Source organism: Halobacillus litoralis (genome assembly GCF_009856355.1).
GTDB lineage: Bacteria > Bacillota > Bacilli > Bacillales > Halobacillaceae > Halobacillus > Halobacillus litoralis_B.
On record NZ_WMEW01000005.1, the window covers coordinates 1 to 113,515 of the forward strand.

Sequence of the window (113,515 nt, forward strand, 5' to 3'; positions counted from 1 at the left end):
TGATCTTCTTGACCAAGTTAGCTGAGGCCGTGCCCGCGGCAAGCATCCATCGACAAGCGATTCGTGAGAATCAACAACAACCTTTAACCACTTCTCTTGATAGGAAAAGGAGTTTTTCAGTGGCCACGTAAACAAACAGGGATTTCTATACAAGCTGGCGTCATCCATAGAGGGTGACGTTTTTTTTTTGATCCTTTTGTTAGTGAGGGAGAAGAGTGATCTGGATTTCATCGGAGTCCGACGTTTTCCGGTTATTTCCCAACACCAGTTTCGTTTGAAGAACGTAGGAGATATCCGGGGAAGTCTGATCCATGTCTTCAGGCAGTACGAAATGGAAAGGGTATTGGGTTTCCTCGTTGGAATCGAGTTCTCTATTCATCAAGATTGTCGTAATGGGTTGAATGAAAGCCGGTTTTCTTCCTGTCTCCCTTTTAAATAAGTCGCACTCCAGACGTTGAATCGTCTGGTGGGTAAGTCCCCCTTTGACGTGAAACGAGCCTTTAACTGAATCTCCAGGTTTAAATTGGTGTCCTGATAAGACCAGGTCCACTTTAGGAAAGCCGGTTTTAACCCAGCTGAAGAGTTTGGCAAGCATAGGATGTGTGCTCCTTTATAATCAGAATGAATGACTCAGCTTTGATATAGGAAGAAAGACATTTTGACGAGAACCTCTCTGAAGGAAGAGGTGCCTGCTGAATTTAGCTGTCTACACTTGTATAATATTCCAACCTTATAGAGTCGTCAATCTTTTATTCTATTCTTCTTTGATTCCCTTTGGCAGGGTTATAGTTGTTGGAAAATTATGATAAAGTATAGGACAGGAGGGGTTTTAAATGCACGTGAATCATTTATTTTCCTATCTATTTTCAAGTAAAAAAACATTGTTGTACACCACATTCCTGAGGAAAGATTATTTCAGGGCGGCTGCCGTGCTTACTCAATCAGGGGTGGATTATAGAACCGCTGTAATTCATCATAAGCCTGTCATCCGGGAAGTACCTGGTTCAGACGGCTTGACGAGTGAATACCGTTTTTATGTACGTAAAAACGATTATCACCAGGCAGACAGCATGGTTTCCTCTCAAATATAAGAAAAGACAGGGAATATCAAACGGATGGCGGACGGGGGACCGATATGGAGTTTGAGGAACTGAATACAAAGCGGTTGTGTCTTGTCGAAATACACGACGGATATATTGATGAGTATTTCGATATCATGTCCAGAGATGAAGTAACCAGGTATAGTGGGATGCCTTCTCTTACCCACCGGGATCAGGCTGATGGTATGATTCAGACGTTTAAGGAACAATTTCAGTCTGAAAAGGCTGTACGTTGGGGGATCGTGCTTAGAGAAAACGAAGCGTTTATCGGTACGGTGGGGCTTCATCATTTAACTCTTTGGGGGAGAAAAGCTGAAATAGGGTATGAACTTCATCCCGATTTTTGGAAAAGAGGACTGATCATGGAATCTGTTTCCCGCGTTCTCGCTTATGCTTTTGAAACTTTGGGATTGTTCCGGGTGGGAGCCGTTACCTTCCCGGCAAATATCCCTTCCTACCATGTGCTGGAAAACACAGGGTTTAAAAGGGAAGGCCTGTTAAGAGGCTACTTGTTCCAAAATGGGGAGAACCACGATGCTTATATGTATTCCATACTGCGCACTGAATTCAATAAACATCACAACAGGGATGTGTAACCAATGAGAAAAGGGAAATTTTTATTATGGATCGCTGGTATCGGACTCGTCTTTGGGGGAGGGTATGCAACAGCGTTGGTTTTAGGAGATCATCCTTCGTATACGCTGACGACTTTAAAAGCTGGCGGCGAACCGGAAATGGCTGCCACCCTTCATGATGAGGAGCATCAGGCTGAACTTGATACAATGCTTAATATTCTGCTTCATCAAAAACCTTTGGAAGGAGCATCTGTCGACGTGGACAATCCTGATATTTCTTTGGAACTGATCAGTCCGGAGCGTTCCGTCGGTATTCTGGATGCAAGGATTTGGTTTGAAAAGGATACCGCTGTGCTTGGAATCCGGAGCGGTCAGACGTGGAACAGTATCCGGTATTCTGAGCTTTCAAAGAATGATGCGGAGTATATCCAGTCCATTGTGTATGCAGAGTAAACGACCGTCTGTATAGTAAGCGCTTTACTAAACTGGATGTCATTTTTGCGGAGAGGGCACAGATGCCCTCTCCTTTTTTTGATGACAGAGGAATGCCTCTGTTAGAATTGGCCGTTATACCAGCGGAAATAGTCCAATTGAAAGGAAAGGACAATCAACACACCGAGCACAGCAAACATAACCAAAGGAAAGACCCAGTCACGTCCTGTGATTTTCATAGGTCTGTAGTACGTCCGGGTGCGTTCACCTGTAAACCCTTTGGACTCCATGGCTGCAGCCGTGCGTTCTGCCTTCCTTACAGCTCCAGCCAGCAGGGGGATGGCATAGCGTTTCAGCTGTTTGAATCTTCCTTTGATAGAGTTGGCTTCTGTGACCCCTCGGATGCGGTGGGCTGCTCGGATTTGATCGAATTCTTCTTTCATCATAGGCAGAAAGCGGTAGCCGGCCATGAGTCCATAAGCAAGCTTAGGTGGAAGCTTCAGCTGCTGGATGAGACTTAATATGAAATGCACCATATTTGTGGTGAACACAAATAGTAGAGATAAAGCAGCAAAAGCCATCACACGGAAGGAAAGCGCCAGAGCCGTCAATACATCCTCTTTCGGGAAAAGGAAACCTGCCAGCGGGATAGTCTCCTCAGGCTGGGAGGGCGTGTCAGCAAAGGCAATAGTCGTCCACAGCATCCCAAAGGCAAACAGTGTAAAAGCTGACAAGTAAAGGGCATACACCCGTTTCCGGAACCGGCCGAAAACGAGTGTTACGGTAATCGTAAATAGTGTGAAGACGAGAGGCGTTACAGGATCAAACAAACAGGCAAGCACAAAGACAAGTCCGACAACCGTGCAGGCTTTCATAGCAGGATTAAGAGTATGAAGAAACATGATAACGGCTCCTCTCTGTTAATAATCGATACAATTGAACGGGGAGGGGAGGTTCGATATGCCAGTCAGAAAGGTGCTCATGCATCCACAACTGCTCAGGAAGGCCGTCAAAAGCGATTCTTCCTTTATCCATAACGATGACTCTTGTAGCATATCGGTGAACAAGTTCCATATCATGTGTGATCATAAACAGAGAAGTGTCTTGTTGGAAACGTTCTTCAAGAAGCTCCATAAGTTGCTGGGTAGAAGCGGCATCCTGACCAAATGTAGGTTCATCCAAGAAGAGAACGGACTGATTTTCCACCATCATAGTGGCTGCGCTTAATCGGCGTTTCTGCCCCTGACTCAATTGATAGGGGGGATGCCTGTCTAATCCATCCAGTCCGCAGAGAGAGAGCATATTCTTAACCCGGCGGTTTATTTCCAATCCAGCAGTTCCCTGCTGCCGTAGACTGAAAGCAATTTCCTCAAAGGTTTCATACGTTACAAATTGATGCTCGGGGTTTTGAAATACGTACCCTGATTCTTTCCTTAAACGATCGGGTGTCCATTTTTTCATCGGTTTCTCTTTCAGATGAACCATACCGCTGTCCGGCTTCGTTATGCCGGCCATTATTTTGGATAAGCTGGTTTTCCCACTTCCATTTGCGCCTACTACGGCGATCCATTCCCCTTCATAGAGAGAAAAGCTGATATCCTTTAAAATATCTTTCCATTGGACATCGGCCGCCTCCATTATCTTCTTCCCATATGGCCGTCGGGGACGATCGACTGATGGAAGCCGGACGTTCTGATCAGCAAGCTTTTCAAGGGTGAACGGATAGGGAGGAGGGACGTCTTCCTCCAGACTATATTGAATGGGATAGGGGAGCCGGATGCCCTGGTCATGGATGATATGGGCCTGCTTATTCATCACGTCATGTAATGGGCCCGTAGTAAGTACACCTCCATCCGCACGAAGAACAATAACGTGAGAAAGAAGTTCCATCCACCCTTCCAGTCTGTGTTCGATGACAACAATGGTGAGGCTTCTCTTTCTTTTGATTGAAGTCAGCACTTCGATGAATTCTCCGGCTGCCCGTGGATCTAAATTGGCTGTCGGCTCGTCCAAAAGAAGGATGTCGGGCTCCATTACCAGCACACAGGCAAGGGCGAGCTTCTGTTTCTGCCCTCCGGATAACTGATGGATCATGGACGTTTTTTTATCAAGTAAATTCACTTGTTCAAGGACCTCATTTATTCTCGGTTCCATTTCTTCGGCAGGTATACGAAGGTTTTCCAACCCGAAAGCTATTTCATCTTCCACCGTAAGCATACAGAATTGAGTTTCGGGATCCTGGAAGACACTTCCGACGGTCTCAGCCAGTTCCCCGGGCTTAAAATCATCCGTTGACCGGCCGTGAATATAAACATGGCCGGTCATTTCTCCATCCAGGTTCTCAGGGTAAAGCCCGTTCAAGCATTGGACAAGAGAGCTTTTCCCTGATCCGCTGGGCCCCAGGATGAGCGTGTCCTGTTCCCTGGCAATGGATAGTGTGATATCCCTCAAAACGGTTCTTCCACTTTCTTCATACGTCAGTGACAAGTTTTCCAATTGGACAGCTGTCTTCATCAGGAGGCACGCTTCTTTCTTAACTCCCGGCCGAGAGCAAAGCTGGAAAGGACGCCCGTTCTTGCAAGTCCGTCGGCGACGGCTTTACCGAATACACCGGAAATCAAAGCACCGCTGATCATCCGGATAATAAGCATGGCGGCAACGTATCCACCGCTTAATGCGGCATATCCAGACTGAAAATACCCCCATATGAAGCTGAAAACGGCAGCCATGATACCGGCAAGCATGAGCACGGAGAGGTGATAAGACCGATAGCGTGTCAAAGCAAAGGCACTTTCAGCTCCAAGACCCTGGACCATTCCCGTCACAATTAATAGAGGGCCGGAAGCATTTCCGAGCAGGACTTCAATAGTAGCTGCTATTGTTTCAGACAGAAAAGCTGCACCGGGCCGGCGTAAAATATAAGCAGCAATGATGGAAACGATAAACCAGATTCCAAAGATGAAGTCATAACCGATGGGGCCGAATAACCCTGAGAGAAGTTTGCCAACAGGGAGAAAGGCCAGGTATACGACGGCAAATACGACAGACAACGCAGAAAGGACCACAATTTCTTTGAGTTTCCAGTTTTTCATGACTCAACCTCCTTGGTGGAAGGACTGTTTACTGACACCGTTACGGTCATGACGGTGTGAGAGGAACCTGAGGCTTCCGTTGCGCGGAAAACGTCTTCCAAACCTTTGAAAACCGTGTGGGTATCTCCATCCAGCCGTGTAGAATAATGGGCAGGAGTGACTTGAACGCCTTTTGATTTCATCGCTTCAATCTGCGTGTATATCGTATCCATGTAGCTCCCACCCCCCATTGGGTAAAGGGAGAATTTGGCTGATAAATGCTGGTGGATGAACCGGGAGGAGTCTTCGTTCATCCGGTCTAAAGACTCGTCTGGACAGGTATCACCGTTGGAGTCTCCAGGGCAGCCGATGGAATAAGTAGCTTGAAGGGCCGCATGAACCCCGGATTTCGAAACTTGAAGGAGAATGGCCTTCGTGACATCGAAAATATGTTCCAGCCGTCCGCGTATGGTCGTTGTAACATCATCGGTATCAAGCCACACTTTAGACGTATCGACCATATTCAAGCTGTCCAGGATAATCTCCGCAAAATCTTCACTCATCGGATGGATAGAAAACGAACATCCAGCAATTTTTGACGTACCACAAACGTGATTCATATACGATTCCTCCTTTATTTAACACAAAAAAAACTGCATCCCGGGGGAATGCAGTCCGTTGATCCATAAAAAAACCTGTCAAGGTCTGTTTGATAGAACGGCTGCACTTCCCCACGCTAGTATTACCTAGTTCGGGTGCCAAGGGTCGGATTTTCCTCTCAGCCGCGTACAGCAGCTCCCCCAGTGCCTCATATGTATACAGTTTCTTGTATTGATACCATCGTAGCGGAAGTGCGTAAGTTTGTAAACGTTAATTCTCCTTTTCATAAGATTGAGCAGGGAACTTCATTTTCAAAATCTTCCAATCGTGATAAGCTGAGGGTATTAAAAGGGCGGCCGGACTTTTGGAATAGCCGTTACTATAAGTGGAAAAGGAAAAATCGCAGCAAAGAGCACGTCGAGGGAAAGGGGAGAGAGGTATGAACAAGCACATGGAACGGACAAGCAGGTGGCTCAAGCGGCATGCACGTCCTTTGGAAGCAGCAAGGTGGGAGGCACTGTTTGAAAAGGGTTCAAAACCAAAAGTCCTCGAATATTTGAAAGCGTTTCAAAATGAGGATGGAGGGTTTGGACACGGAATCGAACCGGATTTTCAACTTCCTGATTCATCACCGATGGCTGCGTGGGCAGCATCACAGGTGCTGACTGAATTGAATGTATCTTCTAAAGAGCCGCTGCTTCAGCAGATGGTTTCCTACCTGCTGCGAACCTATGATCATCACACAGGGATGTGGCCGTCGGTAATTCCTGAGGTTAACCAGTATCCTCATGCTCCCTGGTGGACGTGGAGGGAAGGGGTTCAGTCCAACTGGATGTTCAATCCGGGAGCGGAAATAGCCGGCTTTCTCATCGAATGTTCCCAAGCGAATACGGAAGCCTGGAGCACGGGTGTGGAAAGTGCAGGGAAAGCTCTCCAGCATTTGATGAATGCTCATGAAATGGACTTCCACGAATGGCAGTGTTATCAGAATCTATGGATCTCCTTAAATAGGAATGCAGAGCAGGTCCAAGGTCATCTCCCTTATTCGATCCAACAGGTACAAGCCCATCTTCTGTCGTTAGGAGAAGAATGTTTGATCATGGACCCATCCGAGTGGGGGAACGGGTACGGTGCACTTCCGACAGATATTATCTCATCCCCGCAGCACCCGTTATATTCTCAATATAAGCCTCTGGTTCTGGAAAACCTCCGTTACTTTCTAAGAACATTAAAAGAGGAAGGGGTCTGGGATATCTCCTGGGACTGGGGAGGCGGTTCGAAGGCTTTTGCGATTGCAGAACAGCAGTGGAAAGGAATCACAGCCGTGCATCGCTGGAAGAAAATCAATGCTTTTCAAGAAGAATGGTGAATAAAGAAAAAAGAGTGATGGGCACATTTTTCGAATGAACCTCGATTTAAAGGAGATCACCCCGGGGTTGAAGCAGATGCTTCTGACTACGCTTGCCGCTGAGGCTCCTTTTCCAGAAAAATAAATGGAATAAAGAAAACCGGGATACATGCGGCATGTATCCCGGTTATATTTATGGTTTAAACAATCTCAATTTTACATTGTCTTCATTCTGAGAGCAGTCCAGGTAAGGAAGTTTTTCATAAGGATAGTACCGAACGGATGTCGGAGTCATTTCAAGCAGGCCGAACAATTCCTTCATATCGGTAAGCCGGTTCAATTGAATGAGCGTATCTTTTCCTGCGAACGATTGAAATCTTGCAGACGTAAATCCTTCTTCCTTGATAAAGTCAAGAATGTCCATTTATTAGTCTCCTTATAGCCGTAAGCGGGTTGGACATGTGCTCATTATATTTTTATAGAGATGACCGACGGTGTAACCTGTCGGCTGTTATTCTACAATAACAAATATATAGGGAAATAGCCAACTTTTCCGGTCTGAGTATTGTTTTTTTACTATAAAAATGAAAAAGTCACGTATCCAAAGATACGTGACTTTTATTTAATAATAAGGCGAAATCATTAAATACACGATTACACCAGTCAAACTGACATAAAGCCAGATCGGCATCGTCCACCGGGCGATTTTCCTATGTTTATCCACCTTCATCGCAAGACCTCTGAAAAGTGTTAACAGGGCCAGGGGTACGATTAGAGCAGCCAGGACAATGTGGGTGATTAAAATAAAGTAATAAATTCCCGCCATCAGACCTTCACCGCCGAAGGATGTGGATTCAGACATGGAATGGTACGTAAGATACGTAACTAAAAATAAGGCGGTTGTCGTAAAAGCAGCAAAAATGAACCGTTTATGCCACGTAACGTTTTTTCGGATAATCATAAATAAAGCGGCGCTCAGAAAGACAAACGTAAATGAATTGAAGACGGCATTGAGTAATGGAAGCAGCGTAATATCGAAGCTGGTTTCGCTTCCGATTTCCGGAAGAAACAACAGAGCGACTACAATCGCATTGATAGCGATGGAAAGTCCCACCACCCATGGTACATAGTTAAAATCTTTTTTTATTTCCAAAGTAAAAACCCCATCTCAAAATAGACTGCAAAATTAGTATATAAAAATTCCGCTTGAAAATCATCTCATAATGTCGAACGTTAACGAAACTGTCACTTGATTGTGTGATGGAGGGCATAACAATGGGCTGACCTTATCACGGAAGACTCCATAGGATAGGTACAAGGAGGGAAGAATATGCACCCAAAGTACCTGTTTTTGAAATTCCTGGGGTTTGGTGGAGAACTGATTTTCTCCGGGATATTGGCAGCCCTGTACACCCACCTGCAGGACACGGGGAGGGGATTTGACCCCAACCCTGTATTCTGGCAGTCCTTCATCATCATCCATCTGACATTGTTAGTCGTCCTGCCATTGTTCCTGCAGGGCAGAACGGTAGGTATGCTGCTCACAAATATGTCCGTCTCATCGACCGATGGAGGGAAACCGAATGGACTGCAGCTCCTAATAAGGGCGGTTCTCGGGTTCGGTCCTGTCCTCTTGACCAATGGCTGGTGGCTGCTGGTATCTGTGGGAACATCCATCCTGGACAAAAAAGGACGGAGCTGGGGAGAGGTGATCTCTTTCACAACGATGCAACCAAAAGAAACGAAAGAGGAGTGACTGCCCTCTGCTCCCAAGTAAAAACCGGTTCCTGCTAAGAAACCGGTTCTATTTATTCTTTTGAATCTTCCAGGATCCGCTGGAGACTCTGCTGCTGTGTTTTTATAGATTCCAGTGTGTCAACGACTATTCTTTCATAGATCGATAAGATGAGCTGTCCGTATTGACCGCCGGGTACAGCCCACTTTCCGTTCAACCCGCTCCATGTAACTGCGCTTCCCCGGGTAACGAGACCAAAGCGTGGATCGACCTCTGTCAACCCTTGAGGGATCGCATCGGTGGATGCATAGGCAAATAAATGCTGAATTTGCGCATGCACCCCTTCTTCAGGTGTTGAAAAGGACGCCCCGGCAGCTCCTCCACCTACAGCGCCGATCCCTGCAAAGTTATTCTGTTCCCTTTGTACATCTCCAGTGAAACGGAAGTAGTTGGTCTCGTGAACAGCCTGGGCAAAGGCAATATCCCCACGAATACCGTAGAGATTTCCGTATTTCACATAATACTTTCCAAGCTCTGGTGCAACCGGATAAACCGACCGGGCAAATTGATCAAGCTGACAACCGCTCATCAGACTCTCCCCAAGAATCGTCCATCGGTCCTCCGTCTCTTCAGGTGGAGGTGGTACAGGGGAACCCGCCCAAAGGAAGGCATCCATGATCCCGTACGGTTTTAATTGATTTACGAGGGCACGGGCATGTTTCACTTCTTTAAAAGCTCCAGTCTGCACACGATAATACGTCAGTCCTCCCAATTCTATAGTTGTTATAAACGAAGGAAATCCGGCGGCAGTAAGGCTGCTAACCCTTTTTTCCGCATGGTTCCTGTCTCTGAATGATCCGGCAATCACCCGGTACAAGTCATTACCAGGATCGGGGGATTCCGAACTATCTGATCCAGTGAGAATATAAGCGTCTGCAATACCTGCTTTTTGTAATTGTTCTACCTGTGCTTTTGCATGGGACTCTTTGGAGAAGGCTCCTGTTTGCACACGGTAATAGGCCTCTCCTCCAATGACAGCAGGAACGATGAACGCGGCGGTTCCACTTTGGGATAGAAATTCGATTCTTTGTTCAGCGTTTTCCCGGCTTCGAAAAGCTCCAGCCATAACTTTGTATAAGGTCGAGGTGTGAGAAGGAGCGGCACCGGCCAGTCTCGGCAGCTGCAGGGCTTTTGCTGTTCCTTCTCCGATGGCTGTGGATATGTCATTAATGAAAGAGGAATTTCTAAGCAGAGCCAGGTCGTCCGGGTGATCGACAAACAGAATTTCAAGTAAAAGAGAACTCATATCGGTTGTGCGGGTGACGAACAAATCGGCACGTTTCATTCCGCGGTTGCTCACTCCGTATTTTGAAGCCGTTTGATAGACTGTCGTATGGATGATGGATTGATAAGCCTGCGTATCCGGGGCAAGGCTCCCATTATAAATATAACTTTCAAAGCCTCTTCCACCCGCGGCATTATTATGAATGGATAGAAAAAAATCAGCGTCTCCGGCATTGGCAAGAGTCGTCCGCCGGTTCAAGGAAACCGTTTGATCCGAGCTCCTTGTCATGACGACCTCAGCTTCATAATTCTGGGTGAGGTACCGCTGGACATTAAGGGCGATGGAAAGGTTGAAGGTCTTTTCCTGGTACCCCATATAGACGGCGCCGGGGTCTGTACCTCCATGACCCGGGTCAATGACTATTGTCTTCATATGAATCTTTCTCCTCTCACGATACTCTTTTAGTATATGAGTCTTTCTGGATACTTGTATAGATGAATGAAGGAAAGAGAATATACAGCCGGATGAAACACATGCTTTAGCTGACTTGTGCTTGTATTGTATAATATTAAAATGACGTGCAAAGGAGGAGACTCATGGATCCACTGGATATTGTAGGTAACTTACATAAAATTAAACCCGTTTTTCAACCCATTGTCAGTGCCATTAATCATGATGTGATTGGATATGAGGTGCTGGCCCGGTATAAAGAAAATCAGACGTGGGAGAGTCTTGGTCCATTTTTCCACGATACGGATGTCCCGGAGGAATTCAAGGTGGAGGTGGATCAAGTTGTCCTGAGTCAGGCTGTTCATATGATGATGGCTGATGGGAAAGAAGGACTGCTGTTTATTAACCGTAATGCTAAGCAGCTCATGGTGAACAACGGGGATGATCTGCTGCAGTCGCTGCTTCACTTCAAGGAGCAGGGATTTGACTTGAGTCGTATTGTTATTGAAGTAACCGAACATGATTTTGACGAAGACTTTGAAACGTTGAACCATCTCCTGCTTTATTTCAAGACGTACGGTATCCAGATAGCAGTGGATCATGTCGGAGCTAAAAGCTCAAACATCGACCGGATCCGGCTGCTGGAACCTCATATTTTAAAAATTGATACAGGGATTATCCGCAGACAGGATGGCGACGCGTTCCAGGATATCATGTACTCATTATCCATGCTCGCGCACCGGATTGGAGCCGCACTGTTATTTGAAAATATTGAAGATGATTTCCAGCTGTACTTTGCCTGGAAACACGGCAGCCGCTTTTACCAGGGGTATTACCTCGCTCACCCTTCCTTTGATCCTGTCGGCAAGAGTTCACTGGCTGTCGATATTAAAGAACGAATGAGCGGATATGTCCAGCGGGAGAAACGGCTGCTGCAAGATCGTCAGCAGTATGTAAAGCACTGGGAGGCAAAAGTAAGACAGCTGCTGCCGAGATGGGAAGGTCCTAAGAAATCGGATGCGTTTATAGATGGTGTGACCGAACAGTTCCACAACGAAAGCTTCCGGATGTTTATCTGCCATATGGACGGCCAGCAGGTATCCTCCAACTTCCGTAAAAAAGACGAGGACTGGTTTGTGGAATCAGATAAGAGAGGATCCAACTGGGCTTTTCGTCCATACTTTCTGGAGAATGTGATGAAGATGAAAGAATCCCATGCGGGACTTCTTTCTGACCTTTATTCTGATATTGAAACCAAAGAAATGGTCCGCACATTCAGCTTCCCGTTAACTGAGCAGCATTTTCTTTTCATTGATCTGCGCTACGCGTATTTGTATGATCACGAATGTCTGCTCGCCTGAAGGGGAGTATATCAGTCAAACGATTTTTAAGGCGGCCTGCAGATCACGGAAACGTGGCTCTGCAGGCCATTTTTTGCCTGCGTCTGTCCTCTTGTTCCAAAGAAGGGTTTACATGAATGTCTATTGAATAAAGTAAGACAGGAGGGATGCAGATGAAAGTGAGAGCATTGGAAGATATCCTTGGGTCCAGCAGAGAAGTGAAGGGGGAAAACTGGACAAGCCGGCGTTTGATTGTTGCTGAGGACCATATGGGCTGTTCCGTCCATGACACGCTGATCCGGGGCGGGACTGAAACGAAAATGTGGTATAAGCACCATCTTGAATCTGTTTATTGTATAGAGGGGGAAGGGGAGGTCATCACACTTTCTGACCAAAGCGTATGGCCCATCCGGGAAAATACCTTATACGCATTGGATCAGCATGATGAACATGTGCTGCGTGCTTTCACTGATATGCGGATGATCTGTGTCTTTAACCCCCCTTTACATGGAGATGAAAAACACGATGCAGACGGGACGTATCCTATGAGACCGTAACTGAAATCGGCCGCTGTTATATAGTCTGCGCTCATCCATTTCCCAGTCCGCCCAAGTAGGGCTCCCGGCCATCATGACAACAGATTTTTGCTTGTCTATGGCCATCGGTCTCTCAGTGATCAGCCTCGGTGTCGGTTTGTATTCCGGGCTTCGGAGGTGGAAGGCCGAAAATTATGATTACCGTATGACTGCAGCGGGTCAAGGGCCTGCGGCTTCATAAAAAAGAAAGAGAGCACGAAGAAGAGTGGAAGACAGCTGGAGGCTTTCTTCCACTTTTGTCAGAGTCACTTCCGCATCAATGTAAATAACTTTTCAATTTGGTTAACAATTTGGTATTCTATGATTAGGAAGAGGAGGGGAACCGTGGATCCTATACATATTGATGTTCCGTATGTCCTGCATACCAAACGCCTCATCCTTAGGAGACCGGAGGCTGGAGACGGTGGGATGATCAATGAGGCGGTCCACCGATCAGAACAGCAGCTGAAGCCGTGGCTTCCTTTTGTACAGGAAATGCCTTCGATTGAAGATACAGAAAGCAGCACCAGACAGGCCCACACAGATTTTACGGCAAGAAAAAAACTCCGTTACCTCGTTTTTCATAAGAAGAAAGGGGATTTTATCGGATCAACGGGACTGCACAATATCGACTGGGAGGTCGGGAAATTCGAAGTCGGTTACTGGATTGACACGAAATGGAGCGGTCATGGATACATGCGGGAATCGGTTCGTGAACTAACTCGCCTTGCTCTTGAGGATCTCGGTGGAGCACGGGTGGAAATCCGGTGTGAAAGGGCACATGAAAAAAGCAGAAGGATTCCTGAACAATTAGGCTATCAGCTTGAAGGAATCTTACGTATGGAGGACCTTTCTGTTGATGGAAGACATCTGACCGATACATGCATATACGCTAAAGTTCAAGAACGGAGGAAGAAGCATGGTTGACGTGACGATCGTCGGAGCTGGTGTAGCTGGAACATTTCTGGCCCACACCCTCATCGAGAATCATCCCGGTCTTCAAGTGAAAATGGTAGACTTGGGAAAGCCTTTGAAAGAGAGGCATTGTGCGCGTGAGTATGGGCAGCCCTGCACGTGTTCCGGTGAATGTGATCAGTACATAGGTTTTGGTGGTCTGGGAAAATCAGAGGGTAAATTCAACTTCACCCATGATTTCGGTGGAGAGCTGTCACGCAAAATTGGCGAGAAGGAAACCGATCGTCTTATGGAAAAGGTGGATCATATCCTGGTGGAGCATGGGGGCGGCCGGGTGCAGACCTATTCGACCGATAACGACCAGGTGAAAGAAAGGGCAGCGGCCGGGGACTTGAAGGTATTAACGACAGAAGTCCGGCACCTCGGCTCATCTCTGGCCCGGGAGGTATTTCAAAGTCTCTATGAACACATGGAGAATCAGCTGTCCTTTTCTTTCAATACCCGGGTCCAGTCCATCACACCATCGGGTTACGGCTTCCGTGTTCTCACGGATGGTGAAGAATTCTATAGTCGGAAGATTGTGCTCGCGACAGGCAACAGCGGCCGGGAGTGGTTTTCAAGCATAGCAGAGTCGATGAATATCAAGCCGAAGGATACCCGTCTGGATCTGGGTGTCCGGGTGGAGATGCGTGGCGGACAGCTGGATGCTCTGCTGAAGGAAACGTTTGAAACAAAACTGTTAAAGAAAACAAACCGTTACACAGCCTACACGTACTGTATGAACCCAAAAGGGCGGATCATTCGGAAGCATCAGCATGGGCTCGTCATGCCGGATGGACAAAACTCCCGTGAACAGGGTGTGCCGGGGGAAAATGTGAATTTCACTTTGTTTGTACCTCGATACTTTCCGGATCAATGGAAGGCCATGGAGGAAGCGGAGCGGATCATAGGGGGCATCAATCGGTCGGGCGATCGGATTGTCGTCCAGCGTCTGGAAGATTTTAAATCGGGAAGGGACACGACGTCCCTTCATACAAACAGAATTTCCCCTTCTCTTGATGCTGAGAAAGGTTCACTGCGTGAGGAAGTCCCAAGTGTTTATATGGATGCTCTTACAGAGTTTTTGACCTCTCTTGAAAAAGCGCTCGGGGAACCGGTGGATCCGGATACTTTATTATATGGACTGGATGCTAAATTTTACGAACCGGTCATTCCAACAAATGAGACTTTTGAAACGAACGTTCCAGGGTTGTTTCTGGCGGGAGACTGTTCATCTGTCACTCATTCCTTATCCCAGGCGGCGGCCAGCGGGATTTATGTAGGAGAGATTATAGAAGGAAAAGGATAACCGCAGGCGCGGTTATCCTTTTTCAATCTGAAACATTGCTTTTTCCACTTGTTCAGCTTCCATCACATTCATTAAGCGGATGGATTCCCCCGGCTTTACAGCATGTTCGGCTGTAATGGAGATGGCTTCTTCCTTGTTGTTCAAATTGAAATCATTGAGAGTGACTGGAAGTTCCATTTCCTGATAATAGGGAGTGAGGGCTTCTATCTCATCGAAACGGCCTTCCAGAGCAAGCTGGACGAGAATTCCATAGGCTACTTTTTCACCATGAAGAAAGGCGTGGGTGGCAGGTACTTGGGTCAACCCGTTATGTATCGAGTGCGCGCCTGCGATTCTTCCATAGCTGTCACCGTAACCCCCGACCATACCGCCAGCCATAATAATGGTTTCCACAACTCTCATAAAGGCAGGGACGACCGCCTGCTGCCGGACGGCTTCCACGGCCGCTTTTCCATCCTGTATAAGAACGTCCCTGCATAATTTTGCTGCATGCAGAGCAATGTCAACAGCGATAGGTTTAGAAGCAAGAGACCTTGTGAGCACATCTGCTTCGTACCATTTGGCGAGTGTATCTCCGATGCCGGCCCTAAAATACGGTTCCGGCGCGCGGACGAGCAGTTCCGGTTCTACAAGCAGCATCCACGTACTTCGTGGATAAATGATATATTCTTCAAAGTTCCCTTCATTATCGTAAAAGACACTGAGAGGCGTCCATGGCGCACAGTTGGAGGCCAATGTAGGTATGAGCACCACAGGAATATGCAGACGATCGGCACAGGCTTTTCCGAGGTCAAGCACTTTTCCACCACCGATGCTGATGAGAACATCACGATCCTGAAGGGATTCACTCAAGCGCGCCACTTCTTCGTGGGAACATTCCCCATGATATTGTTCAAATCGGACCGGAATGGTCAGATCTGGAAAATAGGGTTCCGCAGCTTTCCATGATTGTTCTCCGTGTATGACTCCTGCCTTTGTGAACGATTGATCTGCCAGCCATTCGGGCAGCTCTTTAAGAACTCCTGATTCGGCTTTATAAATGGCTGGTGCTCCTTGAACGGTTACGTTTTTCATATGTGATCACCCCTGAAAATGATATAGCCATCATTATCCAGATGACAGAATAATATGTCAATAAGAAAACCGGGAGAAGCTCTCCCGGTTTTGTATCTCAGCGGTTTCGGAATTCCTGAAGGATGTTAAGTCCTGTTGTGACGGCCTGACTCATGGCAGAGCCCCCTCCATAAGCAGCGGAAACACCCATCGATTCATAAATTTCCTTGTCAGTACATTCCGCTTCTACGCATTGATCCATATGATAGGCAATACTTGCTTCATCGCCCTCTTTCACACTGATGGCAAGGGCCATCAAATGCTTCGTACCTTTCTTTAGTTCCCCATCCTCAAAAAAAGAGCCGGTGAAGTGGTTGTATTCCTTTGTCGCCTCCGGCAGGTGCTCCGTTAAGGTCTCAATACCATTTCTATATTCCTTCAGTAGTTCTTCTCCTCGCTGTGTCATTCAATCACTCTCCCTTTTCTTTGATATTCCTTCTATTCCTTCCCCTTCCAGTGGATTAAACGGTGGGATGGGTTACTTGGCACATTCCGGTTATTAATGAAATGTTGAGAAAATTGTTTACAAACAGATAATAATGCGTTAAAGTTGTAAATCATAAACGAATAGCAACAACTAATTCTTATCAAGAGTGACTGAGGGAAAGGCCCGGAGACGTCACAGCAACCTTCCATGTGGAGTGGTGCTAAATCCGCCGGAATAATAAATTCTGGAAGATAAGAGTTTGGCTGATAGTTATGCGAAACTCTCTTCTTGATAAGGAAGAGAGTTTTTTTTATTAAGTAAAGGAGGATTGTTATGATATCCATCCAGGAGCTCAGCAAAATTTACACATCCAAGAACAGACAAGTGATCGGGGTGGACGAGGTTTCACTGGATATTCAGGAAGGTGAAATTTATGGAATTGTAGGATACAGCGGAGCCGGGAAAAGTACACTTCTCCGGTGTATGAATATATTGGAACGCCCCACATCCGGGAAGGTTTACATTGATGGAATCGATCTCCTTTCCTTGTCCAAAAAGGACCTCAGAAAAGCGCGCCAGTCCATAGGTATGATCTTTCAGGGATTCCACCTTGCCATGGGGAAAACCGTTTTGGAAAACGTGGCGTTTGCCCTGAAGGCAGCTGGTAAACCAAAGCAGGAGCGGCACGACCGTGCGCATCGGCTTCTTGAACTCGTCGGTCTAAGCGATAAAGCTGATCAGTACCCGGCCCAATTGAGCGGCGGACAGAAACAGAGGGTCAGTATTGCCCGTGCGCTTGCCAACGATCCTAAAGTGCTGCTGTGTGATGAAGCGACTTCAGCGCTCGACCCGAATACGACGCAGTCTATCCTGAAGCTCTTAAAAAAGATCAATCGTGAACTGGGGCTTACCATCGTACTCATCACACACGAAATGGAGGTTGTAAAAGAGATCTGCGACCGCTGTGCCGTCATGGAAGATGGAAGGATAGTGGAGCAGGGGGCAGCCTACGAAATCTTCGCTTCTCCCCAAAATGCTTTGACGAAGCGGTTTATCCGAACCGTGATTGATTTTCATGTGCCGGAAGAGCTGTTGAAAAACAGCCGGGGTACGATTGTTCAAATGAAATTTACCGGAGGAAAGGCCGGTGATACCGTAGTGTCGGATCTGCTTCAAAATTATAAAATCAAAGGAAATATCCTGCATGGAAATGTTGATTACATACAGGAAAAGGCACTTGGTACGTTTGTGATGGAATTAACAGGTGAATCGAATGAAGTCGACAGAGCTGTAGAAAGTCTGCGGACGATACTGGATGAAGTGGAGGTGCTGAATCATGATCGAACAGCTGATCAACCTGTGGCCCGAGCTGAATAAATCATTTATCGAAACATTGATCATGGTGGGGATCGGGCTCGGGGTAGCTGTGATTGCCGGTCTTCCCCTGGGACTGCTGCTTTTCGTCACCGACCGTGACTTATTTTTGGAAAACAAGTGGATTAAAGGGGCTGTAGGTATTTTTGTAAACCTTGTCCGTTCTATTCCATTCATTATCCTGCTTGTGTTCTTATTCCCATTTACTAATTTTCTTTTAGGCACGACAACAGGACCGATTGCTGCCTCCGTTGCTTTGTCGGCAGCTGCGATCCCATTTTATGCAAGAATTGTAGAATCATCCGCCAGGGATATTGATAAAGGTGTCATAGAAGCGGCAATTGCTTGTGGAGCTTCTCCATGGCTGATTATTAAAGATATCATCTTCCCGGAAATCAAGCCGGGTTTGATCAGCGGCTTAACTATAACGGCGATCAGCCTGATCGGCTATTCTGCAATGGCCGGTGCTATTGGCGGCGGAGGTATCGGAGACCTGGCTATCCGGTACGGCTATTACCGTTATGATAATTTTGTCATGTTTACAACGGTTATTGTGCTGATCGTCCTTGTTCAGGTTGTCCAGTACGCAGGAGATTTCCTGGCCAAGACAGTGAAAAAGAGTTAATTCAAGAGAAATCAATGTTCAGGAGGACGATAAAATGAAAAAAATCATTACCCTTTTTGCTGCATTAACCATCATGACTTTCCTTTCGGCTTGTGGAGGCAGCGAAGAGAATGCAGATGCAGAAGAGAAGAAAACCATCCGTTTTGGAGCAACTTCCGGCCCATACAGTGATATGGTGAACGAAGCGATCGCCCCGCTGTTGGAGGAAAAAGGATATGAAGTAACCAATAAAGAATTTACAGACTATGTACAGCCCAACAAGGCGTTGGCTAATGGAGATCTGGATGCCAACCTGTTCCAGCATAAAATTTATCTGGAGTCCTTTGCCGAAGAACATAACCTGGATTTGTCCGAGGTGATTATTGTTCCAACAGCTCCTATGGGGATTTATTCCAATGATTATGAGGACATTGAAAGTGTTGAAACAGGCAGTACGATGGGGATTCCCAATGACCCGACCAACCTGGCCCGTGCACTGACCATTCTTGAGGATGAAGGTCTTGTCACGTTGAAGGAGGATGTGGATCCTCTTCGTGCGTCCCTGAATGATATTACAGAAAATCCAAAAGACATCGAATTCGTTGAGGTGGAAGCAGGCCAGCTGCCACGTCTGGTGGACAGTGAAGACCTTTCCATGGTGCCTGGTAACTATGCTCTTGCTGCTGAGATGGACTTGTTAAGTGCTCTTGCCCTTGAGGATATGCCTGATGATTACAGAAACCGAGTAGCTGTGAAGACCGAAGATCTGGATGCACAGTTTACAAAGGATATTAAGGAAGTTGTGGAGTCGGAAGAGTTTGAGGAAATCATGGATGAAAAGTTTGAAGGCTTTGGTAAGCCTCAATGGATGAAAGAAAAAGAATAAGGACGGCGCCGTCTTCCCTGGGAAGGCGGCTTTTTTCAGGTGCACAGCAGGTTGAATAGGTACAAAGGCATGTGACCAGTGCTGGACCGCATGTCGGCTGGAATCAGAGGAGTTTTTTCTGCATAGAGCTTATGATGAAGATAAGACAGGGAAGAGGGAACAGATTGGGAAATGGTTCTATTTTTCCTGCTGGAGTGAAACGTATAGTTTTATCATCCGTATGAAGAAGTAGAAAGGGTGGGGAGCGCATGACGTTTGTCATTAAAGTAGAAAGTCTGTCCAAAAATTTCGGCCGTGTGCAGGCTGTCAAAGGAGTCTCCTTTTCTGTTGAGAAGGGGGAAATATTCGGAATCATCGGACCGAACGGGGCAGGAAAAACGACCACACTGGAAATGATTGAAGGGATATTAAAGCCTGACAGCGGAAGCATTGATGTTTTAGGTTTGACGCCGAACCGGCAGCTCCAACAGCTGAATCAGCAGATCGGGGTGCAATTTCAGTCGGCATCCATTCAAAAAAAGATGAAGGTGAAAGAAGCACTGGATCTATTTGCTGCTTTTTACCCCGGGGAGGCCCGGAAAGCCCAACTTGTAGAGATGCTGGGTCTGGAGGAGAAAATGAATGTACGATTTGAAAATTTGTCAGGCGGGTGGAAACAACGGGTAACTCTTGCTCTGGCTACTCTTCATCAGCCGGAAATCGTTTTTCTCGATGAACCGAGTATGGGACTGGACCCCCACGCCCGCAGGGAGTTGTGGACGTTGATACGCAAATTGAGAGACCAGGGGAGCACCATTGTATTAACGACGCATTATATGGAAGAAGCCGAACAGCTCTGTGACCGGGTAGCAATGATCTACAGCGGTGAATTGAGGGCTCTGGACCGTCCGTCTGCCCTCCTGGAGAAGAGCGGAGGCCAGTTGATCACGTTTCAAAGCAGGGATATTCCCTATGTTAAGCTTCGATCCATACCTGGAGTCGTCAAGGTTGATAAAGAGGATGATACGTTCAAGGTTTATAGTGATGATCTGCAGCTGACCAGTTATCATATTTTCACCTATTGTCATCAGGAGAACTTGTCCTTAATGCATTTCCAATTTGCTAAAGGGACATTGGAAGATCTATTCGTCCATTACTTGGAAAAGGAGGAAGCCGAATGATTGTCGTCTGGAAGCTTGCTCAGTTGGAAACGAAAATGTTTTTCCGTGATCGTCTCAGCGTGTTCTGGACCTTTTTATTTCCAGTAGTGATGATTTGGCTGTTCGGATCCATGTTTGGAAATAATATAGAAGGAAATTTCTCTTTTGCAGCCTTATTCATCCCCTCCTGGATCGGGGTGAATATCGTAACCACATCCTTTTTCACCCTGGGAACAGTACTTGCCAGCTACAGAGAAACCGGAGTTCTGCGCAGGTATCAGTCCACACCATTGCAGCCGTGGAAGATTCTGGCGGCTCATACCGTGCAGGGGACAGTGATTTTCCTATGTTCTGCTTTACTTCTTCTGGTATTCGGAATGCTGATGTACGACCTTGAAATTCCCGTTTACGCTGGAAGTACTTTAGCCGCTCTTTTTCTCAGCATTGCAGCTTTTTTTCCTTTTGCTCTTCTCATTACATCATTGGCTAAGAATACACAGTCTGCGGCGGCCATCAGTTCTTTATTTTTGAATTTGATGATCTTCTTGTCAGGAGCGACCTTTCCACTGGAAATGATGCCGGAAGTTCTTCAATACACGGCGAAAATACTTCCGCTTTATTACGTCATTGAACTTTTGAGGGGGACGTGGAACGAAGCACCCATTTTTGAATATGGATTCGAAGTGTTTGTATTGATCGGCATTTCCGTATTTTCTACAATATTAGCCGCCAGGTTTTTCCGTTGGAGTGATAGATAGGGAAGGGGCAGGGAAATGCAGGTTCCCAATGGCGATTCTTGGAACAGACACTGATATTTTCAACCAGCGCAGTGTTTAAAAGAGCTGTCCCAGTTGAGGAGCAGAGGCAGCGAAAGGGCATAATAAACCCGTCCGGAGTGGGAGTGTCTCCCATAGAGGACGGGTTTTATGCTTTTATGAATTAGAACGGATTGGTCGCCCATTGAAGAGACTGCTTAATGAAGATTCTCGGATGAAGCTTCAATTGGGCAGTCATATACTCGGCGATGTCCTCCGGCTGCATGTATTTTTCCTTATCCTGCTCTTCCAAACTTTCTCCAAAGGCCAGTTCTGTGGCCACAAGGCTCGGATTGAGTGTGAAGACACGTATGTTGCTGCGTCGTACTTCCTGCATCAGTGCTTCTGTCATTCCTTGAACGGCGAATTTTGATGCACTGTAGGAAGTGGATCCAGCTGTTCCTTTAAGTCCATTGCTTGAAGATACGTTGATGATATCTCCATGGTTTTTATCAAGCATATGAGGGAGGACGGCTCTTGTTACATGGTAGGTGCCGAACACGTTGACTTCAAATGTCCGTTTCCAATCTTCAGGCTCGATGTCAAGAAAATCACCGTAAAGCCCAATACCAGCATTATTAATGAGAATATCGGCAGGACCGATTTCTTCTTTTAAATGTTCAACCGCCTGTTCAACATCCTCCAAGCGGGCAATATCCACAGAGACTGCAGCGGCTTGTACGCCATATGCCCTTGCTTCGTCTGCTGTTTTGTTTAACTCCTCTTCTGTGCGGGCCATTAACCCGACATGAACGCCCTCAGCGGCGAGTTTAAGTGCAGCAGCTTTACCGATGCCGCGTCCGGCCCCTGTGATGTAGGCAGTTTTTTCCGTAATTTCCTGTCCCATTCTGTTCACCCTTTCTTCCATTCTTTATTAAAGTGTAAACGGAAGCTGGAAAGGATTCAAAAGATGTCACTTCATATTGAAGTTTTGTGTACCAAAGTCTTTAATACTTACATCAGCCTGAACGTCAATGTCTATCTGTGGGAAGATGTCATCCCACTCCTCTTTATGTTTATTCCAATAGTCCGGCTGATGGATACGTACCCACTGGGAAAGGTGGACAAAATCCGTTTCTAATTCTTTCTGCGCGATCTGAAGAATGGCATTGATCTTATCCTCGATATTTTTATCCGCGGCTTCCTTGATTCCTTCTTCCCAGCCCGTTTTAAAAACGTTGCGGTCGACGCCCCAGTCTTCACCAAGGGATGTGGTCACCTTTACATCAACACTCATGGAAAGCTCCCCGTCAGAGAAGGAAACATCAAATTTGGAATCCGCCCCCTTAATTTCCAGAACGACAGGTCCGTCTGCGATATTTTTTTCGCTTAAATAAATGTATCCACCTTCTACATTGTTATGGAGGTAACGGACGCCTTCCATCTTTTCAAGTGGAATCCAGCCGATATATTGGGACGTTTTTCCTGAAATGACGCCGGCGCCGTAGGATTTGATATTTCCATTAATGATAGCCATTCCTGGTATGATAAAGCTTTTTTTCTCTGATATATACTGGGACATATCTCCGATCGTTAAGTTTTTAGGGTTGGTATTATTTTTATGGTAGTTTTCACTTAATTCTTTAATTTGGATGGCTGGAAACAGCTCTTTTTCCGGCTGGGCGTTGAATATTTTCTGAACGGGATCCGCTGTAATGAATACCGGAACAGTCCGGCGGAATTCGTGGTCACGGATGTAAAGGTCAATCAGTTGACTGAGCTTTTCTTTTTCAAGCAGCCTGGTTGAAAATAAAATCGATTTTAAATGGGTATAGTTGGGCGGGCGGTTACTCTCCAGTGAGTTCTCACGGATCATTTCAAACAGCGTCGTTCCGGTTGATTCAAGGTTTTGGTACGGGCTGTCCGTCTGGGAACTGTCCTGTTGGGTGGGAATCTGTCCCGGCTTTACATACTGATTGATCATTAACATGTGATCCTCTTCGGCAACGTCTAATGCCAGCCCTGTAACAATTCCGACATCTTCTATTTCCTTAATATCCCAGCAACCTGTCAAAAGGACAGCGGAACAAATCAGGCAGAAAAGAGATTTAAGTGTCATGCGTCTGCCTCCTCACCAACGATACGAGCAGTAACAGCCCGGGAAATCCAATGATCGCAGCAGCACTGACCCACTGAATATGAGAGGAGTAATCCAGCACTTCTGTAAGACCTTCCGGATAAAGGGTTATAGAGAAAATCAAAAGGCCTGCGGCAGCCATACACCACCAGCCCGGCTTCGTTACTTTTCCAATTCCGAGAATCATTCCATAGGTATAAGTCGTAAATGAAGTGAAAACAGTGATCAGCCAGCCGAAAATGAAAATCAATTCAAAACGTTCAAAGAAGAAACCTTGAAATTCTATGCTTTTCGCCATCTCGATCGTTGGAAACGTGATTTCCTTTAGTTCTGCTATGCCTAAAACTCCGATGGTTAAAATGTGGAAGATCACATAAATCACAGCGGTCACAATAATACTGGTCCATACAGATAAAGCCAGTTTCTTTATTTTTTTCGTTTTGATAAGGGGAGAGAAAATCATCAGGAATTCAATGCCGATAAATGAAAAGAAAGAAATCTTCGATTGGGTGACCGTTGTCATAAGATTGCTCTTCAGGACAGGCCGTAAGTTTTGGACGTCCACATCTTTGATACTCAGAAGAGCGAGAATGAGAAACATGAACATCATGACAGGAAAGTACAGCTGGAAAAAACGGACGACATCTCCAGGTCCGTTGCTGATTAAATAAAGGCTGACCAGCAGAAATGATCCAATGATTACATATAATGGAGTGGTATCCAGCAGGTAATTTTTTATAATAGCTGTGGTTACTCTTAAAATATAGGAGGCTACAATGAGACAGTGAAAAATGAAAAAGAGGTTGATCAGCGTTCCGATCCATCTGCCGGTGATCTTTTTTGACATATCAAAGAAAGTGAGACCTGGATAACGGGTGACTAATAAAACATACAAAGTGGTGATCAGGCACATAAGAAGAGCGCCGATGATGATACTGACCCATAAGTCCGGGGAGTTCACTGCGTTGGCCAGATCACGCGGCATCAAAATGATCCCTACGCCAATCATCGCTGATATAAAGATGACGATCAGCTGAATGGAAGTCAATTGTCTTAAATCACTCATCCAAACCACCTTCTTTATCAAATCGTAACCGGATCAATGTGTCTTTCCATCTGTTTGGGTAATAAGGAGCAAAGGGTTCCAGGTAAGGGACTGTAAAGCTGTTTAACCGGATCAAATGGATACTCAAAATAAAGACGGCGAGGATTAAGCCGTAAATGCCCAGCAGAGCAGCCGCGAACAACATGACGAAACTCACCGTCCTTAACGCAAGACTGAGGCTGTAGTCGACAATGGTAAAGGAGCAGATGGCTGCAAAAGCGACGACGATGATCATCAATGGACTGACGATTCCGGCTGTCACAGCGGCCTCACCTAATACAATGGCTCCTACAATGCTGACAGCCGGTCCTATAGGCTTAGGCAGACGGATGCCGGCTTCCCGTAGAATTTCAATCGTCAGCTGCATGACGAACGCTTCCATGAATGATGGGAAAGGTACGCCTTCCCTTGTTTTGGATATGGAAATGGCCAGATCTGTAGGGATTAATCCATGATGAAAGGAAATCAGCGATATATAGATAGATGGCAGCATGACAGCAAGAAATGCGGCGGCAAACCGCATCAGGCGAATGAGAGAAGCAGGAATCCATTTGAAGTTATAATCATCTGATGTCTGAAAAAGGGAATTTAAGGTTACAGGTGCTAACAGGACGGAAGGGGAGCCTTCCACGAAGATGGCCACCTTTCCCTCAGCCAGGGCGTTGGCGACTTTAGCCGGACGTTCGGTTTCCTGGAGTTCAGGAAATAAAGTGAATGTATTTTTCTCCAGGCTTTGTTCAACCACCCCTCCATCCGGGAGGTAGTCTTCTTTAACCGCCTTTACGCGCTTTCTTACTTCTTCCAATAATTTTTCGTTGGCTTCCTCCTCCACGTAGGCAATGGTTACATGGGTGAAGGCTTTTAAACCGAGTGACAGGTGTTCGAACTTTAGATGCGTAGATCTCAAGTGAACACGGAGGAGCTTGATGTTTGCTTCCAGTGATTCAATAAACCCGTCCCTGGCGCCCCTGAGTGTCATTTCAGATACAGGTTCTGATACAGCACGGTAATGGAATCCGCATGTTTCAACAGCATATACGGTCTCATTCTCAAGCATTAGTGTATATCCATTGAGAAGATGACTATCCATATCCTTTGCTTGAGAAAGGATCGTCAAAGGTTCGGCAGAAAATGCATGCTCTACGGTTTTGTCCTCCGGATTATTCCACTCAAGCAGCGGAGCGAGAATGGAATCCTGGATCTTGGTCATATCTGTAATAGAGGGCATATATAAGACATAAATGTTGTGGGAAGCAAATGGGATGGTTTTGATCGTAACACAGTCATCGTTTTTCTTCTGGGACAGGTACTCCTTGACATTCAACGGATAGCCCTCCATAAGATTCTTGGAATTTTTATTAGTATGAGCCATTCATGGTGGATTACCCTGAAAAGCAGAAGGGACTTCTATATGGAAAAAACTGCTTCATTAGCTGCAGGAAAATAACAAAGGATAAGAAGGAAAGGAGGGTGGAACATGGGAAAAAAAGCGAAAAATAAAAGCAAGAAGGATTTAAATGCCCTTCGACGAGAAAAAGGGGAAACAAATGGTACAGGAAAACAAGACCCCTACCGATAAAAAAAGGCCTGCTCCTTCTGGGGAGCAGGCTTCAGCTTGTAGAGAAACCCCTGTTTCTTTACAAGCTTTTTCTTTCTTACCGCCAGGAGCGTAAACCCCTTCCCTTTCCGCGGACGAGCGCCCGAGCTTCCTCGCAAAACCCACGCTCGGGGATCTCGGACCACTCGTTCTTCCGGGGGCACCGCTCCTTCAGAATTCTTAAAAATCGAAAAAGACCCTCATTCATCCAGCTCAGCTGGATGGAGGAGGGTCTTTTTCATATTCCGGCAGGCAGCCGTCGTCAGCGCCTGTTCTTTCCCTTTTTCTTTTCCATGCAGGCGGCAGCAGCGCCGCCCATGCCGTTCTTTTGAATCTGCGAACCTGCGTAGGGCACATGTTCTCTTCTATATATGCTAACGTCGGCACGAGGAGTGTTCGGTGGTGATGCCTGCGGGAACAACACGGGCCGAAGATCCACTTGGGCAGGTGGCCTTCCTGGACAAGTCAGCGGAGGGCGTGCCCGCGGCATTCATCCACCGATAAGCGGAAAGTGACCCTTTACAAGACAAATGGACAACTTTAACTGGTTAACTCAGGCTTTTTCATTATTGATTGTTTTGTTCCATTTGATCGTTCAGCTTTGTGAATCGGTTTTTGATGACAGAAGTATCCGCAAATAAATCATGGATGCCTTGATGGCGTTTTGTGAAAGCCACGACAAGGTAGGGGATTCCCCCAAGAGCCATGCTGATATAACGGCCGATGCATTCCCGGAAGATAATCTGCCCGTTACCCATCTTACTGCGGGTCAGCGACACAACGGATAGACCGAACACCATTTTCCCAAGCGACGCCTGGAAGAACTTTGTCATTAGAATAAAGTACAAGAAGAAAATCAGGGATGTTGTGATATTCTCTGCACTGAACAAAGGAAGCCACAACTGCGCATTCTCGAGGTTAACGAGACGCAGCAGCGGCTTTGTTACGATGGAATTGATACTCCAGATGACGAGAAGGTCAATGAGATAGGCAAAGAAACGGGGAATGAACCCCGCAAAAATGACTCTCTGAATATCATCCTTCTGCTGAAGGACTAAAGTGGATAATGGGTGATTGGATTGTTCAAATTCTGTAGTCTCCATCTTTATTCCTCCTTATTCCGTATACATGTACATCAATGTCGGGCCTTGACGCTCACTGATCAGCTGCTCGATATAACGGATTTCGCTATCAGGCATCAAGCTTTGGGCCATTGGGAAATCAAAGAGAGAAGTGATGGTATTTTTATATTCAAACACCTGTGGGTCTCCTCCAATTTCCTCTTTTAAGGCTGTAAGAGTGTCTTCGCGGAAGCCGATCTGGTCGACAAGACCGTTTTCAGCCGCCTGTTTACCAGAATAGATTCTCCCGTCAGCCAGTTCCTTGACACGACTTTCCGACATGTCTCTTCCTTCAGAAATAACGTCCACGAACTGCTGATAGGATTCATCAACCAGGGTCTGTAGAATTTCCCTGTCCGCATCCGTCATTTCTTTTGTAGGACTCATAATATCCTTGAACTCACCACTCTTGATCGTGTTGAATTTCACTCCATACTCATTAGCGAGCTCCTGGTAGTTTACACTCTGCATAATGACACCAAGTGAGCCGGTAAAGGTTTCATTGGAAGCATAAATCTGATCAGCAGGAGCAGAAACGTAATAGCCTCCGGAAGCGGCCATGTTCCCCATGGACACATAGATCATTTTGTCAGCTTCTTTAATTTCAATCAGCTTATCATGGATCTCCGCACTTTCATAAACACCGCCGCCCGGCGAGTTCACATATAAGTGCACCCCTTTGATGGTTGGATCATTTTTGATCTGCTCGAGTTTCTTCATGAAACGATCATGCTGGTAACCCCCGCCGCTGAATGGGTTGGTGTTGGAACCCGGACTGTCCATGATCGTCCCTTCAAGGTTGATTTCTACGATACGGTTGGATGCAGCCCCTTGCTCCACCACTTTTTCCTCCAGCTTTTCACTAGAGGAGAAAAGGGACATCGCCCCGTTTTTTTCTTCATCTTCCTGTGATAAAAAGGCCCCGGCTGCCTGAACGGCAATCGCTACGATCAGCAGGGCTCCGGCAATAACCGCCGCTGTAATTCTTTTTGTCATATGTACTCTCCTTTCAATCTCTTCCATAGTATACATGTTCATCGAATTTCTATCGACAATTACTGTACGGATCAGAAGAAGGCTGGGTTTCAAATTTTCCTCGAAAACCATAATTTAGGGACAGACATTAAGATTCAATAACATCCTGATGATATTGGAGCACCGAATGCTGTATTGTTTTAAAATATTCCTTGTAAACGAATGTTGCTATAAAGGAGTAGTCCACGTGAAAATCAAAGAAGTGTTCGAACTGTTTAATATAAAAGCCCCCTCATCTTTAGAGCATGTGTGGGAGGATGAAATAACAGGAATCACAGATGATTCCAGAAATGTAACCCCGGGCCAAATCTTTACAGCTGTTGAAGGCTATGAAACAGATGGCCATGATTATATAGAGGAAGCCTGCCGCAAAGGAGCAGCACTTATTGTAGGGCATAAAAATCCGGGGGATATCTCTGTACCTTTTCTATTTGTTCATCATCCGAGAAAAGCACTGGGTATGCTGGCTGCCGCTTACTACCAATATCCTGCAGGAAATAAAACGATGATCGGTGTTACGGGGACCAATGGGAAAACGACCGTCACCCATCTGCTTCATCATCTTGTGGAAGCCGGAGGGCTTTCCTGTGGACGCTTAGGAACGGTGGAGAACTATCTGAACGGGAAAACCATTCAAGGCTTCCAGACAACTCCCGGAGTGGTGGACCTTCATAAGTGGTTATATGAAAGCAGGGATGAGGTGATTGTGATGGAGGTTTCCTCCCACGGACTGGAGCAGTACCGTCTCGAAGGAGTAACCTTTGATATCACCATATTCACAAATCTTCAGCAGGACCACCTGGATTACCACCGCTCGATGGAAGAGTATTTTCAGGCGAAGTCCAAGCTCTTTTTCATGATGAAAGAAGGCGGACAGGCCATCGTAAATACTGATGATTCATGGGGAGAGCGGCTTTCCTGTCTTCTTTCCGATCAGGGAGAACCGGTTACTTCGACAGGCTCGGAAAAATCCTCTGATATTCAGATTCAAGAGGTCGATGATCATGGCATCCGATTTAATGAAAACGGACAGCTGTTTTATTATTCAACTCCGATTGCAGGTGTGTACAACAGCTATAATACCCTGCAGGCCTGCACAGCAGCTGAGCATTTAGGGGTATCCAAGCAGAGGATGGTTCATGCCTTGAAATCGTTCCCGGGTATTCCAGGCCGGTTTGAACAATACAGCCTGGCAAACGGTGCTCATGTCATCATCGACTATGCTCATACAGCGGATAGTATCAGGCACCTTCTTCAAGCTGCCGGGCGTAAGTATGAGGGGGAAATTACACATGTGTTTGGTTTTAGAGGGAATCGAGATGAATCGAAACGACCGGCTATGCTGCATGCTTCATCGGAGTGGAGTGACAGGTACATTCTAACCTTGGATGATTTGAACACGGTTCCTTATGAAGAAATGACTGCCAGCCTTCAAAAGCTGCATGAACAAGAAGGCTGGATTGGCGGAACGGTCATTCCCGACAGAGTTTCAGCTTTGAAAACAGCTCTTGAAACCAGTGAGGAAGGGGATGTGGTCGTCATTACCGGCAAAGGCCATGAGAGGTATCAGCAGGCTTATCATCTTCCTTATTCTTCCGACAGGGAAACAGTACAGAGTTTGTGTAACGCTGTAAAAGCAGGTGTCCATCCATCATCATGAAGAAGCCTTCATAGAACAGGATGCGCCGGGTGTTTTATTTATGGTTTCTCTTCTGGCTGGATGTCTGAGAGGAACGGCTGATTCTTTTCCATTTCAGACCATTGGCGGTGATTCCGATCACACCGGTAATGAGAAAAACCCATGCCGTCCACAAGGCCATATCTTCGAGCTGGCTGGTTAGAATACGGCTGGCTCCAGCAAAAGTCAGGAAGAAGCTTGCAATCAAGGCAATCCCTGTTTTCAACTGTTCATTCATGAGCGGATGCACTCCTTTCTGGTATTTCTTTTTCATCCTATCATATTTGGCTGTTCATCAAACAGGACCGGCACGTTCATCTGATAGACCGTGAAGCGGATTGTCCCTGTATGTCTCCGCTATCTTTTCATCTCTTTTTCCTTTAAAATGTCATAAGGAAATGTATGAAAATGTAGGTGAATACGATGAAATATTTAATTGTTGGAGCAGGGATTTTAGGAGCTTCCACAGCATATCATTTAGCGGAAAAAGGAGAAAAGGTTGCTATTGTCGACCGCGGGGAACAAGGCCAGGCGACGCGGAACGCGGCCGGTATCATTTGTCCATGGCTGACGAACCGGACGAGCAGGGACTGGTACCAGCTCGCTGTCAACGGGGCCGGGTATTACCCTGAACTTGTAGAAAAGCTCAAGGAAGCAGGTATTTCTGATCCCGGGTATAAAAGAGTGGGTGCCCTCAATATATTCGATACAGAAGAAAAGCTTGACCAGAAGGCCGCCTATGCAGAAATGCGGAAACTGGAAACACCGGAAATGGGGGAAATTTCGAAGTTGTCTCCAAAAGAGACAAGAGATATGTTTCCCCCTCTTGCGGAGCATTACCGCTCGCTTCATCTGTCAGGGGCGGGCCGAGTAAATGGCAGCCGGGTCACCGATTCTCTTTTGAAGGCCGCCGAGAGGAAAGGAGCAGAAATTATCCGGGGGAATGCCTCTTTACGTACGTATAAAGGGGAGATTGAAGGCGTGGACATCGATGGAGTTCCGCGTCATGCCGATCAAATCATCCTTACGAATGGATCCTGGATGCGGGCTTTATTTGGAACGGCTGCCCTGAGCCCGCGGGTGACCTTCGAGAAAGCTCAGATTATCCACCTTCATCTTACCGGGCATGAAACGGAGCACTGGCCGGTACTCCTGCCGCCTTTCAGCCACTATATGCTGGGCTTTGAAGGAGGAAAACTTGTTGTTGGAGCAACAAAGGAAAAGATCCAGACGCATGATTCGCGGGTAACTGCCGGGGGAATTCATCAATTGCTGGAAAAAGCTCTTCGGACAGCCCCGGGTTTAAACGAAGCCACCTACGTGGAAACGAAGGTAGGCTTTCGACCTTTCACGCCGGGATCACTACCAGTCTTCGGGCGTCTGCCCGATCAGCCGCATATCATTGCTGCCAACGGTCTTGGGGCATCCGGCCTGACGAGCGGTCCTTACGTCGGGTCTCTGTTGTCTGCTCTTGCAGCGGGAGAGGATACATCCATCGATATCAGTCCTTATACTATCGACCGGTTATTTAAGTGAAAAATGGCTTTTGTAAGATGAGGGCGCATGAATGGATTGTATTTAAAATACGCTTTTATTAAGAGCATAAATCATTAATAAAGCACACCCATGACTTGTGGTATGCTTTCCTTCCTAACGCGAGAAGTGGTTAAAGGTGGTTGTTGATTCTCACGTATCGCTTGTCGATGGATGCCTGCCGCGGGCACGGCCCCAGCTGACTTGGTCAAGAAGATCATTAGACCAAGCGGATCTTCAGCTCGCGCTGTTCCCGCAGGCGATACCAACGCTCATCGTGCAATCAACGGTGTCCCATCTAAAAAGAGTGATTTCTTTGATTCATAAAAGAAAATCACTCTTTTTTTGTACAATGAAAAGATTACATGAACACACGGATAACAGGCTTCCTCATCTTCAGGTGTCGAAGGCGTGCGCCTTCAAGGCACCATTGCGATTTTCAAAGCAAATGGGAAACGAATGAAGGAATGGAAAGGGTAAGCCTTATGAAAATAGAAAAAAAGCGGATGGCATGGATGAAATATCCCATGTCATCCGCTTTTTAGAACTTTACCTTTCATAAAACCTCAGTTTTTCCGTGCCTCGGAAATTGGAGTGCCGGATCGTCAGCTTTCTGTTTCATGACTCTTATTCATGCGAATTCGTATGATATAAATACTAAGGATGAGTATCATTATACAAATAGTCAGGTTGTGAGCCATTCCAATGCCATTATTCCAGCTATCCGTGCCATTTCTCAACAACTGAAGGAGGAAGCCGGGAATCAATATTAGTAATACGTCTTTGTTCCGTTTAGCGAAGTAACCAGCAGCACCTCCGATCATACCGCCAAGAGCTGATGGGACGTACCAATTATAATTATACGTACGGAACATATCCCCGAAATATTCACCAATTACAAGGTAGAATGTTATAGCAGTCACAGCGGCTATACATCCAAATATGATCGACTCCTTCAAGTTTACAGCATAAACAAAACCTGGAATCATGGAAAGTACGAACCAAAAAGCCAGTGAGTTAATGGTAACGACAAGATAGACATAGACAGAATAAACGAAAGGGATGTTTTTGCCAACGTAAGGTAAATGGTCGGAGCCGAAAGAAAAGCCACCCGCTAGAATACCTGCGATCAAAGTATATAGAATGAAACCTCTGAATTTATTACTCACCAAGCACCTCCTTCCTCTAATGACAAAGACGCATATAGGGCTGGAAAAGTTTCTTTATATCTTTCCTGTTCTTAGAATAATAAAAAAAGCTTGTAGAAAAACCAAGAGGTTTCTCTACAAGCGGAAGCTGCCTGAGAGGCGGCTTTTTTATTTGGAATGCTCGAATGAAGTTTTGAGAGAAGTCTCTTTTCCACCTGTTTGAGGGGCGGGAGCTTCTTCTGTTTCATCCGGCGGATGGGTGCGTTTTACGAAAAAGGCAAGGATGATTCCTGCAATAGATAGAGCTGTAATGACCATAAAGGCTGTATTCACTCCAAAGATTGCGGGATGATCAATGGCTGGATCAGCTCCGGCTGATTGAGCTGTGGATGTCATAATCGTTACAAGAACGGCTGTACCAACAGATGCAGCCACCATCCGCATGGTATTGCTCATAGCTGTTCCGTGTGGAATCAACCGGTTAGGCAGTTGGTTCAACCCTGCTGTTGTCACAGGCATCATGACCATAGAAAGGCCGAACATCCGAATGGCATACAAGACGGTGATGGTTGTGAACGTCGTACGGATATCCAGGAATGAAAAGGCTGCTGTTGCGCCGGTAAGGATGATCAACCCACAGACAGCTAACAGGCGCGCGCCGATCTTATCGAAAATCCTTCCTGTCACCGGAGACATGAAGGCTGTAATGACCGCCCCCGGGAGCAGGGCGAGCCCGGATTCAAAGGCCGTGAATTCACGCATGTCCTGCATGTAGAGCGGGATCAATGTTTCCGATCCGATTAAGCCTAAAAAGGCAATCATGGCAATTCCGGTGGTTATTGAAAAAACAGGGTAACGGAAAACCCGGAATTCGAGCATCGGGTGCTCCATTTTCAACTGCCTGGTTATGAATAAGGCAAGTGCAATTGAACTGCCCGCCAGAACCGTAAGCGTGACTGGTGAAGACCAGCCGGCGTTTCCGGCAAGTGTAAATCCATACAAAAGCCCTCCGAAGCCTGCAGACGACAGAAGGATCGATAGGGGATCCACAGTCGGATAGGTCAGTTTTGTTACGTTTTTTAATATAAAATAAGCAACAATGATGATGAGTAATGGCAGCGGGAGAATGAGCCAGAACAAAAATCTCCAGCTGAATTCAGATGTGATCCATCCGGACAGGGCGGGCCCGATGGCGGGCGCAAAGGAAATGACCAGTCCAATGTATCCCATGGCCGTGCCGCGGCGCTCCACGGGGAAAATCATCAAGAAGACGGTCTGCATCAATGGAAGCATGACCCCTGCCCCCATGGACTGGACCACGCGTCCCATTAAGAGCATAGGAAAGTTTGGGGCAATCCCTCCGAGGATGGTCCCCACTGTGAAAATTCCCATAGCGCTTAAAAATAGCTGCCGGGTGGAGAAACGTTCAATTAAAAAAGCTGTCACAGGTATCATGACTCCGTTGACCAGCATAAACACGGTGGTCAGCCACTGGGCTGAGTTTGCCGATACGTTCATTTCGTCCATGATCGGCGGGATAGCGGTAATCATCAGCGTTTGGTTTAATATGGTTATAAACGATCCTGCAAGCAGCAAGGCGGCCATCAGGACTCGATTGGGTGTTTGTTCGGACACATTCCTTCCTCCTTTTTAACCTACTGAAAAACCATTATACGCCGAGTCTTCAGCAGAACAAACCATTCTGCTTCGCTAAGTCACTGGTATAAAATTATGTAAACTGGAGTTTGGATATATAAACACCCGAAGGAACGAATCCTGCGGGTGAATGTAGGTTTATATCCCTTTGTAAACAGGCCGGCCGACGGAGGAGTAAAAAAGAGGTAGACCACGGGCCTGGCTGACCGGGTAACAATTCCTTCCATCGAAAATATTAGCTTCTTTCATATATAAAGGATAGCAGTGCAGTGGGAAATCGATGATTTCTTTCCATTCTGTACAGATGACGGCCAGGTCAGCGCCGGTCAATGCCTCTTCCATGGTTTGGGCGAGGGGAATCTGCCATACCCGTTTTCCGCTTACACTGACGACAGGATCATATCCCGTCACCATCGCTCCTTCTTCAACGAGAAGGTTAATGATTTCCCTGGAGGGTGATCGGCGCAGGTCATCTGTATTGGGTTTAAAGGTTAAACCGAGAACAGCGGCTTTTTTACCTTCAATAGATCCAAAACGATCGAGCACTTTTTTGATAAACACCCGGGGTTGTCTGCGGTTGACTTCATGGATAGAGGAAAGCAGAGGAACGGTTATGTTTTGCTGCGCTGCTGAATAAAGAAGTGCAGTCGTATCTTTAGGAAAACAAGAGCCGCCGTACCCGATGCCCGCTTTTAAAAAGTGCTCACCAATTCTTTTGTCCATTCCCATCCCGGCAGCCACCATGGAGATATCGGCGCCTTCAGCTTCACATAAAGCAGCCATCTCATTGATAAAGCTGATTTTAGCCGCTAGAAAGGCATTCGATGAATATTTGATCATTTCTGCTGTCTGCGGATCTGTATGAATCACAGGGGAAGGAATGGAATGATAGAGCTGCTCAACAAAGGAAGCCGGCGAAGGATCATTCGAACCGATGACGATGCGGTCGCTGTAAAAGAAATCATTGACCGCCGAGCCTTCTCTCAAAAACTCAGGGTTGGAGACCAGACGGACAGGGTGGCCGGCTGTTCGGTCCAGAAGCTTCTTTACATCTGCGTGGGTGCCCACGGGAACAGTACTTTTCATGATGATGACCGAATCTTTCTGAAGAAATGGAGCTATGGACTGTATCGCGTTGTGAATATACGATAAATCAGCTCCACCGTCTTTGCGCGGAGGTGTACCGACAGCGATGAACACCCCTTCTGCATGCTGGACGGCTTGTTCCGGATTTGTCGTAAAGGAGAGTCTTCCTTTGGCTGTATTGGTATCATGAAGTTCCTGTAATCCTGGTTCGAAAAGGGGCAGCCGGCCAGCCTTTAACTGGTCGATTTTACATTCATCAATATCCATACATGTGACATCGTGTCCACAGGAAGCGAGACAGATGCCTGTAACAAGCCCGACATACCCTGCTCCGATGACAGCCAGCTTATTCAATTCATCATCTCCTTTTTTTATGCATGCGACAACATCGGAACATCTTCCACAACCGCTTGATATTCACGGAGCAGTTCATTGAAAACAGCCTCCCATGAACGGGTTAAGGCATAGTCTCTGGCATTGCCACTCATGGTCTGCAGCAAAAGCGGATCCCGCAGCAGGTGTTCCACCGCTGCTACGAAACTGGCTGGATCGCCCGGCCTGCAGATCCAGCCGGTTTGTCCGTGCTGGACAATTTCCTTGACACCCCCGGAGTCGGCTACAATGGCCGGGGTTCCGGATGCCAGAGCTTCCAGGACGACATTGCCGAATGTTTCCGTAGCAGATGGAAAGACCAGGAGAGAGGATTCGGCATATATCCGGCTTAGTTCCTGTCCATTTTTATAGCCGGTAAATGTCATGTTGGACGGTGCGGAATGTTGAAGGGGCTGATATAAGGGACCTTCACCAACAACCACCCAATGGATGTAGGGGTGCCATTCACGGGGCATCGTGGCGGCTGCTTTCATAAGAACATCCAGGCCCTTCTCAGGAGCCAGTCTGCCGACATAGGTTAAGATGAAGGGTTTTGTGATGCCGAATGTGTCCCGCAGGTAGGTCGATTGGGCTTCAGGGCGGAATTGATAGCTGTCCACTCCGCGTGACCAAATGGATATATTGGATAATCCCTTGTTTAACAGCTCCTTCTTCGTTTCTATGGATGGAACGAAAGTTCGTTTGAAAGGCTGGTGAAACCGACGCATATAATTCCAGATAAGAGGGGTTAAAAAGGACATCTTATAAAAGTCCAAATACTTATGAAAGTGGGTGTGATACGATCCAACCAGTGGGATTTTCAGCTTCCGTGCATAGTAATGGCCTGCCCAGCCCATATTGAACGGTGTTGCAATATGAATAATGTCCGGTTTAAACGTGTCCAGTTCTTTTCGTATGTGAGATAAACAAGGGAAGGCCAGCCGGCATTCCGGGTACAGCCAGAAAGGGAGACTTTTAAAACGTTGGATGTTCTCATTATAATCGCAGGATCCAAGGGGATTCGGAGCGAACAAGCGGTAGGGCATCTGCTTTTTTTCCAGGAAATCGGTCCATTTCTTCAGCGTTTTGGCAACCCCATTGATTTGAGGTACATAGGTATCTGTGAAAATGGCGGCTTTCATGATTTACCCCCTCTGCATTTTTCAGGCATGTCTACTGGTATTTATCTATTCGTCTGAAAAAATGATTATGCGGGGGAGGAGGAGATCCGAATAAACTTTACACAGCGTTCATAATGATAGGTTTCCAAACAGCAAAAAAACCTGCCGGGGCAGGTTAAGGAATCGGAAAATTGAAAATGGACAGGTGTCGTTTTCCGCTGCAGTGCAGGGGCTTGGGGAACTTGGAAGGATTTATGCGGATTTTTTAGAGATGGACTGCTGGCTGACGGCTTTTAAGAGAATCATTTTGTCCTTGTTTGTCAAACGCTTCCAAATACCAACTTTGATTTTCATTGGTTTTCCTCCTCAGGGGTTTGAATGGATTTGGTGACAAGTGCCGAACGGAGAGAACCGATTTGTTAGTACTTAGCATATACCGTCATTTAAACGGTTTTAAACCACAAAAATATCTACATAATTCGATAGATGTGTCTGTTTGAGAAAGGTAAACACGTATTTTTGTCGAATAAACAGGCAGAGGAAATGAAAAAATCAGTTTTTTCAGCAGATTTATTAACATTTTGTAACAAAAGAAATGAGGGATGGCTTTGATTTTTTATGAAGTGGAATCTGAAAAAGCGTTCACCTCAAAAATCGGTGAGCTGGTCTGGATGATGAATCACGTACGATCGGTCACGGTGGAAGAGGTCCGTTATCTGACCGTGGAAGCGCTGGATCAACGAGAGGATGGAGGGAACTCCATTGGAGCTCTCCTCCTTCATACAGCCGCTATAGAATATGTTCACCAGGTGATCAGTTTTGAACATAGAGACCTGAATGAAAAGGAAGCAGAGCAGTGGGGGGCTGCGCTCACCCTTGGGGAAGATGCAGCAGAGGCCATTCATTCGAGGCCCGCTTCCTTTTATATCAAACAGCTGGAGGACGTCCGCAGCGGCACACTGGAAAGGTTGAAAGAGAAAGGGGATGAGTGGCTTTTTGAACAGAGGACATGGCCGAACGGCCTCGTTCATAATCCCTACTATCTCTGGTTTCATGTGATGGAAGATGAAATCAACCATAGAGGCCAAATCCGTGCGTTGGTTAGAAAGTCTAAATCGATGAATTAGGAAAGGAACATGTATATGCTTCGTTTTATAGATGGACATCACGATACTCTGCTGGAACTCCAGCATGGAGCGGATGCGTTTTTCACAGGACTTCCGTCTGCTCATCTGGACTTTCCCCGTGGAACAAAGGCGGGTTATGCGGCGGGCTTCTTTGCGGTTTTTTCTCCCAACCCAGAATCGGATCCTGCTCCGAGCCTCCTGCCTGCACCGGCAGGTTATATGAAAACCCTGCCTCCAAAGCTTTCACGGGAGTATGCGCTTGCTTCTACGATGAGATCCATGGCCCGTTTTCTTCAGCTGGAAGGTTTATCAGGAGGGGCCTTCAAAGTGATACGGACGATTACCGATTTGAAAAAAGCTGTAGAGGGCCGATGGATGGGGGGGATTCTCCATATGGAAGGCGCAGAAGCTTTAGATAAAGATCTGGATCTGCTTTACGTGTTATACCACGCGGGGGTACGGTCCATCGGTCCCGTCTGGAGCAGACCCAATTCGTTCGGGGAAGGTGTCCCTTACGGTTACCCGTCTTCTCCTGATACCGGCCCTGGTCTGACGCCTGAAGGGAGAGATCTCATTCGAAAGTGCTGTGAACTGGGAATTATGATTGATCTTTCCCATTTAAATGAAAAGGGATTCTGGGATGTGGCTGCCCTTTCAGATAAACCTTTAGTGGCTACACATGCCAACGTCCACCGTATCTGCCCGGTATCGCGGAATCTTACAGATCCTCAAATAGATCAAATCGGCCGTTCTGGTGGTTTGATTGGTATCACTTACAGTATCGATCCCAATATGGTGACCCCCAAAGCTGAGGGGGACCCGGAGGCTTCTCTCGAGGATATTGCGGAGCACATCGATTATGTCAAAGACCGGATTGGTGTAGAGCATGTCGCTTTAGGTTCGGATTTTGATGGTACGGTGGTTCCGGATGCTGTAAAGGATGTGACAGGAGTCCCTGCTCTTTTGAATGTTCTTGAAAAGAGAGGGTGGACGAAGGGCGAATTAGAGCAATTGACTTATAAAAACTGGATCAGGGTGCTGGACCAGACGTGGAGATGATAATAAAAGCCTCCGGATACATTCCGGAGGCTTTTAGTTAAGAACGATGCTTTTGATAAGTTAATGGTTTGGTTAACGATTGTATCTTCCTGTACGTTTCATCTGTTAAGCCGGGAGCGGTCCTGTATGTTAAGCTGTCGGCCAATTGGTCGGTCGTGCGGGCGCCGAAAACGGCTGAGGCCACGGCAGGGTGATGGAGCACGTACTGAAGGGCAAGCGTTTCGGCGTTTTTATCCGAACCTGTGAAGGATGGCCATTGTTCAGCGATGGACAGGACTTCTTCTTGGCTGTATTCCAAGTATCCGTTGTCAGCTTTTGAAGCGGCTTTTTCCGGGCCTCTGCTTGACAGCATACCTTTGGCCAATGGGCCGCGGGCCAGCACACTGATATCATGATCAGCCAGGTAATCAAGCAGTTCCTCGGGGCGTCTGTCCATAGCATTATACTGCATCATAATGCTTACGATGTTCGACTTCTCTACGTATTGTTTGATGACGTTGGGCCGGATGGATGATATGCCGTAAGCGCGGATCAATCCTTCGTCGACAAGTTCATCAAAAGCCTGAATACTTTCTTCTATAGAGTCTTCAATCGTCCCCCCGTGAAGCTGATATAAATCGATATAATCCACACCAAGCCGTTTCAGACTGCTCTTCACCCCTTCTTTAATGTGTTTTTTAGAAGGATCCCATGTCCAGCCTTCTTCGCCGGGGGTGAATTTGTTGCCCACCTTTGATCCGATGATGACCTCATCACGTCGACCTTTGACAGCCTGCCCGACGATTTCTTCATTTTGTCCATAATCATACAAGTCAGCGGTGTCCAGATAATTAATACCGGAGTCCAGAGCCTCGTGTACGATATCTTCTGCTTTTGAATAATCTGTTCCAAGGGACATGCATCCCAGTCCGATTTCTGATACGTATAGATCTGAATTTCCAAGGCGTCTTTTCTTCATATAATCATCCTTTCCTGTTTAGTTTATCGTAACATTCATTGTATACGCTACTCCTGTGATAGAATGGCGGTAGATCATAAGAGAGGATGAGATCCATGAAAAAATTCGAAGAGAAAACCTACCAGTCCGAAACGATTTACACAGGTAAAATTGTCCAGCTTGACGTGGACAGTGTTACTTTACCCGATGGCAATACATCTAAACGGGAGCTCATCAGACACCCGGGAGCCGTAGCGGTTATTGCGACAACCAAAGAAGGTAAGCTCGTCCTTGTGGAACAATATAGGAAAGCGATGGAGAAAAGCATCATTGAAATTCCCGCCGGCAAGCTGGAGCCGGGAGAGGACCCGAAATCATGTGCCATGAGGGAATTGGAGGAGGAAACCGGGTATGCAACCGAAGATTTAGAACTGGTGACTTCCTTTTACACATCCCCGGGTTTTGCAGATGAACTGGTCTATGTGTACTTTACAGATAACATCGAACCGATGGACATACAGCCCGACGGTGATGAGGATGAATTCGTGGAACTGATGGAACTTTCTTTGGACGAAGCCGTCCAGCTTGAAAGGGATCAGCGGATTCACGATGCCAAAACGGCCTATGCTCTTCTATATCTGCAGTTGAAGCAGAAATGAACAACTACTTCGTAGATTTACATATCCATATCGGACGGGACTGGTATGGAGGACCTGTAAAAATTACCGGTTCAAAGAACCTGACCCTTACGAAAGTGGTTGAAGAAGCTTCCGGTTCCAAAGGTTTGGACATGGTGGGCGTTATAGACGCTCAGTCACCTGCTGTCCAGGAGGAAATCCAGTCCCACTTGTCAAAGGGTGAAGCAAGAGAGCTTCCGGAAGGCGGTATTCAATACAACCAGACGGTTTTGATTCCTGGTGCGGAAATTGAAGTGTATGATGCTTCCTGTTCAGGGCCGGTCCATCTGCTCTGCTATTTTCCGTATATGAAGGATATGGCACGTTTTTCAAAGTGGCTGTCCAAGAAGATGAAAAATATTTCGTTGAGCTCCCAGCGTTTCTACGGAACGGCGCGTGAACTTCAGTCGTATGTCAGGGATAACGGAGGTCTATTTATTCCCGCCCATATTTTTACGCCATTTAAAAGTTTGTATGGTAAAGGGGTTCGTACGTCACTAGAGGAAGTGCTGGACAACAGATTCATTGATGCTGTTGAGCTCGGACTGAGTGCAGATACGGGGATGGCTTCCCATCTCTATGAACTTCAGCCATTTACGTATGTGACGAATTCCGACGCTCATTCTACAGCTAATATGGCAAGGGAATATCAATCGATCCGGATGAAGGATCCTTCGTTTGAAGAACTGCGCCTGGCGCTTCATAACCGGAGCGGAAGGAAAGTAAACGTTAATTATGGGATGGATCCGCGGATGGGCAAATACTATCAGACGGTATGTGCTGCGTGTCTGCATCAACGGTCTGATAATGAGGAAATCCGCTGTCCTTCCTGCGGAAAAGAAAAATGGATCAAAGGGGTTTCGGATCGCATCCGTGAGTTGTCGGTAAGAAGGCAGGACCGGGAAAGGCCTCCTTATATTCCGCAGGTCCCTCTTCATACACTTCCCGGTATAGGCCCGAAAACCTATCAAAAGCTGATAGATGCGTTTCAAAATGAGATGAACATCATTCATCATGCATCAGAATCGGATCTCATTCGCCTGCTCCCCGGTTCAACCGTTCAAAGAATTCTGGATATGAGGAAAGGGATTTTTTCTATTACTAAAGGAGGTGGAGGGAAGTACGGCGTGATCCGCTAGCTTTTTAAGGTCTATTTTTTCATCTTTTCTCATAGAGTGGTCATAGACCAGGTAGAAGAAAGGGTGGGGGAATATGCACCAGGGAATGCGGATGGTGAAAAATGATGTACAATCTCATATGAATATTTTCGTATTCATTTTTGTGCTGTTTCTAATGGGAATCATATTCGGAGCTGTGATTGTGAACAGTATGAACTTTGTACAGAAGCAGGATCTCTTTTTCTATTTGAAACAGTTTTTTGAGCAGCAGGCGTCGTCTCCGGGGACGGGGAGAGCGTTGTTGTGGAAGGACAGTGTCCTTTACCATGTAAAGTATATGCTGCTTCTCTTCCTGCTGGGGATTTCAGTGATCGGTATGCCCGTCATTACCGTTCTGCTTTTTATTAAAGGGCTGGTGCTTGGTTTTTCTGTTGGATTTCTTGTCAATCAGATGGGATGGTACGGACTGCTGATATCCACGGTCTCCATCGCTCCCCAGAATTTGATTATCATTCCCGTTTACCTGATCGCAGGCTCTCTTGCGTTGATATTCTCACTTACCCTCTGCAAGCAGCTGTTTATAAGAAGGGTTCACCAGCCGGTCATGAAGGGATTCATCCGGTACAGCGGATTGTTTGGGGCCTTGATGGCCGTGCTGATGGTATCTTCCGTCATTGAGGTCTTCATCTCAAACTCTATTTTGGAGCTTGTTTTAAAGTGGCTGTATCAGTAAGGGAGTCGATTGTTAAATAATAACGATTATCATTAACAGATTAAAATGATTATAATTTGACACTCGTTCTGTCTCTGATTATAATGAGAATGGTAAGACGAGGGAGGGACGAACGATATGGAACATCGTATTGAAAAAATAAAGAAGCAGCTGCATTCCCAAAGTTATAAGCTTACACCGCAGCGGGAAGCAACTGTACGGGTTTTACTGGAAAACGAAGAAGATCATTTAAGTGCGGAAGATGTTTACCTCCTCGTAAAAGAGAAAGCACCTGAAATTGGTCTTGCTACCGTATATCGTACACTTGAACTCTTAACTGAATTGAAAGTTGTCGACAAAATCAATTTTGGAGACGGCGTTTCCCGTTATGATTTAAGAAAAGAAGGGGCCGAACATTTCCACCACCACCTGGTCTGCATCGAATGCGGGTCCGTGGAGGAAATTGAGGAAGACCTTCTGCTTGACGTTGAAAAAATAGTTGAAAGTCAATGGGGATTTGAAGTGAAGGATCACCGGCTGACCTTCCACGGCATCTGCCGTGTCTGTCAAAAGCAGGCAGTCACTGCTTCATCTGCAGAAGAAAACAAAAAATGAACGCCAGGGGCCGCTATGCAGTTTCATAGTGGCTTTTTTTATAGATGAAATGAGCAGAAGGTAAGCGGCTGCTCATTTTTATTTACAAATGTAGAAAAATCGTGTACGTTATTGCTAGATGGACTTGTGTTCTAAATACGGATTCTTTCACTTCCACCGTGTATATTTTCAATCGTTTCCGGCATACCCTTGAATAAAGGACAGGGGTGGGGGTGATGGAGTGAGCCGGCTCCGGCATAGTTTAAGAGATTTAGTTAAAGTCCTCTTAGTTTTTACTATCTGCACGTTCGTCTTTTACATGGCATTGAGAATGGTTCATGGTGAGTACGAAAGGCAGCACCGGTATGATCCCCCGGGCGGATCAGCGGTGAAGGTATCCAGTCCTCAAGATCCGGATTGGGCAGATCGTCTATCGATATTTTTTCGATTAGGAGAGTAGGTGGAAGATGAAGTATGCTCTTGAAGATTTTTATCACTATTTAACGGTGGAGCGCGGACTTTCACCCAATACAATACAATCCTATAAACGGGACCTTACACAGTACGCTGCGTTTATGCAGGAAAAAGAGGAGATCAAATCATGGGATGTGGTAACGAGGGGGCACATTATGAAGTACCTCTACCACTTGAATGACCAGGGGAGATCCCCGGCTACGACAGCGCGTTTTCTGTCCTCCATCCGCCTTTTTCACCAGTTTCTGATCAGAGAAAAAAAGACGGAGCATGATCCGAGTCTACATATAGAAACACCGAAAAAGGAGCGGCGCCTTCCCAAAGTGCTATCCTCTGATGACGTGGATAAGCTCTTGAATATCCATGCCAGGGATCCTCTTTCCTCCAGGAATAAAGCCATGTTCGAAATGCTCTATGCGACCGGTCTCCGCGTAACGGAACTGGTGTCCCTGAAGGTCAGTGATCTTCATTTGACGATGGGGTTTGTCCGCTGCCTCGGTAAAGGTTCCAAAGAACGGATCATTCCCCTTGGTGATATGGCTAAAGAAGCTGTGGAAAAATATTTGGACACGGGCCGCGGGGCGTTGGTCAAACAGAAAAATACGGAAGAATTATTTGTGAACCACCATGGAAACAAGCTGTCCAGACAAGGTTTTTGGAAGATTCTGAAAGCGGTTGCTCGGGAGATGGGCGTGGAAAAAGAACTCACTCCACATACGCTGCGCCACTCTTTTGCCACTCATCTGCTTGAAAATGGTGCAGACTTAAGGGCAGTACAGGAAATGCTTGGACATGCAGATATTTCGACGACACAGATTTACACCCACGTCTCAAAAACACGCCTGAAAGACGTTTACCGCTCGTATCATCCACGGGCGTAATCTTTTTTTCTTTGGAGTTGTCTGACATCCTACATCTATAGAAAAAAGGGTAGTTTCAAACGAATTTGGGAAATTAAAAAACAGGAGGGATCGTTAATGAATTCATTTAAACGCGTATTTTTAGTTGTTATGGACTCCGTAGGAATCGGGGAGGCTCCCGATGCTGGTAAATTTGGTGACGAAGGAGCGGATACGCTGGGCCACATTGCCGCTCATATGAACGGATTGAACATGCCGCATATGGGAGAACTCGGTTTGAGCAACATCAGAAGCATCCAGGGAATTGAAAAAGCTTCTGCACCTAAAGCCCATTATACAACGATGGTGGAAGCATCCAACGGGAAGGATACGATGACCGGCCACTGGGAAATCATGGGTCTGTATATCGATCAGCCATTCCGTACATTCCCCGATGGTTTTCCAGACGAACTGCTGGACCAAATCAAGGAGAAGACTGGAAGAGGCATTGTAGGGAACAAGCCGGCATCAGGAACGGAAATCATTAAAGAGCTGGGCGGACATCACATGGAAACCGGAGACTTGATCATTTATACTTCAGCCGATTCAGTGCTTCAAATCGCTGCCCACGAAGACGTCGTTCCGCCTGAGGAACTGTTTGAAATCTGTGAATTCTGCAGGGAAATCACAAAGGACGAAAAATATATGGTCGGCCGTATCATCGCCCGTCCATTCATAGGAGAGCCGGGAGCTTTTGAACGGACATCCAACCGTCACGATTATGCACTTAAACCATTCGGACGGACAGTAATGAATGACATGGCGGACGCCGGCCTTGATGTAGTAGCTCTTGGTAAGATTTCCGATATTTATGATGGTGAAGGTGTGACAGAAGCGGTTCGTACGAAAGACAATATGGACGGCATGGATCAATTAGTGAAGTCCATGGATAAAGATTTCCATGGAATGAGCTTCCTGAATCTGGTTGACTTTGATGCCAAGTACGGTCACCGCCGCGATCCTCAAGGGTATGGGGAAGCTTTGGAAGCTTATGATGAGCGCCTTCCGGAAGTATTGGAAAAAATGGAAGACGACGATCTGTTAATCATTACTGCTGACCACGGGAATGACCCGGTGCACCATGGAACAGACCACACCCGTGAACTGGTGCCGCTCATCGTTTATCATAAAGGAATCGATCAAGGAAAAGAGCTGGAGCAGCGCCGCACATTTGCGGATATCGGGGCCACGGTTTCTGATAACTTCAATATTCAAATGCCTGAACATGGGCAGAGTTTCTTAAAGGATATCCAATAGGGAGGGGTATGAACATGAATCAAGCGCAAGTTAAAGAAGCATCTCAATTTATTAAACAGCAGCTGCCCGAACAACCTGGAGTAGGGTTGATTTTAGGTTCCGGTCTTGGGGTTTTAGCAGAAGAAATTAAAAACCCTACGGCTATTCCTTATTCCGAAATCCCCCACTTCCCGGAATCTACGGTCTCTGGACACAAGGGACAGCTGGTTATCGGAGAGCTTGAAGGACAGCAGGTTATTGCTATGCAGGGCCGCTTCCACTATTACGAAGGCTATACGATGAAACAAGTGACCTTCCCGGTACGTGTGATGAAGGAGCTGGGGGTTGAGACTCTATTTGTCACAAACGCCGCCGGCGGCATCAATACTTCCTTTGAGCCCGGAAACCTGATGGTGATCACCGACCATATTAATAATATGGGGGACAGCCCGCTGATCGGACCAAATGATGATGAGCTGGGGCCGCGTTTCCCGGATATGTCTGAAGCCTACGACCGGAAGCTGATTGGTCACGCGGAAAAGGCGGCAGAAAAATTGAACCTGGGCATCCAAAAAGGTGTGTACGTCGGTAATACGGGTCCTGCCTATGAAACAGGCGCAGAGATCCGCATGCTTCGTACACTTGGCGGAGATGCTGTAGGAATGTCTACAGTTCCGGAAGTCATGGTGGCCAACCATGCAGGCATGAAAGTTCTCGGTATTTCCTGTATTTCTAACATGGCTGCAGGTATTCTTGATCAGCCGCTTACTCATGACGAAGTGATTGAAACGACCGCGCAGGTGCGTGAAGATTTTCTCGGTTTTGTTAAGGAACTGCTCCGTACACTTTCTGTTTCTGTTTAACGAATGCGTTTGAAATGAAGCAGCAATGGCGGTGTGCTCTATTGCCACCGCCGACAATTCTTAGTAAAAGCAAAGGGTGATAGGATATGAGAATGTATGATGTAATTGTTAAAAAGCGCGACGGCGGGGAGCTCACAGAGGAAGAAATAAAGTTTTTTGTGGAAGGGTATACAAAAGGAGAAATTCCTGATTATCAGGCTTCAGCACTGACGATGGCCATCTATTTTCAGGGGATGACGCAGGAGGAAACGGCGACCTTGACGAAAGCGATGGTGGATTCGGGCGAAACCATCGACCTCTCAGAGATCGATGGGAAAAAAGTAGATAAGCACTCCACGGGCGGTGTAGGTGACAAAGTAACCTTTATCGTGGGCCCTCTCGTTGCGTCCGTTGGTATTCCTGTTGCGAAAATGTCCGGCCGTGGTCTTGGCCATACAGGCGGAACGCTGGATAAACTGGAATCCGTCAAGGGTCTTGAAATTGAAATGAGCAAAGAGAAGTTTATTGAGAACGTGAACAAGTACAAGCTTGCTGTTGCCGGCCAGACAGGGAACCTGGCGCCGGCTGATAAGAAACTTTATGCGCTGCGGGACGTAACAGGAACGGTGAATTCCCTCCCACTTATCGCTGGTTCAATCATGAGCAAGAAGATCGCATCCGGAGCGGACAGCATTGTATTGGATGTAAAAACAGGGACAGGCGCTTTTATGAAGACGCTGGAGGATTCCGAAGCCCTTGCCCGTGAAATGGTGAACATCGGAAACAACCTGGGTAGAAAAACCGTAGCGGTTATCAGTGATATGAACCAGCCACTTGGCTATGAAGTCGGTAATGCGAACGAAATTAAGGAAGCAGCGGAAATCCTTCAGGGAAGCCGTGTAGAAGACCTTCGCACACTCTCTCTGGAAATCGCCTCTCATATGGCTGTACTGGCAGACAAGTTCCCAACTTATGAGGAAGCTTATGAAGCGCTGGAAGCTAATATCGAGAACGGAAAAGCGTTCCAATCCCTGCGTAACCTTATAGAAGCACAGGGTGGAGATGTATCCATGATCGATGATCTTTCCAAGCTTCCACAGGCGGAATACCAAGTGGAAGTACCGGCTGAAAAAGATGGTTTTGTATCGGCTATTGACGCCGAGTCCATTGGTGTCGCCGCTATGTACCTTGGTGCCGGCCGTGCCACAAAGGATGACGAGATCAATCATGGTGTTGGAATCACGATGAAGAAGAAAATTGGCGATTCAGTGAAAGCGGGAGAGCCTCTTGTTGTTCTTCTAAGTGACGATGAACAGCCGGAAGATTCCATCCAGAAGGTAAAGCAGGCCTACACGATTTCAAATGATGTCGTTAAGAAGCCTACATTGATCCATAATATTATTAAGTGAAGATAAAGACGGAGTCGCTGGACTCCGTCTTTTTTGGCAGTAGAAAAAGCCTGAGGTAACCAGTCCGAGTTGTCTATTTGTCGTGTAAAGGGTTACATTATGCTTGTCATAAGGAGCGGTGCCCCTTCCACTCCTGCGGAAGAACGAGTGGGCCGAGATCACCGAGCGTGGTTTTTTGCGAGGAAGCTCGGGCGCTCGTCCGCGGAAAGGGAAGGGGCTTTCGCTCCCGGCGGTAAGAAAGAAAAAAGCTTGTAAAGACGGAGTCACTGGACTCCGTCTTTTTTATCGTTAAGTCTCTGAAACGTGCAGCAGACAGATTTGTATAGAAGATCATGGAAAGGGAAAGCTAGGGACACTTACAGCTATATGGGAGGTTAGGGAATGAGAAAATTGTTAGGTGTCATTCTAGCTCTTTGTTTATTCGTAACTCTTCTTCCGGCAGGCTTATCAGCGGAGGAAAAGGAATCGTTGGATATTGTGAATTCAGCAAAATCGGCTGTTTTAATGGAGAAAAACAGCGGCCGTACACTTTTTGATAAGGATGCAGATAAGCAGCTGCCTCCAGCAAGCATGACGAAGGTCATGACTCTTTTATTGATTATGGAGGAACTGGAAAAAGGCGGGATCACTCTGGACGAAATGGTCCGTGTCAGTGAACATGCGGCTTCCATGGGAGGATCCCAGATTTTTCTTGAAGCGGGTGAGGAGATGACTGTGGAGGATCTCCTTAAAGGGATCGCTGTAGCTTCGGGCAACGATGCCAGCGTAGCGATGGCTGAACGGATTGCCGGAAGTGAAAAAGAATTCGTAGCGATGATGAATGAAAAAGCAGAGGCCCTTGGTTTGAAAAACACCCATTTTGAAAATCCGACGGGACTTCCGGCCGAAAATCACCTGAGCACCGCACGTGATATGGCCGTTATGGCCCGTGAGCTGCTTCTGCATGATGAAGTAACCCAATACACAAAAATATATGATGATTACCTGCGTAAAGGGCAGGATAACGAATTTTGGCTGGTGAACACAAATAAATTGATCAAAACCTATCCTGGAATGGACGGGTTAAAAACCGGCTATACTTCAGAAGCCAAATACTGCCTGACTGCCTCCGCCCAGCGTAACGATATGCACATGATTGCTGTTGTCATGGGTGCATCGACTCCAAAAGACCGGAATGCTGATGTTTCCAGCCTGCTGGACTATGGATTTTCACAATTTGAAGGTGTCAAACTTTATTCAAAGGACGATGCCATGACAACATTGAATCTGACAAGAGGAGAGCCTCGTCAGGCGGTGTTGAAACCGGAGAAGGATGTCGTTGTTCTGAAGAAGAAAAATGATAAAAAGACGGAGTATGAAACAGAGTTGAATGTAGACGACAGCCGAAGTCTGCCATATGAAAAAGGAGCTCACATGGGGTGGGTCGTTGTCAAAAATGGAGATGAAGAAGTCGCCAAAGTCCGGCTGGAGACTTCAGAAACTGTGGAAGAAGCAGGATTTTTCCGGTTGTGGGAACGGTCCTGGAGGAATTTGACGAGCTTTCAGAGGTTTTAGCACTTTCCCACTAGTATTGTTTCAGGGCAGGAAATGACTCAGGAAAGTACGAAAAGACTTAGTGACTCTTAAATGTCAGAGGAGGGAATACACGTGAGTCTTCAAAGTCATTTCGCTGTCAGGGAAAATGTGTTAATTGTACGTTTGAATGGAGAGCTTGATCATCACGAAACCGGGTACCTCAGGGAAGCCTGGCAGAAACAGCTGGAAAACAAAGCCGTCGACCATGTGATTGTCAATTTAGAAAAACTGTCCTTCATGGATAGTTCCGGCCTTGGTGTTATGCTTGGTCGTTATAAAGAAGTACAGGCAAAGGGAAATGTGATGGTGGTTTGTTCCGTATCTCCTGAAGTCAAACGGTTGTTTGATATGTCCGGTCTGTTTAAGATTATGCAGCTGATGGAAAATGAATCTGCTGCATTGGAAAGTCTGGGGGTGGCATCATGCGGAATGAAATGACCCTTGAATTTTTAAGTATCAGCGCCAACGAATCTCTGGCAAGGGTTTCGGTCGCTTCTTTCATCAGTCAGCTCAACCCGACGATGGAGGAACTGACGGATATTAAAACCGTTGTATCCGAAGCGGTGACAAATGCGATCATCCACGGGTATGAGGAAAAGAATGACGAAAAAATTGTACTTACCTGTGCCATTGATGGAGAAGAAATCGAATTGATTATTAAAGACCATGGAAACGGTATTGAGAATATCGATCTTGCCAAAGAGCCATTGTATACATCCAAGCCGGAATGGGAGCGCTCCGGTATGGGATTTACAATTATGGAGAACTTCATGGATCAAGTGGACATCACATCTGAGCCCGGGGTCGGGACGACCATACGTATGACGAAGCAGCTGACGTCCACCCGTGCGCTTTGTAATTGAGGCCGCGCCTATGGGAGATGCCACCAAAGAACGTCTGTCGGATAAAGATGTGAAGGCATTGATTAAAAAAAGCCAGGCCGGAGATCAGGAAGCCAGGGATTTTCTTGTCGAAAAGAATACCAGACTCGTCTGGTCGGTGGTGCAGCGGTACCTGCGCAGAGGATATGACCAGGATGATCTTTATCAAATCGGCTGTATCGGTCTTTTAAAATCCATCGACAAGTTTGATCTAAGTTATGACGTCCGTTTTTCGACGTATGCGGTCCCTATGATCATTGGTGAAATCCAGCGGTTTATCAGGGATGACGGCAGTGTGAAGGTCAGCCGGAGTCTGAAAGAATTAAACCATAAAGTCAGGGCCAAAAAAGAAGAGCTTTTAAAGGAATACGGCCGGTCGCCGACCGTGAACGAACTGGCTGAAGCACTCGGTATGTCCAAGGAAGAAATTGTCCAGGCGGAGGACGTTGGCCGTGCGCCTCAGTCCATTTATGAAACGGTGTATGAGAATGAGGGGGATCCCATTACCCTGGTCGATCAAATCGCTGAGGATGATGACAGTTGGTTTGACCAGCTTACGCTGCAGGATGTTATGAGCAGGCTGGATAAACGGGAGCGCCTCATCATTTACCTCAGGTATTACAAGGATCAGACACAGACTGAGGTAGCCGAAAGGCTTGGGATATCCCAGGTACAGGTTTCCAGGTTGGAGAAAAAGATTCTGGCGGATATGAAAGCTACAATGAATGATACGAGTTGAAAGGCTGCGCCTGCTGAGGGTGCAGTTTTTTTATTGGTCAGAAACCGGGGGAAGAGGGCGGCGTATGTTTTTCGCTGCACCACACATAATAAGCATATCTAAATCTTACAGGGGGCGGAAAAGATGGCAGCACCTGTCTATATTCGTCTGAAGCAGTCCATTTATGTAAATCCGGAGGCAGAAATCCGCCTGAAGGATGCTGCTGGAATTACAGGGGCTGAACAGCAGATCTCCCCTTTGAAGGAACTTATACTGCATAAAGTAACACCGGAGGATCAGAACATTGTCGTCATTGATGCCTTTATGGTTGTGGAACAGATTCTGCATCATCAGCCGGATACAGAAGTACAGCTGATTGGTCCATCCTCCTGCGTCGTCCATGTAGAGAAGCACAAGAAAGAACCGAATCCCCTGTTAATCAGTGCTATATGGATTTTATTATTTATCGGAGCGGCCATGGCCATTATGAATTTTCACTTTGATGTCAGTATGCAGTCTGTGCAGCAGAAGCTTCATCTGATGCTGACAGGCCGCGAAGCTGAATATCCACTTTTGATACAAATTCCGTACTCGATCGGACTTGGTATCGGGATGATCTTATTCTTCAATCATTGGTTTCAAAAAAGATTCAATGAAGAACCGAGTCCGATGGAAGTAGAGATTTTTAACTACCAGGAAGATTTGGATCATTATGTAGCCATTAAAGAAAATAAGGTGGAAAAAAAGGATGTGGATCGTTGAAATTTTGATCGGACTTGCGTCAGGGATTGCCGTCGGAACAGGTTTTGTAGCTTTTTTGACTGTTCTTGGGATTGTACCGCGCCTGATGCAGTTAAGTCATTCTGAATCGAAACTAAGGCACTATGAATGGGCGGTCATCTCCGGCGTGTTTTTCGGCATCTATTTGTCTTTTGGAAGCTTCCCCATTGAGATAACGTGGTGGGGAATCGGCTTGTGGGGACTGTTTCACGGAATTTTCATCGGCATGCTTGCCGCAGCCCTCACGGAAGTGTTGAACGTTTTCCCCCTTCTTTTTAAACGGATCGGGGTTGATGGATATCTCTTTACTTTATTAATGGCGCTCGTACTTGGGAAGATCGCAGGTTCCCTGTTTCAATGGATCATTTTTGTCAAATAGCGTGAATATGGGAGGGAAATGAATGGATAAGCAGCCTTTGAATGAACAGAATTTCGAAAAAGCCGTGAAATCCTACCAGCCGAAGCCGCCTTACGTCCTGAATTGTATAAAAGCGTTCATTGTAGGAGGGCTCATCTGTGTATTCGGTGAGTTGTTGTCGCAGATGTATGTTCATTGGTTTGATTATAGTGAAGAAAATGCGATGAACCCAACTGTAGCCACTCTCATTTTACTAGCGGCATTAGCTACGGGCTTCGGGGTTTATGATAAGCTGGGGCAGTTTGCAGGAGCTGGATCAGCCGTTCCTGTTACAGGTTTTGCCAACTCGATTACGAGCGCGGCTCTCGAACATAAATCGGAGGGACTGGTGCTGGGGGTGGCGACGAATCTGTTCAAACTAGCCGGTTCTGTCATTGTATTCGGTGTAGTGGCCGCCTATGTTCTGGGGATTATCAGGTATGTCTGGTCACTTATCTTCTAGGAGGAAATAGATATGGGTAAAGCTGGAAAGCAAACGTGGACATTCTCCAATCAAGTTTATATACAATCTTCCGGTACAGCTGTGGGTCCGATGGAAGGGGAAGGCCCCCTTGGAAGGACGTACGATGTTGTTCATGAGGAACTTCACTGTGGAGAATCAAACTGGGAGCTTGCGGAAAGGAAGTTGATGTTTGACGCGGTTTACGCCTGTCTTCAGAAAGCGGGGGTTGACCAGTCTGCCATTGATCTATTTCTTGCAGGAGACCTTCTCAATCAGAACGTGACAGGTAATTATGTCGCCCGTCAGCTGGAAATCCCTGTCCTCGGTATGTTTGGTGCCTGCTCGACGAGTATGGAGACGCTGGCATCCGGAGCCGCTTTGGTCGACAGCGGGTATGTGGATCAGGCTTTAGTGGCGGTCAGCTCACATAACTGCACTGCAGAGCGTCAATTCCGTTATCCAACGGAATATGGGGGCCAGAAACCGAAAACCGCCACATACACCGTGACTGGAAGCGGAGCCGCCCTTCTCTCCAGAACTCCCTCCCCTGTACAGGTGGAAGCCGCAACACTCGGAAGAGTGATGGATTACAACATTAAAGACCCTTTTGATATGGGGTCGGCTATGGCTCCGGCGGCATGGGATACGATAAAAACCCACCTGGAGGATATGGGACGTATGCCTTCGGATTATGATGTGATTGCTACAGGGGATTTATCTTCTGTAGGATCCCCGATTTTCAGAGATATGATGAAGCAGGACGGATATGACGTGAGTGACGTTCATAAAGACTGTGGCATGCTCGTCTATCACAGTGATCAGCCCGTTTTTGCCGGGGGAAGCGGATGTGCGTGTTCTGCTGTTGTGACCTATGGGAAACTCATTCAGGACATCATCGAAGGAAAGTATAATAAGGTTCTCATAGCTGCCACCGGGGCCTTGATGAGTCCGATGATGATTCAGCAGAAGGAATCGATTCCCGGAATCGCCCACGCGGTCGTACTACAAAGGGGGGAGGTGGACTCATGACCTTTTTATGGGCTTTTATCGTAGGAGGAGGGATCTGTGTGATCGGCCAGCTTCTGCTGGATGTCTTTAAGCTGACACCTGCCCACGTCATGTCCTCCTTTGTTGTCGCCGGTGCGGTTCTTGATGCTTTCGATATTTATGACAATCTCATTGAATTTGCAGGAGCTGGAGCGACCGTCCCGATTACAAGCTTTGGACACTCCCTTCTTCACGGGGCAATGGAACAATCCGAAGAGCATGGGTTTATCGGTATTGCAGTTGGAATATTTGAATTGACTTCTGCAGGTATTGCATCTGCTATTTTGTTTGGATTTATCGTTGCGCTGTTTTTTAAACCGAAAGGGTAATGTTGCCTCAAGGAGTGAAAGGAATGCAGGATCAAAAAGAAGCACCCATCGTTATGAAACTGGCCCAGAATAGAAAGGCGTTAAATGAAAGGATCGGTGTGGAACAATCCTTCGATCTTGGATTCCGCACGGTATATATTCTTGGATCAGAAGTCAACGTCTATTATGTGACAGGCCTTGTCGAAACGCCTATCATCGTAGATATTATGAGGCAGTTGTTTGAATTGAATGAGGGGACGGAAGAAGAGGATACCGTAAGCTCGCGGATCAAGAATGATATCCCTCACCAGCAGGTGGAAACATCATCGGACATGAACCAGTGTATCACCCAGCTTTTATCCGGCCTCATTGTCCTGTTTGTTGAAGGAGAGACCGACGCATTCATCGTCGACGTCCGTACTTATCCAGGCCGGACACCGGAAGAGCCGGATACAGAAAAGGTCATACGAGGATCGAGGGATGGCTTCACGGAAAATATCATTGAAAATACAGCATTAACAAGACGGAGGATCCGGGATGAACGGCTTCGCCATGAAATTCTCCAAGTAGGGGAAAGATCGAAAACAGACGTCTGTATTTCGTATATTAAAGATGTCGCAGATCCGGGGCTTGTGGATTTGATCAAGAGCGAAATAAAAAACATCGATATAGACGGCTTATCCATGGCCGACAAAACCGTCGAGGAATTTCTCGTTCAGCAGGGGAGTAACCCGTTCCCTCTTGTTCGTTATACCGAGAGGCCTGATGTAGCTTCAGCTCACTTATTTGAAGGTCATGTAATCATTATGGTGGATACCTCCCCGAGTGTCATTATTACGCCGACAACCTACTTCCATCATGTTCAGCATGCAGAAGAATTCAGGCAGGCACCTGCAGTAGGAACATTTGTCCGCTGGGTCCGGTTTTTCGGGATATTCTCTTCGATATTTGTGCTCCCTCTCTGGATGCTGTTCGTGATGCAGCCGGATCTGCTCCCGGAGTCTCTGGCTTTTATCGGCCCGAATGAAGAGACATCCATACCCATCATTATTCAAATTCTTCTGGCAGACCTCGGGCTTGAAATGCTGAGAATTGCCGCTATTCACACGCCGACACCGTTATCGACCGCGATGGGGCTGATCGCGGCTGTTCTGATTGGGCAGATCGCGATCGATGTGGGGATGTTTGTCCCGGAAGTTATTCTGTATGTTGCTGTTGCAGCGATTGGATCCTACTCGACTCCAAGTTATGAATTGTCCGTAGCCAATAAGATGGCCAGGGTTTTATTTGTGATCTTAGTTGCTGTTTTTGGTATCAAAGGGTTGATGATAGGGTTCCTTGGTTTTATACTCCTTCTCGCCCATACAAAATCGTTGAACACGCCTTACCTCTGGCCTTTTCTTCCTTTTAATGCCAAGGCTGCTCTGCAGATCATCTTCAGGCTCAGCATGCCGTCTTTGAAGGTCCGGCCGAGCGTAGTTCATCCTCAAAATAATCAGAGGCAGAAATAATCATATTGCCCGGCTTTCAGCAATGTGATAAATTATAGACAATTAAAAAAATGTCCTTTCAAATAAAGGGCATTTTCTTTTTTATTCGAGGTACATACGTTTGAAGACAAAGGCGGGATTGTATGAATCATGAAGTAAATCAACAAGGACAGCTGATGATAGCGGGAGTGCAGGCGAAGGAACTGGCCGATCACTACGGCACGCCCTTATTCGTGTATGATGTCAATAAAATCAGGGCGAACGCGCAGGCATTTGTGCGTACGTTTGAAGAATATAATGTTCCTGCCCAGGTTGCCTATGCCAGTAAAGCTTTTTCATCGACAGCCGTTCTTCAAGTCATCCACCAGGAAGGGCTGAGCCTGGACGTTGTGTCACAGGGCGAACTGCATACAGCACTTGAAGCAGGTTTTCCGGTAGAGAAAATCCATATGCACGGCAACAACAAAAACATCCAGGAGCTCGAAATGGCTGTACAATATAATATCGGCTGTATCGTTGTCGATAATTTCTTCGAGATTGAATTGTTGAGCGCCGTATTAAAAGAACAGCGGAAGACGATGGATGTTCTTCTCCGTGTAACTCCTGGAATTGAAGCACATACCCACGATTATATCCTCACTGGTCAGGAAGATTCCAAGTTCGGGTTTGACTTGAGCAGCGGACAGGCTGAGGAAGCCTTTCAAAAAGTCCAGGAAGATCCAAATATACAGATGAAGGGGCTGCACTGTCATATTGGATCACAGATATTCGAAACCGACGGGTTCCAAATGGCTGCCCAGCGATTATTCCGCACCCTTCATGAGTGGAAGGACAAATACGAATATGAAGCCTCTGTTGTCAACCTTGGCGGAGGATTCGGAATCCAGTACACCGAAGAAGACCAGCCGCTGGAACTGGATCAATATGCTCATGCTCTTATTCAAGAAGTGAAATCATTATCCAGCCGGTTCGACTATCCGATGCCTGAAATCTGGATCGAACCCGGCCGGGCTATCGTCGGTGAAGCAGGTACAACACTGTACACGGTAGGTTCTGTGAAAAACATCCCGGAGGTCCGTACTTATATCTCTGTCGATGGAGGGATGACGGATAATATCCGCCCGGCGCTTTATAACGCAAAATATGAAGCAGCACTTACTGAAAAAATGAACGAACCTTCAGAAAATAATTATTCAATAGCTGGTAAGTGCTGTGAATCCGGGGATATGCTAATATGGGATGTGGCGCTTCCTGCTGTAGAGCATGGAGATACACTTGCAGTTTTCAGTACAGGAGCGTATGGTTATGCTATGGCAAGTAATTATAACCGCTTTCAAAAACCGGCTGTCGTGTTTGTGGAAAACGGGGAACACCAGCTGGTCGTCCAAAGAGAAACGTACCAGGATATGACCAGACTGGATTTGTCATACGAGAAAGGAAAGGGGAAAGAGAAATGAAACAAGCAACGATTCAATTTGAAAATGGCGAAAAAATGGTGGTCGAACTTTATGAAGAGGCTGCACCGAATACAGTAGCAAACTTTGAGAAGCTGGCCAATGACGAGTTCTATGACGGCCTGACTTTCCACCGTGTCATTCCTGATTTTGTCATTCAGGGCGGCTGCCCGAATGGTACAGGTACAGGGGGACCGGGCTATACTATTAAATGTGAGACAGAAGGGAACCCGCATAAGCATGAACGGGGAACCTTGTCCATGGCTCATGCCGGTAAAGACACAGGAGGAAGTCAGTTCTTTGTCTGTCATTCCCCTCAGCCGCACCTTGACGGCCGTCATACGGTATTTGGAAAAGTCATCGAAGGTGTCGATATCGTCGACCGTGTCCGCGTCGGTGATGTTATGCAGCAGGTAAGAGTAGAAGATAAATAAGTTATTGGATGAGCCCGCTGAGTAAAGACAATGGACGGTTGTTGGATCAGCGGCTCCTCTTTTTTTGTCCCTGAAGACAGAAAAGGTGCGGATAAACCTGCTTATGAAATGAACGGTCAGTCATTCATTTGAAAGACGAAGAATTTCAGTGAACGGTAGATCCGTCTCCTTTCTTATCAGAGCCGGTATTTTTAGTCATCTCTATCGATTGAAATGGAGGCTTGGTGAGAGAGGGTTGAATATTTTCTCCTGTTGCTATATTCTAATCTAACGGGGATAAGAAATTCGTTTTACCGGGGGAAACAAGATGAAATGGAAAAACTGGACACTGTTTACCATTCTCGCTTTATTCAGCATTGGCTGGGGCCTGTTTTACTGGTTTGGTATTGTCATGTGAAAACGTTGAAACGGCCGGACAGGCAAGTGAATAATCACTTGAATAGAATGATATGACATGTATGTGGATAACCAATATTATTAGTTATTTCATAATTGAGGGGTTAATATGCTGATTCGATATAAAAAATCTTTTGAAAAGATAGCTATGGGTCTGCTTTCCTTTATGCCGGAGGTTACGGATGTCCGGAATCTGCAGGACGTGATCCGGCAGTACGATGCAGATCCTGACTGGCATCTGTTTTTATGGAAAGAAGAAGATATACTGGGGGCAGTCGGCGTCCGTCTGGAGGGCGGCAGAGCTGTCGTTCAGCACGTTTCTGTCAATCCGTCCCACCGCAATCAGGGGATCGGACGCAGAATGATTCAGAGCATCCGTCTTCACTTTAAAGATCAATGCGAGATCTGTGCTGATACAGCAACAGAGACGTTCATTGAAAAATGTGATGAGGAAAGTGCTTCTTCCCAGTTGTAAGATGAAAGAGGTGCCGCTTCGGCACCTCTTTTCTCATGGGGAAATTTACCTTCGCCGTTTATGTTTATGAATAAGGTTATCATCCGACATCCTGCTGGGTGAGCCGAAAACCACTCCCCATTTTTGGCAGAGATATTGGACGTCCTGTAACAGTTGTGGATCAACAATGCAGAAGTTCCAGCTTACATACGGTTGACCGCTGCGTACACGGGACAGTTCTGCAGCAAGCTGCTTTTCCAGGTGGGCCGGATCTAGTCCCAGATGAAGCAGGGACTCCCTCTGAGATGGCAGGTTGTTGATGCACCGTTTCAAAAGGGTGGCGGCGCCGTTCTGATTGCCTCTGCGGTCATGATACATCGCCACTGCGGTTTGTATGAGAAGGACCCATACAGATTGACGGCTGCGTGGTGTGGTATTTTTCCAGTGCTCCTCCAGCACTTCATGACATTCGAAATAATCTCTTGTTCCATGAAAATGAGCCAGGTATTCTAAATAAAGGGCGGGGTACATTTCGATCACTCCATTTCAAGCGGCAGGTCCGGCTCCTGATAAATGTTCAGGATGCGGAGGAGTCCGCTCTCTACAGTCTACGTGACGCTCCCCTTTTTCTTCAAGTGGTCCTCCGTACGCCACCTGTTGGCGGAAGAATATTTCTGATATGATAAAAGGGAAGAATCAGTGGTAAAGGAAGAATTACATGACAAAAAGCTACCAAGTGAAAGTGGAAGGCTTCGAAGGGCCTCTGGATCTTCTTTTACATCTTATCAATCGATATGAAATTGATATCTATGATATTCCTGTTTCGCAGATAACGGATCAATACATGCATTACATTCATACGATGCAGGAATTAGAACTTGATCTTGCCAGTGAATATTTGGTGATGGCTGCAACACTGCTGGCGATTAAGTCACAGATGCTGCTTCCTCAACCTCAATTGGATGAAGATATGGAAGATATGGAACTCGAAGAAGACCCACGGGAAGAATTGATGCGGCGCTTAATCGAATACCGGAAATATAAGCAGGCCGCTGATGAATTAAAGCAGAAAGAATTGGATGCCAACCGCATTTATACACGCCCTCCCCTTGATCTGGCGGATCAGGAGGAGGAAAAAGCGGAAGTCCGGCCCGGCGAAGCTTCGATTTATGATATGATCCAGGCCATGGGCAGGCTGATGAAGCGCAGTAAAGAAAAACAGCCCGAGGAAGCCAGGGTGCAGCGTGATGAAATACCAATTCAGATGCGCATGGACGAAATTCTAAACCAAATGAAAAGTTCAAAAGAGGGGACCCCGTTTTATCAGTTGTTTGAAAAACGGACCCGTCCCCATATCGTCGTCACGTTCATTGCTCTCCTGGAGTTGATGAAAAGCAATGAAATAACCTGTGTACAGCAAGAGCATTTTGAAGAGTTAATTGTGTTTAAGATGGAGGATGCCCCATGGAATTAGAGGAATACAGAGCTATCATTGAAGGGGTGCTGTTTGCCTCCGGAGAAGAAGGAGTGCCGAAAAAGAGATTAATGGATCTCTTGGAAATGGACAAACCTTCGGTCGATGATTTGATCAAAAGCATGCAGGAAGCCTATAAGGATCCATCCCGGGGGCTTATGATTATGGAATCGCAGGGAACCCTGCATTTAACGACAAAGCCACAACATGCATCCTATTATAAGCGTCTGCTTGATTCCCCGAGCGCCACACGGCTCTCACAGGCGGCTCTGGAAGCGCTGGCGATTATCGCTTACCAGCAGCCGATAACGAGGGTTGAAGTGGATGATCTGCGCGGGGTGAAAAGTGACCGTTCCATTCAGACGCTTGTTAACAGAGGTCTGATCCAGGAAAAGGGTCGTAAAGATGCGATCGGTCGTCCGATCCTGTACGGGACGACCAAAGATTTTTTGATTTATTTTGGTTTGACATCCATCGAAGATCTTCCTCCTCTCGAGGACCTTCAACAACCCGAGGATATGGCAGGCGATGCCGATCTTTTCTTTGAAAAATTTGAAGAAGATGATCCCCTTCAAGATGAAGATTAACACGAGCTGCTCCTGATTCAGGGGCAGCTTTTTTTACCATTGGACGAAGGTTTCTCGAATCATATGCCTGTACATTCAGGCATAAGGTGTAGCAAATGACTAGAATGGGAGGAGCTCCTCTTGAAAAGGTGTTTATATATGGTGTTGGCCGCCCTGCTCACATTTCAATGGTTTGCGTTACACCCGGTTCAAGCAGAAGGGGCGTTGTCCGTATCAGCGGAGCATGCTGTATTGATGGATGCAGCATCGGGACGGGTTCTTTACGAAAAAGATGCCTACGAACCTGCCTTGATCGCCAGTACAACAAAAATCATGACCGCCCTGCTTGCTGTTGAATCAGGTAAAATGGAAGAAAAGGTCTCTGTAAGTAAGAGGGCCGTGTATACAGAGGGATCCTCGATCTACTTAACTGAAAAAGAGAAAATTCTCTTAAAGGATCTTGTTTACGGCCTTATGCTCAGAAGTGGGAATGATGCCGCCGTTGCTATTGCTGAGCATGTGGGGGGGAGTGTGGAAGGTTTTGTTCAAATGATGAATGAAAAAGCCGCATGGCTGGGGATGGATGACAGCCATTTTGAAAATCCTCACGGCCTTGATGGAGAATCCCATCTATCCAGTGCCTACGATCTGGGGCTTCTCATGGCATATGCAATGAAAGATGAAACTTTCCGTGAAATCACAGGTAGTGAATCCTATCTATCGGAAAACAGAGATTATGCCTGGATGAATAAAAATAAAATGCTGACCCAGTATTACGATCCGACGAATGGCGGAAAGACCGGGTTCACAAAAGCGGCCGGAAGGACTCTGGTCACTTCTGCTGCCAGGGATGAAATGGAATTGATTGCAGTTACATTAAATGCTCCGGATGATTGGAATGACCATAGAAACATGTTTGAGTGGGGGTTCGCCCATTTTGAAACGGTTCTCCTGCAAAAGAAAGGAACGATCAAAGCGGGAGGAGAATCTTATTATGTGCCGAGAGACCTGATATATCCTCTCACCCCATCCGAAAAAGAGCAGCTGGAAGCTGTGTTTTATCCGATGGAAGAGGAGGAAGGGCTTATGGCGGGGGTAACCTATTATAAGTCTGGTAACCTCCCCATCGTTGAAGCTGCGGTATGGAAGGAGCGGCCTGCGCAGTCTTTTCTGAGGGAAGTCGGTGATTTTCTGCACCGGATGATGGGGGTGGAGCCGTGGTCAACCTGATCTGGGCGCTTCTTGCCATTGTTGGTATCGTTTATGCGGCCTTCAACGGTACAATGAAAGAGGTCAACCAGGCGATATTTCAGACGTTGGATGAAGCTGTCATGATAACCATCAGCCTTGCGGGCGTGCTGGTATTCTGGCTTGGACTGATGAAGATTGCAGAAGAAGCGGGACTGCTTCGCGGGCTCGCTGCGTTGTTCAAACCCGTAGTGAAGAGGATCTTTCCGGATATCCCTGAAAACCACCCGGCTCTTGGGTACATTTTATCCAATATGACAGCGAATATGTTTGGGTTGGGAAACGCGGCTACACCGATGGGGTTGAAGGCGATGAAGGAATTGAAGAATCTTTCCGGATCTGATCATGCCACCCGGTCCATGATTACCCTGCTCGCCCTCAATACATCGTCGTTAACCTTGATACCTACAACAGTCATCGCTGTCCGAATGAAGTATGGGTCCTCAGATCCAACTTCCATCATCGGGGCTACGATTCTTGCGACAATCGTGTCTACCTGTGCGGCTCTTTGTATCGACCGCTATTTTTATCACCGGAGGAAGCGGAGGCTTGAATTATGATCAGTATATGGCTGATTCCGGGAATCATCTGTCTTGTGCTGGTCACGGCTACAATTAAAAAAATTCCCTCCTATGAGATATTCGTGGAAGGAAGCAAGGAAGGGCTGCAGATTGCGGTTTCCCTGCTTCCTTTCCTTCTTGGTATGATGGTTTCCATCGCTGTTTTTCAAGCCTCGGGGGCCATGGGGGCCGTACTGGTGTTATTTGAGCCTGTTATGAATATGTTCGGTGCACCGGAAGAAATTTTACCTCTTGCATTTATCCGTCCTATTTCAGGAACGGCTGCGTTAAGTATGACCACAGAGTTGATCCGAACGTTTGGCCCTGACTCATTTATCGGTTATCTGGCTTCTGTGATGCAGGGAAGCACAGACACAACATTGTATATCATTACCGTCTATTTCGGGGCCGTAGGAATCAAACGAATGGGCGATGCATTGAAGGTTGGACTGCTTGCGGATTTAGTTGGTATACTGGCATCAATCATCATCGTTATCATCCTATTCCAATGATAGGATGATTTTTTTGTTCAAATCTTTATAGAATGTGTATAATGTAAATGGTGTGTTCTCTTGGAGATACCAAGGTGAAGAGAACATTTTAGATTTTAGATTTTAGAAGTAGAAGAAAGTTGGTGACGGTCGTATGGCAGATAAAGAACGACTACAAAAGGTGATCGCCCACGCTGGTGTCGCATCACGAAGAAAAGCAGAGCAGATGATCTTGGATGGAAAAGTGAAAGTGAATGGTGAAACGATCACAGAGCTTGGGACAAAGGTTGGAAAAAACGATGATGTTGAAGTAGAAGGGGTGCCGATTGATAAAGAGGAACCTGTCTATTTCATGCTTTATAAACCAAGAGGTGTGATTTCCAGTGTAAGCGATGACAAAGGCCGGAAAGTTGTCACGGATTTTCTGCCGGAAGTAAAAGAGAGGATTTTCCCGATCGGACGCCTGGATTATGATACATCCGGCTTGATCCTGCTCACGAATGACGGTGATTTCGCTAATATGCTCATGCACCCGAGCCATGAGGTCAATAAAGTTTATATTGCGAAAACAAAAGGAATTCCGACCCAGGAACAGTTGAAACAGCTTAAAAAAGGAATCACTGTAGATGGAGAGTATTTGAAAGCTGTCCATGCTAAAATCAATTCTACTGATTCCAGAAAAAATACAGCCATTGTTCAGGTTATTCTGCATGAAGGAAAAAACAGACAGGTCCGCAGAATGTTTGATACCCTCGGTTTTCCAGTGGACAAGCTGAAGCGTGAACGCTATGGAACGCTGGACCTTAAAGGATTGAATGCCGGCGATTACCGCCCTCTAAAGCCTTTTGAAGTTAAACAGCTCCGACAGCTCGCTGAAGAAAATGTTGAATAACGTTCATATTTTGCCTTTCCAATCGATGATATAATGATCTGGGAGTGACAGCTATGAAAGAGAAGACCATCCAAAAAAAGAAAAGAAGACTGATCTTCCGGGCTGCCATGCTGACGGTTATGGTCGGTCTTGTCGTTTTTGCTCTCGTGGCAAATGGAAAAGAGGACCAGGTCGCTGTAGCCAAAGGGGAAGAGGCCCCGGATTTTCAATTGAAGAAATTCGGTACGGAGGAAACGGTCCAATTGAGTGATCTGGAGGGACAGGGCGTCATGCTGAACTTCTGGGCCACTTACTGCGGTCCGTGTAAGGATGAAATGCCCTACATGGAAGAGCTGTACGAAGAGTATAAGGAAAAAGGTGTGGAGATACTCGCGGTCAACCTGGATTCAACGGAGTTGGTTGTGGAGAACTTTGTGAATGAATATAACCTGACGTTCCCAATTCTTCAGGATAAAAAAGGACAGGTGATGGACCTCTATAATATCGGTCCCATCCCTTCCACCTTATTCATCAATCCAGATGGTGAAATTGAAGAGCAGGTGATCGGTCCGCTTACGTTGGAAAAACTGGAGGGGTATCTGCAGGACATTTCACCGGAGGAATAGAGTCTACTTATATTGCGAGGTTTTATTATGAATGAGATTACCTGTGAGTGTGGACACATAAACCCTGAAGGTACCGTTTTATGTGAATCCTGCGGAAAGCCGGTGGAGGGGAACCAGCACATTGACGGCAATGATCAGAAAGAGCTGCTGAACATGCGCTATGACGGAAGTGCCCGCCGGTCCCAGACTTACAATCGGACGTTTATAGATAAGATATGGAATTTCTTTTCCTCTGTTAAAGTGGGCGTTTGGCTCATCTTCATTACGGTGATTGCCTCGGCGGTGGGAACAATCTTTCCTCAGGAAGTCTTTATACCTGGAAATGCAGATCCTGCCACCCATTACCGTGATCAGTACGGCATCGTTGGTCAGATTTATTATCAGCTTGGTTTTCATGATTTATTCAGCTCCTGGTGGTATATGCTGCTGATTGCCATGATCGGTATTTCCATCGTTATCGCCAGCATTGATCGTTTCTTTCCGCTTTACAAAACATTGAAAAGGCAGAAGCCGAAACGTCATGAGCTGTTTATGAAGAAACAGCGTGTGTTCGGGACGACGGAGAACCAGAACGTGGATGTTGAACAGTTTAAAGCCAATTTGAAGAAACGCCGCTTCCGTGTGTATGAACAGGATGGCCACCTGCTTGCTGAGAAAAACCGTTTCGCCCGGTGGGGGCCATACGTCAATCACATCGGCTTGATCATTTTTCTAATCGGGGCTCTGCTTCGATTTGTCCCTGCTTTTTATGTTGATGAATTTATCTGGGTCCGGGAAGGAGAAACGATTTTAATCTCCGGAACGGATGGGCAGTATTATGTGGAAAATAAGGCTTTTACACTTGAAACTTATGACAAGGATAATCCTGAGGATGCCAGGTTTAAAGAAGCGATTGAAAGCCAGAGTGGTGCCATCCCAAAAACCTTCCGGACAGATGCTGTCATTTATGAGCGGACCAACACGGATGTTACGGGTGCTGAACCGGAACTGGAGCAGGTGAAAGAAGGCGCATCCACGATGAACAATCCATTGAAATTTGGTGATTATGCCCTTTACCAAGCCAGTTATCAATTGAATGAATTCAAGGAAATGTCCTTTAAAATTCATGACAAGGATGATGAATCAACCAACTATGGAGAATTCACCGTCGATCTGACAGATCCTCAATCTACATATGAACTGGATGGCGGCTACAGGGTGGAAATCGCCAACTATTTTCCTGATTATGAACTGGAGGATGGGGAGCCTGTTTCGGTGTCCAAATACCCAAGAAACCCGGCTTTTGTCTTTCAATTATTTCCTCCAGGGGAGTCTGAGCCTGAAACAAGCTTTCTTGGTATAGGAGCCAACGTTGATGCTGGTGGAGAAAACCAGTACAAGCTCGGCCTGACTGAATTCGACGTCAGGGATGTTACCGGGTTGACGGTGAAAAAGGATGAAACCCTGTGGCTGATTGCTTTTGGAGGCGCTGTCTTTATGATCGGGGTCATGCAGGGCATGTACTGGAACCATCGCAGAATCTGGCTTCAGCCGAGGAATGATGGAGTCTGGATTGCCGGTCATACGAATAAAAACTGGTATGCGTTAAGGATGGAGATTGATAAAGCGATTGAGGGAACAGGAATACAGGCCCCCGTCGATCAGCACGAAATGAAATCATAGAGTCAGGAGGATGAACATGGGAGATTTAACGACCATAAGCAGTAACCTGCTTTATGCAGCATTTTTCATCTACTTGATTGCTACTTTCTTTTTTGGGGCAACCATACGAGACAAGAAGAAAGGCAGCAGTAAAGTGGCAGGAAACATCGGTATTACCATTACCATCATAGGGTTTCTTACTCAGCTTGGGTATTTCTTTACAAGGTGGGGGGCAAGCGGCCACGCCCCCGTCAGTAATCTATTCGAATATACGACCTTCTTCGGGATGATGCTCGTTTTTGCCTTTATCGTCCTTTACTTTATTTACCGGGTGGATCTGCTGGGCCTTTTTGCGCTCCCGATTGCCTTGCTGCTTATTGCGTTTGCGAGTATGTTTCCGACAGAAATTTCACCGCTCGTACCGTCACTGCAGTCCCACTGGCTTTATATTCACGTTACGACAGCCTCCCTCGGCCAGGGAATCTTGTCTGTGAGTTTTGTAGCCGGATTGATTTTTCTCATCCGGCAGGTGGATCAGACAAAGCGCTCCAAGCATACGATGTGGCTGGAATTCGTCATTTATATCATTGCATCCACGGTAGCTTTTATTGCGCTTTCCTCCACCTTCAGCGCTCTTCAGTACCAGGCAGAGTTTGAAGCACCTGTGGAAGGCCAGCCGATGACGATTACGTATGAAATGCCTGCCATTGCAGGGCCTGCCCAGGGGGAATTACTGACCGAAGGTGCGTGGTCTCCTCTGTTTGAGGCTCCGGAATGGATGCGCGGCGAAGATGCTGCGAAGAAATTCAATACATTTTTATGGGCCATTGTCGGCGGACTTGTCCTTTACTGGGGCTTACGCCTGATTTTCCGCAGAAGGATTGCGGCACTCATTCAGCCACTCCTGAAAAGGGTCAATCCTGAACTCGTCGATGAAGTGTCCTACCGCGCAGTGGCTATCGGATTTCCTGTCTTCACACTCGGTGCATTAATCTTCGCTATGATCTGGGCCCAACAGGCGTGGGACAGGTTCTGGGGATGGGACCCGAAAGAAGTGTGGGCGCTGATTACGTTCTTCTTTTATGCGGCTTATCTGCACCTCAGGCTTTCCCGTGGATGGCAGGGGATGAAATCCGCGTGGCTTGCTGTCGGCGGTTTCGGCATCATCATGTTTAACTTGATCGCCGTTAATCTCATCATTTCAGGTTTACATTCTTATGCATAATAACGAGGGCAGGCGGTTTTTGAATCGTGCTGCCCTTGATGTACATTCGATCGATTTATATGGTAATGGAGGAAGATATTATGGAACGAGAAGCTAAAATACTGGTCGTTGACGATGAAGAGCGCATCCGCCGGCTGATTCGTATGTATCTTGAAAGAGAAGACTATACCATTGATGAGGCGGAGGATGGGGAAGAAGCCCTCCAAAAAGCTCTTCAGGATGATTATGATGTCATTCTTTTGGATTTGATGCTTCCAGGGAAGGACGGTATTGAAGTTTGCCGTGAGCTGCGTGAGAAGAAGGCGACTCCGGTGATTATGCTGACGGCTAAAGGGGAGGAAGCGAACCGTGTTCAAGGTTTTGAAGTCGGCACAGATGATTATATTGTAAAGCCTTTTAGTCCGAGGGAAGTGGTCCTCCGGGTGAAAGCTCTGCTGCGCCGGTCCTCTTCAACCAAATTTCTGGAAACCGATACCTCTGCCCGCAATGTCCTTGTTTTCCCGCATATGACCATTGATAATGATGCCCATCGTGTAACAGCAGATGGAAACGAAGTTTCATTAACTCCAAAAGAGTACGAGCTGCTTCATTTTATGGCACAGGCTCCTGATAAAGTCTTTGACAGGGAGAGGCTTTTAAAAGAGGTATGGCAGTACGAATTCTTTGGAGACTTAAGGACGGTCGACACCCATGTGAAGCGTCTGCGGGAAAAACTCAGTAAAGTGTCTGCTGAAGCAGCTGGTATGATTGTAACAGTATGGGGGATCGGATATAAATTTGAGGTCTCCGGCGATTGATGTTCTGGCGGAGTGTCGTAGGTAAACTTTGGTTTACAATTCTCTTTCTCGTCTGCTTTGTTCTATTTATTTTGACGATCCTCCTTCTGGAGTTCTTTCAGAATTACCACATTCTTGAAGCGGAGAGGCATCTTCTCCAGACCGCGGACAAAATATCAGAAGTCGTGGACCGGTATGAGTCGGATGAAGATCTTCTATTGTCTACGACAGATCTCGTAAAAGATCCGGCGAGCCGTGCTGTCATTGCCTGGGGAGCGGACCGTCAAATAGCTGCTGAAAGCTCATCTGAAAATCTTCCTGTCATCAATTATGAGTGGTTTAAAAGCGATCCCGATTTATCCACGGTCATGGAAGAGGGCAGGGACGTCAAAAAAGTAGCTGATCTTAGTGCGGGAGAAACCGGAATTATGGTTGTAGGCACCCCGCTGAATGAAGGTCAGGGGGCCGTGTTTGTTTATCAGTCCCTGGATACTATTGAAGAGACATCGGAACAGACAACCAAAATTATCTTTCTCGGAGCCGGCATAGCGATTGTGTTAACAACGATCTTCGCATTCTTTTTATCTACGAGGATTACGTCTCCCTTGATAAAGATGAGGGAAAGTGCCCTGGAACTGGCTAAAGGCCGCTTTAACACCAAAATTCCGATCCGCACCCATGATGAAATCGGAGAGCTGTCCATGGCTTTCAATCGAATGGGCCGGGAGTTGAAATTCCATATTAATGCTCTGAATCATGAGAAAGAACAGCTGTCCGGCATTCTGCGCTCGATGGCGGATGGGGTTATTACAGTCAATCGTCAGGGGGACGTCCTTTTATCCAATCCTCCTGCTGAACAATACCTGGAAGCGTATGAGTTTGAGCATCAGGGAGCAGATGAGCATGTAGATCTTCCTGAACCATTACAGGAACTGCTGCAGCGCGTCATTTTAGAAGAGCAGGAGTTAATGACTGAAGCTACCCTGCAGGGTCGATCCTGGGTGATTTTAATGACGCCTTTATACGATCGGCAGAAAATCCGCGGAGCCGTTGCTGTCCTGAGGGATATGACGGATGAGCGGCGTTTGGATAAATTAAGGAAAGATTTCATAGCCAATGTGTCTCATGAGCTCAGGACGCCCATTTCCATGCTTCAGGGTTACAGCGAGGCCATTGTCGATGACATCGCGGAAAGTAAAGAGGAAAAAAATGAACTGGCTCAGATTATTCATGATGAGTCGCTTCGGATCGGCAGGCTGGTCAATGAACTTCTTGATCTGGCCCGTATGGAAGCTGGTCATATCCAGTTGTCCATGGAGTCACTGGATATGGAATCCTATATGCATAAAATCGTGCGGAAGTTTCAGGGCGTGGCGAATGATAAGGGGGTCATCCTTCACTCAGCTATTGACCCTGCAGTGCAAACAGCTTCCTTTGATCCCGACCGGATAGAACAAGTGTTTACGAATTTGATTGATAATGCCATTCGTCACACAGAATCAGGCGGGGAAGTCTTTATCCGTGTAGAAGCTGGAACCGGGGGATGGGTAGGAGCGGTCAGTGATTCCGGCCTCGGCATCCCGGAAGAGGATCTCCCGTTTGTTTTTGAACGTTTTTATAAGGCGGATAAATCTCGCAAACGTGAAAACAAGAACTACAAGAAAGGGACAGGCCTCGGTCTTGCCATTACAAAGAATATTGTAGAGGCTCATGAAGGATCGATCAGTGTCCACAGCCGTCTCAAGGAAGGGACAACCTTTACCTTCAAGATTCCTTATCATCAATAGAAGAGAAGCTTCCTGCACCGGGGAGCTTCTCTATTTTTTTCAGGCAGCAAAAGCTGGTTTTAATTTTTAAAGGAAGACTTTAAGATGAACGTGTAACGTTTTATACATAGGATCGTCTAAACAAGTAACTCAGGAGGTACGGCCATTGAGAGCGTTCTTTGATGAACTTTATGATCATTACCACCAGGACCTTTTTCAGTTCATTTTTTATATGGTGAAAGACCGGCATCTTGCTGAGGATCTTGTCCAGGATGTTTACGTGAAAGTGCTGAAATCCTATCCAGCTTTTCATGGCAGAAGCTCAGAAAAAACATGGCTGTTTTCTATTGCCCGGCACGTAACCATCGATTATTTCCGCCGTCAGAAAAGGAAGCGCGATCGAGTCGCTGAATTTTTTGACTGGAGTGAAAAGGGCAGCCAGCTTCCTGGTCACGATCCGCTTCCAGAGGAGATGGTCATCCAGAGTGAGGATGTGAAGGATGTGTACCGGGCAATGAACCAATGCTCGATTGATCAGCGTACCGTTTTGATCCTCCGTTACATTCAAGGACTTTCCATTAAGGAGACTTCTGAGGTTACGGGGTGGACGGAAAGTAAAGTGAAGACGACGCAGCATCGGGCCCTTAAAGCTGTAAAAGAAGTTACAGATTCATTAGAGGGAGGGGGAGGAGAACATGAAAAAATCTAAAAGACAGAACGTGGAAGAGCAGCTGTCCCAGCTCCCTTCCTTGAAGGATCATCAATCCAGGGATGTCCTCTATCAGGCCGTGAACAAAAAATTAGAACGGACGGAAAAACGGATGCCCTCGTGGCTGGGTCCTGGCGCAGCGGTTTGTGCCCTGCTTGTAGTGCTTGCGGTCTTCATCCCGGTTTTCCTGTCACAAAACCAGGAAATGAATACCCAGCCATCTGAACAGACCCGTGATGAAACTGCCCGGTCATTCGAAAATCCTGAGATGGAAAATTCAGCTGGACCATCGGCGGAGGGAGAAGCCTCTGATGACCGTGGTGCACCATTAACTGCCATCACAGAGGATGAATGGTTTACATTCGCTTACCCGGGAAGGAATGCAGAAGTTGTCATTCCGGTTTTCACTCATGATGAATTACCATTCACAAAGGAAACGGCGGAGGAGAAAGGGTTGTCAGAAAGGCTTCTGCAGAACATCGAAATTGCCGTTAATGAAGAGGCGAAGAACGCCGAGGTTACTTTCCCGGATGAATTTAATCCAGCTGGAAGTGCATATGTCCAGATGCTCATGGAAAGTATCCGCTGGGAACTGTATGGAGAAGAGGTGCAGACGATTGACTTGAATCGTACGTCCCATGATGAGGTGCCGATGGGAAATTACGGAGACGTGGACCGCCTGACTCCGATTGGAAAAGGAGAGTATATATTCAAGCTCTACCAGTATAACGAGCAGTCCTCCTTTTATCTGGCACCTGTACCTGTGACGGGGCACCCATCACTGGAAGAGGCATTAAAGATGATGAAAGAAGAAGGGGGAGGAACGTATACAGTTCCCTCTGTCCCCGCCCACGTGGAATTTTCCCTGGTTGAGGTTGAGGATGGACATGTGAAATTGGACATTTCCCATAAGGAATGGAAAGGCGAACGGGAGGTCACCATGATGCTCGATGCCATCTCAGCTACGGCTCGGCAGTTTGGGATGTCGCGGGTGACCTTTCATGGGATAAAACAGGAAGAAGCAGGGGGATATGATTTGACCAAACCCGTCGATCTGCCTGGTCCTTTCAACGTGGAACAGTGATTCAATGCGGTCTCCCCTGGCCAGGGGGTTTTTTAGGACGCTCGCGCCTATGCGTGTTAAAATAGAACCGTCTGAAAAAGGAGACATGCAGATGGATCAAAAGCAGATACAGGAAATAATTTCTCCGAAAATCAAACTCATCCGAGTGGAATATGGATACACGCAGCACCGGATGGCGGAAATCATCGGACTTTCCAAAAAAACGCTCGTTCAAATAGAGAAGCAGAGGACAGTCGCCGGCTGGACGACGGTCACAGCTGTCTGCGCGCTTTTCAGGGACAGTGAAATTATAAGGAGAGTTCTAGGCAGCGCCCCTCTTGAAGTTTTGGAAACCGCTGCTCATCGTCATATTTTTACTGACGGGAAGGAGGCTTCCGCGCTGGAGACAACCTGGAAGGTCCTGTCTGAAAAAGGCGGCTGCAAGCTGGAGCAGAACCAAATCAGTGGTCATTACCGTATTCAAAAAGCGGGGGCGAGGCTTTTCTCTACTTGGAACCGTGTAGAGGCAGAGGTTCAATTGGAGAAGATTGAACGTCAATCATAAAAAAGGCCCCTTGATAAAGGGGCCTGCGTGTATCATTCGAATTTTAACGGATCTCCATCAAAAGGAGCTTCCGCTATTTTAATAGAATCGGTTGGACAGCCATCAAAGGCATCTTCCATATCTTCCTCATAGAGGTCGGGAACAGCTTCGGTCCCCTCATTATCATCCATCACTGCAAAGGCAAGGCCTTCGTCATCATAATCATAGATGTCTGGAGCGGCAGCCCCGCAGGCCCCGCAGGCGATGCAGGTTTCTTTATCTACAATCGTGTATTTCGCCAAAGGGTTTCCCCCTCCTTTTTCTAACCATTCTATATGGACAGGCTTTGTTTATGAAAGTGGTCCATACTCATTGTAAATCTCCCCCCTCTATTTTTCAAATGACTGAGATAGGAGCGTTTTCCTGAGGGGGCGTGATAAGCTGAACGAAAAGAATTCCAAATATGAAAGGGGTGAGCGGATGTTCGAATCCATTGTCCTTCTCTGCATAAAGAGATTCAAAGGGGAAAGAACGGTTTCAGGGATTTTTAATATGCTGACAGGTAAAAGGTCTTCTCAGACGATGCAGGATGCCAAAGCCTATCAGCTTGACCACATGTTCGGTGTTTTTCCAGAGTTGGAGCGCCGAAAGCTGGATAACGCCATCGACCAAATGGCCGGCAGGGAAGAAGTGGTCGTGAATGAAGAGGGTTTTCCCAATCTGACAGATAAGGGCACGGACCATTTGCAGACACAGCGTGCGTCATCCTCTGCCTATTTTCAAGGCATGCAATGGCATGAAGTGTTACCCGCGTTTATCTCCCGCCTGAATCTGCTGATTCAGGCGTCATCGAATAAAGAGGCCGGCATTCAGTCCTATGTAGCGATTGTAGACCAGCCCGGGGCACAGGCCTGGGTGAAAAAAGTGTTTGGTACGTTTCAGGATAAGCTCCCCCGGCTCAACCAATCTCTTTATGAGGAGCTGGTAAGACTGCTTTCTAACCATGATCCGGTCCAAACGGAGCTTTTTACCCACCGGCTTACAGGTGGTGGATGGATCGGCTTGACCGTGGATCAGCTGAAAGAGAAATACAGGCTCTCCAGAGAGGATATCCTGTTAGGACTGAGGCATACGTATTATTATCTGTTTCAACAAGCGAAAAAGGACAAGGAAGCCTATCCGGTTCTGCATTTATGCACCCGCGGCCTTCAGTCCTCCCATCTCGTTACAGCATCGGCGGGGAAAACCTACCAGCTGATTGAACAGGGACTGTCCCTTGAAGAGATCGTGACCGTTCGTCGTTTGAAAAAAAGCACCATTCAGGACCACATTGTTGAAGCAGCCCTTGTCACCCCTGATTTTGATGTTTCTCCATTCTTATCGGCAGAACAGGTAGAGGAAATCAATCAAAAAGCGATGGACTTGAATACCCAGAGGCTGAAGCATATACATCAGGATCTTGGAGGCGTCTATGATTACTTTGAAATCCGTCTGGCTCTTGCCCATGGGCGGAGCACGGCGCAAAGAGAAAGGAAGCCATCATCGTGAGTACAACGTTATTGGATGCATTAAAAAGATATTTCGGTTTTGACCAGTTCCGGGAAGGGCAGGAAGCCGTGATCCGGGATGTCATGGACGGAAAGGACGTCCTGGGTATCCTTCCAACAGGAACGGGAAAATCCTTATGCTATCAGCTCCCCGCCCGGCTTCTCCATGGGACAACCATCGTTGTCTCTCCGCTCATATCCCTGATGGTCGATCAGGTAAAACAGCTGAAGGCAGCAGGATATAAATCAGTAACAGCGTTGAACAGCTTTATGGATGGGCAGGAAAAAAAACAAGTGATGCAGAACCTTGAGCGCTATGATCTTGTTTATATTTCACCTGAAATGCTTCAAAATGATCGGCTGCAGGAGGAATTGTGCCGAATGACCATTCCTCTGTTTGTCATTGACGAAGCCCACTGTATTTCCCAGTGGGGGCATGAGTTTCGTACGGATTACTTAAAGCTTCACCGCATCATTGATGCTATAGGAAGTCCGACTGTTCTTGCCCTGAGCGCGACAGCGACACCGGAAGTGCAGGCGGACATTATGGAGAAGCTGCACCGTCCGGCCATGAACCGCCGTATTTATCCTATGGATAAACAAAACATCAGCCTGTCGGTAGAGGAAGTTCACAGCCCTGAGGAGAAGACAGCGCGGATTGTAGACCTGCTGTCCCATATCCATGCGCCTACAATGATCTACTTCTCAAGCCGCCAGTGGGCTGAAAGGGTAAGTGTTGTGTTAAGGGAGAAGCTCAGCCACCGGACGGCTTTTTATCATGGAGGTATGGAACAGACGGACCGGATGCTTGTCCAGCAGCAGTTCATGAATGGACAGCTGGATGTGATCTGCTGTACAAGTGCCTTTGGCATGGGGGTGGATAAAAAAGATATCCGGCTTGTGATTCATTTTCATCTTCCGTCCCAGACAGAATCGTTCATTCAGGAAATCGGACGTGCAGGAAGAGATGGAAAGCCCTCTGCCAGTCTCGTGTTGTTTACAAAGAAAGATCACTATCTTCCTCAGATGCTTATACAAAGTGAACTGCCGGAACGGGAGCAGCTGGATATTGCCCTTGGTTATTTAAAGCGCCGGGAAGGACAGAAGATACCGGAGGATGAATCAATCATGGAACAACTTCAGCTCTCTGAATCTCAGTGGAACTTTATTAAATATCAGTCTGAGGAGTCTGGAGTGCTTATCGACGGTATGGTTCAGCCGTTTCCTTTTGATTTTGAAAGCCGTATTCATGCCCTGCTTCGGGAGAGGTGGACTTATAAGCAGGGGAAACTGACCGAAATGATGACTTGGATTCATCACACAGGTTGTCGGAGGGAAGCCTTGTACTCCTCTTTTCAGGATCATATCCGCCCGCCCGATGTTCCTTGTTGTGACGTCTGCGGTTTTTCGGTCGATCATCTCACTCTTCACGGGCTGAAAGAAACTCCACAAGCCGGATCATGGAAGGAGCGCCTGCAGATGATTTTTCATCAGGGTCACCCTCATGCGTAATACACAGCAGGAAATGATCCAGGAGATGTCCGACAATGAGATTACCTTTCATCTCCTGTTAACGCAGGTAATTATATTGTCCGCTGCTGTTGGGTTGAGTGCTTTTTTCTTTGATGCGTTTCTTACGGAGTGGCTGGAGCAGTTTTACACAAGCTGGCAGGAATGGTGGCTGTATGGTATCATTCCGGGACTTATTGTCCTTCTCATTGACCTCTTTCTCATGTATGTTTTACCTGAGAGCACCTACGATGATGGGGGAGTCAACAAAAGGGTCTTTGCGAACCGGTCTTTACCGGGGATTTTCATGATAACCCTGCTCGTTGCAGTAAGTGAGGAAATGCTGTTTAGAGGCGTTGTTCATCACGAGTTCGGTTATATAACAGCAAGTGTGCTGTTTGCCGTCTTACATATCCGGTACTTGAAACGGATGGTTCTTTTTTTATCTGTATTATTTGTCAGTTTCTTTATCGGCTATATGTATGAAGTTACAGGAAGTCTCATCGTTACGATTACAGCTCATTTTATTATCGATGTTGTTCTAGGTGTCTGGATCCGGCTCGGGAAATGGGGGGAGAAACATGCATCAAAAACATAAACAGGAAAGCGGAAGCCGGGAGGGAAAGGAGCAGGAGGAACTGGATGTTCTAGACCTTCCACCACGGCAGGCCGTCCATACGAACAGGATGGGAAGGGTTAAGTGGAAAGTAAGTACTGCCTGGATCCGTTTTTGGTTTATCGTCTTCATTGTTCTCATTTGTTTTGTCCTGTCTTATCCATTCTGGGGAGAATGGTTTGAAGGAATTTCTTTTCAGCCGTTGGAACTGAATGAAAAAGCGCCCAACCATGAAGAAATCACGGTAGAGCGCTGATGGTTCAAAAAAACTGTTTGCGGTCTTTTTCAAATTTTAATATTTCCACAGCCTCCCGGAAGCGCTGGGAGTGGATGACCTCGCGCTCCCTGAGAAATTTGAGGCTGTCATTCAGGCACGGGTCGTCGGACATATTAATGATCCATTGATAGGTGGCCCGTGCTTTTTCCTCTGCGGCTATATCCTCATACAAATCTGCAATGGGATCTCCTTTGGCTGCTATATATGTAGCTGTCCACGGACTCCCTGCGGCATTTTGATAATACAGCGCGTGATCGTGATTGGCGTAATGGGCCCCGAGCCCTGCCTCTTTCATTTGTTCAGGTGTTGCATCCTTGGTCAATTTATAGATCATCGTTGCGATCATTTCAAGGTGGGCAAACTCTTCGGTCCCGATATCCGTTAATAAGCCGATGACTTTATCAGGGATGGTATATCTCTGATTCAAATAACGGAGGGCAGCCGACAGTTCCCCGTCAGCCCCGCCGTATTGTTCGATAAGATACTTCGCCAGTCTCGGGTTGCATTCGGTTACTTTAACGGGGTACTGCAGTTTCTTTTCATAAAACCACATGCTATTCCTCCTAAACGTTTAAAGATTTACAGCTGCCAGGGCCACGGGGAATCGGCCCAGTTCCACGGATAGCCGGAGAAGCTCCCCCCATACTGCCGTAACGGACCGTATTTCTGCTCATAAACGGTCTTTAAATCCCGGCTTTCTACAGCAAGTTGATTGAATTGCTGTACGGCTTGAGTATCCTCAGGGTGAGTGTCCAGATAAAGCGTTAAATCAACCAGTGCGAAATCGACCATTTGAATCTTTTCCATCAGGGAATAACGCTCCTGATCGTGGGATTGACCCTGCTTCATCTTTTTCCTCCTTCAGGCACGGGCGTCGGATAGGGGTCGTAAAGGCACGGCCAGAGGGTTCCTTTGTACAGGGCTTCCTGGAGAGGGTACTGCTGCAGGTTCATCGGCTGAAAACCAAGGTATAAGTTGGGTGGTGTCTGGTAACACTTGGTCTTGCAGGGTGGACATGGATCATAAGGCCCGTAGTAAGGGTGATAGCACTTCACGGGTGTATACATAGTTCAACACTCCCTTTGTCTCCAAAAATATATGTGTCCAAATGTTGTCCTATTCTGATAAAGGCAGGAGAACTGCCGGCTGCAGGCGAATAAGGTATTGATCATAAAAAAAGAGGTGACAGTTATGTTTGTAAAAACGATTATGAAACCAGTGCATCAATCATATACTGCAGATGTGAACAGCAGTCTGAAAGAGGTACTGGAACTATTGGACCAGAAAAATATCGAGGCTGTACCTGTGCTGGACGGAAGCATTTTCAAAGGCATGATCTCAAAGGAAATGATTTATGAATCCTTCTATAAAAATTCGGATCAACAGGGGGCAGAAGCATTTCTCCAGGATACTTCTGCAGGGGAAACCGCCGGATATGAAGATTTCTGTATCACAAATGAAGAAGTCTTTGAACGGACCCTCCCTATGTTCAAAGGTTTTGCGGTGCTCGCTGTGGTGGATGATAACCGTGTGTTCCAAGGTCTTGTGACCCGGTATGATGTGATTGAACAATTTGAAAGTGCTTTTGGTGTGAAGAAACAAGGCATTCGGATCGCATTTACTTCAGAGGAGTCCGAAGGGCGCATTGAACGGCTGGGAGATATCATCAAAAACTACCATGAAAATGTGATTTCCCTTGCTACATTTGATGAGACAGACAAACTGGCAAGAAGAATTGTTTTGAAAATAGAGGAAAACGATAATATCGAAGCCTTTACAAAGAAACTTGAAAAAACGGGATTTCGAATCTTAAGTGTCAAACATGTGTGAAAACCGCCGCTGTGCCCATCCGGGCATAGCGGTATTTTTTTGGGTATGCTATGATAAAATTTTCGCTGCAGGAATCAGGGAGGTGTGACTTTGTTGTTGGAATGGATACTATTATTGACCCTGTCAGGAGTCTGTTTACTGGTGTACATGATGTACCGGGCTGGTAACGATCACATCGAGGAGCAAACGATACAGGTGGATGCCGAAAATAGTGGTAAGCGCCTGCGTATTTTCTTTATTTCAGACATACATAACCGATCAATTAAAGAAGAGACGGTGAACCGGGCCGTAAATGTGGACATTGTCGTTATCGGAGGGGATCTCGTGGATAAGCGTACCTCCGTTGCCAAGCTGGAAACGAACCTGAGGCTGTTGGCCCGGTTGGATGCGCCGATTTATTTTGTACCAGGCAACAATGATCATGAACTGGGCAAGGAGCCGGTTACGGCTGTTTTGAACAGGCATCGGATTGAAGTGTTGTCCAACGAGGATACAGCAGGAGAAAGCAGAGGAGGAACGCCTTTTGTGCTGACGGGCCTCGATCCCTATTTCCTGAAACCGAGGCGGTCCACGGAACTGGCGGATTCCTCCCATCTTCGCATTTTATGTGTGCACGATCCTTTCGTTTACTATCAGATGAATAGAGAGGAAAAAATGAAGTATGATCTCGTGTTAAGCGGCCATACTCATGGTGGGCAGATCCGTTTATTTGGGATGGGTCCCTACCAGCGCGGGGGGTGGAGCAGGGTTTCTTCCATTCCTCATTTTGTCAGCGAAGGATATGGAACATCCCTTCTGCCCTTAAGGCTTGGGACGAGAGCGGAGTGCCACGTAATTGAAGTCGTCGGAAATGTAAAGGATATATCTAAAAAGCTTTCATAAAGAATATACAAATTTTACACATGGTGTTTAATTCCTATATAATTAAAGCAAAAGACTAACTTGGAGGCAGGCTTATGGCAACAACTAAAGCAAAATATAATATTAAAGCGGTGTCACAGATGCTGGGCATCCAGCCTGGAACACTCCGAGCCTGGGAACGTCGGTACAAGATGATCCGTCCTTCACGGAATGAAGCGGGTCATCGTCTTTATACAGATGAGCACATCAGGATTTTAAAATGGTTAATGGAGAAAGTGGATAAAGGCTTTACCATTTCACAAGCCGTTTCACTTCTTGAGAGTAATGAAGAAGCTGTTACACATACCGAACAACAGGAAAACCGCACACAGCTCGATAAAATTGGTGATCAGCTGCTCGACAGTCTTCTTTCATTTAATGAAAACGAAGCCCAGCGGCATCTGGATCATGCGTTCAGTTTATTCACGCCCGAAACAGTCGCCATCGACATCATCGGCCCCATCCTCGTCAAAATCGGGGATTTATGGGAAGAAAACAAAATCACCAGTGCCCACGAGCATTTCGCCAGCCAGTTTATCCGCTCCCGGATAGGGATGATGCTTCTTTCCATTCCGTCTGACAGTATGCTTCCTAAAGCTCTGCTTGTATGCGGACCGAATGAACGGCATGAGCTGGGACTGCTGATATTTGCCCTCTTCCTGAAAAGAAAGGGCTATGATGTCATTTACCTCGGCCAGAGTATAGCCGGCGGAGATATTGACATCGTAATCAATGAAATCGATCCTGCTTATATGTTCATGTCCTGTACATTAAAGAAAAACATTCCGATTACGATCCGTCTGGCGGAGGCGCTCCAGCGTGAATTTCCATCTCTTAAGATCGGTCTCGGCGGTTATGCCTACGACCGGCTGTCTGAATTGGATAAAAAGCGGATACAGCCGTTTATCGTAGGAAATTCCAAGCGGGCGTGGGAACAGTGGCTGCAAACGAACTAACTGGGAAATTTCATTTGCCCCCGGCTTGAAATGTCGGATATAATTTGAAAAAAGGTGCCATAATGGCGCTGGTCATCATACTATATAGATAACACATCGTGACTGGGGGGCGATCATATGCGAGTAGAGAGAATGACGAATGAAAAATTCAAGATTTTCCTTACTTTTGACGATTTAATGGACCGGGGCCTCTCCCGCGAGGAACTTTGGAATGATTTACCTCGTGTACACCGGATATTCAGCGATATGATGTACGACGCAGGCATAGAGCTTGGGGTGGAGCTTACAGGTGTTCTGCTCGTGCAGGTTTACCTGCTTCAGGCACAGGGTATGTTGGTCGTCGTGACAAAAACAGAGCCTGCTGATATTGAGGAAGATGACGAAGATTACCTGGAAATGAAGGTTACCCTTGATGAGAGCAAGGAAATGATGTTTTCTTTTTCCGATTTTGAGCACGTCATCCAGGCGGGCACTCATCTGCATCAACTTGGTGTGACCGGAGGAAGCATTTATCACTATGAGGATTCCTATTATATGCTTCTGGAAGATACAGAGATAGACCATATGGATCAGGACCAGGTCATTGCCCTGCTTTCTGAGTATGCTTCAGCTACAGCCGTTACGTCACACCGGCTGATCGAATACGGGAATACAATTATGGACAAAGATGCCTGTCAATCACTAACTAAACATTTCTCTTAATGGAAAGGAACGAGTCTTGAATAAAAGCTCGTTCTTTTTATTTATGGATAGAAGGCCTGTTGTCAAACGTGTTAATATAAAGGTTGGCAAATCTATATCGTGGTAGGAAATGGAGTGTAGGAAATGAAGATTGCGGTTTTATATGGAGGAACCTCAGGGGAACGGGAAGTTTCCTTGTCTACTGGAAAGGGAATTATACAAGCATTAGAAAATAAAGGACATGAAGTAACGGCTATTGATTTTTCTCCGGATAAGCTGGACCAAGTGACAGCACTGGATGTAGACCTTGTATTTATTGGTCTGCACGGGCGCTTTGGAGAAGATGGAAGAATTCAAGGGCTTTTGGATATGAAAGGACTCCCTTACGTAGGGTCAGGTGTGCTGGCTTCTGCCTTGGCCATGGATAAGGCTAAATCCAAGCAGATCTTTTCCCGGAATGGATTGAATACGGCTGAAAGTGCTGTCTTCGATGTCACAGATGAAAGCCGGTGGTCTATGATTGAAGGTACGATCAAGCAGCAGTTCCAGCTTCCATTTGTCATTAAACCAAACCAGGAAGGATCGACGCTCGGCCTTACCATCGTAAAGGATGAGGCAGATATTGCCGGTGCGGTACGTACAGCAGCCCAGTCCGATTCTATGATTCTCGTAGAAGATTATGTGAAAGGAAGAGAAGTGACGGTTCCTGTTATGGGGCACAGGGGAGAGGAAAAGGCCCTCCCGGTCATAGAAATTATTCCGAAGAATGATTATTACGATTTTGATTCAAAATATCAACCAGGTGGAAGTGAACATATTGTACCAGCTGAACTGCCGGCCGATATAACCGCAAGGCTTCAGGAAGATGCGGTGCGTGCTCATCAGCTGCTGGGGTGTGAGGTCTATTCGCGGGTTGATTTCATTATCAACGATAAACATGAACCGGTTATTCTCGAAGTCAATACCCTGCCGGGAATGACTCCGACGAGTCTGTTTCCTGATGCGGCTGCAGAGATCGGCTTAAGCTATGATGATTTAATCCAATCATTCGTGGATCTGTCCCAGCCTGCGTTCGAGAAAAAAGTGTAATCGCTTACAACTTCTTTGTGAAAACGGATGAAAAAGCTGGTTTCGACCTTTCCAACAGGCAGCGGAACGTGTATACTATTCACTGAAAGAAGAGCCCTAATCGAATGGATGATATAGGAGGTAAATGGATGGTAGCCGATAAGCCTGCAGACAATGCAAATGAAAAAAATGACAAACTTGACGTGTTAAAATCCACGCAGACCGTGGTTAAAAAAGCACTTGATAAATTAGGATACCCCAATGAAGTATATGAATTAATGAAAGAGCCTGTTCGTATGATGACCGTAAGAATTCCTGTAAGGATGGACAACGATCAGATCAAAATCTTTACAGGGTACAGGTCCCAGCATAATGATGCTGTAGGTCCGACCAAAGGCGGCGTCCGTTTTCATCCCAATGTATCTGAAAAAGAAGTCAAAGCACTCTCCATTTGGATGAGTTTAAAAGCCGGCATCGTAGACCTCCCTTATGGAGGTGGAAAAGGCGGCATTGTATGTGACCCCAGGGAGATGTCCTTCCGTGAGCTGGAAGGGGTCAGCCGCGGGTATGTCCGGGCGATCAGTCAGATTGTGGGCCCGACGAAAGATATTCCTGCACCTGATGTATTTACCAATTCACAAATTATGGCGTGGATGATGGATGAATACAGCCGTATCGATGAATTTAACAATCCCGGCTTCATCACAGGGAAACCGCTCGTGCTCGGCGGCTCCCACGGAAGGGAAACGGCGACTGCCAAAGGTGTAACCATCTGCATTGAAGAAGCAGCCAAGAAAAAGGGCATCAATGTAGAGGGAGCAAGGGTTGTCGTTCAGGGCTTTGGTAATGCCGGAAGCTTCCTTGCGAAATTCATGCATGATAAAGGAGCCAAAGTGGTCGGTATTTCTGATGCCTACGGAGGACTGCATGACCCGGATGGTCTTGATATTGATTATCTTCTGGACCGCCGGGACAGCTTCGGGACAGTGACCAACCTGTTTAATAATACGATTACGAACGAAGAGCTGTTGGAACTGGACTGCGATATCCTTGTTCCTGCAGCCATTGAAAACCAGATTACAGAAGAGAACGCCCATAACATTAAAGCGAATATCGTCGTAGAGGCAGCGAACGGCCCGACAACCCTGGAAGCTACAAGGATCCTTTCTGAGCGCGGCATCCTTCTTGTGCCGGATGTCCTTGCTTCTTCCGGAGGAGTAACTGTTTCCTACTTCGAATGGGTGCAGAACAACCAGGGCTATTACTGGACAGAGGAAGAAGTGGAAGAGAAGCTTCATAACGTCATTGTCAAAGGCTTCGACAATGTTTACCGGACATCGGAGACGCGCCGGGTAGATATGAGACTGGCCGCTTATATGGTCGGGGTCAGAAAAATGGCGGAAGCATCTCGTTTCCGGGGATGGATATAACTTGATTCTATAAATGGAATCTCCTATCATGATTATGGTAGGAGATTCATTTTTTTGAAAATGAACGGAAGAACGTTGTTGGAAAGAGGAGTGTTACACGTGCATCAACAAGAAAAAGCCATTATCATCGGCGGCGGCCCCTGTGGAATGAGTGCAGCTATTGAACTTCAGAAAGCCGGCATTGAACCGTTAATTATTGAAAAAGGAAACATTGTGAATTCTATTTATCATTATCCGACACACCAGACTTTCTTCAGCTCCAGTGAAAAACTGGAAATCGGAGAAATCCCTTTTATTTCTGAAAGGCAGAAACCGGTTCGTAATGAGGCGCTCGCCTATTACCGTGCTGTTGCGGAGCGAGTGAACTTAAGAGTGCATACGTATGAAAAAGTCCAAAAGGTTGAAAAAGAGGCGGACGGTTTTATCATTCATACAGAGAAATCAACAGGTGAAAAACCGACGTATGCAGCTGAACAGGTGATTGTTGCTACGGGGTATTATGATCAGCCGAACTTTATGGGCGTCAAAGGAGAAGATCTTCCAAAAGTGATGCACTACTTCAAAGAGGGGCATCCCTATTACAACAAAAATGTAGTCATCGTCGGAGGAAAAAACTCTGCGGCGGATGCAGCTTTGGAACTGGAAAAATCAGGCGCGAACGTTACCGTTCTTTACCGTGGTGAAGATTACTCGAAAAGCATCAAGCCCTGGATTCTTCCCCAGTTTGAAGCACTTGTCAGAAAAGGAATCGTTACCATGGAATTCTGCGCCGACATAAAAGAAATTACTCAGGATTCTGTCATTTATGAGTGTCATGGAGAGGAAAAGAGTGTGGAGAACGATTTTGTCTTTGCTATGACCGGCTATCAGCCCGACCACAGCTTCCTGACCAAAATGGGAGTGGAGATGGATGAGGTCACCGGCCGTCCGTCCTTTAATGAAGATACAATGGAAACGAACGTTCCGGGTATATATATTGCCGGTGTGATTGCTGCCGGATATAACAATAATGAAATCTTTATTGAAAACGGGCGCCATCATGGTGGGAAAATTGCGGCTTCCATTGCAGCACAATCGAAAGCATAAAAAAATGTTCAGGCAGCTGCCTGAACATTTTTTATATCAACTGAACATATGTTCAAGCTCTGTGCGATTCGTTGTCATTTCCAGAGCGACCATTAACTTGATCCGGGCTTTCGGTCCAGTCACGCCGTTTGCAAAAATGATGCCCATATCCCGGAGCTGGCGTCCGCCGCCGGGGTAGCCGTATGTGTCCTGGACAGTCCCTTGGTAGCATCTGGAAACAAGGACAACGGGAATCCCTTCCTGTATCGTCTTTTTGAGCGCCTCCATCGTTTCAGGAGGCAGGTTGCCCTGTCCGAGGGCCTCAATGATCAAGCCATCGACGCTGCTTTCGCGAACGGCGTCAATTAGATCGCCGTCCATACCTGCATAAGCTTTAATCAGGGAAACGCGCTTCCCTATCCTTTGGATCGGATAAGACTCATGACGGGTCATTTTATGGTGAAAAAAGACATCCGTTTTCGTGGTTATTCCGATAGGGCCGTATTGAGGGCTCTGGAAAGTAGCTACATTGCTGGTGCTTGTTTTTGTTACATTTTTGGCCGTGTGAATTTCATCGTTCATGACCACGAGTACTCCTTTATCCTGCGCTTCATCACAGCTGGCCACACGGACGGCGCTGAGCAGGTTATAGAGACCATCAGATCCTATTTCATTACTTGAGCGCATCGCCCCCGTAACGACCACTGGTTTCCTCGTCTGCAGAAACAAATCCAGGAAATAGGCGGTCTCCTCCAATGTGTCGGTCCCGTGTGTGATCACCACTCCATCATAATTCCGCTCAGCCATCTTCTCATGCACATAGCGGCCGAGTTTCAACATATGGTCCGGCCGGATATGCGGGGAGGGCAGGTAAAAGAGAATGTCATCCTCGATTTCCACCCGCCCTTTAAGGACTGTTGAAATTTCCTCCAGAGGATGGCGGGAGGAAGTGTTGACTTCACCGGTTTCCTTATCTTCCTGCATCGAGATGGTTCCACCTGTATGTATAACTAAAATACGCTTCATGAATCATCCACCAACTTTCCATATCAATAGTTCCTTTTCTCTATTCTTCATGATACGATGAATCTTAGTTGAAAGAAAGAGAGAGGGTTGATTACCTTGGCCATATTGACCGCTGCCATATCACCTGCTGTGGCCATCATGACGTTCATATATTTAAGCAAGCGTATAGAACTTGAGCCTCTCCCTCTTATTATACGGATGTTTGTCATCGGCGTCATTATGGTTTTTCCCATCATGTTTATCCAGTATGCTTTTGAAGCGGAGCAGGTGATTACCAATCAGTTGTTCGTCTCCTTTTTCCTTGCAGGTCTGCTTGAAGAATTTTTCAAATGGTTTTTTCTCTTGTTTGTCGCTTACAGACATTCTCATTTTGATCACCATTATGATGGGATCATCTACGGCGGAGCGATCAGCCTCGGCTTTGCGACTATTGAAAATGTTCTTTTCCTTTTTAATAAAGGGATTGAAATTGCCATCCTTCGTGCAGTATTTCCTGTTTCTTCCCATGCCTTGTTCGGTATCATCATGGGGTATTACATGGGAAAGGCGAAATTCACAACGATCCATGTCCGCAAATCACTGGCGTGTGCCCTTATCATTCCTGTTGTCTTACATACCGTCTATGATTACATCATTACGATCCAGACGGATACATGGGCCTATTGGATTACTCCGTTCATGATCCTGTTATGGATCGTCGGTTTTCGGAAAATCCGGCTCGCCAATGATCACCATGAATCCATTCATTATAACCATCAAGAGACACCCCGTTGAGGGTGTTTTTTTATTGTCCAATAAATCTGTTTTATGATACATGGCCGGCTGAGGAGGGATGTATAAACTTTCGTTAAAGTAAAAAACTACCCTCATAACTAAATTATTGCGTCAGGGGTGTATGGTGGATGTTATGGAAGAAAACAATGGTCGTTACTGCAGGTTTAGTCCTGCTGATATTCCCTTTAGCAGATGGAACATGGAGCAAACCGGTCCATGGATTTTCCAGTCAGGTCATCCAGCAGGGAGCAACAGGAGATGATGTTATTGAACTGCAGGCAAGGCTTCAATATCTCGGGTTCTACAACGGTGATATCGATGGCGTGTTTGGCTGGGGCACATACTGGGCGCTTAGAAATTTTCAGTATGAGTTCGGTTTGGACATCGATGGTCTGGCCGGACAGGAAGTGAAGAATAAACTCGTCAAAGCCAGTAACTATGATGAGGGCTATGTAAAAAAACAAATCCAGGAAGGAAAAGACTTCACTCATTACGGGGGCGTTCCTAAAAGTCAGCAGACGAAGCAGCCTTCCGGCCAGTCTTCAAACCAGCCCCAGGGCCAGGGTGGAAGCGAGGGCGGGGGACAGCCGGACGAACCGACAGCTGTCAACGTTCCCAGTGGTTATTCTCAAAATGACATACAGCTTATGGCGAATGCGGTTTACGGAGAAGCCAGGGGGGAGCCCTATGTCGGCCAGGTGGCCGTAGCAGCTGTCATATTAAACAGGGTTCAGAGTGCCTCTTTTCCCAATACGGCCTCTGGTGTCATATTCGAACCACGGGCATTTACAGCCGTCGCTGATGGTCAAATCTGGCTTGAGCCGAATGATCAGGCAAAAGAGGCGGTGATGGATGCCATTAACGGGTGGGATCCATCCGGCCAGGCTTTGTATTATTTTAATCCGAATACCGCTACGTCAGACTGGATTTGGACAAGACCACAAATCAAGCAGATTGGAAAACATATCTTTTGTAAATAGGAGGTGCGTGTATGATCAGGTGGTCACTTGTTGTTGTGTTAAGCATTGCCGTCGTAGGTCTTGGGGTGTGGGGGTATCAGGAGAATCAGGATAAAAACGCCGTTCTTATTCAAGCAGAAAACAGCTATCAACGCGCTTTCCATGACCTTACGTATAATATTGATCTTCTTCACGATAAAATCGGCTCCAGCCTTGCTATGAACTCGAAGCAGAGTTTATCCCCGCAGCTGGCAGATATTTGGAAAATTTCTTCTGAAGCTAATACAGATGTAGGGCAGCTGCCGCTTACGCTGCTTCCGTTTAATAAGACGGAGGAGTTTCTGTACGATATTGGGGATTTTGCCTATCGTACAGCGGTAAGGGATTTGGAGAAAAAACCACTGAGCGATGAGGAAATCAAACTATTGGAAGAGCTGCACGCGAAGTCGGGGGAAATTGAAGAAGAATTGAGAAAAGTACAGAATGAAGTGTTGAGTGACAACCTTCGTTGGATGGACGTGGAACTGGCACTGGCCACAAATGATGAAGTCGGCGATAACACAATTGTCAACGGATTTAAAACAGTGGAGAAATCGATGGACAGCTTTGAAAGCTCCGTTACAGAAGTCGGTTTTGGCAGTTCCGGACCTGAGAAAGACTTCCGTGATCTTCAAGGAGAAAATCTGACGAAAGCGGAAGCCCGGAAACAGGCTTCCAAATGGCTTGAAAAAGTCGATACAGAGAAGCTTACGCTGACGAAGTCAGGAAAGGGAGCAGATGTTCCTACTTATACAGCCTCTTTTCAGGAAGGAGATAAAAACGGTTATATAGACCTTACTGAAAAGGGCGGTCATCCATTAACCATCATGATCAGTCGTGAGGTCAACGATCCTCAGATCAGCCTTTATGAAGCCTCTGAGAAGGCTAAAGAATATGTCGGGGGGCTGGACATCGATAACCTTGAACTCGTAGAGAGCAACCAGTACGACAAAATGGGAGTTTTCCGCTTCCTTTATACCAAAAATGACGTCCGTTTTTTCCCGGATACCGTTGTTGTTAAAGTAGCTTTGGATAATGGTGAAATCCTGGGGCTGTCGGCCAGGGACTATTATGACTACCATATAGATCAGGATTTGAATGAGCCGGAAATTTCTCTTGAAGAAGCCCGTTCCAAAGTGAATCCGAATGTAGATATTCAGGAACATCACTTGTCTGTGATCGAGAACGATTTGAAAGAGCAGGTGCTCTGTTATGAATTCCTTACGACCATGGAAAGCACAACATACCGGATCTTCATTAATGCTTCCACAGGAGAAGAAGAAAAGGTGGAAACATTGAAGAAGGCGGAAATGAAATTCAACCAGGAGATATAAGAGAAAGAGGACACTCCCCAACTTCGGGGGGTGTCTTTTTTAAAATTTTGCACCCATTTTCCCCCTCTTTCATAATCATGAGATGCTTCTCTTGCGTATTCTTGCAGGGGGAGGGTTTATGATCCGTTTTTTTCCTATAGGGACGTCGAGGACGCTGGAAGTTGAGGATGGAAACTCAAAGGACGTGGCAGTCAAGTACAAGTGCAGACTGATGGATATTGATCAGAAACGCGCCTGTATTGATGATCCCGTACATATGGCAACAGCAAAGAAAGGGACTCAGTTTCATGTCCGTTTTTCGGGAAAGATGAACGCGGCTATGGGTTTAAGACGGAAATGTTGACGCGTCAAATCAGCACATTCCGGTCTTGGTTCTCTCTTTTCCCGGCATGCGAACTTGGGCGCAGGAGATTATTTTTACATCCATACGAAAGGATCGCTCGTCCGGCTGACCGGGGCGTTAAATTAGCATTTTAAATAGATTTTCTCCTTGGGATTGTGTTATTCTGAACAATGGTAAAAGTACTTAATACAAGGGCAGGAGCGGTTTCTGCTCTTTAAACAGGACAGATGGAGGAAATAGGACGTATGATGAACACAATGACTATTGCAATTGACGGTCCAGCGGCTGCCGGAAAAAGCACAGTAGCAAAAAAAGTCGCAGAAAAACTCTCTTTTATTTATGTGGATACAGGAGCCATGTACCGCGCTCTAACATGGAAAGCCATTCAGGAGAAGGTGTCACTGGAGGATGAGGAAGCCCTTTTCTCTCTGTTAAGCAGAACAGATTTAAACCTCGTGCAGTCGGATAAAGGACAGCTGGTCATCGTAGACCAGAACGATGTGTCTGAATTGATCCGCACAGCAGAAGTCACCAACCAGGTTTCCATTACAGCGAAGCATAGGAAAGTCCGGGAGGAAATGGTACGACGTCAGCAGGAACTGGTGAAGGATAAAGGTGTTGTCATGGACGGGCGTGACATCGGCACTCATGTGCTTCCGGATGCGGAAGTGAAGATCTTTATGATCGCATCCGTGGATGAAAGGGCTGAGCGCCGCCATAAGGAAAATGTGGAAAAAGGTTTTCCTTCCAATCTTGAGGAACTTAAAGAGGAAATCCGCCGCCGCGATGAGCTGGATTCCAACCGCGCTGTATCTCCTCTCATAAAAGCGGATGATGCCGTTGAAGTGGATACCACTTCTATGAACATTGAAGAAGTAGTGGACCGCATCCTTCAAATTGTGAAACAGAAAAGTGAAGAGGAGGAATAAATATGAGCCTCTATAAGATTGGGAAACTGCTCTGCAGTGTGATTTTTTATCCTCTGTACCGGATTAAAGTTGTAGGAAAAGAAAACATTCCTGCGGATGGGCCGGTCATTATCTGTTCCAACCACATATCAAACGTTGACCCGCCGGTAGTTGGAATTACGAGCAGCCGGAATATTTACTTTCTCGCCAAAGAAGAGTTGTTTAAAAACCCTTTGATTGGGGGAATATTGAAAAAAGTCCACGCGTTCCCAATCAAACGCGGGATGAGAGACAGAAATGCTCTCCGCAAGGGTCTGGATATTCTGAAAGAAGGTCACGCCCTGGGATTGTTCCCTGAAGGAACGAGACAGAAGAGTGGGGAAATTGGTCAGGGACTGGCCGGTGCTGGTTTCTTTGCCCTTCGATCCGAAGCTGTGATCGTTCCCTGTGCCATTATTGGGCCTTATCAGAAGTTTAAGCGTCTGAAAGTCGTTTATGGAGAACCGATAGATTTGTCGGAATACCGTGAACAGAAAGCTTCTGCCCAGGTCGTAACGGACCGGATCATGGAAGAAATCAGACAATTGCATAAAATTCATCAATGATATGGCGTAATCACTTGACAAAATGCTCTAAATATTAGAAGTTAGACAAAAGGGCATTTCTGTATTATTAGGTTGTGTCGGAAATTGAAGGAGGTAGCTTGGTATGGATGAAATGAATCAGGAAGTATCAGGAATGAAAGAATTCTCTGCAGGGGACATCGTGACTGGTAAGGTCGTGAAAATTGAAGAAAAACAAGTCCTTGTAGATGTTGGATATAAAGTCGAGGGGATTGTACCCATCAGTGAATTATCCAGCCTTCATGTAGAAAAAGCATCAGACGCAGTTAATGAAGGGGACGAATTAACCCTGCAGGTGAAGAAAGTAGAAGATGATGAAATTGTACTTTCCAAGCGTGCTGTTGACGCTGATAAAGCGTGGCAGGATCTTGAGGCTAAATTCGAAAGCGGAGAAATCTTCGAGGCTGAAGTCAAGGACGTTGTCAAAGGCGGTCTTGTTGTAGATATTGGTCTTCGCGGATTTATTCCAGCTTCTCTAGTTGAGACGTATTATGTGGAAGATTTTGAAGACTACAAAGGGAAAACTCTTTCTCTTAAAGTGGTTGAGCTTGATCGTGAGCAGAACCGTGTCATTCTTTCCCACCGTGCGGTTGTGGAAGAAGAGGAATCAGCTAAGAAGCAGGAAGTTCTTCAATCCCTTGAGGAAGGACAGGTCATTGAAGGTACAGTACAACGCCTTACTGACTTTGGTGCGTTTGTAAACCTTGGCGGTATTGACGGTCTTGTACATATCTCCCAGCTATCCCACCAGCATGTGGAAAAAGCGGCAGATGTGGTCGAAGAAGGCCAGTCCGTGAAGGTTAAAGTGCTTTCTGTTGATCGCGACAATGAAAGAATTTCTCTTTCTCTTAAAGCTACGCAGCCTGGACCTTGGCACGATATCCAGAATAAGGTGAACTCTGGAGAAACTCTTGAAGGGACGGTACGCCGCCTTGTGAGCTTCGGTGCCTTTGTCGAAGTCTTCCCTGGAGTAGAAGGTCTTGTGCACATCTCCCAGATTTCCAACCGCCATATCGGTACGCCGGATGAGGTGCTTGAAGAAGGACAGACGGTTCAGGTTAAGGTTCTTGATGTGGATGAAGGGGCGAAACGCCTTTCTCTAAGCATGAAGGAACTGGAGCGCGATGAAACACGTGCGGATATTGAACAGTATGAAAAAGAAGAGGACAATTCCGGCTTCTCCCTAAGCGATATGATTGGTGACAAGCTGGATAAATACAAAAAATAAAACGTACGTGGTGATGGATATGAGCAGATCAAAAAGGAAGATTGATCATATCCGCCATGCTTTAGGTCATGAACGGGCGCCTTACAATCATTTTGATGATGTGAATATTGTTCATCAGAGTCTCGCCCGTTTGGATTTTAATCAAATCACGTTAAAGGCACAAGCAGGGGAACTTAATTTAAGTTCCCCTCTTTTTGTCAATGCGATGACCGGAGGAGGCGGAGAAAAGACAAGGGAAATCAACCGCGACCTGGCTGTTGCTGCAAAGGAAACAGGTATAGGTATGGCCGTGGGGTCCCAGATGTCCGCGATCAAAAGGCCGGAAGAGCGGTCCACCTATGAAATTGTAAGAGAAATGAACCCTGATGGCGTAGTGTTTGCGAATGTGGGCAGTGAGGCATCGCTTCAACAGGCAGTGGAAGCGGTGGACATGATTGATGCAAATGCCCTTCAGATTCATATCAATACGCTGCAGGAACTAATCATGCCGGAAGGAGACAGAGACTTCTCTTCCCGTATGTCCAATATTCAAGCAATTGTTGAAGGGATGGACCGGCCGGTGATTATTAAAGAGGTCGGTTACGGCATGTCGATGGAAACGGCGCAGACGCTTTATGATATAGGGGTCCGTTACATAGACGTCGGCGGACGGGGGGGGACCAACTTCTCAAGAGTAGAGAATCTGCGCAGGGAAAAGCCTTTGTCCTCCTTTAATAACTGGGGGATTCCTACACCCGCCTCCATACTTGAAGTGAAGAGCAGCCAAACGATGCACGTATTTGCTTCCGGAGGGATCAGGCACGGTCTGGATGGAGCGAAAGCGGCAGTTCTCGGAGCAAGTGGGTTCGGAATGGCCGGCTCTTTATTAAAGGTTCTAATGGAAGAAGGCAGAGAGGCGCTTATTGAAGAAATTAACCATGTTCACCAGGAATTCAAAATGGCTATGATGCTGTTAAATGCCTCAAGTCCTGAGGAGCTTCATCAGAAGCCTCATGTGCTTACTGGAGAGACTAGGACTTGGCAGGAGCAGCGGATCACTAAAGACCTATGACATTCATGTCATAGGTCTTTTCTTTTTTGCTCTATGTTTAAACCGATATATTACCTTCCATAATAACGGTGAAGGAGTTGGAAAGTATGGCGGTTTACTGGTATGCCTGGGTGCTTATGATTTGTATCTGGTTTTTTATGAAACAAACGTCGGCAAGAACATCTCTGTTGTTTTTTTTGTGTGTTCTTATGTGCACATTCAGCTGGACGTTTATTCATCCGTCTGTCTACCTATATGCCCATCTGGGCCTTCTCATGGTGTTCGGTCTTCATTTACTATCCTTTCAACAAAGGCCGCTTGTGATCTACTTTTGGCTGTTTTTCTTAAGTATCGGCTTTTCATCTGTCAGCCTTTTTATAACCATCCATCCTGTCTGGACACATCTGCCTGGATTTTCGTTGGGGGTTGCCGTTGTCCTGTTATTGAGAATGATTTTAAGTGATTTAAGAGGGATCGCCGGTTTCTGGCTGACTATGAACGGAGCGGGCATGACGCTCACTTATGTAGTTCTCCGCTTATACGGAAGAGAAGGCGTGGTTATGACAGCGCCCCTGCTTGTTTTTGCTCTTAAAGGCCTTTTAATTCTTCTTTTTGTGCATGGTTTACGTACATTGAAGAAAAATAATGCAGGAGCAGGAAAAAGTAAATATAAGGGAGACGCATATGCATGAATGAATATACATATCCCATTTTGTTCGGGATTATTGCTGGAACAGTGCTTCGGGTATTTATGATGCGGACGGATTACCGTCAGTATCCTACATATCTTCACGGGAAGATTATCCATTTATCATTAGGGTTTATTGCTGCTGCCCTGGGTACAATTGCTATTCCGTCCATTATGGAAAAAGAATTTACTGCGGTTACATTTCTGACGCTGGCTGCTTCGCAATTCAGGGAGGTCCGCAATATGGAGAGGAATACGCTCGCTGAGATGGACAGCTATGAACTTGTGCCCCGTGGAAACACTTATATTGAAGGAATTGCCGTAGCTTTTGAGAGTCGGAATTACCTGGTGATATTTACGTCATTCACTGTGACACTTTGTTATCTGGCTGTTAATGTATGGGTGGCTCTGGGAGCGGCAGTGGCTTGTTTCGTGCTTTCTTCCTTGTTAATGAGCGGCTCTAAGCTGGGAGATATTGTAACAATTGAACAGCGGGAGCTTACCTTTGATGGTGCTGGACTGTACGTGGATAATATCTACATTATGAATATCGGTCTGCCCGAACGGCAGGATGAAATATTAAGGTATGGGATGGGGTTCATTTTAACCCCGAAATCCTTCAACATCCGCTCTACGATTGCCAACCTCGGTCAGCGCCAGGCGATTCTGCATGATGTTTCTGTAACGCTGGGAGTCTTCCGTGATTCAGGAACCCCTGCTCTTGTGCCGCTGATTAAACGCGATTTAAATGATGGACGGATCGGAGTATTTATTCTCCCTCAGGAAAAGGACCCCGACAGAGCCCGGGAGGTTATAGCCAACGTCCCGGTGCTTGAGAATGCTATACAAAAACCCGGGAAAAGGAGTGGGTGATGATAGATGAAAATGGAAAAAGCGATTCTCGCCTCCATTACGACGCTTGAGAATAAAGTTCAGGGAAGTGCTGCGGTGTTTAAATGTGAAACCAAAGAGGAGATGGAGGCGGTGGCTGCTAATTTGGAGGCTATTCTCGACGGGATTGCCCACCGGTTGAGTGACCAGCTCTATATTATCGTCAAGCATTGAACGCTGAAGAAAGAATTGTTTCTTTTCCTAAAGTCTGCTAAGATAAGAAAGTTAATGGCTTGCTGCTGTTCTTCGGGTGATGGGCGGAAACCATCAAGCCGCAGGGGAGCAGTCTTTTTTTGCTTTTCACTGCTGTTGAAACATGAAATAATGAAAATAGAATGAAGAAAGGATGATCCTTTCATGAGAAAATCAGTAATTGCGATCGTAGGACGACCGAATGTCGGTAAATCAACCATTTTCAACCGGCTGGTTGGAGAAAGAATATCTATAGTAGAAGACACACCCGGTGTGACCAGAGACCGGATTTATGCAGAAGCCGAATGGCTTACTTCCACATTTAATATCATTGACACAGGTGGAATTGAAATCGGAGATGAGCCTCTTCTTGTGCAGATGCGCGCACAGGCTCAGGTGGCTATTGATGAAGCAGATGTTATCGTCTTCATGGTTAATGGCCGGGACGGCATTACCGGAGCCGATGAAGAAGTGGCTAAACTTCTCTTTAAATCCAATAAGCCGGTTGTACTGGCTGTCAATAAAGTAGACAACCCGGAAATGAGGGAAAACATCTACGAATTCTATTCCCTCGGTTTTGGTGAACCGTTCCCGATTTCCGGTACGCACGGGCTCGGCCTTGGGGATCTGCTGGATGAAGTGGTTAAACATTTCCCTGAACAAATCCAGGAGGAAATCGACGATGATACCATCCGGTTCAGCTTGATTGGACGACCCAATGTTGGGAAATCCTCGCTGGTGAACAGTCTGCTGGGACAGGAGCGCGTCATTGTCAGTGATATTGCTGGGACTACAAGGGATGCAGTGGATACCCCGTTTACGAAAGATGGCCGTGATTATGTCATTATAGACACAGCGGGGATGCGCAAACGCGGAAAAGTGTACGAATCTACCGAGAAGTACAGCATCATGCGTGCCTTGAAAGCGATTGAGCGTTCCGACGTTGTTTTAACGTTAATTGATGCGGATACAGGGATACAGGAACAAGATAAGAAAATCGCGGGGTATGCCCATGAAGCCGGTAAAGCTGTCGTCATTGTCGTGAATAAATGGGACACGCTGGATACCGATGAAAAAACAATGAAGGAATTCGAGGATAAAGTCCGCGATAACTTCCGATTCCTTGATTATGCTCCGATTGTCTACCTGTCAGCTAAAACGAAGAAAAGAATTCACACCCTGCTTCCGAGAGTGCTGGAAGTCAGCGAAAATCATGCGAAACGGGTGCAGACCAACTTGTTGAATGAAGTTATTATGGACGCACTGGCTATGAATCCTTCACCTTCTATTAAAGGTCAGAAGCTGAAGATCTTCTATGCCGCGCAGGTGTCTGTGAAACCACCGAGTTTTGTGGTATTCGTGAACGAACCTGAACTTATGCACTTCACGTACGAACGATTCCTGGAGAACAGGATCCGGGAAGCCTTTGGATTTGAAGGAACTCCAATCAAAATCTTTGCAAGAAAACGGAGTTAAGCTGTAGGAAGGGAGTAGATACTGTGGAAAAGATTGCGGTTTTAGGTGCAGGGAGCTGGGGGACAGCCCTGGCTCTCGTTCTGGCTGATAATGGTCATGATGTCCATTTGTGGGCGCATCGGAAGAGCCTGGCTGATGAAATTAGCCATACACATAAAAACGAAAAGTATCTGAAAGGTGTGGAACTGCCTGAACACCTTCAGGCCACCCATGAAATGGCAGAAGCCGTAAAGGGGGCGCGCCATATTCTTCTGGCCGTTCCGACAAAAGCCATGCGTGAAGTGTGTGCCCGGTTGAAAGACCTGTTAGAAGAAAAGGTCATCCTCACTCATGCTGCGAAAGGGATTGAACCTGGAACATATAAACGGGTATCTGAAATCATAGCTGAAGAAATCCCGAGGGAAAGTTATGAGGATATTGTCGTTTTATCAGGACCGAGTCACGCCGAGGAAGTCAGCCGCAGGCAGCCGACGACCGTGACGGTATCTGCTTCTGATTTATCCGTGGCTGAGAAAGTCCAGGATCTTTATATCAACCATAAATTTCGTGTCTACACGTCCCCGGACCTTGTCGGCGTAGAGCTCGGAGGTGCTTTAAAGAATATCATCGCACTGGGGGCCGGTATTTCAGACGGCTTAGGATATGGAGATAACGCCAAGGCTGCTCTCATTACGCGGGGGCTTGCTGAGATTGCCCGTCTCGGCACATCGATGGGAGCGAATCCTCTGACATTCTCGGGTTTGACCGGAATCGGCGATTTGATCGTTACATGTACTAGTTCCCACAGTAGAAACTGGCGGGCAGGATACAAGCTTGGGCAGGGCAGCGGGCTTGAACAAGTCCTTGAAGATATGGGGATGGTCGTCGAAGGGGTTCGAACAGCCAAGGCTGCTTATCAGCTTGCCTCCGATCAGGACGTTGAAATGCCGATCACCACAGGTATATATCAAATCCTGTTTGAGGATAAAAGCCCGCGGGACGTTGTCGATCAGCTGATGACAAGAATCCGCAGGCATGAAATGGAGGATTTGACAAATATCCTGGACCAGCGGATGAATGACTGACACATATGGACCTCTGTGCATATACTACACAGAACCTAATGCACGAGGAGGTCAATTGTTCATGAGTGATTTTCAAAAAAGTATTTTTGATCACCTGAAGAAAAAAGCAGACATCGATGCTCAGGATGTATTCAAGGTCGCTGATAAGGTCCAGCACGCCGATTTTTCTGATGAGAAAACGGTACGTGGACTGGTCCGCCAGCTGGCACAGGTCGCCGGCAAAAACATATCGAAACAGAAGGAAGACAAAATTGTTGAAGCCGTCATCAGCCAGAATATGCCTCTGGATTTGAATACGTTAGGTAAATTCTTGAAATAATTACGAACGGGTGGGCGCCTGAGGAGGCGGACTTTCCATCGTATGCATAAGATAACACGCAGCAATCATTACACATGAGCTGGTCAGGGAATTGTTTAGTCACCCGGGGTGGGAACGCCCCGGCTTTTTTTATGTATCCGTTTACGAACCGGATATGATATAATATCAAAAGTCGAATGTACATCAAAGGAGGGCCACTTATGTCTGAATCCATGCTGAACATGTACATATCCTTTGCGGGAATCATCTCCTTATTCCTTGCCATAGGTTTAATCTATTTAAGCAGATTTAAGTTGAAAGGCATTTTTTCGGCCGTTACCGCCGTTTTTGCCTATCTATTTATGATTGTGGGCGGATTGATTATTTTCTACATTGTACTCAGCGGCCCAACCGCTTGACGAAGGAGGAAACAGCATGAAGATTTTCCGCTGCTCAGGGCTTCTCATTCTTCTTTTCCTGTTAACCGGGTGTTTGTATCCTCAAGAAAGACTCCAGAAAAACCAGGTTCCCAATGATCAGCAGCTGAACATGGTCCAGGAGGCGGTAGATACCTATCAGGAGAGAACAGACGGGCTTCTTCCCATTAAGACGAAGGACCAGGACACACCGGTCTTTCAAAAATATCCGATTGAATTCAGCAAGCTGAAGGAAATGAACATTATTGGAGAACTCCCCGGGACATCCTTCGAAAACGGGGGGCATTATCAGTACGTCATTATTCATCCGGAAACGGATCCAACGGTGAAAGTGCTGGACCTTCGGACGACGGAGGAAGTCAGGTCTCTTCAAGTGAAGGTCAAATTCTATAAAGATAACAACCGTTATCCTCCTCTTGGTGATTTTGTGTCCAAGGGAGTGTACGAGCTGGACTATGAGAAGATTGGTATGGACGAACCGCCAATGATTGACAGTCCTTATTCAGACCAGCGTCTGCCTGTTTATCTGGATGAGCAGGGACAGGTCTACATCGATTACAGGAAAGACCTCTATGCGTATCTTCGATCCGAAGACCATGCCTATAAGGCGGGCGAGGATATTCGTTTTCTTCTGACGGATCATACGCCGATCGTTCCTGCCTATTCAACCGCTTATACGGTGGAAGAAGGAGAGCCTGTGTTTTTACATGCGTCTCCTTCTTCCTGAGTGAGCCGTTCCCAAATGGGGGCGGTTTTTTCTGCTCTCTGCGGCCATCCGCTCCGTCGGAACGGTCCCCACGACGTGATTATAGATTTCTGACATATTTACCTGGGACAACGTCATAGAATCAGAGTGTCTAGGCTTGTATGGTGGTGAAATCACATTTGGGAGGGGATCCTTTGGAAAAGGTTGATATCTTCAGTGATATTTCCAAACGGACAAATGGAGATATTTATTTAGGTGTTGTCGGTGCCGTACGAACAGGTAAGTCAACATTTATAAAGAAATTTATGGAGCTTGTTGTACTACCCAACATGGATGAGGAATCAGACAGGGAACGTGCTTTGGATGAACTGCCGCAGAGTGCAGCTGGGAAAACCATTATGACCACCGAGCCTAAATTTGTCCCTAACCAAGCGGCTAATATTACAATAGATGACCATCTGGATATCAGGGTCAGGATGGTGGACTGTGTGGGTTATGCTGTCAACGGGGCTGTCGGCTACGAAGATGAACACGGGCCGAGAATGATTCACACGCCATGGTACGAGGAGGCCATCCCGTTTCATGAAGCGGCTGAAATCGGGACTCAGAAAGTCATCCAGGAGCATTCGACGATCGGCATTGTTGTCACAACAGACGGTACCATCGGTGAAATACCGAGACAGGACTATGTCGAGGCTGAGGAAAAAATTGTTGAGGAACTGCGGGAAGTCGGTAAGCCTTTTATTATGATCATTAATTCTGCCCAGCCTCATCACCCGAACACGGAGCATCTGAGGGAATCCCTCTCAGAGAAATATGATATTCCGTGCCTGGCTCTTTCTGTTGAAAGTATGAGAGAACAAGATGTTCAGAGTGTCCTTCGTGAAGCGCTTTTCGAATTTCCAGTGCTTGAGGTGAACGTAAACCTTCCAAGCTGGGTGATGGTCCTGGATTCCAGACACTGGTTGAGAACGAATCTGCAGACGGCGATTGAAGATACAGTCAAGGACATTAAGCGTCTGCGTGATGTAGACCAGGTTGTAGGAAACTTTGATCAGTATGAGTATATAACAGGGGCGCATATTTCAGGCATGGATCTTGGTGAAGGGATCGCTGAAATTGACCTCCAGGCACCGGAGCACTTATATGATCATGTGCTCAAGGAAATTGTAGGAGAAGAAATCCGGGGCAGGGATCATCTGTTGGAGATTATGCAGGATTTCTCTCACGCGAAACGGGAATATGATCAGGTGGCCGATGCTCTCCAAATGGTGAAACAGACCGGCTATGGCATTGCAGCGCCGTCGCTGGAGGATATGACACTTGATGAGCCGGAAATCATCAGGCAGGGGTCCAGATTCGGTGTGCGGCTCAAGGCGGTAGCCCCTTCCATTCATATGGTGAAAGTAGATGTACAATCCGAATTTTCACCGATTATCGGAACAGAGAAACAGAGTGAAGAGCTCGTTCGATATTTAATGCAGGACTTTGAGGACGATCCATTGTCGATCTGGAATTCCGACATTTTCGGCCGCTCCCTGAGTTCCATTGTGAGAGAAGGCATTCAGGCGAAACTGGCATTAATGCCTGAAAATGCCCGGTATAAACTGCAGGAAACGCTGGAGCGGATTATCAATGAAGGTTCAGGAGGAATGATTGCAATTATTCTGTAACGGCTCTTATTAAGAGCCGTTTTTATTTTTTTCTGGAATGGATTCATAAGCTGAAGCGGTTTAATGACCGGCCTCTTTTAAAGGGAATGGGGGATGGCGCAGCTGTCTGGACGGACGGAATGGAGCGCTTTCACGAAGGGCGGTTTTCTGGAAACCTTGTGTTTTCAGGCTTTCCAGACGAAGAAATTCAAAAAAAATTTCCTGAAAAACTTTGAAATGAAGGATTTTTTAAATAGAACGTCGTATTAACTTATGAGAAGATGTTCATACTGGTACAAACGTTGTCATGACGGGCTTTGAGATGTTTTTTTCAATTCTCGGACATTTCCGTACCTGAATAGGCAATGAACAACTATTCAGCGTTGAAATCGCATTGTAACGCGTTTTTTAAAGGATTGTCTATTGAATTTCGTGAAAAACTCGTTTATTATAAGGCTTGTCATCAAATGATGACCGTTAAATAAACATTTATAGCGGTTTTAACACCGCTTGAATGAGTTTAACCTTCTCGGGAGGAGGTGAATGTCATGAACAAAACAGATCTAATCAATGCGGTATCTGAAAAAGCAGACCTTTCTAAAAAAGATGCGACTCAAGCTGTAGATTCTGTATTCGAATCTATCATGGATTCACTAAAAGATGGTGACAAAGTCCAGCTTATTGGATTCGGTAACTTTGAAGTTCGTGAGCGTGCGGCACGTAAAGGCCGTAACCCGCAGACTGGTGAAGAGATCGAAATCTCTGCAAGCAAAGTACCAGCGTTCAAACCTGGTAAAGCCCTTAAAGATGCGGTTAAATAATCAGCTACATAGGGCTTGGGAAAAGGGTGCACATTGCACCCTTTTCCTTTTTTTCATAGTAAAAAGCCGTACAGGCGTCCATACTGTTCTTGAATCGTTCCATCCAGCTCATTCAACAGGGTGGATATTTTGACAAAGACGGCTCATTAAGACATAGTTAAGATAAAGAAGGAGGGCTCCTGCGATGTCTGCATCCAACAACGATTTTTTCGTAATTAAAGCACTGGAAGATGGTGTGAATGTCATCGGTCTTACGAGAGGGACGGATACAAGGTTCCACCATTCCGAAAAGCTGGACCGCAATGAAGTGATGATTGCTCAGTTTACAGAGCATACATCCGCTGTTAAAGTACGCGGAAAGGCGGTTATTCAGACGAGCCACGGGGAAATGACCAACGACGCAGAGTGATGGATGTCCTCTGTTGTCCGATACATACAGAGAATGGCGAAATATGCTACAATAGGAATGTTTATTAGTGTTCAGGAAGGGACCGGGTGATCATGTTGAATTCTTCAGATAACGATATTAAGCAGCTCAAAAGTAAAATCGCAGCCAAGGTCCGCCATCCTTATTTGGTTCGTTTTATACCTGAGCCGCACATCGACGACGACAAACTTGTTATCTTATCTTCCATTATGAACCATACAACGCTGACGGTGGAGAAGAAAGAGCAGTACATCATCACGACCATGCTTGTACAAATCGCTCTGGACACCCATGATCTGGTTACCTTAACTGATGACGAGGATGATAAAGAAACAGTGAGACACCGCCAGCTGACAGTATTGGCCGGCGATTATTTCAGCGGGCTCTATTATTATCTATTATCCCAGTTGAATGATATTCCAATGATCCACACGCTTGCTGGAGCCATCAAGGAAATCAATGAACTTAAGATGGAGCTGTACTATAAGGATGTAGAGTCTTTCCAGGAATTCCTTGAGGGTGTGAAAAAGATTGAGTCGCTGCTCATCCAGAGGGTGGCTGCTTATGTTCAAAAAACAGCTATCAATGATATGGCCGGAGAGTGGCTCCTTGCCAAAAAATTGATGGAGGAAAAACGCAGCTATCAGGAAGGGAACGTATCCCCGTTAATTGAAGCCCTTGTAAAAAGGTCCGGACTATTCGGTAATCAGGGACAGGTGATCGGAAACCTTGAGCAGATGCTTCAAAATCACGTACACCATCTTGAGACAGCGGTTTCCCAGCTGCCTATTCATTTCAACTGGCTGAAATCCTACGTCCATGCAGCCATTCATCATCAATTTAATCATAGACAGATAGCGGAAGAAGGGTAAGTGTTTATGGATCCACAGACTAAAGAAGAACGGGTACACCACGTGTTTGAGAAAATATACGAACGTTATGATAGTATGAATTCCATTATTTCTTTCCAACAGCACCGGCTGTGGCGGAGGGACGTCATGAAACGCATGAACGTCCAGCCCGGGGATACGGCCCTGGATGTCTGCTGTGGAACAGGTGACTGGACAATGGCTCTAGCGGAAGCCGTCGGCGGTAATGGGAAAGTGACCGGCCTGGATTTCAGTGAGAATATGCTTTCTGTCGGTATCAAGAAAAAACTGGCCGGAAGAGTCCGGCAGGTCGAGTTTCAGCATGGGAATGCGATGGCTCTTCCATTCGAGGATGATCAATTCGATTTTGTAACCATTGGCTTTGGTTTAAGGAACGTCCCTGACTACCAGCAGGTGCTGCGGGAAATGTTCCGGGTCGTCAAGCCTGGCGGCAAAGTCGTTTGTCTGGAAACTTCTCAGCCGACAAATCCATTTTTTAAGCGGATGTATTACCTTTACTTCGGAAACATTATGCCGCTTTTCGGCAGGATATTTGCCAGGAGCTATCAGGAATACAGCTGGCTTCACGAATCCGCCAAGGACTTTCCTGGTAAAAAAGAATTAAAAATGATGTTCGAGGAAGCTGGTCTTTCCAATGTCATTGTCAAATCCTATACAGGCGGCGTTGCAGCTATGCATATGGGTGAAAAGCTTTAACCGAGGATGAACTACAATGAAATTAGCCATGATCTACTCGTTTCTAAAAAATGACCTGGCTGTAATTGAAGATGCAGTCAATGATACCATTCAGTCCAATAACACCGTTTTGAGGGATGCGTCCAGCCAGCTTCTCCAGGCGGGAGGGAAGAGGATCCGCCCTGTATTCGTTCTTCTTGGGGGCAGATTCGGCGATTATGACATTGAACGAATGAAAGCCGTTGCGGTATCTCTTGAACTGATCCATACTGCATCGCTCGTTCATGATGATGTCATTGATGAAGCTGAGCTTAGAAGAGGAGAGCCCACCATCAAAGCAAGATGGGACAACCGGATTGCTATGTATACAGGGGATTACATATTTGCCCGCTCCCTGGAAACGCTGTCGGTTCTTGAAAACCCGAAGGCCCATCAGATTCTGGCTAAAACCATGGTCGAATTATGTCTGGGTGAAATCGAACAGATTAAGGACAAGTATAACGTCCACCAAAATCTCCGCACCTATATGCGTCGGATTAAGAGGAAAACCGCCCTTCTTATTGCGGCAAGCTGTCGTCTCGGGGCGATTGCTGCGAATGTGGACGAGGAGAAAGAAAAGGCTCTCTACCGCTATGGATACAATGTAGGGATGTCCTACCAGATTATTGATGATGTGCTGGATTTCACGGCTTCCGAAGAAGAACTCGGCAAACCGGCCGGCAGTGATCTTCTCCAGGGGAATGTGACGCTCCCTGTGCTTCTCTCTATGGAAAATGCAGATTTCAAGAAGAAGCTGCAAAGAGCTTTCACAGGATCAGAAGAGGAAACAAAGGAAAAATTGCAGCCTTTAATCGAAACCATTCAGACCAATGGTTCCATTCAACGTTCCCTTGAGATCAGCGACCTGTATCTGCAGAAAGCCTATCAGTCCTTGAATGAGCTTCCCGCAGGCCGTGCCAAGCAGACATTGAAAGGAATTGCCAAGTATATTGGAAAAAGAAGGGCATGATTCTATTGCCTTTCCTTTCATTGTTTGATAGACTTTTTATGGCACTTATTTAAAAGCGCTTTCAGACTATACATAAGATGAGGTGTTTGTCATGGAAAAGACTTTTTTAATGGTTAAACCCGACGGTGTTCAGCGTAATCTAATTGGAGAAATTATGAGCAGGTTCGAACGAAAAGGATTCAAGCTGGCTGGTGCCAAGCTGATGCCTGTTCCACAGGGGTTGGCAGAAGAGCATTATGGTGAGCATAAAGAGAAACCTTTCTTTGGTGAATTGGTCGAATTCATCACCTCCGGCCCTGTATTTGCGATGGTATGGGAAGGCGAGGATGTAATAGCAGCTGCTCGTCAAATGATGGGGGCTACAAAGCCTTCGGAAGCTGCTCCAGGGACGATCCGCGGGGACTTTGGTATGATCGTTGGAAAGAATGTCATCCATGGCTCCGACTCAAAAGAAAGTGCAGATAGAGAGATCTCCCTGTTCTTCAACGATGGAGAACTTGTAGATTATCAAAAAGACAGCCTTTCCTGGGTCTATGAGTGAACGTAAAAACCGCCTCCGGGCGGTTTTTTTGTTTCTGCCGTTCTATATTTACAACGGAGAATCGGTAGAGTAATCTAAAAGTTAGATTACTGATTAGAGGGGGGCAGGAATGAAAGATGACTACATAACCTTTACGGAAAACGTCCATTCAAAAACAGGGATTAATCTATCTCTGTACAAGGAGACACAGATGAAGCGGAGACTTACATCACTGCGGGATAAGAGGGGCTTTCGTACCTTCTTCCACTACTACAAGGCGGCGGAAGAGAACGAGGGACTTCTGGAGGAGCTTATGAACAAGATCACCATCAATGTCTCTGAATTTTACCGGAACAGGCAGCGCTTTGATGTACTGGAAAAGAAGGTGATTCCACACTTATTGGAAAAGAGGGGGCGTCTCCGTATATGGAGTGCAGCCTGCTCCACGGGGGAAGAGCCCTATACCCTGGCGATGATCTTATCGCGTCTGGCTCCCAGCGACCGGGTGGAGATTATTGGCACGGACATCGACCCTCAGGCTCTCGCACATGCCAGGGAAGGGCTTTACCACGAACGCTCACTCAAAGAAGTGTCCCCGGAAGGAAAGCAGGCGCATTTTACCAAAGAAGGATCTTTTTACCGGATTGATGAAGATATAAGAAAACGTGTGAAGTTCAAGGAACACAACCTGCTTGCTGATGAATTCCCTTCCCGGTGCGATCTTATCGTATGCCGCAACGTCATGATTTATTTTACTGACGAAGCTAAGCAGGAATTATACAGAAACCTTAACCGGGCACTTGTGGATGATGGTATCTTATTTGTAGGAAGTACCGAGCAGATTTTTTCCCCAGAACACTATCATTTCAAGGTTTTTGATACCTTTTTTTACCAAAAGATAAACCGAACATCTTTGATGTTGTAAGTTGAAGCGTTTTCATAAGAGAATAATGAAAAAAATTGAATTTTTCGATGTTACAAAAGGGATTCCTTATGATATAGTAGTATCTAAAATTTATCCCCCGCACCGGGGGTACCTATACAGGAGGACAATATTCATGCGCTACTTAACCGCTGGTGAATCACACGGAAAACAACTGACTACAATACTTGAAGGCATTCCTTCTCATCTTCCACTTTTGAGAGAACAGATCAATGAATCACTCATACGCCGCCAGGGTGGCTACGGCCGTGGAAAACGGATGCAGATTGAAAAAGATCTCGTAGAAATTACAAGTGGTGTAAGACATGGATATACATTAGGGTCTCCCATTACGCTGGTTGTACATAACGATGATTTTAAGCATTGGACAGATATTATGGGAGAAGATCCACTCCCGGAAGGAACAGATAAAATCCGAAGAACCGTGACGAAGCCCCGCCCGGGCCACGCCGACCTTAATGGCGGTATGAAGTATGGACACCGGGATATGCGGAATGTCCTGGAAAGATCTTCAGCAAGGGAAACAGCCGCAAGAGTAGGAGCAGGAGCTGTTGCAAAGGTTCTCCTTAAGGAACTGGGAATTGAAGTCGCCGGTTATGTAAGAGAAATCGCAGGCATTGTAAGTGATGTCGATGAAAACCTAACCTTGAGCGAACGCCGGGAAATTTCGGAAGCTTCTCCTGTCCGTACGTTCGACGAACAGGCCGCTGAAAAAATGATGAAAGCCATTGATGAAGCGAAAAAGGACGGAGACTCGATCGGTGGTGTCACCGAAGTATATGTCGAAGGAATGCCTGCGGGTCTTGGGTCTTATGTCCAGTATGACCGTAAGCTTGATGCTAAGATTGCCCAGGCTGTGATGAGTATTAACGCCTACAAAGGGGTTGAATTTGGAATAGGCTTTGAAGCAGCCCGGAAACCGGGAAGCCAGGTTCATGATGAGATCCTTTGGAGTGAAGAAGAGGGGTACACACGCAGAACGAACCGTCTGGGCGGCTTTGAAGGTGGAATGACTACAGGAATGCCGATCGTTGTAAAGGGTGTTATGAAGCCGATTCCGACGTTATACAAACCTCTGCAGAGTGTAGATATTGAAACAAAGGAACCGTTTAATGCAAGTATCGAGCGCTCAGATTCCTGTGCTGTCCCGGCAGCGTCTGTCGTCATGGAGCATATCGTAGCTTTTGAACTGGCCAAAGCCATTACAGAGGAATTTCCTTCCGATTACTTCCCTCGTCTTAAGCGTGCGGTGGATGATTACAGAAAAGAAATCAGGGACTTTTAATGAAAACATTACAAATCAAGGCAAGCACACATGAATATGAGGTTGTCCTTGGAGAGGGGATCCGTCATAAGATCCCTGCATTGCTGGAAAAAGAGTATCAGTCCATCCTGATCATCACCGATGATCAGGTATCGGATTATTACCTGGAAGATGTGAGGCAGTCGTTTACCGGTGGACAGCACGTTCATACGGCTGTTGTTCCAAGTGGGGAAGCATCAAAAAGCATGGAGTGTTACGAGCTGCTCCTGGATGCCTGTACCACTCATCAGCTGGATCGCCGCTCATTGATTATCGCCCTCGGCGGCGGAATGATTGGTGACCTCGCGGGCTTTACCGCTTCAACGTACTTAAGAGGTGTCGATTATATCCAGGTACCAACGACGATCCTGGCCCATGACAGCAGTGTCGGTGGAAAAGTAGCCATTAACCACACCAGAGGGAAAAACCTGATTGGCAGCTTTTATAACCCTCAGAAAGTTGTATATGACCTTGAAACCATTGCCACGCTTTCCCGGAAGGAAATTCGCTCAGGCTATGGAGAAGTCATTAAACACGCCTTTTTGAGTGATGGAAACTGGCTTGACAGCCTTCTTGATTTATCATTAGACACTTTGACAAGCGCTCAACTGGAAGAGGACTTATATAAAGGCATACAAGTGAAAGCCTCCATCGTCGAAAAAGACGAGAAGGAAGCGGATATCCGCCAGTATCTGAACCTTGGGCATACACTTGCGCATGCTGTGGAATCCGAGCTGGGGTACGGAAAAGTCACTCATGGAGAGGCCGTCGCTCTGGGGCTGTTGTATGCTCTCAAATTAAGCAGCAGAAACAGCAGTAAAGATTTACGGGTAAAAGATTATGTAACCTGGATGCGCGTCAATCACTACCCATTGAATATCCTGGATGATCTTGATGCTGAGAAGCTGGTGGAACGGATGAAATGGGATAAGAAAACCATCGGCCGGCAGATCAACTTTGTCCTGCTGGATGGGGTTGGTCATCCTTATGTCCAGGCCATGGATGACAGTGTACTGTTGAATGAATTAAAATGTGTAATAGAAGAGGTGGGGAACGGATGATGATTAGAGGAATCCGAGGAGCTACGACCGTTGAAAACAATGAACAGGACGAAATCATCAGCCGGTCATTAGAAATGATGCACGCCATCATTAAAGCGAATCAACTGGAAGCGGAAGATATAGTTTCTGTTTACTTTACCGTCACAGAAGACGTAACGGATACTTTTCCAGCCAAGAGTTTAAGGCAGATCGATGGATGGACCTATGTTCCCGTTATGTGTATGAAGGAAATTCCAGTGCCCGGAAGTCTGAAGAAATGCATCAGGGTCATGGTAACTGCCCGGACGGATAAAAAGCAGTCTGAGATCCAGCATGTGTATCATCATCAGGCCGTTCAGCTGCGCCCTGATTTAAAGAGTTGAGAGGAGTTTTACCATGAAAGCAAAAGATATTCTTAAGTCGATGAAACCTTACAAGCCGGGAAAAGGCATTGAAGAGGTGAAGGAAGAATATGGTCTTGACCGTATTGTTAAACTCGCCTCCAACGAAAACCCATACGGTTTTTCTCCTGTCGTGAAGGAAGAGCTTCCAAAGCTCGTATCCAAGCTGGAAATATATCCGGACGGCTATGCGGCAGCGGTGAGGTCAAAGGTTTCCGGTTTTCTTGGCGTGGATGAGGAACAGATCATTTTTGGGAATGGATCGGATGAAGTGGTCCAAATCATCTGCCGCACATTCCTGGAGCCTGGTGCCAATACTGTAATGGCTTCACCAACGTTCCCGCAGTACCGCCACAATGCCCTCATTGAAGGGGCGGAAGTCAGGGAGGTTCCATTGAAGGACGGCCATCATGATCTTGAAGAAATGATTCGTCAAATTGATGACAACACCCGCGTTTTCTGGATCTGTACACCGAACAATCCAACCGGGGTTCATATCAATGAAGAAACGATAAAAGATGTACTGTCCAGAGTTCCTGAACACGTTCTTGTCGTCCTTGATGAAGCCTACTACGAATATCTGGAAGCGGAAGATTCTTTTGATGCGGTCGCTGCATTAAAGCAATATCCGAATTTAATGGTGCTCCGTACTTTTTCAAAAGCCTACGGTCTTGCTGGTCTGCGTATTGGTTTTGGCTTGGCGGATGCGGATGTCATCCAGGTGCTTGAGCCTGCAAGGGAGCCCTTCAACACATCTACTGTAGCCCAGGCAGCTGCCATACTAGCCCTGGATGATCAGGAGTTCATTTCAACGACCGTTGAAGCCAATCACAGAAATAAGAAAGCTCTGATGCGTTTTTGTGATGAGAATGACCTGGGGTATTACGATACACAGGCCAACTTCCTTCTAATCCAGCTTCCAATCAGCGGGGACGAGATGTTTGAATACCTTCTTACTCAAGGCTTTATCGTTCGATCCGGTGAAGCGCTCGGGCTGCCGAATTCCATACGTCTGACTATCGGTAAAGAAGAGGATATGAAGCAGATTCAACAGGCGATGAGAGAAAAACTTGAAATGGTTAAGCAGTCATGAAGCAAACGGTCTTGATCGTCGGTTTAGGTTTAATCGGCGGATCTATTGCTATGAATGTATCAAGAAAAGAGGATGTCTTCGTCGTCGGTATGGACGGGGACGAAGCAGCATTGAACATGGCGTTGAAGCAGGGTGTAATTGATCAGGCCTCCTTTAACTTTTCTAAAGCGGTAGTGGAGGCAGATGTATGTATCCTGGCCACACCGATATCTGTAACGATTGATTTCCTTCATCAGCTGGAAAGCATTGACCTGGTGAAACCGTTGTTAGTCACGGATGTATCCTCTGTGAAAAATCAGGTGTTGAAAGCTGCAAACCGATTGACGCATCCGATGCTTTCCTTTGTGGGCGGCCATCCAATGGCCGGCTCCCATAAGCAGGGGTATACAGCAGCGAAGCCTCATCTGTTTGAAAATGCCATTTACGTGCTGACCCCTTCTCAGAAGGGAACAAAGGAACAAGCGGAAAGACTGAAAGCTATACTATCTGAAACCAACGCGCGTTTTCTGACGTTTACAACAGAGGAGCATGATGAGATGACGGCCGTCATCTCCCATTTTCCCCATCTGATTGCTTCATCCCTTGTCCATCAGGCAAAAGTGTGGCAGGAAACACACCCTTACATTGAACATCTGGCTGCGGGCGGCTTTAAAGATATCACAAGGATAGCTTCCAGTAATCCGAAGCTCTGGCAGGATATTTTCTTTCAGAATAAAGACCTTCTGATTGCCATGCTGGAGGATTGGATCAGCGAAATGAATAAAGTCCGCACCTTCCTGAAGGAGGAAGCGGAAGAAGAAACGTTCGAATACTTAAAAGAAGCCAAGCTTTACCGTGATGGACTTCCTGTGAAGGAAAGGGGAGCTATACCGGCTTTTTATGACATTTATGTCGATATCCATGACCAGCCGGGAGCTATTCATGATGTGATCGGTCTCCTGGCCGCTGATGGGATCAGTATAAAGAACATCCAAATACTGGAAATCCGTGAAGGGATCACCGGGGTCCTGCGGGTAAGCTTTGCTACCAGTGAAGAACAAAAACTGAGTCATAAAGTGCTGCAGGAAAGAAAGTATGAAGTTATGGTGCAGCAGTAAACTTGGGAGGCAGAAAAATGACTGATATACAATTGCAGCCAACGTCGAAGAAACTACAGGGCACCATGTCTGTCCCTGGCGATAAATCGATTTCCCACCGGTCTGTCATCTTTTCCGGACTGGCAGAGGGAACATCACACATTACCAACTTTCTAACTGGAGAGGACTGCCTCAGGACTGTCGAAGCTTTTCGGGAAATGGGTGTGCGGATTGATCAAAAGGAAGACCGTTTGACGGTTTACGGAAATGGAATACAAGGACTTCAGGAACCGTCAGCCCCTTTGAATTTTGGCAACTCAGGTACAACGGCAAGATTGATGAGCGGGGTACTGGCGGGGCTGCCTTTATTCACCACCGCTTTTGGGGACGCTTCCTTATCTAAACGACCGATGGATCGTGTGGTCGTCCCATTAAAGGAAATGGGAGCGGAAATCTCCGGAAGAAACCAAAACCGTCTGCTGCCGCTGGCATTCACCGGACGTACGTTGAAAGGGGCTGTCCATGAACTGACCGTTAGAAGTGCGCAGGTGAAATCAGCGCTCCTTCTTGCAGGGATGCTCGCAGATGGGGAGACCAAAGTGGTCGAGCTTGGACAGACAAGAAACCATACCGAAATGCTTCTTCCTGAATTCGGCGTGGACATCGACGTTCAGGGTTCTGTAATCACCATTCAGGGTGGACAGCAGCCGCAGGCGTCGGATATAAAAGTGCCCGGGGATATTTCTTCAGCAGCCTTTTTCATTGTCGCGGCTTCCATCGTTCCCGGCAGTAACCTTACTATTAAGGATGTCGGGCTGAACCCTACACGGGACGGCATTATTCAGGCAATGAAACAAATGGGAGCGGACATTGACACAGAGATCCATACGTATATCGGGCGGGAACCGGTCGGCGACATCCGGGTTAGAGGCTCGCGTCTTCAGGCTTTGAAGCTGGATGGTGAGCTGATTCCGAACCTTATTGATGAAATTCCTATTATTGCTCTTGCGGCTACTCAGGCTGAGGGCACCACAATCATCAAGGATGCAGAAGAACTGAAATTCAAGGAAACCGATCGTATTGAAGCGGTCGTAACCACTCTTGCGAAACTTGGAGCAGATGTGGAGGCGACCGATGACGGTATGATTATTCATGGCGGGGCTTCCCTGCAGGGAGGGAGTATTCACTCTTATGGGGATCACAGAATTGGTATGATGGGCGCTGTTGCTTCTCTTATCAGCTCAGATCCCGTGACGATCGAGGATAAAGACTGTATTAATATTTCCTATCCTTCATTTTTCGAACATTTAAATGAAGTACTTCGTTAAAATAACTTCATAGTTTCATTGAAGCTCTCATACGATATAAAAAGCCTGCCTGGTGAGTAATCGTAGAGAGCTTCTTTGTATTTAAGAGATAGGACCTGAACCGTGTATGTGGTGTCAGGCAGGATCACCACGAGGAAAGGAATGAAGCTTCACGATCTGTTGTTTTTGAAAGCGTATTCGGGTCGGCAGTGTTGGTTTTCGGCGGCTTAGACGACGGAAAAGAAGGACCTGCTTCATCGGTTTGAACACCTAGTGAATAGCTTACGCAGCAGATAACTGGAATATGACCACATCCATGAAGCTGTCTGTTCTACATAAACAGACATCCGCACCCCGGCATCTGTTCTTCTTTTCATTATCACCCCCGTCAGAATGAAACCCTTGGACAATATTCGCCAGCGGAATGGAAATAACGTCGAACGACTGATTAGAAATGTGGTCTTCACTATATGGACATTATGGTATGATTGATCTGAAAGACGTGGTTTTCTTTTCGAAAGCCGGAACGTTTGAAGAGCAGGATAATTTCAGATATCATAGTGCTGTTCCAATAAACAAAAATAACGAGCGGACGGATGGAAAAACCATCCGATCTAAATAAAGTGAAGAATCACAAGCATGTGCTTCATGTGGAAAGGATGTCATCATGGAGGAAATACAAAAAGCCATTCGTCAAATGGAGGCCCATAAGACGGAAGATGCAATAAACACACTGACAAGCTATCTGCCGGAAGCGGATGAAGAGGAGCGTTTTACCATTGCCGAACTGTACATGCAGTGGGGAATGCTGGAAGAAGCAAAAATGGTGCTTCACGAACTGATTCAACGCTACCCAAAAGAGCAGGAATTAAAAGTAATGATGGCTGAAATCCACATTGATCTTGATGAGGATGATGAAGCAATTGAACTGCTTAACCAATTCGGACCTGAAGACGAGGATTATCTTCAGGCACTGGTACAGCTTGCTGACCTGTATCAGGCCCAGGGGCTGTACGAAGTAGCCGAGCAGAAACTTCTGGCTGCCAAAAATGTGGAACCGAACTCAGCTATTATTGATTTTGCTCTGGGTGAACTTGCTTTTTCAAATGGAGAGTACTCCAAGAGTATCCCGTACTATGAAAATGCGATGCACCATCAGCCTGTGATTGGTGACATAGAAGTTGCCACGCGGCTGGCTGAAGCCTATGCGGCCAATGGAGAGTTTGAGCAGGCGCTGGAATTCTTCCAGAAAGTCGAAGAGGACAATCCGGATGTTCTTTTCCGTTATGGTTTTGTGGCTTTTCAGGCGCATCGGAATGATATTGCCATTCACGTCTGGGAGGAATTGATCGAGAAGGATCCATACTTCCAATCTGTTTATCCACACCTGGCTCAGGCCTATGACTCTGAAGGAATGCCTAAAGAAGCTCTCGATATGGCTAAAAAAGGCCTCGCTAAGGACGAATTCAACAAAGAACTATATCACCTGGCTGGAAGTCTCTCACACCGACAGGGCAGCAAGGAAGAAGGGTACCGCTTGATGCGTGAAGCGGTGGCTCTTGACCCGGGATATAAGGAAGCGGTTCTTTTCCTCATAGAAAACTATAAATCCGATGGGGACTATGACCAGATCATAGATCTGATCCAGGAGTTAATTTCCCTTGGTGAAGAGGATCCAAACTATCTCTGGGAGCTCGCGCAGGCCCTGGAAGAAGAAGAACGATTTAAGGAAGCCTATGAACAATACAGTCAGGCTTACATTTCCCTCAAGGAAGATACCGACTTTCTAAAATCCTACGGATACTTCCTCGTCGAGGACGGCCGTATGGAAGAAGGGATCCGTGTATTCAAGGAGTATCTTGCCATTGACCCTGCTGATACAGAGATCGAGGATTTCGTTGAACGTCTGAATGAGGAATAAATGGAAAACTAAAGCGCAGGAGGGGCGCATATGCAGACACCAATTTCTGTGGATGAGAAAAAAGATTTTGTCCGCTGGTTTTTGAATCACTTTCAGTTGAAGAAGAGGGAAAGTGTCTGGATTCTGAATTATTTAATGAATCATGAATCTCTTTTATCCAGTGTCCATTTCGTCCAGGAAGTGAAATTTTGTCCCCGTGGTATGGAAATCAGCGCGCAGGGAGTTTCAGATCCCCCTTTCCGGTTTTATAAAGGCCAGGTCATGACCAACGATGCGGAGAAATCCTTTCATGATCTCCGTATGAATCAGGGTGAGCCGGTTTATATTCAGATGAATTTTGAAAATGTACAGCAATGTTCCAAATACGCACTCGTTCTGGAAGAAAATCCGTACCTTCCTAAAGATTATTATTTAAACGACCGTGATAAGAATGATGCGGACCGGCTTTTGAAAATCAGCCTTCTCCAGCACCGCAGAAAACAGATTGAAGACCAGATTGATGAATCTCTAGTCAACGGGGAGCGGACGGTCTTTGTGGAGTTGTGCGGCAGGCTTCAAAAAGTGAAAGAGGAACTGAGTGAGTTTTATTAAAAAATAAAGTCAGGAGCATCCTGTGATGTTCCCTGACTTTATTTTTTATTTTTATGTAGTAAAATATAGAAAAACGTACATAACAAAGGCAGGGGATACTTATGAAATGGACGAAGGCAGACACAACCCAGTACCTACCCGAAAAACAATACGTGGATACGTTGATGATTCCTCTTATCCCATTTGACCCCGCCGGGGACCAGCAGATGGTCGGCCAGGCTTTTCAGCGGGAATTGAATCAGGTATTTA

General features: G+C 46.5%; 127 protein-coding genes and 2 riboswitches (1 of these 129 cut by a window edge). Of the genes, 99 read left to right on the forward strand and 28 right to left on the reverse strand.

Annotation, left to right across the window (positions count from 1 at the left end; genetic code table 11):
* Positions 1-199: 199 nt before the first annotated feature.
* Positions 200-595, reverse strand: coding sequence for a sporulation protein (locus GLV97_RS08655; RefSeq protein ID WP_160835918.1), 396 nt, complete (start codon positions 593-595; stop codon positions 200-202).
* Positions 596-833: 238 nt separating this feature from the next.
* Here GLV97_RS08655 and GLV97_RS08660 point away from each other — a divergent pair, with 238 nt between their 5' ends.
* The 3 genes from GLV97_RS08660 to GLV97_RS08670 are packed head-to-tail and all read left to right on the forward strand — an operon-like array spanning position 834 to position 2,128.
* Positions 834-1,091, forward strand: coding sequence for a hypothetical protein (locus GLV97_RS08660; RefSeq protein WP_160889509.1), 258 nt, complete (start codon positions 834-836; stop codon positions 1,089-1,091).
* Positions 1,092-1,135: 44 nt separating this feature from the next.
* Positions 1,136-1,696, forward strand: coding sequence for a GNAT family N-acetyltransferase (locus GLV97_RS08665; RefSeq protein ID WP_160889510.1), 561 nt, complete (start codon positions 1,136-1,138; stop codon positions 1,694-1,696).
* 3 nt (positions 1,697-1,699) lie between these two features.
* Entirely contained in the window at positions 1,700-2,128 is a 429-nt protein-coding gene (locus GLV97_RS08670) for a hypothetical protein (protein WP_160889511.1), read from the forward strand.
* A gap of 101 nt (positions 2,129-2,229) precedes the next feature.
* On the opposite strand, the gene GLV97_RS08675 is transcribed toward GLV97_RS08670, so the two are convergent.
* The 4 genes from GLV97_RS08675 to GLV97_RS08690 are packed head-to-tail and all read right to left on the reverse strand — an operon-like array spanning position 2,230 to position 5,798.
* Complete coding sequence (locus GLV97_RS08675; protein ID WP_160889512.1) at positions 2,230-3,009, reverse strand: energy-coupling factor transporter transmembrane component T family protein; 780 nt, start codon at positions 3,007-3,009, stop codon at positions 2,230-2,232.
* Complete coding sequence (locus GLV97_RS08680) at positions 2,990-4,621, reverse strand: ABC transporter ATP-binding protein (RefSeq protein WP_160889513.1); 1,632 nt, start codon at positions 4,619-4,621, stop codon at positions 2,990-2,992. Before GLV97_RS08680 ends, GLV97_RS08675 begins: the two co-directional genes overlap by 20 nt.
* Entirely contained in the window at positions 4,621-5,199 is a 579-nt protein-coding gene (locus GLV97_RS08685; protein ID WP_160835912.1) for an ECF transporter S component, read from the reverse strand. Before GLV97_RS08685 ends, GLV97_RS08680 begins: the two co-directional genes overlap by 1 nt.
* On the reverse strand, positions 5,196-5,798 hold the full coding sequence (locus GLV97_RS08690) for a YkoF family thiamine/hydroxymethylpyrimidine-binding protein (protein WP_160889514.1): 603 nt from the start codon (positions 5,796-5,798) through the stop codon (positions 5,196-5,198). The genes GLV97_RS08685 and GLV97_RS08690 overlap by 4 nt, the downstream gene beginning before the upstream one ends.
* A gap of 91 nt (positions 5,799-5,889) precedes the next feature.
* A riboswitch (TPP riboswitch) is annotated at positions 5,890-5,990 on the reverse strand.
* Positions 5,991-6,217: 227 nt separating this feature from the next.
* Here GLV97_RS08690 and GLV97_RS08695 point away from each other — a divergent pair.
* On the forward strand, positions 6,218-7,147 hold the full coding sequence (locus GLV97_RS08695) for a hypothetical protein (protein ID WP_160889515.1): 930 nt from the start codon (positions 6,218-6,220) through the stop codon (positions 7,145-7,147).
* Between the two features lie 172 nt (positions 7,148-7,319).
* Here GLV97_RS08695 and GLV97_RS08700 read toward each other — a convergent pair whose 3' ends face one another.
* Together GLV97_RS08700 and GLV97_RS08705 are read right to left on the reverse strand one after the other, a co-directional pair.
* Positions 7,320-7,550 carry a hypothetical protein gene (locus tag GLV97_RS08700; protein WP_160835907.1) on the reverse strand — a complete coding sequence of 77 codons (231 nt, stop codon included), beginning with the start codon at positions 7,548-7,550 and terminating at the stop codon, positions 7,320-7,322.
* A 198-nt stretch (positions 7,551-7,748) separates the two neighbouring features.
* On the reverse strand, positions 7,749-8,279 hold the full coding sequence (locus GLV97_RS08705) for a DUF420 domain-containing protein (protein ID WP_160835906.1): 531 nt from the start codon (positions 8,277-8,279) through the stop codon (positions 7,749-7,751).
* A gap of 177 nt (positions 8,280-8,456) precedes the next feature.
* On the opposite strand from GLV97_RS08705, the gene GLV97_RS08710 reads away from it, so the two are divergent.
* Positions 8,457-8,882, forward strand: a complete 426-nt coding sequence (locus GLV97_RS08710) for an RDD family protein (protein ID WP_160835905.1) — start codon at positions 8,457-8,459, stop codon at positions 8,880-8,882.
* Positions 8,883-8,934: 52 nt separating this feature from the next.
* On the opposite strand, the gene GLV97_RS19945 is transcribed toward GLV97_RS08710, so the two are convergent.
* Positions 8,935-10,578 (reverse strand): N-acetylmuramoyl-L-alanine amidase, encoded by a 1,644-nt coding sequence (locus GLV97_RS19945; RefSeq protein WP_160889516.1) that lies wholly within the window; start codon positions 10,576-10,578, stop codon positions 8,935-8,937.
* Positions 10,579-10,742: 164 nt separating this feature from the next.
* Between GLV97_RS19945 and GLV97_RS08720 the strand changes: the two genes are divergently transcribed.
* From GLV97_RS08720 to GLV97_RS08740, 5 genes are all read left to right on the forward strand, one after another.
* Positions 10,743-11,957: an EAL domain-containing protein gene (locus GLV97_RS08720; RefSeq protein ID WP_160835903.1), complete on the forward strand. Its 1,215-nt coding sequence runs from the start codon at positions 10,743-10,745 to the stop codon at positions 11,955-11,957.
* 152 nt (positions 11,958-12,109) lie between these two features.
* Positions 12,110-12,493: an ectoine synthase gene (locus tag GLV97_RS08725; protein ID WP_160835902.1), complete on the forward strand. Its 384-nt coding sequence runs from the start codon at positions 12,110-12,112 to the stop codon at positions 12,491-12,493.
* Positions 12,494-12,566: 73 nt separating this feature from the next.
* The gene (locus GLV97_RS08730; protein ID WP_160835901.1) at positions 12,567-12,713 is read left to right on the forward strand and encodes a hypothetical protein; all 147 of its coding nucleotides are present in this window, start codon (positions 12,567-12,569) and stop codon (positions 12,711-12,713) included.
* Between the two features lie 143 nt (positions 12,714-12,856).
* Positions 12,857-13,438, forward strand: coding sequence for a GNAT family N-acetyltransferase (locus tag GLV97_RS08735; RefSeq protein ID WP_160840400.1), 582 nt, complete (start codon positions 12,857-12,859; stop codon positions 13,436-13,438).
* Positions 13,431-14,774: an NAD(FAD)-utilizing dehydrogenase gene (locus GLV97_RS08740; RefSeq protein WP_160840399.1), complete on the forward strand. Its 1,344-nt coding sequence runs from the start codon at positions 13,431-13,433 to the stop codon at positions 14,772-14,774. The genes GLV97_RS08735 and GLV97_RS08740 overlap by 8 nt, the downstream gene beginning before the upstream one ends.
* Positions 14,775-14,786: 12 nt before the next feature.
* Here GLV97_RS08740 and GLV97_RS08745 read toward each other — a convergent pair whose 3' ends face one another.
* Entirely contained in the window at positions 14,787-15,848 is a 1,062-nt protein-coding gene (locus GLV97_RS08745) for an iron-containing alcohol dehydrogenase family protein (protein WP_160889517.1), read from the reverse strand.
* Between the two features lie 97 nt (positions 15,849-15,945).
* Complete coding sequence (locus tag GLV97_RS08750) at positions 15,946-16,293, reverse strand: carboxymuconolactone decarboxylase family protein (protein WP_160835897.1); 348 nt, start codon at positions 16,291-16,293, stop codon at positions 15,946-15,948.
* A 175-nt stretch (positions 16,294-16,468) separates the two neighbouring features.
* A riboswitch (SAM riboswitch) is annotated at positions 16,469-16,572 on the forward strand.
* Between the two features lie 75 nt (positions 16,573-16,647).
* Here GLV97_RS08750 and GLV97_RS08755 point away from each other — a divergent pair.
* The 5 genes from GLV97_RS08755 to GLV97_RS08775 all read left to right on the forward strand — a co-directional run bounded on the left by GLV97_RS08755 (position 16,648) and on the right by GLV97_RS08775 (position 21,075).
* Complete coding sequence (locus GLV97_RS08755) at positions 16,648-17,691, forward strand: methionine ABC transporter ATP-binding protein (protein WP_160840397.1); 1,044 nt, start codon at positions 16,648-16,650, stop codon at positions 17,689-17,691.
* A complete protein-coding gene (locus tag GLV97_RS08760; RefSeq protein ID WP_202409580.1) occupies positions 17,651-18,313 on the forward strand; it encodes a methionine ABC transporter permease in 663 nt (220 codons plus the stop codon). Before GLV97_RS08755 ends, GLV97_RS08760 begins: the two co-directional genes overlap by 41 nt.
* 34 nt (positions 18,314-18,347) lie before the next feature.
* On the forward strand, positions 18,348-19,178 hold the full coding sequence (locus tag GLV97_RS08765) for a MetQ/NlpA family ABC transporter substrate-binding protein (protein ID WP_160889518.1): 831 nt from the start codon (positions 18,348-18,350) through the stop codon (positions 19,176-19,178).
* Between the two features lie 248 nt (positions 19,179-19,426).
* Positions 19,427-20,338, forward strand: coding sequence for an ABC transporter ATP-binding protein (locus GLV97_RS08770; protein WP_160835894.1), 912 nt, complete (start codon positions 19,427-19,429; stop codon positions 20,336-20,338).
* Complete coding sequence (locus tag GLV97_RS08775) at positions 20,335-21,075, forward strand: ABC transporter permease (protein WP_160840394.1); 741 nt, start codon at positions 20,335-20,337, stop codon at positions 21,073-21,075. Before GLV97_RS08770 ends, GLV97_RS08775 begins: the two co-directional genes overlap by 4 nt.
* A gap of 181 nt (positions 21,076-21,256) precedes the next feature.
* Here the strand turns inward: GLV97_RS08775 and GLV97_RS08780 are convergent, their stop codons facing one another.
* The 6 genes from GLV97_RS08780 to sppA all read right to left on the reverse strand — a co-directional run bounded on the left by GLV97_RS08780 (position 21,257) and on the right by sppA (position 28,028).
* Positions 21,257-21,979 (reverse strand): 3-ketoacyl-ACP reductase, encoded by a 723-nt coding sequence (locus GLV97_RS08780; RefSeq protein WP_160889519.1) that lies wholly within the window; start codon positions 21,977-21,979, stop codon positions 21,257-21,259.
* Between the two features lie 66 nt (positions 21,980-22,045).
* A complete protein-coding gene (locus GLV97_RS08785; RefSeq protein ID WP_160840392.1) occupies positions 22,046-23,191 on the reverse strand; it encodes a Ger(x)C family spore germination protein in 1,146 nt (381 codons plus the stop codon).
* Positions 23,181-24,275 (reverse strand): GerAB/ArcD/ProY family transporter, encoded by a 1,095-nt coding sequence (locus tag GLV97_RS08790; protein WP_160889520.1) that lies wholly within the window; start codon positions 24,273-24,275, stop codon positions 23,181-23,183. The genes GLV97_RS08785 and GLV97_RS08790 overlap by 11 nt, the downstream gene beginning before the upstream one ends.
* The gene (locus tag GLV97_RS08795) at positions 24,268-25,638 is read right to left on the reverse strand and encodes a spore germination protein (protein WP_160889521.1); all 1,371 of its coding nucleotides are present in this window, start codon (positions 25,636-25,638) and stop codon (positions 24,268-24,270) included. The genes GLV97_RS08790 and GLV97_RS08795 overlap by 8 nt, the downstream gene beginning before the upstream one ends.
* Before the next feature lie 839 nt (positions 25,639-26,477).
* Positions 26,478-27,014, reverse strand: a complete 537-nt coding sequence (locus GLV97_RS08800; RefSeq protein WP_160889522.1) for an RDD family protein — start codon at positions 27,012-27,014, stop codon at positions 26,478-26,480.
* 12 nt (positions 27,015-27,026) lie between these two features.
* On the reverse strand, positions 27,027-28,028 hold the full coding sequence (sppA, locus tag GLV97_RS08805) for a signal peptide peptidase SppA (protein WP_160835887.1): 1,002 nt from the start codon (positions 28,026-28,028) through the stop codon (positions 27,027-27,029).
* A gap of 226 nt (positions 28,029-28,254) precedes the next feature.
* On the opposite strand from sppA, the gene GLV97_RS08810 reads away from it, so the two are divergent.
* Positions 28,255-29,727, forward strand: a complete 1,473-nt coding sequence (locus GLV97_RS08810) for a UDP-N-acetylmuramoyl-L-alanyl-D-glutamate--2,6-diaminopimelate ligase (RefSeq protein ID WP_160889523.1) — start codon at positions 28,255-28,257, stop codon at positions 29,725-29,727.
* A gap of 34 nt (positions 29,728-29,761) precedes the next feature.
* Here GLV97_RS08810 and GLV97_RS08815 read toward each other — a convergent pair whose 3' ends face one another.
* Positions 29,762-29,983, reverse strand: a complete 222-nt coding sequence (locus GLV97_RS08815; protein ID WP_160889524.1) for a hypothetical protein — start codon at positions 29,981-29,983, stop codon at positions 29,762-29,764.
* A 185-nt stretch (positions 29,984-30,168) separates the two neighbouring features.
* Between GLV97_RS08815 and GLV97_RS08820 the strand changes: the two genes are divergently transcribed.
* Positions 30,169-31,281, forward strand: coding sequence for an NAD(P)/FAD-dependent oxidoreductase (locus GLV97_RS08820; protein ID WP_160889525.1), 1,113 nt, complete (start codon positions 30,169-30,171; stop codon positions 31,279-31,281).
* A 602-nt stretch (positions 31,282-31,883) separates the two neighbouring features.
* On the opposite strand, the gene GLV97_RS08825 is transcribed toward GLV97_RS08820, so the two are convergent.
* From GLV97_RS08825 to GLV97_RS08840, 4 genes are all read right to left on the reverse strand, one after another.
* Positions 31,884-32,447: a hypothetical protein gene (locus GLV97_RS08825; protein ID WP_160889526.1), complete on the reverse strand. Its 564-nt coding sequence runs from the start codon at positions 32,445-32,447 to the stop codon at positions 31,884-31,886.
* A 147-nt stretch (positions 32,448-32,594) separates the two neighbouring features.
* Positions 32,595-34,061, reverse strand: a complete 1,467-nt coding sequence (locus tag GLV97_RS08830; RefSeq protein ID WP_373562350.1) for an MDR family MFS transporter — start codon at positions 34,059-34,061, stop codon at positions 32,595-32,597.
* 159 nt (positions 34,062-34,220) lie between these two features.
* A complete protein-coding gene (locus GLV97_RS08835) occupies positions 34,221-35,522 on the reverse strand; it encodes a UDP-glucose dehydrogenase family protein (RefSeq protein WP_160889527.1) in 1,302 nt (433 codons plus the stop codon).
* Positions 35,523-35,539: 17 nt separating this feature from the next.
* The gene (locus tag GLV97_RS08840; protein ID WP_160889528.1) at positions 35,540-36,682 is read right to left on the reverse strand and encodes a glycosyltransferase family 4 protein; all 1,143 of its coding nucleotides are present in this window, start codon (positions 36,680-36,682) and stop codon (positions 35,540-35,542) included.
* Positions 36,683-37,263: 581 nt separating this feature from the next.
* Here GLV97_RS08840 and GLV97_RS08845 point away from each other — a divergent pair.
* Both GLV97_RS08845 and GLV97_RS08850 read left to right on the forward strand, forming a co-directional pair.
* Positions 37,264-37,788, forward strand: coding sequence for a DinB family protein (locus GLV97_RS08845; RefSeq protein ID WP_160835879.1), 525 nt, complete (start codon positions 37,264-37,266; stop codon positions 37,786-37,788).
* Between the two features lie 15 nt (positions 37,789-37,803).
* On the forward strand, positions 37,804-38,847 hold the full coding sequence (locus GLV97_RS08850; protein WP_160835878.1) for a dipeptidase: 1,044 nt from the start codon (positions 37,804-37,806) through the stop codon (positions 38,845-38,847).
* A 37-nt stretch (positions 38,848-38,884) separates the two neighbouring features.
* Here the strand turns inward: GLV97_RS08850 and GLV97_RS08855 are convergent, their stop codons facing one another.
* Positions 38,885-39,805: an aldo/keto reductase gene (locus tag GLV97_RS08855; protein ID WP_160889529.1), complete on the reverse strand. Its 921-nt coding sequence runs from the start codon at positions 39,803-39,805 to the stop codon at positions 38,885-38,887.
* 95 nt (positions 39,806-39,900) lie between these two features.
* On the opposite strand from GLV97_RS08855, the gene GLV97_RS08860 reads away from it, so the two are divergent.
* The 22 genes from GLV97_RS08860 (at position 39,901) to GLV97_RS08965 (ending at position 58,163) form a co-directional block, all read left to right on the forward strand.
* Positions 39,901-40,443, forward strand: coding sequence for an NUDIX hydrolase (locus GLV97_RS08860; protein ID WP_160835876.1), 543 nt, complete (start codon positions 39,901-39,903; stop codon positions 40,441-40,443).
* The gene (locus GLV97_RS08865; protein ID WP_160889530.1) at positions 40,440-41,600 is read left to right on the forward strand and encodes an endonuclease Q family protein; all 1,161 of its coding nucleotides are present in this window, start codon (positions 40,440-40,442) and stop codon (positions 41,598-41,600) included. The genes GLV97_RS08860 and GLV97_RS08865 overlap by 4 nt, the downstream gene beginning before the upstream one ends.
* A 73-nt stretch (positions 41,601-41,673) precedes the next feature.
* Positions 41,674-42,312 (forward strand): stage II sporulation protein M, encoded by a 639-nt coding sequence (gene spoIIM, locus GLV97_RS08870; RefSeq protein ID WP_160835874.1) that lies wholly within the window; start codon positions 41,674-41,676, stop codon positions 42,310-42,312.
* Positions 42,313-42,429: 117 nt separating this feature from the next.
* Positions 42,430-42,906, forward strand: a complete 477-nt coding sequence (locus tag GLV97_RS08875; protein WP_160835873.1) for a Fur family transcriptional regulator — start codon at positions 42,430-42,432, stop codon at positions 42,904-42,906.
* Positions 42,907-43,126: 220 nt separating this feature from the next.
* On the forward strand, positions 43,127-43,345 hold the full coding sequence (locus tag GLV97_RS08880) for a DUF4227 family protein (RefSeq protein WP_160835872.1): 219 nt from the start codon (positions 43,127-43,129) through the stop codon (positions 43,343-43,345).
* Positions 43,346-43,352: 7 nt separating this feature from the next.
* Positions 43,353-44,240, forward strand: coding sequence for a site-specific tyrosine recombinase XerD (gene xerD / locus GLV97_RS08885; protein WP_160835871.1), 888 nt, complete (start codon positions 43,353-43,355; stop codon positions 44,238-44,240).
* A gap of 96 nt (positions 44,241-44,336) precedes the next feature.
* Positions 44,337-45,515 carry a phosphopentomutase gene (deoB, locus tag GLV97_RS08890; protein ID WP_160835870.1) on the forward strand — a complete coding sequence of 393 codons (1,179 nt, stop codon included), beginning with the start codon at positions 44,337-44,339 and terminating at the stop codon, positions 45,513-45,515.
* 14 nt (positions 45,516-45,529) lie between these two features.
* Positions 45,530-46,357: a purine-nucleoside phosphorylase gene (locus GLV97_RS08895; protein WP_160889531.1), complete on the forward strand. Its 828-nt coding sequence runs from the start codon at positions 45,530-45,532 to the stop codon at positions 46,355-46,357.
* A gap of 86 nt (positions 46,358-46,443) precedes the next feature.
* Positions 46,444-47,745 carry a pyrimidine-nucleoside phosphorylase gene (locus GLV97_RS08900; protein ID WP_160840380.1) on the forward strand — a complete coding sequence of 434 codons (1,302 nt, stop codon included), beginning with the start codon at positions 46,444-46,446 and terminating at the stop codon, positions 47,743-47,745.
* Between the two features lie 381 nt (positions 47,746-48,126).
* A complete protein-coding gene (locus tag GLV97_RS08905) occupies positions 48,127-49,299 on the forward strand; it encodes a D-alanyl-D-alanine carboxypeptidase family protein (protein WP_160835867.1) in 1,173 nt (390 codons plus the stop codon).
* Positions 49,300-49,392: 93 nt separating this feature from the next.
* Positions 49,393-49,758, forward strand: coding sequence for an anti-sigma F factor antagonist (gene spoIIAA, locus GLV97_RS08910; RefSeq protein WP_160835866.1), 366 nt, complete (start codon positions 49,393-49,395; stop codon positions 49,756-49,758).
* On the forward strand, positions 49,743-50,183 hold the full coding sequence (gene spoIIAB / locus GLV97_RS08915) for an anti-sigma F factor (protein ID WP_160835865.1): 441 nt from the start codon (positions 49,743-49,745) through the stop codon (positions 50,181-50,183). The genes spoIIAA and spoIIAB overlap by 16 nt, the downstream gene beginning before the upstream one ends.
* 10 nt (positions 50,184-50,193) lie before the next feature.
* A complete protein-coding gene (gene sigF / locus GLV97_RS08920) occupies positions 50,194-50,940 on the forward strand; it encodes an RNA polymerase sporulation sigma factor SigF (RefSeq protein ID WP_160836479.1) in 747 nt (248 codons plus the stop codon).
* 123 nt (positions 50,941-51,063) lie between these two features.
* On the forward strand, positions 51,064-51,681 hold the full coding sequence (locus GLV97_RS08925; protein WP_160835864.1) for a stage V sporulation protein AA: 618 nt from the start codon (positions 51,064-51,066) through the stop codon (positions 51,679-51,681).
* Positions 51,668-52,078 (forward strand): stage V sporulation protein AB, encoded by a 411-nt coding sequence (locus tag GLV97_RS08930; RefSeq protein ID WP_160835863.1) that lies wholly within the window; start codon positions 51,668-51,670, stop codon positions 52,076-52,078. Before GLV97_RS08925 ends, GLV97_RS08930 begins: the two co-directional genes overlap by 14 nt.
* A gap of 22 nt (positions 52,079-52,100) precedes the next feature.
* Positions 52,101-52,559 (forward strand): stage V sporulation protein AC, encoded by a 459-nt coding sequence (spoVAC, locus tag GLV97_RS08935; RefSeq protein ID WP_160840378.1) that lies wholly within the window; start codon positions 52,101-52,103, stop codon positions 52,557-52,559.
* 12 nt (positions 52,560-52,571) lie between these two features.
* The gene (gene spoVAD, locus GLV97_RS08940; protein WP_160889532.1) at positions 52,572-53,588 is read left to right on the forward strand and encodes a stage V sporulation protein AD; all 1,017 of its coding nucleotides are present in this window, start codon (positions 52,572-52,574) and stop codon (positions 53,586-53,588) included.
* Positions 53,585-53,935, forward strand: coding sequence for a stage V sporulation protein AE (gene spoVAE / locus GLV97_RS08945; RefSeq protein ID WP_160835860.1), 351 nt, complete (start codon positions 53,585-53,587; stop codon positions 53,933-53,935). The genes spoVAD and spoVAE overlap by 4 nt, the downstream gene beginning before the upstream one ends.
* Positions 53,936-53,958: 23 nt before the next feature.
* On the forward strand, positions 53,959-55,425 hold the full coding sequence (locus tag GLV97_RS08950) for a spore germination protein (RefSeq protein WP_160889533.1): 1,467 nt from the start codon (positions 53,959-53,961) through the stop codon (positions 55,423-55,425).
* A 122-nt stretch (positions 55,426-55,547) separates the two neighbouring features.
* Positions 55,548-56,861, forward strand: a complete 1,314-nt coding sequence (lysA, locus tag GLV97_RS08955; protein WP_160840377.1) for a diaminopimelate decarboxylase — start codon at positions 55,548-55,550, stop codon at positions 56,859-56,861.
* Positions 56,858-57,292 (forward strand): peptidylprolyl isomerase, encoded by a 435-nt coding sequence (locus GLV97_RS08960; RefSeq protein WP_160835857.1) that lies wholly within the window; start codon positions 56,858-56,860, stop codon positions 57,290-57,292. The genes lysA and GLV97_RS08960 overlap by 4 nt, the downstream gene beginning before the upstream one ends.
* A gap of 505 nt (positions 57,293-57,797) precedes the next feature.
* On the forward strand, positions 57,798-58,163 hold the full coding sequence (locus GLV97_RS08965; RefSeq protein WP_160835856.1) for a GNAT family N-acetyltransferase: 366 nt from the start codon (positions 57,798-57,800) through the stop codon (positions 58,161-58,163).
* A gap of 45 nt (positions 58,164-58,208) precedes the next feature.
* On the opposite strand, the gene GLV97_RS08970 is transcribed toward GLV97_RS08965, so the two are convergent.
* On the reverse strand, positions 58,209-58,673 hold the full coding sequence (locus tag GLV97_RS08970) for a DUF309 domain-containing protein (protein WP_160840376.1): 465 nt from the start codon (positions 58,671-58,673) through the stop codon (positions 58,209-58,211).
* 187 nt (positions 58,674-58,860) lie between these two features.
* On the opposite strand from GLV97_RS08970, the gene GLV97_RS08975 reads away from it, so the two are divergent.
* From GLV97_RS08975 to GLV97_RS09040, 14 genes are all read left to right on the forward strand, one after another.
* Positions 58,861-59,616, forward strand: coding sequence for a segregation/condensation protein A (locus tag GLV97_RS08975; RefSeq protein ID WP_160889534.1), 756 nt, complete (start codon positions 58,861-58,863; stop codon positions 59,614-59,616).
* Positions 59,607-60,203, forward strand: coding sequence for an SMC-Scp complex subunit ScpB (scpB, locus tag GLV97_RS08980; protein ID WP_160889535.1), 597 nt, complete (start codon positions 59,607-59,609; stop codon positions 60,201-60,203). The genes GLV97_RS08975 and scpB overlap by 10 nt, the downstream gene beginning before the upstream one ends.
* 120 nt (positions 60,204-60,323) lie before the next feature.
* The gene (locus GLV97_RS08985) at positions 60,324-61,412 is read left to right on the forward strand and encodes a D-alanyl-D-alanine carboxypeptidase family protein (RefSeq protein ID WP_272917339.1); all 1,089 of its coding nucleotides are present in this window, start codon (positions 60,324-60,326) and stop codon (positions 61,410-61,412) included.
* Positions 61,400-61,990, forward strand: coding sequence for a nucleoside recognition domain-containing protein (locus GLV97_RS08990; protein WP_160889536.1), 591 nt, complete (start codon positions 61,400-61,402; stop codon positions 61,988-61,990). The genes GLV97_RS08985 and GLV97_RS08990 overlap by 13 nt, the downstream gene beginning before the upstream one ends.
* Positions 61,987-62,502 carry a spore maturation protein gene (locus tag GLV97_RS08995; RefSeq protein WP_160889537.1) on the forward strand — a complete coding sequence of 172 codons (516 nt, stop codon included), beginning with the start codon at positions 61,987-61,989 and terminating at the stop codon, positions 62,500-62,502. The genes GLV97_RS08990 and GLV97_RS08995 overlap by 4 nt, the downstream gene beginning before the upstream one ends.
* Before the next feature lie 133 nt (positions 62,503-62,635).
* A complete protein-coding gene (locus GLV97_RS09000; RefSeq protein ID WP_160835851.1) occupies positions 62,636-63,373 on the forward strand; it encodes a pseudouridine synthase in 738 nt (245 codons plus the stop codon).
* Between the two features lie 53 nt (positions 63,374-63,426).
* Positions 63,427-63,978 (forward strand): thiol-disulfide oxidoreductase ResA, encoded by a 552-nt coding sequence (gene resA / locus GLV97_RS09005; protein ID WP_160889538.1) that lies wholly within the window; start codon positions 63,427-63,429, stop codon positions 63,976-63,978.
* 27 nt (positions 63,979-64,005) lie between these two features.
* Positions 64,006-65,640, forward strand: a complete 1,635-nt coding sequence (gene resB, locus GLV97_RS09010; RefSeq protein ID WP_160840373.1) for a cytochrome c biogenesis protein ResB — start codon at positions 64,006-64,008, stop codon at positions 65,638-65,640.
* 16 nt (positions 65,641-65,656) lie between these two features.
* Positions 65,657-66,844 (forward strand): c-type cytochrome biogenesis protein CcsB, encoded by a 1,188-nt coding sequence (gene ccsB, locus GLV97_RS09015; RefSeq protein WP_160835848.1) that lies wholly within the window; start codon positions 65,657-65,659, stop codon positions 66,842-66,844.
* Between the two features lie 80 nt (positions 66,845-66,924).
* Positions 66,925-67,641, forward strand: coding sequence for a response regulator transcription factor (locus tag GLV97_RS09020; protein ID WP_160836476.1), 717 nt, complete (start codon positions 66,925-66,927; stop codon positions 67,639-67,641).
* Positions 67,641-69,407: an ATP-binding protein gene (locus GLV97_RS09025; RefSeq protein WP_202409578.1), complete on the forward strand. Its 1,767-nt coding sequence runs from the start codon at positions 67,641-67,643 to the stop codon at positions 69,405-69,407. Before GLV97_RS09020 ends, GLV97_RS09025 begins: the two co-directional genes overlap by 1 nt.
* 145 nt (positions 69,408-69,552) lie before the next feature.
* On the forward strand, positions 69,553-70,095 hold the full coding sequence (gene sigX / locus GLV97_RS09030) for an RNA polymerase sigma factor SigX (RefSeq protein WP_160889539.1): 543 nt from the start codon (positions 69,553-69,555) through the stop codon (positions 70,093-70,095).
* Positions 70,082-71,179: a hypothetical protein gene (locus GLV97_RS09035; protein WP_160889540.1), complete on the forward strand. Its 1,098-nt coding sequence runs from the start codon at positions 70,082-70,084 to the stop codon at positions 71,177-71,179. The genes sigX and GLV97_RS09035 overlap by 14 nt, the downstream gene beginning before the upstream one ends.
* A gap of 91 nt (positions 71,180-71,270) precedes the next feature.
* Positions 71,271-71,723 carry a helix-turn-helix transcriptional regulator gene (locus GLV97_RS09040; protein ID WP_160835844.1) on the forward strand — a complete coding sequence of 151 codons (453 nt, stop codon included), beginning with the start codon at positions 71,271-71,273 and terminating at the stop codon, positions 71,721-71,723.
* A gap of 32 nt (positions 71,724-71,755) precedes the next feature.
* Here the strand turns inward: GLV97_RS09040 and GLV97_RS09045 are convergent, their stop codons facing one another.
* On the reverse strand, positions 71,756-72,004 hold the full coding sequence (locus GLV97_RS09045; RefSeq protein ID WP_160835843.1) for a ferredoxin: 249 nt from the start codon (positions 72,002-72,004) through the stop codon (positions 71,756-71,758).
* Between the two features lie 178 nt (positions 72,005-72,182).
* Here GLV97_RS09045 and GLV97_RS09050 point away from each other — a divergent pair, with 178 nt between their 5' ends.
* The 4 genes from GLV97_RS09050 to GLV97_RS09065 are packed head-to-tail and all read left to right on the forward strand — an operon-like array spanning position 72,183 to position 75,630.
* Entirely contained in the window at positions 72,183-73,250 is a 1,068-nt protein-coding gene (locus tag GLV97_RS09050; RefSeq protein ID WP_160889541.1) for a helix-turn-helix domain-containing protein, read from the forward strand.
* On the forward strand, positions 73,247-74,761 hold the full coding sequence (locus tag GLV97_RS09055; protein WP_337194092.1) for an ATP-dependent DNA helicase RecQ: 1,515 nt from the start codon (positions 73,247-73,249) through the stop codon (positions 74,759-74,761). The genes GLV97_RS09050 and GLV97_RS09055 overlap by 4 nt, the downstream gene beginning before the upstream one ends.
* Positions 74,754-75,356 carry a CPBP family intramembrane glutamic endopeptidase gene (locus GLV97_RS09060; RefSeq protein WP_160889542.1) on the forward strand — a complete coding sequence of 201 codons (603 nt, stop codon included), beginning with the start codon at positions 74,754-74,756 and terminating at the stop codon, positions 75,354-75,356. Before GLV97_RS09055 ends, GLV97_RS09060 begins: the two co-directional genes overlap by 8 nt.
* Positions 75,340-75,630 carry a hypothetical protein gene (locus tag GLV97_RS09065; protein WP_160840367.1) on the forward strand — a complete coding sequence of 97 codons (291 nt, stop codon included), beginning with the start codon at positions 75,340-75,342 and terminating at the stop codon, positions 75,628-75,630. Before GLV97_RS09060 ends, GLV97_RS09065 begins: the two co-directional genes overlap by 17 nt.
* Before the next feature lie 4 nt (positions 75,631-75,634).
* On the opposite strand, the gene GLV97_RS09070 is transcribed toward GLV97_RS09065, so the two are convergent.
* From GLV97_RS09070 to GLV97_RS09080, 3 genes are read right to left on the reverse strand one after another with little or no spacing between them, the layout of a single operon-like run.
* On the reverse strand, positions 75,635-76,204 hold the full coding sequence (locus GLV97_RS09070; protein WP_027954451.1) for a manganese catalase family protein: 570 nt from the start codon (positions 76,202-76,204) through the stop codon (positions 75,635-75,637).
* A gap of 26 nt (positions 76,205-76,230) precedes the next feature.
* A complete protein-coding gene (locus GLV97_RS09075) occupies positions 76,231-76,500 on the reverse strand; it encodes a spore coat protein CotJB (protein WP_160835838.1) in 270 nt (89 codons plus the stop codon).
* Positions 76,497-76,718: a spore coat associated protein CotJA gene (locus tag GLV97_RS09080; protein WP_160835837.1), complete on the reverse strand. Its 222-nt coding sequence runs from the start codon at positions 76,716-76,718 to the stop codon at positions 76,497-76,499. The genes GLV97_RS09075 and GLV97_RS09080 overlap by 4 nt, the downstream gene beginning before the upstream one ends.
* A gap of 124 nt (positions 76,719-76,842) precedes the next feature.
* Here GLV97_RS09080 and GLV97_RS09085 point away from each other — a divergent pair, with 124 nt between their 5' ends.
* The 7 genes from GLV97_RS09085 (at position 76,843) to GLV97_RS09115 (ending at position 83,602) form a co-directional block, all read left to right on the forward strand.
* A complete protein-coding gene (locus GLV97_RS09085) occupies positions 76,843-77,481 on the forward strand; it encodes an HPP family protein (RefSeq protein ID WP_160835836.1) in 639 nt (212 codons plus the stop codon).
* A 90-nt stretch (positions 77,482-77,571) separates the two neighbouring features.
* Positions 77,572-78,363, forward strand: coding sequence for a metallophosphoesterase (locus GLV97_RS09090; RefSeq protein WP_160835835.1), 792 nt, complete (start codon positions 77,572-77,574; stop codon positions 78,361-78,363).
* A 74-nt stretch (positions 78,364-78,437) separates the two neighbouring features.
* Positions 78,438-79,337, forward strand: a complete 900-nt coding sequence (locus GLV97_RS09095) for a MerR family transcriptional regulator (RefSeq protein WP_160840365.1) — start codon at positions 78,438-78,440, stop codon at positions 79,335-79,337.
* Positions 79,338-79,454: 117 nt separating this feature from the next.
* Positions 79,455-80,039 (forward strand): genetic competence negative regulator, encoded by a 585-nt coding sequence (locus GLV97_RS09100; protein ID WP_160835833.1) that lies wholly within the window; start codon positions 79,455-79,457, stop codon positions 80,037-80,039.
* A gap of 123 nt (positions 80,040-80,162) precedes the next feature.
* Entirely contained in the window at positions 80,163-81,107 is a 945-nt protein-coding gene (locus tag GLV97_RS09105; RefSeq protein ID WP_160840364.1) for a D-alanine--D-alanine ligase, read from the forward strand.
* Positions 81,108-81,235: 128 nt separating this feature from the next.
* Positions 81,236-82,516, forward strand: a complete 1,281-nt coding sequence (locus GLV97_RS09110) for a Glu/Leu/Phe/Val family dehydrogenase (RefSeq protein ID WP_160835831.1) — start codon at positions 81,236-81,238, stop codon at positions 82,514-82,516.
* A gap of 99 nt (positions 82,517-82,615) precedes the next feature.
* Positions 82,616-83,602 carry a YpdA family putative bacillithiol disulfide reductase gene (locus GLV97_RS09115; protein ID WP_337194093.1) on the forward strand — a complete coding sequence of 329 codons (987 nt, stop codon included), beginning with the start codon at positions 82,616-82,618 and terminating at the stop codon, positions 83,600-83,602.
* Between the two features lie 36 nt (positions 83,603-83,638).
* Here the strand turns inward: GLV97_RS09115 and GLV97_RS09120 are convergent, their stop codons facing one another.
* Complete coding sequence (locus GLV97_RS09120) at positions 83,639-84,607, reverse strand: asparaginase (protein WP_160835830.1); 969 nt, start codon at positions 84,605-84,607, stop codon at positions 83,639-83,641.
* 96 nt (positions 84,608-84,703) lie between these two features.
* Between GLV97_RS09120 and prsW the strand changes: the two genes are divergently transcribed.
* The 33 genes from prsW to GLV97_RS09285 form a co-directional block, all read left to right on the forward strand.
* Positions 84,704-85,381: a glutamic-type intramembrane protease PrsW gene (gene prsW / locus GLV97_RS09125; RefSeq protein ID WP_160835829.1), complete on the forward strand. Its 678-nt coding sequence runs from the start codon at positions 84,704-84,706 to the stop codon at positions 85,379-85,381.
* 128 nt (positions 85,382-85,509) lie between these two features.
* Positions 85,510-86,361 carry a spore cortex-lytic enzyme gene (sleB, locus tag GLV97_RS09130; protein ID WP_160889543.1) on the forward strand — a complete coding sequence of 284 codons (852 nt, stop codon included), beginning with the start codon at positions 85,510-85,512 and terminating at the stop codon, positions 86,359-86,361.
* 11 nt (positions 86,362-86,372) lie between these two features.
* The gene (gene ypeB / locus GLV97_RS09135) at positions 86,373-87,713 is read left to right on the forward strand and encodes a germination protein YpeB (protein ID WP_160889544.1); all 1,341 of its coding nucleotides are present in this window, start codon (positions 86,373-86,375) and stop codon (positions 87,711-87,713) included.
* A 118-nt stretch (positions 87,714-87,831) separates the two neighbouring features.
* Positions 87,832-88,056: a flagellar brake domain-containing protein gene (locus GLV97_RS20325; protein ID WP_160840361.1), complete on the forward strand. Its 225-nt coding sequence runs from the start codon at positions 87,832-87,834 to the stop codon at positions 88,054-88,056.
* A 245-nt stretch (positions 88,057-88,301) separates the two neighbouring features.
* Positions 88,302-88,985, forward strand: coding sequence for a (d)CMP kinase (gene cmk / locus GLV97_RS09145; protein WP_160889545.1), 684 nt, complete (start codon positions 88,302-88,304; stop codon positions 88,983-88,985).
* A 2-nt stretch (positions 88,986-88,987) separates the two neighbouring features.
* On the forward strand, positions 88,988-89,569 hold the full coding sequence (locus tag GLV97_RS09150; RefSeq protein WP_160835826.1) for a lysophospholipid acyltransferase family protein: 582 nt from the start codon (positions 88,988-88,990) through the stop codon (positions 89,567-89,569).
* Between the two features lie 103 nt (positions 89,570-89,672).
* On the forward strand, positions 89,673-90,815 hold the full coding sequence (gene rpsA / locus GLV97_RS09155; RefSeq protein ID WP_160835825.1) for a 30S ribosomal protein S1: 1,143 nt from the start codon (positions 89,673-89,675) through the stop codon (positions 90,813-90,815).
* Between the two features lie 19 nt (positions 90,816-90,834).
* Positions 90,835-91,866: a type 2 isopentenyl-diphosphate Delta-isomerase gene (gene fni / locus GLV97_RS09160; protein ID WP_160889546.1), complete on the forward strand. Its 1,032-nt coding sequence runs from the start codon at positions 90,835-90,837 to the stop codon at positions 91,864-91,866.
* Between the two features lie 86 nt (positions 91,867-91,952).
* Complete coding sequence (locus GLV97_RS09165) at positions 91,953-92,537, forward strand: YphA family membrane protein (protein ID WP_160835823.1); 585 nt, start codon at positions 91,953-91,955, stop codon at positions 92,535-92,537.
* Complete coding sequence (locus GLV97_RS09170; protein ID WP_160889547.1) at positions 92,534-93,406, forward strand: YIEGIA family protein; 873 nt, start codon at positions 92,534-92,536, stop codon at positions 93,404-93,406. The genes GLV97_RS09165 and GLV97_RS09170 overlap by 4 nt, the downstream gene beginning before the upstream one ends.
* Before the next feature lie 6 nt (positions 93,407-93,412).
* Positions 93,413-93,598 carry a capping complex subunit for YIEGIA gene (locus tag GLV97_RS09175; protein WP_160835821.1) on the forward strand — a complete coding sequence of 62 codons (186 nt, stop codon included), beginning with the start codon at positions 93,413-93,415 and terminating at the stop codon, positions 93,596-93,598.
* A 183-nt stretch (positions 93,599-93,781) separates the two neighbouring features.
* On the forward strand, positions 93,782-95,092 hold the full coding sequence (gene der, locus GLV97_RS09180) for a ribosome biogenesis GTPase Der (RefSeq protein WP_160835820.1): 1,311 nt from the start codon (positions 93,782-93,784) through the stop codon (positions 95,090-95,092).
* Positions 95,093-95,115: 23 nt separating this feature from the next.
* Positions 95,116-96,156, forward strand: coding sequence for an NAD(P)H-dependent glycerol-3-phosphate dehydrogenase (locus GLV97_RS09185; RefSeq protein ID WP_160889548.1), 1,041 nt, complete (start codon positions 95,116-95,118; stop codon positions 96,154-96,156).
* A gap of 61 nt (positions 96,157-96,217) precedes the next feature.
* The gene (locus tag GLV97_RS09190) at positions 96,218-96,475 is read left to right on the forward strand and encodes a stage VI sporulation protein F (RefSeq protein WP_160835818.1); all 258 of its coding nucleotides are present in this window, start codon (positions 96,218-96,220) and stop codon (positions 96,473-96,475) included.
* Positions 96,476-96,675: 200 nt separating this feature from the next.
* Positions 96,676-96,873: a DUF2768 domain-containing protein gene (locus GLV97_RS09195; protein WP_027954426.1), complete on the forward strand. Its 198-nt coding sequence runs from the start codon at positions 96,676-96,678 to the stop codon at positions 96,871-96,873.
* Between the two features lie 16 nt (positions 96,874-96,889).
* Entirely contained in the window at positions 96,890-97,618 is a 729-nt protein-coding gene (locus GLV97_RS09200) for a hypothetical protein (RefSeq protein ID WP_160835817.1), read from the forward strand.
* A 173-nt stretch (positions 97,619-97,791) separates the two neighbouring features.
* Positions 97,792-99,270 (forward strand): stage IV sporulation protein A, encoded by a 1,479-nt coding sequence (gene spoIVA / locus GLV97_RS09205; protein WP_160835816.1) that lies wholly within the window; start codon positions 97,792-97,794, stop codon positions 99,268-99,270.
* A 527-nt stretch (positions 99,271-99,797) separates the two neighbouring features.
* Positions 99,798-100,070: an HU family DNA-binding protein gene (locus GLV97_RS09210; protein ID WP_008638574.1), complete on the forward strand. Its 273-nt coding sequence runs from the start codon at positions 99,798-99,800 to the stop codon at positions 100,068-100,070.
* Positions 100,071-100,254: 184 nt separating this feature from the next.
* The gene (mtrB, locus tag GLV97_RS09215; RefSeq protein WP_160835815.1) at positions 100,255-100,479 is read left to right on the forward strand and encodes a trp RNA-binding attenuation protein MtrB; all 225 of its coding nucleotides are present in this window, start codon (positions 100,255-100,257) and stop codon (positions 100,477-100,479) included.
* Positions 100,480-100,571: 92 nt separating this feature from the next.
* On the forward strand, positions 100,572-101,369 hold the full coding sequence (locus tag GLV97_RS09220) for a heptaprenyl diphosphate synthase component 1 (RefSeq protein ID WP_202409577.1): 798 nt from the start codon (positions 100,572-100,574) through the stop codon (positions 101,367-101,369).
* A gap of 6 nt (positions 101,370-101,375) precedes the next feature.
* Positions 101,376-102,083 carry a demethylmenaquinone methyltransferase gene (locus GLV97_RS09225; protein WP_160889549.1) on the forward strand — a complete coding sequence of 236 codons (708 nt, stop codon included), beginning with the start codon at positions 101,376-101,378 and terminating at the stop codon, positions 102,081-102,083.
* A gap of 16 nt (positions 102,084-102,099) precedes the next feature.
* Complete coding sequence (gene hepT, locus GLV97_RS09230) at positions 102,100-103,071, forward strand: heptaprenyl diphosphate synthase component II (RefSeq protein ID WP_160835812.1); 972 nt, start codon at positions 102,100-102,102, stop codon at positions 103,069-103,071.
* Between the two features lie 91 nt (positions 103,072-103,162).
* Positions 103,163-103,612 (forward strand): nucleoside-diphosphate kinase, encoded by a 450-nt coding sequence (gene ndk, locus GLV97_RS09235; RefSeq protein ID WP_160835811.1) that lies wholly within the window; start codon positions 103,163-103,165, stop codon positions 103,610-103,612.
* Between the two features lie 109 nt (positions 103,613-103,721).
* On the forward strand, positions 103,722-104,516 hold the full coding sequence (locus GLV97_RS09240; protein ID WP_160889550.1) for a CheR family methyltransferase: 795 nt from the start codon (positions 103,722-103,724) through the stop codon (positions 104,514-104,516).
* Positions 104,517-104,649: 133 nt separating this feature from the next.
* Positions 104,650-105,819, forward strand: a complete 1,170-nt coding sequence (gene aroC / locus GLV97_RS09245) for a chorismate synthase (protein WP_160835809.1) — start codon at positions 104,650-104,652, stop codon at positions 105,817-105,819.
* The gene (gene aroB, locus GLV97_RS09250; RefSeq protein WP_160889551.1) at positions 105,819-106,898 is read left to right on the forward strand and encodes a 3-dehydroquinate synthase; all 1,080 of its coding nucleotides are present in this window, start codon (positions 105,819-105,821) and stop codon (positions 106,896-106,898) included. The genes aroC and aroB overlap by 1 nt, the downstream gene beginning before the upstream one ends.
* Entirely contained in the window at positions 106,898-107,260 is a 363-nt protein-coding gene (gene aroH, locus GLV97_RS09255) for a chorismate mutase (RefSeq protein WP_160836473.1), read from the forward strand. Before aroB ends, aroH begins: the two co-directional genes overlap by 1 nt.
* 13 nt (positions 107,261-107,273) lie before the next feature.
* A complete protein-coding gene (hisC, locus tag GLV97_RS09260) occupies positions 107,274-108,371 on the forward strand; it encodes a histidinol-phosphate transaminase (protein WP_160889552.1) in 1,098 nt (365 codons plus the stop codon).
* The gene (locus tag GLV97_RS09265) at positions 108,368-109,468 is read left to right on the forward strand and encodes a prephenate dehydrogenase (protein WP_160889553.1); all 1,101 of its coding nucleotides are present in this window, start codon (positions 108,368-108,370) and stop codon (positions 109,466-109,468) included. Before hisC ends, GLV97_RS09265 begins: the two co-directional genes overlap by 4 nt.
* Before the next feature lie 17 nt (positions 109,469-109,485).
* Complete coding sequence (gene aroA, locus GLV97_RS09270) at positions 109,486-110,775, forward strand: 3-phosphoshikimate 1-carboxyvinyltransferase (RefSeq protein WP_160889554.1); 1,290 nt, start codon at positions 109,486-109,488, stop codon at positions 110,773-110,775.
* A 646-nt stretch (positions 110,776-111,421) separates the two neighbouring features.
* A complete protein-coding gene (locus GLV97_RS09275; RefSeq protein ID WP_160835804.1) occupies positions 111,422-112,675 on the forward strand; it encodes a tetratricopeptide repeat protein in 1,254 nt (417 codons plus the stop codon).
* A 30-nt stretch (positions 112,676-112,705) separates the two neighbouring features.
* Positions 112,706-113,266: a ReoY family proteolytic degradation factor gene (locus GLV97_RS09280; protein ID WP_160835803.1), complete on the forward strand. Its 561-nt coding sequence runs from the start codon at positions 112,706-112,708 to the stop codon at positions 113,264-113,266.
* 101 nt (positions 113,267-113,367) lie between these two features.
* Positions 113,368-113,515, forward strand: partial view of a YpiF family protein gene (locus GLV97_RS09285; protein WP_160835802.1) — the start only. Its footprint extends 308 nt past the window's final position; only the first 148 of its 456 coding nucleotides appear in the window; it begins with the start codon at positions 113,368-113,370; its stop codon lies beyond the right edge, outside the window.

Bases quoted from the DNA above. Each gene is read 5' to 3' on its own strand.
- GLV97_RS08655 (WP_160835918.1), bottom strand. From the start codon at position 595: ATGCTTGCCAAACTCTTCAGCTGGGTTAAAACCGGCTTTCCTAAAGTG.
- GLV97_RS08660 (WP_160889509.1), top strand. From the start codon at position 834: ATGCACGTGAATCATTTATTTTCCTATCTATTTTCAAGTAAAAAAACA.
- GLV97_RS08665 (WP_160889510.1), top strand. From the start codon at position 1,136: ATGGAGTTTGAGGAACTGAATACAAAGCGGTTGTGTCTTGTCGAAATA.
- GLV97_RS08670 (WP_160889511.1), top strand. From the start codon at position 1,700: ATGAGAAAAGGGAAATTTTTATTATGGATCGCTGGTATCGGACTCGTC.
- GLV97_RS08675 (WP_160889512.1), bottom strand. From the start codon at position 3,009: ATGTTTCTTCATACTCTTAATCCTGCTATGAAAGCCTGCACGGTTGTC.
- GLV97_RS08680 (WP_160889513.1), bottom strand. From the start codon at position 4,621: ATGAAGACAGCTGTCCAATTGGAAAACTTGTCACTGACGTATGAAGAA.
- GLV97_RS08685 (WP_160835912.1), bottom strand. From the start codon at position 5,199: ATGAAAAACTGGAAACTCAAAGAAATTGTGGTCCTTTCTGCGTTGTCT.
- GLV97_RS08690 (WP_160889514.1), bottom strand. From the start codon at position 5,798: ATGAATCACGTTTGTGGTACGTCAAAAATTGCTGGATGTTCGTTTTCT.
- GLV97_RS08695 (WP_160889515.1), top strand. From the start codon at position 6,218: ATGAACAAGCACATGGAACGGACAAGCAGGTGGCTCAAGCGGCATGCA.
- GLV97_RS08700 (WP_160835907.1), bottom strand. From the start codon at position 7,550: ATGGACATTCTTGACTTTATCAAGGAAGAAGGATTTACGTCTGCAAGA.
- GLV97_RS08710 (WP_160835905.1), top strand. From the start codon at position 8,457: ATGCACCCAAAGTACCTGTTTTTGAAATTCCTGGGGTTTGGTGGAGAA.
- GLV97_RS19945 (WP_160889516.1), bottom strand. From the start codon at position 10,578: ATGAAGACAATAGTCATTGACCCGGGTCATGGAGGTACAGACCCCGGC.
- GLV97_RS08720 (WP_160835903.1), top strand. From the start codon at position 10,743: ATGGATCCACTGGATATTGTAGGTAACTTACATAAAATTAAACCCGTT.
- GLV97_RS08725 (WP_160835902.1), top strand. From the start codon at position 12,110: ATGAAAGTGAGAGCATTGGAAGATATCCTTGGGTCCAGCAGAGAAGTG.
- GLV97_RS08730 (WP_160835901.1), top strand. From the start codon at position 12,567: ATGACAACAGATTTTTGCTTGTCTATGGCCATCGGTCTCTCAGTGATC.
- GLV97_RS08740 (WP_160840399.1), top strand. From the start codon at position 13,431: ATGGTTGACGTGACGATCGTCGGAGCTGGTGTAGCTGGAACATTTCTG.
- GLV97_RS08745 (WP_160889517.1), bottom strand. From the start codon at position 15,848: ATGAAAAACGTAACCGTTCAAGGAGCACCAGCCATTTATAAAGCCGAA.
- GLV97_RS08750 (WP_160835897.1), bottom strand. From the start codon at position 16,293: ATGACACAGCGAGGAGAAGAACTACTGAAGGAATATAGAAATGGTATT.
- GLV97_RS08755 (WP_160840397.1), top strand. From the start codon at position 16,648: ATGATATCCATCCAGGAGCTCAGCAAAATTTACACATCCAAGAACAGA.
- GLV97_RS08760 (WP_202409580.1), top strand. From the start codon at position 17,651: ATGATCGAACAGCTGATCAACCTGTGGCCCGAGCTGAATAAATCATTT.
- GLV97_RS08765 (WP_160889518.1), top strand. From the start codon at position 18,348: ATGAAAAAAATCATTACCCTTTTTGCTGCATTAACCATCATGACTTTC.
- GLV97_RS08770 (WP_160835894.1), top strand. From the start codon at position 19,427: ATGACGTTTGTCATTAAAGTAGAAAGTCTGTCCAAAAATTTCGGCCGT.
- GLV97_RS08775 (WP_160840394.1), top strand. From the start codon at position 20,335: ATGATTGTCGTCTGGAAGCTTGCTCAGTTGGAAACGAAAATGTTTTTC.
- GLV97_RS08780 (WP_160889519.1), bottom strand. From the start codon at position 21,979: ATGGGACAGGAAATTACGGAAAAAACTGCCTACATCACAGGGGCCGGA.
- GLV97_RS08785 (WP_160840392.1), bottom strand. From the start codon at position 23,191: ATGACACTTAAATCTCTTTTCTGCCTGATTTGTTCCGCTGTCCTTTTG.
- GLV97_RS08790 (WP_160889520.1), bottom strand. From the start codon at position 24,275: ATGAGTGATTTAAGACAATTGACTTCCATTCAGCTGATCGTCATCTTT.
- GLV97_RS08800 (WP_160889522.1), bottom strand. From the start codon at position 27,014: ATGGAGACTACAGAATTTGAACAATCCAATCACCCATTATCCACTTTA.
- sppA (WP_160835887.1), bottom strand. From the start codon at position 28,028: ATGACAAAAAGAATTACAGCGGCGGTTATTGCCGGAGCCCTGCTGATC.
- GLV97_RS08815 (WP_160889524.1), bottom strand. From the start codon at position 29,983: ATGAATGAACAGTTGAAAACAGGGATTGCCTTGATTGCAAGCTTCTTC.
- GLV97_RS08820 (WP_160889525.1), top strand. From the start codon at position 30,169: ATGAAATATTTAATTGTTGGAGCAGGGATTTTAGGAGCTTCCACAGCA.
- GLV97_RS08840 (WP_160889528.1), bottom strand. From the start codon at position 36,682: ATGAAAGCCGCCATTTTCACAGATACCTATGTACCTCAAATCAATGGG.
- GLV97_RS08845 (WP_160835879.1), top strand. From the start codon at position 37,264: ATGGCTTTGATTTTTTATGAAGTGGAATCTGAAAAAGCGTTCACCTCA.
- GLV97_RS08850 (WP_160835878.1), top strand. From the start codon at position 37,804: ATGCTTCGTTTTATAGATGGACATCACGATACTCTGCTGGAACTCCAG.
- GLV97_RS08855 (WP_160889529.1), bottom strand. From the start codon at position 39,805: ATGAAGAAAAGACGCCTTGGAAATTCAGATCTATACGTATCAGAAATC.
- GLV97_RS08860 (WP_160835876.1), top strand. From the start codon at position 39,901: ATGAAAAAATTCGAAGAGAAAACCTACCAGTCCGAAACGATTTACACA.
- GLV97_RS08865 (WP_160889530.1), top strand. From the start codon at position 40,440: ATGAACAACTACTTCGTAGATTTACATATCCATATCGGACGGGACTGG.
- spoIIM (WP_160835874.1), top strand. From the start codon at position 41,674: ATGCACCAGGGAATGCGGATGGTGAAAAATGATGTACAATCTCATATG.
- GLV97_RS08875 (WP_160835873.1), top strand. From the start codon at position 42,430: ATGGAACATCGTATTGAAAAAATAAAGAAGCAGCTGCATTCCCAAAGT.
- xerD (WP_160835871.1), top strand. From the start codon at position 43,353: ATGAAGTATGCTCTTGAAGATTTTTATCACTATTTAACGGTGGAGCGC.
- deoB (WP_160835870.1), top strand. From the start codon at position 44,337: ATGAATTCATTTAAACGCGTATTTTTAGTTGTTATGGACTCCGTAGGA.
- GLV97_RS08895 (WP_160889531.1), top strand. From the start codon at position 45,530: ATGAATCAAGCGCAAGTTAAAGAAGCATCTCAATTTATTAAACAGCAG.
- GLV97_RS08900 (WP_160840380.1), top strand. From the start codon at position 46,444: ATGAGAATGTATGATGTAATTGTTAAAAAGCGCGACGGCGGGGAGCTC.
- GLV97_RS08905 (WP_160835867.1), top strand. From the start codon at position 48,127: ATGAGAAAATTGTTAGGTGTCATTCTAGCTCTTTGTTTATTCGTAACT.
- spoIIAB (WP_160835865.1), top strand. From the start codon at position 49,743: ATGCGGAATGAAATGACCCTTGAATTTTTAAGTATCAGCGCCAACGAA.
- sigF (WP_160836479.1), top strand. From the start codon at position 50,194: ATGGGAGATGCCACCAAAGAACGTCTGTCGGATAAAGATGTGAAGGCA.
- GLV97_RS08925 (WP_160835864.1), top strand. From the start codon at position 51,064: ATGGCAGCACCTGTCTATATTCGTCTGAAGCAGTCCATTTATGTAAAT.
- GLV97_RS08930 (WP_160835863.1), top strand. From the start codon at position 51,668: ATGTGGATCGTTGAAATTTTGATCGGACTTGCGTCAGGGATTGCCGTC.
- spoVAC (WP_160840378.1), top strand. From the start codon at position 52,101: ATGGATAAGCAGCCTTTGAATGAACAGAATTTCGAAAAAGCCGTGAAA.
- spoVAD (WP_160889532.1), top strand. From the start codon at position 52,572: ATGGGTAAAGCTGGAAAGCAAACGTGGACATTCTCCAATCAAGTTTAT.
- spoVAE (WP_160835860.1), top strand. From the start codon at position 53,585: ATGACCTTTTTATGGGCTTTTATCGTAGGAGGAGGGATCTGTGTGATC.
- GLV97_RS08950 (WP_160889533.1), top strand. From the start codon at position 53,959: ATGCAGGATCAAAAAGAAGCACCCATCGTTATGAAACTGGCCCAGAAT.
- lysA (WP_160840377.1), top strand. From the start codon at position 55,548: ATGAATCATGAAGTAAATCAACAAGGACAGCTGATGATAGCGGGAGTG.
- GLV97_RS08960 (WP_160835857.1), top strand. From the start codon at position 56,858: ATGAAACAAGCAACGATTCAATTTGAAAATGGCGAAAAAATGGTGGTC.
- GLV97_RS08965 (WP_160835856.1), top strand. From the start codon at position 57,798: ATGCTGATTCGATATAAAAAATCTTTTGAAAAGATAGCTATGGGTCTG.
- GLV97_RS08970 (WP_160840376.1), bottom strand. From the start codon at position 58,673: ATGTACCCCGCCCTTTATTTAGAATACCTGGCTCATTTTCATGGAACA.
- GLV97_RS08975 (WP_160889534.1), top strand. From the start codon at position 58,861: ATGACAAAAAGCTACCAAGTGAAAGTGGAAGGCTTCGAAGGGCCTCTG.
- scpB (WP_160889535.1), top strand. From the start codon at position 59,607: ATGGAATTAGAGGAATACAGAGCTATCATTGAAGGGGTGCTGTTTGCC.
- GLV97_RS08995 (WP_160889537.1), top strand. From the start codon at position 61,987: ATGATCAGTATATGGCTGATTCCGGGAATCATCTGTCTTGTGCTGGTC.
- GLV97_RS09000 (WP_160835851.1), top strand. From the start codon at position 62,636: ATGGCAGATAAAGAACGACTACAAAAGGTGATCGCCCACGCTGGTGTC.
- resA (WP_160889538.1), top strand. From the start codon at position 63,427: ATGAAAGAGAAGACCATCCAAAAAAAGAAAAGAAGACTGATCTTCCGG.
- resB (WP_160840373.1), top strand. From the start codon at position 64,006: ATGAATGAGATTACCTGTGAGTGTGGACACATAAACCCTGAAGGTACC.
- ccsB (WP_160835848.1), top strand. From the start codon at position 65,657: ATGGGAGATTTAACGACCATAAGCAGTAACCTGCTTTATGCAGCATTT.
- GLV97_RS09020 (WP_160836476.1), top strand. From the start codon at position 66,925: ATGGAACGAGAAGCTAAAATACTGGTCGTTGACGATGAAGAGCGCATC.
- GLV97_RS09025 (WP_202409578.1), top strand. From the start codon at position 67,641: ATGTTCTGGCGGAGTGTCGTAGGTAAACTTTGGTTTACAATTCTCTTT.
- GLV97_RS09035 (WP_160889540.1), top strand. From the start codon at position 70,082: ATGAAAAAATCTAAAAGACAGAACGTGGAAGAGCAGCTGTCCCAGCTC.
- GLV97_RS09040 (WP_160835844.1), top strand. From the start codon at position 71,271: ATGGATCAAAAGCAGATACAGGAAATAATTTCTCCGAAAATCAAACTC.
- GLV97_RS09050 (WP_160889541.1), top strand. From the start codon at position 72,183: ATGTTCGAATCCATTGTCCTTCTCTGCATAAAGAGATTCAAAGGGGAA.
- GLV97_RS09060 (WP_160889542.1), top strand. From the start codon at position 74,754: ATGCGTAATACACAGCAGGAAATGATCCAGGAGATGTCCGACAATGAG.
- GLV97_RS09065 (WP_160840367.1), top strand. From the start codon at position 75,340: ATGCATCAAAAACATAAACAGGAAAGCGGAAGCCGGGAGGGAAAGGAG.
- GLV97_RS09070 (WP_027954451.1), bottom strand. From the start codon at position 76,204: ATGTGGTTTTATGAAAAGAAACTGCAGTACCCCGTTAAAGTAACCGAA.
- GLV97_RS09075 (WP_160835838.1), bottom strand. From the start codon at position 76,500: ATGAAGCAGGGTCAATCCCACGATCAGGAGCGTTATTCCCTGATGGAA.
- GLV97_RS09080 (WP_160835837.1), bottom strand. From the start codon at position 76,718: ATGTATACACCCGTGAAGTGCTATCACCCTTACTACGGGCCTTATGAT.
- GLV97_RS09085 (WP_160835836.1), top strand. From the start codon at position 76,843: ATGTTTGTAAAAACGATTATGAAACCAGTGCATCAATCATATACTGCA.
- GLV97_RS09095 (WP_160840365.1), top strand. From the start codon at position 78,438: ATGGCAACAACTAAAGCAAAATATAATATTAAAGCGGTGTCACAGATG.
- GLV97_RS09100 (WP_160835833.1), top strand. From the start codon at position 79,455: ATGCGAGTAGAGAGAATGACGAATGAAAAATTCAAGATTTTCCTTACT.
- GLV97_RS09105 (WP_160840364.1), top strand. From the start codon at position 80,163: ATGAAGATTGCGGTTTTATATGGAGGAACCTCAGGGGAACGGGAAGTT.
- GLV97_RS09110 (WP_160835831.1), top strand. From the start codon at position 81,236: ATGGTAGCCGATAAGCCTGCAGACAATGCAAATGAAAAAAATGACAAA.
- GLV97_RS09120 (WP_160835830.1), bottom strand. From the start codon at position 84,607: ATGAAGCGTATTTTAGTTATACATACAGGTGGAACCATCTCGATGCAG.
- sleB (WP_160889543.1), top strand. From the start codon at position 85,510: ATGTTATGGAAGAAAACAATGGTCGTTACTGCAGGTTTAGTCCTGCTG.
- ypeB (WP_160889544.1), top strand. From the start codon at position 86,373: ATGATCAGGTGGTCACTTGTTGTTGTGTTAAGCATTGCCGTCGTAGGT.
- GLV97_RS20325 (WP_160840361.1), top strand. From the start codon at position 87,832: ATGATCCGTTTTTTTCCTATAGGGACGTCGAGGACGCTGGAAGTTGAG.
- cmk (WP_160889545.1), top strand. From the start codon at position 88,302: ATGATGAACACAATGACTATTGCAATTGACGGTCCAGCGGCTGCCGGA.
- GLV97_RS09150 (WP_160835826.1), top strand. From the start codon at position 88,988: ATGAGCCTCTATAAGATTGGGAAACTGCTCTGCAGTGTGATTTTTTAT.
- rpsA (WP_160835825.1), top strand. From the start codon at position 89,673: ATGGATGAAATGAATCAGGAAGTATCAGGAATGAAAGAATTCTCTGCA.
- fni (WP_160889546.1), top strand. From the start codon at position 90,835: ATGAGCAGATCAAAAAGGAAGATTGATCATATCCGCCATGCTTTAGGT.
- GLV97_RS09165 (WP_160835823.1), top strand. From the start codon at position 91,953: ATGGCGGTTTACTGGTATGCCTGGGTGCTTATGATTTGTATCTGGTTT.
- GLV97_RS09170 (WP_160889547.1), top strand. From the start codon at position 92,534: ATGAATGAATATACATATCCCATTTTGTTCGGGATTATTGCTGGAACA.
- GLV97_RS09175 (WP_160835821.1), top strand. From the start codon at position 93,413: ATGAAAATGGAAAAAGCGATTCTCGCCTCCATTACGACGCTTGAGAAT.
- der (WP_160835820.1), top strand. From the start codon at position 93,782: ATGAGAAAATCAGTAATTGCGATCGTAGGACGACCGAATGTCGGTAAA.
- GLV97_RS09190 (WP_160835818.1), top strand. From the start codon at position 96,218: ATGAGTGATTTTCAAAAAAGTATTTTTGATCACCTGAAGAAAAAAGCA.
- GLV97_RS09195 (WP_027954426.1), top strand. From the start codon at position 96,676: ATGTCTGAATCCATGCTGAACATGTACATATCCTTTGCGGGAATCATC.
- GLV97_RS09200 (WP_160835817.1), top strand. From the start codon at position 96,890: ATGAAGATTTTCCGCTGCTCAGGGCTTCTCATTCTTCTTTTCCTGTTA.
- GLV97_RS09210 (WP_008638574.1), top strand. From the start codon at position 99,798: ATGAACAAAACAGATCTAATCAATGCGGTATCTGAAAAAGCAGACCTT.
- mtrB (WP_160835815.1), top strand. From the start codon at position 100,255: ATGTCTGCATCCAACAACGATTTTTTCGTAATTAAAGCACTGGAAGAT.
- GLV97_RS09220 (WP_202409577.1), top strand. From the start codon at position 100,572: ATGTTGAATTCTTCAGATAACGATATTAAGCAGCTCAAAAGTAAAATC.
- GLV97_RS09225 (WP_160889549.1), top strand. From the start codon at position 101,376: ATGGATCCACAGACTAAAGAAGAACGGGTACACCACGTGTTTGAGAAA.
- hepT (WP_160835812.1), top strand. From the start codon at position 102,100: ATGAAATTAGCCATGATCTACTCGTTTCTAAAAAATGACCTGGCTGTA.
- ndk (WP_160835811.1), top strand. From the start codon at position 103,163: ATGGAAAAGACTTTTTTAATGGTTAAACCCGACGGTGTTCAGCGTAAT.
- GLV97_RS09240 (WP_160889550.1), top strand. From the start codon at position 103,722: ATGAAAGATGACTACATAACCTTTACGGAAAACGTCCATTCAAAAACA.
- aroC (WP_160835809.1), top strand. From the start codon at position 104,650: ATGCGCTACTTAACCGCTGGTGAATCACACGGAAAACAACTGACTACA.
- aroB (WP_160889551.1), top strand. From the start codon at position 105,819: ATGAAAACATTACAAATCAAGGCAAGCACACATGAATATGAGGTTGTC.
- aroH (WP_160836473.1), top strand. From the start codon at position 106,898: ATGATTAGAGGAATCCGAGGAGCTACGACCGTTGAAAACAATGAACAG.
- hisC (WP_160889552.1), top strand. From the start codon at position 107,274: ATGAAAGCAAAAGATATTCTTAAGTCGATGAAACCTTACAAGCCGGGA.
- GLV97_RS09265 (WP_160889553.1), top strand. From the start codon at position 108,368: ATGAAGCAAACGGTCTTGATCGTCGGTTTAGGTTTAATCGGCGGATCT.
- aroA (WP_160889554.1), top strand. From the start codon at position 109,486: ATGACTGATATACAATTGCAGCCAACGTCGAAGAAACTACAGGGCACC.
- GLV97_RS09275 (WP_160835804.1), top strand. From the start codon at position 111,422: ATGGAGGAAATACAAAAAGCCATTCGTCAAATGGAGGCCCATAAGACG.
- GLV97_RS09280 (WP_160835803.1), top strand. From the start codon at position 112,706: ATGCAGACACCAATTTCTGTGGATGAGAAAAAAGATTTTGTCCGCTGG.